The sequence below is a fragment of the Paenibacillus sp. N22P23 genome, assembly GCF_059383735.1.
Genome location: NZ_JBXENT010000010.1, coordinates 1 through 115,343, shown reverse-complemented (window position 1 = coordinate 115,343; position 115,343 = coordinate 1). Strand labels below are relative to the sequence as shown.

Annotated in this window: 118 protein-coding genes and 1 riboswitch (1 of these 119 running past the window's edge); of the genes, 50 read left to right on the top strand and 68 right to left on the bottom strand. The window is 43.4% G+C overall.

The genetic code is table 11. The features are described 5' to 3' along the window. On the bottom strand, positions 1 to 126 hold the 5' portion of the coding sequence (locus AC506A_RS26885) for a bacteriophage abortive infection AbiH family protein (RefSeq protein WP_495464084.1). Its footprint begins 795 nt before the window's first position; 126 of the gene's 921 nt are visible here — the first part of the coding sequence; its start codon is at positions 124 to 126; its stop codon lies beyond the left edge, outside the window. A gap of 89 nt (positions 127 to 215) precedes the next feature. Then, a complete protein-coding gene (locus AC506A_RS26880; protein ID WP_495464083.1) occupies positions 216 to 704 on the bottom strand; it encodes a hypothetical protein in 489 nt (162 codons plus the stop codon). Between the two features lie 206 nt (positions 705 to 910). On the opposite strand from AC506A_RS26880, the gene AC506A_RS26875 reads away from it, so the two are divergent. Continuing rightward, on the top strand, positions 911 to 1,144 hold the full coding sequence (locus AC506A_RS26875) for a hypothetical protein (RefSeq protein ID WP_495464082.1): 234 nt from the start codon (positions 911 to 913) through the stop codon (positions 1,142 to 1,144). Between the two features lie 55 nt (positions 1,145 to 1,199). Here the strand turns inward: AC506A_RS26875 and AC506A_RS26870 are convergent, their stop codons facing one another. The 3 genes from AC506A_RS26870 to AC506A_RS26860 form a co-directional block, all read right to left on the bottom strand. Continuing rightward, on the bottom strand, positions 1,200 to 1,577 hold the full coding sequence (locus tag AC506A_RS26870) for a hypothetical protein (protein WP_495464081.1): 378 nt from the start codon (positions 1,575 to 1,577) through the stop codon (positions 1,200 to 1,202). A 5-nt stretch (positions 1,578 to 1,582) separates the two neighbouring features. After that, entirely contained in the window at positions 1,583 to 1,948 is a 366-nt protein-coding gene (locus AC506A_RS26865) for a hypothetical protein (protein ID WP_495464080.1), read from the bottom strand. A gap of 69 nt (positions 1,949 to 2,017) precedes the next feature. Continuing rightward, a complete protein-coding gene (locus tag AC506A_RS26860) occupies positions 2,018 to 3,205 on the bottom strand; it encodes a DNA polymerase III subunit beta (RefSeq protein ID WP_495464079.1) in 1,188 nt (395 codons plus the stop codon). A 492-nt stretch (positions 3,206 to 3,697) separates the two neighbouring features. Here AC506A_RS26860 and AC506A_RS26855 point away from each other — a divergent pair, with 492 nt between their 5' ends. Next, entirely contained in the window at positions 3,698 to 4,498 is an 801-nt protein-coding gene (locus tag AC506A_RS26855; protein WP_495464078.1) for a copper amine oxidase N-terminal domain-containing protein, read from the top strand. Between the two features lie 51 nt (positions 4,499 to 4,549). On the opposite strand, the gene AC506A_RS26850 is transcribed toward AC506A_RS26855, so the two are convergent. From AC506A_RS26850 to AC506A_RS26825, 6 genes are all read right to left on the bottom strand, one after another. After that, complete coding sequence (locus tag AC506A_RS26850; protein ID WP_495464077.1) at positions 4,550 to 5,095, bottom strand: hypothetical protein; 546 nt, start codon at positions 5,093 to 5,095, stop codon at positions 4,550 to 4,552. A 74-nt stretch (positions 5,096 to 5,169) separates the two neighbouring features. Continuing rightward, positions 5,170 to 5,979, bottom strand: a complete 810-nt coding sequence (locus AC506A_RS26845; protein ID WP_495464076.1) for a hypothetical protein — start codon at positions 5,977 to 5,979, stop codon at positions 5,170 to 5,172. 86 nt (positions 5,980 to 6,065) lie between these two features. Further along, entirely contained in the window at positions 6,066 to 6,701 is a 636-nt protein-coding gene (locus AC506A_RS26840) for a hypothetical protein (RefSeq protein WP_495464075.1), read from the bottom strand. Between the two features lie 350 nt (positions 6,702 to 7,051). Beyond that, positions 7,052 to 7,570 carry a single-stranded DNA-binding protein gene (gene ssb / locus AC506A_RS26835; protein WP_495464074.1) on the bottom strand — a complete coding sequence of 173 codons (519 nt, stop codon included), beginning with the start codon at positions 7,568 to 7,570 and terminating at the stop codon, positions 7,052 to 7,054. 47 nt (positions 7,571 to 7,617) lie between these two features. Next, positions 7,618 to 8,871 (bottom strand): toprim domain-containing protein, encoded by a 1,254-nt coding sequence (locus tag AC506A_RS26830; RefSeq protein ID WP_495464073.1) that lies wholly within the window; start codon positions 8,869 to 8,871, stop codon positions 7,618 to 7,620. 24 nt (positions 8,872 to 8,895) lie between these two features. Next, positions 8,896 to 9,966 carry a hypothetical protein gene (locus tag AC506A_RS26825; protein ID WP_495464072.1) on the bottom strand — a complete coding sequence of 357 codons (1,071 nt, stop codon included), beginning with the start codon at positions 9,964 to 9,966 and terminating at the stop codon, positions 8,896 to 8,898. Between the two features lie 848 nt (positions 9,967 to 10,814). Between AC506A_RS26825 and AC506A_RS26820 the strand changes: the two genes are divergently transcribed. Next, complete coding sequence (locus tag AC506A_RS26820) at positions 10,815 to 11,807, top strand: helix-turn-helix domain-containing protein (protein ID WP_495464071.1); 993 nt, start codon at positions 10,815 to 10,817, stop codon at positions 11,805 to 11,807. A gap of 244 nt (positions 11,808 to 12,051) precedes the next feature. Here the strand turns inward: AC506A_RS26820 and AC506A_RS26815 are convergent, their stop codons facing one another. From AC506A_RS26815 to AC506A_RS26770, 10 genes are all read right to left on the bottom strand, one after another. After that, a complete protein-coding gene (locus tag AC506A_RS26815) occupies positions 12,052 to 13,014 on the bottom strand; it encodes a restriction endonuclease (protein ID WP_495464070.1) in 963 nt (320 codons plus the stop codon). Between the two features lie 175 nt (positions 13,015 to 13,189). Continuing rightward, positions 13,190 to 13,858 (bottom strand): stalk domain-containing protein, encoded by a 669-nt coding sequence (locus AC506A_RS26810; protein WP_495464069.1) that lies wholly within the window; start codon positions 13,856 to 13,858, stop codon positions 13,190 to 13,192. A 199-nt stretch (positions 13,859 to 14,057) separates the two neighbouring features. Further along, a complete protein-coding gene (locus AC506A_RS26805) occupies positions 14,058 to 15,107 on the bottom strand; it encodes a toll/interleukin-1 receptor domain-containing protein (protein WP_495464068.1) in 1,050 nt (349 codons plus the stop codon). Between the two features lie 659 nt (positions 15,108 to 15,766). Continuing rightward, the gene (locus AC506A_RS26800; RefSeq protein WP_495464067.1) at positions 15,767 to 16,384 is read right to left on the bottom strand and encodes a hypothetical protein; all 618 of its coding nucleotides are present in this window, start codon (positions 16,382 to 16,384) and stop codon (positions 15,767 to 15,769) included. Next, entirely contained in the window at positions 16,341 to 16,895 is a 555-nt protein-coding gene (locus AC506A_RS26795; RefSeq protein WP_495464066.1) for a superantigen-like protein SSL4, read from the bottom strand. The genes AC506A_RS26800 and AC506A_RS26795 overlap by 44 nt, the downstream gene beginning before the upstream one ends. A 302-nt stretch (positions 16,896 to 17,197) precedes the next feature. Further along, positions 17,198 to 17,374 (bottom strand): aspartyl-phosphate phosphatase Spo0E family protein, encoded by a 177-nt coding sequence (locus AC506A_RS26790; protein ID WP_495464065.1) that lies wholly within the window; start codon positions 17,372 to 17,374, stop codon positions 17,198 to 17,200. A 16-nt stretch (positions 17,375 to 17,390) separates the two neighbouring features. Further along, positions 17,391 to 19,124, bottom strand: coding sequence for an LPD1 domain-containing protein (locus AC506A_RS26785; RefSeq protein WP_495464064.1), 1,734 nt, complete (start codon positions 19,122 to 19,124; stop codon positions 17,391 to 17,393). 200 nt (positions 19,125 to 19,324) lie between these two features. Further along, positions 19,325 to 19,738, bottom strand: coding sequence for a hypothetical protein (locus tag AC506A_RS26780; RefSeq protein WP_495464063.1), 414 nt, complete (start codon positions 19,736 to 19,738; stop codon positions 19,325 to 19,327). 94 nt (positions 19,739 to 19,832) lie between these two features. Next, positions 19,833 to 21,689 (bottom strand): phosphoadenosine phosphosulfate reductase domain-containing protein, encoded by a 1,857-nt coding sequence (locus AC506A_RS26775; protein ID WP_495464062.1) that lies wholly within the window; start codon positions 21,687 to 21,689, stop codon positions 19,833 to 19,835. After that, positions 21,664 to 21,954 carry a hypothetical protein gene (locus AC506A_RS26770; protein WP_495464061.1) on the bottom strand — a complete coding sequence of 97 codons (291 nt, stop codon included), beginning with the start codon at positions 21,952 to 21,954 and terminating at the stop codon, positions 21,664 to 21,666. The genes AC506A_RS26775 and AC506A_RS26770 overlap by 26 nt, the downstream gene beginning before the upstream one ends. Before the next feature lie 1,005 nt (positions 21,955 to 22,959). Here AC506A_RS26770 and AC506A_RS26765 point away from each other — a divergent pair. Together AC506A_RS26765 and AC506A_RS26760 are read left to right on the top strand one after the other, a co-directional pair. Beyond that, positions 22,960 to 24,186: a replication initiation protein gene (locus AC506A_RS26765; RefSeq protein WP_495464060.1), complete on the top strand. Its 1,227-nt coding sequence runs from the start codon at positions 22,960 to 22,962 to the stop codon at positions 24,184 to 24,186. Positions 24,187 to 24,310: 124 nt separating this feature from the next. Further along, entirely contained in the window at positions 24,311 to 25,741 is a 1,431-nt protein-coding gene (locus AC506A_RS26760) for an HNH endonuclease (RefSeq protein ID WP_495464059.1), read from the top strand. 67 nt (positions 25,742 to 25,808) lie between these two features. Here AC506A_RS26760 and AC506A_RS26755 read toward each other — a convergent pair whose 3' ends face one another. The 12 genes from AC506A_RS26755 to AC506A_RS26700 form a co-directional block, all read right to left on the bottom strand. After that, positions 25,809 to 27,251 (bottom strand): DNA cytosine methyltransferase, encoded by a 1,443-nt coding sequence (locus tag AC506A_RS26755; protein ID WP_495464058.1) that lies wholly within the window; start codon positions 27,249 to 27,251, stop codon positions 25,809 to 25,811. Between the two features lie 95 nt (positions 27,252 to 27,346). After that, on the bottom strand, positions 27,347 to 27,916 hold the full coding sequence (locus AC506A_RS26750) for a hypothetical protein (protein ID WP_495464057.1): 570 nt from the start codon (positions 27,914 to 27,916) through the stop codon (positions 27,347 to 27,349). A gap of 75 nt (positions 27,917 to 27,991) precedes the next feature. Next, on the bottom strand, positions 27,992 to 28,459 hold the full coding sequence (locus AC506A_RS26745) for a hypothetical protein (protein WP_495464056.1): 468 nt from the start codon (positions 28,457 to 28,459) through the stop codon (positions 27,992 to 27,994). Between the two features lie 223 nt (positions 28,460 to 28,682). Beyond that, a complete protein-coding gene (locus tag AC506A_RS26740; protein WP_495464055.1) occupies positions 28,683 to 29,342 on the bottom strand; it encodes a hypothetical protein in 660 nt (219 codons plus the stop codon). Positions 29,343 to 29,476: 134 nt separating this feature from the next. Continuing rightward, positions 29,477 to 30,319, bottom strand: coding sequence for a DNA adenine methylase (locus AC506A_RS26735; RefSeq protein WP_495464054.1), 843 nt, complete (start codon positions 30,317 to 30,319; stop codon positions 29,477 to 29,479). A gap of 224 nt (positions 30,320 to 30,543) precedes the next feature. Continuing rightward, a complete protein-coding gene (locus AC506A_RS26730) occupies positions 30,544 to 30,768 on the bottom strand; it encodes a hypothetical protein (RefSeq protein WP_495464053.1) in 225 nt (74 codons plus the stop codon). A 21-nt stretch (positions 30,769 to 30,789) separates the two neighbouring features. After that, the gene (locus AC506A_RS26725; protein WP_495464052.1) at positions 30,790 to 31,680 is read right to left on the bottom strand and encodes a hypothetical protein; all 891 of its coding nucleotides are present in this window, start codon (positions 31,678 to 31,680) and stop codon (positions 30,790 to 30,792) included. A gap of 78 nt (positions 31,681 to 31,758) precedes the next feature. After that, complete coding sequence (locus tag AC506A_RS26720; RefSeq protein WP_495464051.1) at positions 31,759 to 32,751, bottom strand: DNA cytosine methyltransferase; 993 nt, start codon at positions 32,749 to 32,751, stop codon at positions 31,759 to 31,761. Between the two features lie 200 nt (positions 32,752 to 32,951). Continuing rightward, positions 32,952 to 33,452, bottom strand: coding sequence for a hypothetical protein (locus AC506A_RS26715; RefSeq protein ID WP_495464050.1), 501 nt, complete (start codon positions 33,450 to 33,452; stop codon positions 32,952 to 32,954). Between the two features lie 47 nt (positions 33,453 to 33,499). Further along, the gene (locus tag AC506A_RS26710; RefSeq protein ID WP_495464049.1) at positions 33,500 to 34,042 is read right to left on the bottom strand and encodes a hypothetical protein; all 543 of its coding nucleotides are present in this window, start codon (positions 34,040 to 34,042) and stop codon (positions 33,500 to 33,502) included. 31 nt (positions 34,043 to 34,073) lie between these two features. Continuing rightward, a complete protein-coding gene (locus tag AC506A_RS26705) occupies positions 34,074 to 34,739 on the bottom strand; it encodes an XF1762 family protein (protein WP_495464048.1) in 666 nt (221 codons plus the stop codon). 278 nt (positions 34,740 to 35,017) lie between these two features. Beyond that, entirely contained in the window at positions 35,018 to 35,806 is a 789-nt protein-coding gene (locus tag AC506A_RS26700) for a hypothetical protein (RefSeq protein ID WP_495464047.1), read from the bottom strand. 289 nt (positions 35,807 to 36,095) lie between these two features. Between AC506A_RS26700 and AC506A_RS26695 the strand changes: the two genes are divergently transcribed. The 3 genes from AC506A_RS26695 to AC506A_RS26685 all read left to right on the top strand — a co-directional run bounded on the left by AC506A_RS26695 (position 36,096) and on the right by AC506A_RS26685 (position 37,259). Continuing rightward, a complete protein-coding gene (locus AC506A_RS26695; protein WP_495464046.1) occupies positions 36,096 to 36,323 on the top strand; it encodes a hypothetical protein in 228 nt (75 codons plus the stop codon). An 87-nt stretch (positions 36,324 to 36,410) separates the two neighbouring features. Then, complete coding sequence (locus tag AC506A_RS26690; protein ID WP_495464045.1) at positions 36,411 to 36,683, top strand: hypothetical protein; 273 nt, start codon at positions 36,411 to 36,413, stop codon at positions 36,681 to 36,683. An 84-nt stretch (positions 36,684 to 36,767) separates the two neighbouring features. Next, entirely contained in the window at positions 36,768 to 37,259 is a 492-nt protein-coding gene (locus AC506A_RS26685) for a hypothetical protein (protein ID WP_495464044.1), read from the top strand. A gap of 56 nt (positions 37,260 to 37,315) precedes the next feature. Here AC506A_RS26685 and AC506A_RS26680 read toward each other — a convergent pair whose 3' ends face one another. From AC506A_RS26680 to AC506A_RS26550, 27 genes are all read right to left on the bottom strand, one after another. Next, positions 37,316 to 37,495 carry a hypothetical protein gene (locus AC506A_RS26680; RefSeq protein ID WP_495464043.1) on the bottom strand — a complete coding sequence of 60 codons (180 nt, stop codon included), beginning with the start codon at positions 37,493 to 37,495 and terminating at the stop codon, positions 37,316 to 37,318. A 235-nt stretch (positions 37,496 to 37,730) separates the two neighbouring features. Then, positions 37,731 to 37,910: a hypothetical protein gene (locus AC506A_RS26675; RefSeq protein WP_495464042.1), complete on the bottom strand. Its 180-nt coding sequence runs from the start codon at positions 37,908 to 37,910 to the stop codon at positions 37,731 to 37,733. Further along, positions 37,894 to 39,060: a hypothetical protein gene (locus AC506A_RS26670; RefSeq protein WP_495464041.1), complete on the bottom strand. Its 1,167-nt coding sequence runs from the start codon at positions 39,058 to 39,060 to the stop codon at positions 37,894 to 37,896. The genes AC506A_RS26675 and AC506A_RS26670 overlap by 17 nt, the downstream gene beginning before the upstream one ends. A 124-nt stretch (positions 39,061 to 39,184) precedes the next feature. Beyond that, on the bottom strand, positions 39,185 to 40,324 hold the full coding sequence (locus tag AC506A_RS26665) for a hypothetical protein (RefSeq protein ID WP_495464040.1): 1,140 nt from the start codon (positions 40,322 to 40,324) through the stop codon (positions 39,185 to 39,187). After that, positions 40,321 to 40,638, bottom strand: coding sequence for a hypothetical protein (locus AC506A_RS26660; RefSeq protein ID WP_495464039.1), 318 nt, complete (start codon positions 40,636 to 40,638; stop codon positions 40,321 to 40,323). The genes AC506A_RS26665 and AC506A_RS26660 overlap by 4 nt, the downstream gene beginning before the upstream one ends. 74 nt (positions 40,639 to 40,712) lie before the next feature. After that, positions 40,713 to 41,450 (bottom strand): hypothetical protein, encoded by a 738-nt coding sequence (locus AC506A_RS26655; RefSeq protein ID WP_495464038.1) that lies wholly within the window; start codon positions 41,448 to 41,450, stop codon positions 40,713 to 40,715. Positions 41,451 to 41,467: 17 nt separating this feature from the next. After that, the gene (locus tag AC506A_RS26650) at positions 41,468 to 41,839 is read right to left on the bottom strand and encodes a hypothetical protein (protein WP_495464037.1); all 372 of its coding nucleotides are present in this window, start codon (positions 41,837 to 41,839) and stop codon (positions 41,468 to 41,470) included. Beyond that, the gene (locus AC506A_RS26645; RefSeq protein ID WP_495464036.1) at positions 41,763 to 42,605 is read right to left on the bottom strand and encodes a hypothetical protein; all 843 of its coding nucleotides are present in this window, start codon (positions 42,603 to 42,605) and stop codon (positions 41,763 to 41,765) included. Before AC506A_RS26645 ends, AC506A_RS26650 begins: the two co-directional genes overlap by 77 nt. Next, the gene (locus tag AC506A_RS26640) at positions 42,602 to 43,093 is read right to left on the bottom strand and encodes a hypothetical protein (protein WP_495464035.1); all 492 of its coding nucleotides are present in this window, start codon (positions 43,091 to 43,093) and stop codon (positions 42,602 to 42,604) included. The genes AC506A_RS26645 and AC506A_RS26640 overlap by 4 nt, the downstream gene beginning before the upstream one ends. A 72-nt stretch (positions 43,094 to 43,165) precedes the next feature. Further along, the gene (locus AC506A_RS26635; RefSeq protein ID WP_495464034.1) at positions 43,166 to 44,725 is read right to left on the bottom strand and encodes an AAA family ATPase; all 1,560 of its coding nucleotides are present in this window, start codon (positions 44,723 to 44,725) and stop codon (positions 43,166 to 43,168) included. 17 nt (positions 44,726 to 44,742) lie between these two features. Next, positions 44,743 to 45,420 (bottom strand): RadC family protein, encoded by a 678-nt coding sequence (gene radC, locus AC506A_RS26630; protein WP_495464033.1) that lies wholly within the window; start codon positions 45,418 to 45,420, stop codon positions 44,743 to 44,745. A gap of 536 nt (positions 45,421 to 45,956) precedes the next feature. Beyond that, positions 45,957 to 46,211, bottom strand: a complete 255-nt coding sequence (locus AC506A_RS26625) for a hypothetical protein (RefSeq protein ID WP_495464032.1) — start codon at positions 46,209 to 46,211, stop codon at positions 45,957 to 45,959. Positions 46,212 to 46,234: 23 nt separating this feature from the next. Continuing rightward, on the bottom strand, positions 46,235 to 46,798 hold the full coding sequence (locus tag AC506A_RS26620) for a hypothetical protein (RefSeq protein WP_495464031.1): 564 nt from the start codon (positions 46,796 to 46,798) through the stop codon (positions 46,235 to 46,237). Positions 46,799 to 46,801: 3 nt separating this feature from the next. Next, positions 46,802 to 47,146, bottom strand: coding sequence for a hypothetical protein (locus AC506A_RS26615; protein ID WP_495464030.1), 345 nt, complete (start codon positions 47,144 to 47,146; stop codon positions 46,802 to 46,804). Then, the gene (locus AC506A_RS26610) at positions 47,147 to 47,434 is read right to left on the bottom strand and encodes a hypothetical protein (RefSeq protein WP_495464029.1); all 288 of its coding nucleotides are present in this window, start codon (positions 47,432 to 47,434) and stop codon (positions 47,147 to 47,149) included. A gap of 245 nt (positions 47,435 to 47,679) precedes the next feature. Then, complete coding sequence (locus AC506A_RS26605) at positions 47,680 to 47,856, bottom strand: hypothetical protein (RefSeq protein ID WP_495464028.1); 177 nt, start codon at positions 47,854 to 47,856, stop codon at positions 47,680 to 47,682. A gap of 106 nt (positions 47,857 to 47,962) precedes the next feature. After that, on the bottom strand, positions 47,963 to 48,196 hold the full coding sequence (locus AC506A_RS26600; protein WP_495464027.1) for a YgiT-type zinc finger protein: 234 nt from the start codon (positions 48,194 to 48,196) through the stop codon (positions 47,963 to 47,965). A gap of 89 nt (positions 48,197 to 48,285) precedes the next feature. Next, complete coding sequence (locus AC506A_RS26595) at positions 48,286 to 48,669, bottom strand: DUF4258 domain-containing protein (protein ID WP_495464026.1); 384 nt, start codon at positions 48,667 to 48,669, stop codon at positions 48,286 to 48,288. Positions 48,670 to 48,955: 286 nt separating this feature from the next. Continuing rightward, positions 48,956 to 49,393 carry a hypothetical protein gene (locus AC506A_RS26590; protein WP_495464025.1) on the bottom strand — a complete coding sequence of 146 codons (438 nt, stop codon included), beginning with the start codon at positions 49,391 to 49,393 and terminating at the stop codon, positions 48,956 to 48,958. 2 nt (positions 49,394 to 49,395) lie between these two features. Continuing rightward, positions 49,396 to 51,246: a glucosaminidase domain-containing protein gene (locus tag AC506A_RS26585; RefSeq protein ID WP_495464024.1), complete on the bottom strand. Its 1,851-nt coding sequence runs from the start codon at positions 51,244 to 51,246 to the stop codon at positions 49,396 to 49,398. Positions 51,247 to 51,257: 11 nt separating this feature from the next. Further along, positions 51,258 to 54,257, bottom strand: a complete 3,000-nt coding sequence (locus tag AC506A_RS26580; RefSeq protein ID WP_495464023.1) for a CD3337/EF1877 family mobilome membrane protein — start codon at positions 54,255 to 54,257, stop codon at positions 51,258 to 51,260. Further along, on the bottom strand, positions 54,220 to 56,871 hold the full coding sequence (locus AC506A_RS26575) for an ATP-binding protein (protein WP_495464022.1): 2,652 nt from the start codon (positions 56,869 to 56,871) through the stop codon (positions 54,220 to 54,222). Before AC506A_RS26575 ends, AC506A_RS26580 begins: the two co-directional genes overlap by 38 nt. A gap of 32 nt (positions 56,872 to 56,903) precedes the next feature. Next, complete coding sequence (locus AC506A_RS26570; RefSeq protein ID WP_495464021.1) at positions 56,904 to 57,308, bottom strand: TcpE family conjugal transfer membrane protein; 405 nt, start codon at positions 57,306 to 57,308, stop codon at positions 56,904 to 56,906. A 5-nt stretch (positions 57,309 to 57,313) separates the two neighbouring features. Continuing rightward, positions 57,314 to 57,622 (bottom strand): hypothetical protein, encoded by a 309-nt coding sequence (locus tag AC506A_RS26565; RefSeq protein WP_495464020.1) that lies wholly within the window; start codon positions 57,620 to 57,622, stop codon positions 57,314 to 57,316. Positions 57,623 to 57,687: 65 nt separating this feature from the next. Then, complete coding sequence (locus tag AC506A_RS26560; RefSeq protein ID WP_495464019.1) at positions 57,688 to 58,812, bottom strand: conjugal transfer protein; 1,125 nt, start codon at positions 58,810 to 58,812, stop codon at positions 57,688 to 57,690. A 15-nt stretch (positions 58,813 to 58,827) separates the two neighbouring features. Beyond that, positions 58,828 to 59,214: a hypothetical protein gene (locus AC506A_RS26555; RefSeq protein ID WP_495464018.1), complete on the bottom strand. Its 387-nt coding sequence runs from the start codon at positions 59,212 to 59,214 to the stop codon at positions 58,828 to 58,830. Positions 59,215 to 59,483: 269 nt separating this feature from the next. After that, positions 59,484 to 60,512 carry a replication-relaxation family protein gene (locus AC506A_RS26550; protein ID WP_495464017.1) on the bottom strand — a complete coding sequence of 343 codons (1,029 nt, stop codon included), beginning with the start codon at positions 60,510 to 60,512 and terminating at the stop codon, positions 59,484 to 59,486. Between the two features lie 574 nt (positions 60,513 to 61,086). On the opposite strand from AC506A_RS26550, the gene AC506A_RS26545 reads away from it, so the two are divergent. The 3 genes from AC506A_RS26545 (at position 61,087) to AC506A_RS26535 (ending at position 63,967) form a co-directional block, all read left to right on the top strand. Then, positions 61,087 to 62,394, top strand: a complete 1,308-nt coding sequence (locus AC506A_RS26545; RefSeq protein ID WP_495464016.1) for a ParM/StbA family protein — start codon at positions 61,087 to 61,089, stop codon at positions 62,392 to 62,394. Between the two features lie 39 nt (positions 62,395 to 62,433). Beyond that, entirely contained in the window at positions 62,434 to 62,952 is a 519-nt protein-coding gene (locus tag AC506A_RS26540; protein WP_495464015.1) for a hypothetical protein, read from the top strand. 166 nt (positions 62,953 to 63,118) lie between these two features. Then, complete coding sequence (locus AC506A_RS26535) at positions 63,119 to 63,967, top strand: hypothetical protein (RefSeq protein WP_495464014.1); 849 nt, start codon at positions 63,119 to 63,121, stop codon at positions 63,965 to 63,967. Positions 63,968 to 64,346: 379 nt separating this feature from the next. Here AC506A_RS26535 and AC506A_RS26530 read toward each other — a convergent pair whose 3' ends face one another. After that, a complete protein-coding gene (locus tag AC506A_RS26530) occupies positions 64,347 to 65,009 on the bottom strand; it encodes a hypothetical protein (RefSeq protein WP_495464013.1) in 663 nt (220 codons plus the stop codon). Positions 65,010 to 65,688: 679 nt separating this feature from the next. Between AC506A_RS26530 and AC506A_RS26525 the strand changes: the two genes are divergently transcribed. Further along, positions 65,689 to 67,956, top strand: coding sequence for a type IV secretory system conjugative DNA transfer family protein (locus AC506A_RS26525; protein ID WP_495464012.1), 2,268 nt, complete (start codon positions 65,689 to 65,691; stop codon positions 67,954 to 67,956). 50 nt (positions 67,957 to 68,006) lie between these two features. Here AC506A_RS26525 and AC506A_RS26520 read toward each other — a convergent pair whose 3' ends face one another. After that, positions 68,007 to 68,324 (bottom strand): hypothetical protein, encoded by a 318-nt coding sequence (locus AC506A_RS26520; RefSeq protein ID WP_495464011.1) that lies wholly within the window; start codon positions 68,322 to 68,324, stop codon positions 68,007 to 68,009. Positions 68,325 to 69,173: 849 nt separating this feature from the next. Next, a complete protein-coding gene (locus tag AC506A_RS26515; RefSeq protein ID WP_495464010.1) occupies positions 69,174 to 69,839 on the bottom strand; it encodes a helix-turn-helix domain-containing protein in 666 nt (221 codons plus the stop codon). A 37-nt stretch (positions 69,840 to 69,876) separates the two neighbouring features. Beyond that, positions 69,877 to 69,961, bottom strand: a riboswitch (cyclic di-GMP riboswitch). Positions 69,962 to 70,273: 312 nt separating this feature from the next. Here AC506A_RS26515 and AC506A_RS26510 point away from each other — a divergent pair. The 20 genes from AC506A_RS26510 to AC506A_RS26415 all read left to right on the top strand — a co-directional run bounded on the left by AC506A_RS26510 (position 70,274) and on the right by AC506A_RS26415 (position 91,106). Continuing rightward, on the top strand, positions 70,274 to 70,510 hold the full coding sequence (locus AC506A_RS26510; protein ID WP_495464009.1) for a type II toxin-antitoxin system HicB family antitoxin: 237 nt from the start codon (positions 70,274 to 70,276) through the stop codon (positions 70,508 to 70,510). 182 nt (positions 70,511 to 70,692) lie between these two features. Further along, positions 70,693 to 71,328, top strand: a complete 636-nt coding sequence (locus AC506A_RS26505) for a hypothetical protein (RefSeq protein ID WP_495464008.1) — start codon at positions 70,693 to 70,695, stop codon at positions 71,326 to 71,328. A gap of 97 nt (positions 71,329 to 71,425) precedes the next feature. Next, on the top strand, positions 71,426 to 71,905 hold the full coding sequence (locus AC506A_RS26500) for a hypothetical protein (protein ID WP_495464007.1): 480 nt from the start codon (positions 71,426 to 71,428) through the stop codon (positions 71,903 to 71,905). Next, on the top strand, positions 71,905 to 72,756 hold the full coding sequence (locus AC506A_RS26495) for a S1 RNA-binding domain-containing protein (RefSeq protein WP_495464006.1): 852 nt from the start codon (positions 71,905 to 71,907) through the stop codon (positions 72,754 to 72,756). Before AC506A_RS26500 ends, AC506A_RS26495 begins: the two co-directional genes overlap by 1 nt. A gap of 16 nt (positions 72,757 to 72,772) precedes the next feature. Next, positions 72,773 to 73,684 carry a replication-relaxation family protein gene (locus tag AC506A_RS26490; RefSeq protein ID WP_495464005.1) on the top strand — a complete coding sequence of 304 codons (912 nt, stop codon included), beginning with the start codon at positions 72,773 to 72,775 and terminating at the stop codon, positions 73,682 to 73,684. Between the two features lie 20 nt (positions 73,685 to 73,704). After that, positions 73,705 to 74,259 (top strand): hypothetical protein, encoded by a 555-nt coding sequence (locus tag AC506A_RS26485; RefSeq protein ID WP_495464004.1) that lies wholly within the window; start codon positions 73,705 to 73,707, stop codon positions 74,257 to 74,259. A gap of 27 nt (positions 74,260 to 74,286) precedes the next feature. Next, entirely contained in the window at positions 74,287 to 75,891 is a 1,605-nt protein-coding gene (locus AC506A_RS26480) for a hypothetical protein (protein ID WP_495464003.1), read from the top strand. Next, positions 75,888 to 76,814, top strand: coding sequence for a CpaB family protein (locus AC506A_RS26475; RefSeq protein WP_495464002.1), 927 nt, complete (start codon positions 75,888 to 75,890; stop codon positions 76,812 to 76,814). Before AC506A_RS26480 ends, AC506A_RS26475 begins: the two co-directional genes overlap by 4 nt. Then, positions 76,811 to 78,055 (top strand): CpaE/TadZ family protein, encoded by a 1,245-nt coding sequence (locus AC506A_RS26470; protein WP_495464001.1) that lies wholly within the window; start codon positions 76,811 to 76,813, stop codon positions 78,053 to 78,055. Before AC506A_RS26475 ends, AC506A_RS26470 begins: the two co-directional genes overlap by 4 nt. 12 nt (positions 78,056 to 78,067) lie before the next feature. After that, positions 78,068 to 79,462 carry an ATPase, T2SS/T4P/T4SS family gene (locus AC506A_RS26465; protein WP_495464000.1) on the top strand — a complete coding sequence of 465 codons (1,395 nt, stop codon included), beginning with the start codon at positions 78,068 to 78,070 and terminating at the stop codon, positions 79,460 to 79,462. After that, positions 79,462 to 80,388, top strand: a complete 927-nt coding sequence (locus AC506A_RS26460) for a type II secretion system F family protein (RefSeq protein WP_495463999.1) — start codon at positions 79,462 to 79,464, stop codon at positions 80,386 to 80,388. Before AC506A_RS26465 ends, AC506A_RS26460 begins: the two co-directional genes overlap by 1 nt. A gap of 16 nt (positions 80,389 to 80,404) precedes the next feature. Beyond that, the gene (locus tag AC506A_RS26455) at positions 80,405 to 81,277 is read left to right on the top strand and encodes a hypothetical protein (RefSeq protein ID WP_495463998.1); all 873 of its coding nucleotides are present in this window, start codon (positions 80,405 to 80,407) and stop codon (positions 81,275 to 81,277) included. Positions 81,278 to 81,289: 12 nt separating this feature from the next. Beyond that, the gene (locus AC506A_RS26450; protein ID WP_495463997.1) at positions 81,290 to 81,448 is read left to right on the top strand and encodes a hypothetical protein; all 159 of its coding nucleotides are present in this window, start codon (positions 81,290 to 81,292) and stop codon (positions 81,446 to 81,448) included. A 13-nt stretch (positions 81,449 to 81,461) separates the two neighbouring features. Beyond that, complete coding sequence (locus tag AC506A_RS26445; protein ID WP_495463996.1) at positions 81,462 to 81,650, top strand: hypothetical protein; 189 nt, start codon at positions 81,462 to 81,464, stop codon at positions 81,648 to 81,650. An 85-nt stretch (positions 81,651 to 81,735) separates the two neighbouring features. Continuing rightward, the gene (locus AC506A_RS26440) at positions 81,736 to 81,924 is read left to right on the top strand and encodes a hypothetical protein (RefSeq protein ID WP_495463995.1); all 189 of its coding nucleotides are present in this window, start codon (positions 81,736 to 81,738) and stop codon (positions 81,922 to 81,924) included. 223 nt (positions 81,925 to 82,147) lie between these two features. Next, a complete protein-coding gene (locus tag AC506A_RS26435; RefSeq protein WP_495463994.1) occupies positions 82,148 to 82,609 on the top strand; it encodes a TadE/TadG family type IV pilus assembly protein in 462 nt (153 codons plus the stop codon). Beyond that, positions 82,606 to 83,229 (top strand): hypothetical protein, encoded by a 624-nt coding sequence (locus AC506A_RS26430; protein WP_495463993.1) that lies wholly within the window; start codon positions 82,606 to 82,608, stop codon positions 83,227 to 83,229. Before AC506A_RS26435 ends, AC506A_RS26430 begins: the two co-directional genes overlap by 4 nt. A gap of 142 nt (positions 83,230 to 83,371) precedes the next feature. After that, a complete protein-coding gene (locus AC506A_RS26425; RefSeq protein WP_495464133.1) occupies positions 83,372 to 83,965 on the top strand; it encodes an HD-GYP domain-containing protein in 594 nt (197 codons plus the stop codon). A gap of 33 nt (positions 83,966 to 83,998) precedes the next feature. Continuing rightward, complete coding sequence (locus AC506A_RS26420; RefSeq protein ID WP_495463992.1) at positions 83,999 to 84,934, top strand: copper amine oxidase N-terminal domain-containing protein; 936 nt, start codon at positions 83,999 to 84,001, stop codon at positions 84,932 to 84,934. A gap of 10 nt (positions 84,935 to 84,944) precedes the next feature. After that, a complete protein-coding gene (locus AC506A_RS26415) occupies positions 84,945 to 91,106 on the top strand; it encodes a hypothetical protein (RefSeq protein WP_495463991.1) in 6,162 nt (2,053 codons plus the stop codon). Positions 91,107 to 91,402: 296 nt separating this feature from the next. Here AC506A_RS26415 and AC506A_RS26410 read toward each other — a convergent pair whose 3' ends face one another. Continuing rightward, on the bottom strand, positions 91,403 to 92,062 hold the full coding sequence (locus tag AC506A_RS26410) for a prepilin peptidase (RefSeq protein ID WP_495463990.1): 660 nt from the start codon (positions 92,060 to 92,062) through the stop codon (positions 91,403 to 91,405). A 751-nt stretch (positions 92,063 to 92,813) separates the two neighbouring features. On the opposite strand from AC506A_RS26410, the gene AC506A_RS26405 reads away from it, so the two are divergent. From AC506A_RS26405 to AC506A_RS26370, 8 genes are all read left to right on the top strand, one after another. After that, the gene (locus AC506A_RS26405) at positions 92,814 to 93,086 is read left to right on the top strand and encodes a DUF1294 domain-containing protein (protein ID WP_495463989.1); all 273 of its coding nucleotides are present in this window, start codon (positions 92,814 to 92,816) and stop codon (positions 93,084 to 93,086) included. A gap of 13 nt (positions 93,087 to 93,099) precedes the next feature. Continuing rightward, positions 93,100 to 93,369, top strand: coding sequence for a hypothetical protein (locus AC506A_RS26400; protein ID WP_495463988.1), 270 nt, complete (start codon positions 93,100 to 93,102; stop codon positions 93,367 to 93,369). A 9-nt stretch (positions 93,370 to 93,378) separates the two neighbouring features. Continuing rightward, positions 93,379 to 94,053 (top strand): nuclease-related domain-containing protein, encoded by a 675-nt coding sequence (locus AC506A_RS26395; RefSeq protein WP_495463987.1) that lies wholly within the window; start codon positions 93,379 to 93,381, stop codon positions 94,051 to 94,053. A gap of 35 nt (positions 94,054 to 94,088) precedes the next feature. Beyond that, positions 94,089 to 95,204 carry a GGDEF domain-containing protein gene (locus AC506A_RS26390; RefSeq protein WP_495463986.1) on the top strand — a complete coding sequence of 372 codons (1,116 nt, stop codon included), beginning with the start codon at positions 94,089 to 94,091 and terminating at the stop codon, positions 95,202 to 95,204. 147 nt (positions 95,205 to 95,351) lie between these two features. Then, positions 95,352 to 96,017 carry a hypothetical protein gene (locus AC506A_RS26385; RefSeq protein ID WP_495463985.1) on the top strand — a complete coding sequence of 222 codons (666 nt, stop codon included), beginning with the start codon at positions 95,352 to 95,354 and terminating at the stop codon, positions 96,015 to 96,017. Between the two features lie 397 nt (positions 96,018 to 96,414). Next, positions 96,415 to 96,714, top strand: coding sequence for a hypothetical protein (locus AC506A_RS26380; RefSeq protein ID WP_495463984.1), 300 nt, complete (start codon positions 96,415 to 96,417; stop codon positions 96,712 to 96,714). 430 nt (positions 96,715 to 97,144) lie between these two features. Then, entirely contained in the window at positions 97,145 to 97,417 is a 273-nt protein-coding gene (locus AC506A_RS26375; RefSeq protein ID WP_495463983.1) for a hypothetical protein, read from the top strand. Between the two features lie 43 nt (positions 97,418 to 97,460). Continuing rightward, positions 97,461 to 98,087: a hypothetical protein gene (locus tag AC506A_RS26370; protein WP_495463982.1), complete on the top strand. Its 627-nt coding sequence runs from the start codon at positions 97,461 to 97,463 to the stop codon at positions 98,085 to 98,087. Between the two features lie 94 nt (positions 98,088 to 98,181). Here AC506A_RS26370 and AC506A_RS26365 read toward each other — a convergent pair whose 3' ends face one another. Next, positions 98,182 to 98,391: an alpha/beta-type small acid-soluble spore protein gene (locus AC506A_RS26365; protein WP_495463981.1), complete on the bottom strand. Its 210-nt coding sequence runs from the start codon at positions 98,389 to 98,391 to the stop codon at positions 98,182 to 98,184. A 96-nt stretch (positions 98,392 to 98,487) separates the two neighbouring features. Between AC506A_RS26365 and AC506A_RS26360 the strand changes: the two genes are divergently transcribed. From AC506A_RS26360 to AC506A_RS26350, 3 genes are all read left to right on the top strand, one after another. After that, positions 98,488 to 100,143: a competence protein CoiA gene (locus tag AC506A_RS26360; protein WP_495463980.1), complete on the top strand. Its 1,656-nt coding sequence runs from the start codon at positions 98,488 to 98,490 to the stop codon at positions 100,141 to 100,143. Between the two features lie 152 nt (positions 100,144 to 100,295). Next, complete coding sequence (locus AC506A_RS26355; protein ID WP_495463979.1) at positions 100,296 to 101,090, top strand: putative endonuclease domain-containing protein; 795 nt, start codon at positions 100,296 to 100,298, stop codon at positions 101,088 to 101,090. Positions 101,091 to 101,461: 371 nt separating this feature from the next. Beyond that, positions 101,462 to 102,613: a YncE family protein gene (locus AC506A_RS26350; RefSeq protein WP_495463978.1), complete on the top strand. Its 1,152-nt coding sequence runs from the start codon at positions 101,462 to 101,464 to the stop codon at positions 102,611 to 102,613. A gap of 93 nt (positions 102,614 to 102,706) precedes the next feature. Here AC506A_RS26350 and AC506A_RS26345 read toward each other — a convergent pair whose 3' ends face one another. Then, positions 102,707 to 103,564 carry a hypothetical protein gene (locus AC506A_RS26345; protein ID WP_495463977.1) on the bottom strand — a complete coding sequence of 286 codons (858 nt, stop codon included), beginning with the start codon at positions 103,562 to 103,564 and terminating at the stop codon, positions 102,707 to 102,709. A 44-nt stretch (positions 103,565 to 103,608) separates the two neighbouring features. Continuing rightward, positions 103,609 to 104,532 (bottom strand): tyrosine-type recombinase/integrase, encoded by a 924-nt coding sequence (locus AC506A_RS26340; protein ID WP_495463976.1) that lies wholly within the window; start codon positions 104,530 to 104,532, stop codon positions 103,609 to 103,611. Positions 104,533 to 104,947: 415 nt separating this feature from the next. Here AC506A_RS26340 and AC506A_RS26335 point away from each other — a divergent pair, with 415 nt between their 5' ends. Beyond that, positions 104,948 to 107,122: a PLL family lectin gene (locus tag AC506A_RS26335; protein ID WP_495463975.1), complete on the top strand. Its 2,175-nt coding sequence runs from the start codon at positions 104,948 to 104,950 to the stop codon at positions 107,120 to 107,122. A 760-nt stretch (positions 107,123 to 107,882) separates the two neighbouring features. Beyond that, a complete protein-coding gene (locus AC506A_RS26330) occupies positions 107,883 to 109,838 on the top strand; it encodes a peptidoglycan-binding domain-containing protein (RefSeq protein ID WP_495463974.1) in 1,956 nt (651 codons plus the stop codon). A 216-nt stretch (positions 109,839 to 110,054) separates the two neighbouring features. Here the strand turns inward: AC506A_RS26330 and AC506A_RS26325 are convergent, their stop codons facing one another. Then, positions 110,055 to 111,593: a hypothetical protein gene (locus AC506A_RS26325; RefSeq protein ID WP_495463973.1), complete on the bottom strand. Its 1,539-nt coding sequence runs from the start codon at positions 111,591 to 111,593 to the stop codon at positions 110,055 to 110,057. 107 nt (positions 111,594 to 111,700) lie between these two features. On the opposite strand from AC506A_RS26325, the gene AC506A_RS26320 reads away from it, so the two are divergent. The 5 genes from AC506A_RS26320 to AC506A_RS26300 all read left to right on the top strand — a co-directional run bounded on the left by AC506A_RS26320 (position 111,701) and on the right by AC506A_RS26300 (position 115,048). Beyond that, positions 111,701 to 112,225 carry a hypothetical protein gene (locus tag AC506A_RS26320; protein WP_495463972.1) on the top strand — a complete coding sequence of 175 codons (525 nt, stop codon included), beginning with the start codon at positions 111,701 to 111,703 and terminating at the stop codon, positions 112,223 to 112,225. 201 nt (positions 112,226 to 112,426) lie between these two features. After that, entirely contained in the window at positions 112,427 to 112,669 is a 243-nt protein-coding gene (locus AC506A_RS26315; protein WP_495463971.1) for a hypothetical protein, read from the top strand. A 522-nt stretch (positions 112,670 to 113,191) separates the two neighbouring features. After that, on the top strand, positions 113,192 to 113,977 hold the full coding sequence (locus AC506A_RS26310) for a DUF4839 domain-containing protein (RefSeq protein ID WP_495463970.1): 786 nt from the start codon (positions 113,192 to 113,194) through the stop codon (positions 113,975 to 113,977). 243 nt (positions 113,978 to 114,220) lie between these two features. Continuing rightward, positions 114,221 to 114,517, top strand: a complete 297-nt coding sequence (locus AC506A_RS26305) for a hypothetical protein (RefSeq protein ID WP_495463969.1) — start codon at positions 114,221 to 114,223, stop codon at positions 114,515 to 114,517. Positions 114,518 to 114,592: 75 nt separating this feature from the next. Then, entirely contained in the window at positions 114,593 to 115,048 is a 456-nt protein-coding gene (locus AC506A_RS26300) for a hypothetical protein (RefSeq protein WP_495463968.1), read from the top strand. Positions 115,049 to 115,343: the final 295 nt, after the last annotated feature.

Below are 115,343 nucleotides of genomic sequence, written 5' to 3'. Positions count from 1 at the left end.
ATATTTCTGTTCAAAGGTCATTAGAAAACTCCAATCTACCTCGTCCAGATAGTCTCGAAATTGCCAATAACTCGTAGCTAATCTATGCCCGATATCAAAGCCGTTACCAATAATGAATAGTTTCACTAATAATCACCCTCATCTGATGTAGTTTTCTGGAATAAATAAACTGTGACAGCCTTGGACAAAAAAATCAAGTCCTGGGCTGCCACTGTCTACTGAACCTCGTCATTAATATCATTAAATACTCTATCAAATGCCTCTTCTGCCTCATCATCTCTTCCTAAAATTCGAAGAAGCACATAATCATTATCCTCATCCAAAAACGAATTTTCCGCATTCTCACCATATAATTTTTTCCTGAGCATTTTTGTTTCTTTATTTGAAAACCAATGGGAAGCAGGAGGGTCCCATTTCCCCCTTAAGATATATTCCAAAACCATCATGCGTACATACGCTTCGGCCCTAGCCTTAGATATATATTCATCATAATCTTCTTCATTAATAAGATCATAAAACTTACTCAGATTTATCTCTTTATCAGCGACTAGCTTATTTTGGATGTTCATGAAATGCCGTATGTCAGAAGTAATACTGAAGATTCGCCCCTGAAAATCGCGTTCTTCATTGTATTTAGCACTTTTCATAGTAGAAACCACAATGAATACAACAAGCACACCAATTCCAATGAACGCTGGCCACACGAGGACCACCCCTTATCGTCTTTTTCATGGAATCTCTATCGTGATGAGATTAATTTACTTAATTCTCCAAATGATATTTCGGTCCTGCTCATTTAGTATCGACAATCTATATCTTTTTTCTGGATTAATAACCCACGCGAAAATGTTGGAGAAATTCCACTCAAGGCTTATACTAAGGGTAACGATACTGGAAGGTGGTGCCACAATTGAGTGAAGAGCATCAAAGCGGTCGAACACCTGAGAATCCTGAACTCGCAGCAACCCTTGACGGTCTAAAAGAACGCCTTCAACTTGAAACGGATGAACAACTTATATCTAAAGCACTGTCGCTGCTAGCCCAGATGATCGAGCTCGAGGATCGTGGTTTCAGTGTTGGCGCCTGGAAGGATAACGTCCTCGATCGCGACTTCATTACCTATCAAATTGCACCGAAAAAATAAAACAAGGCTTCCCCCTTCATTTCGAAGGAGAAAGCCTTGTTTTTTTGTTTGCCCATTATCGGTCCCGCTTCTTTGTTGCGAAGTGAGCGCCGACAAATGTCCCGAATATCGAGAAGATTGGCACGGAAAGTGACGTAAAAACTTGGACCGTCTTATCGACGTCCTTGGCATTGTACAATTGAATAAGAATGAGGAACAAGAAGCCGAGGACAAAGGCAGAAAATATGATTACACCTACCAGAACGAGCAAATTACGTTCTTTCGATTGCTGAACGATTTGCACCGACTCATCTTGCGGGCTCGCCGCAGGAGAGGTGTTCTTCCCCTTTGCAGCAGCCTGCTTCGCAGGTGGCCTTCCACCCTTGCCTGCTTTCTGCTTGTTCAATTCTTCATCAAGTGTGACCACCTGAAGCTCATTTTCATTTATTTTCATCTCTATTACCTCCTAATCTTAAAGTGAATTACCTCCTTCGAAAAGAAACCCCGTTTCACAGCCATTATTTCAAATCCTTTCTCCTCGAGCTCCACACCCCAATTGGTGAAGGATAATGCCTTAGAGAAAAGCTGCTCCACACTCGAAACATTTAATTTCTTCGAGAGGTATGTAAGCGTGCGCTGCACCGGAGATGTTGAAACCTCCAGCTGCTTGTCCACGCAATCTTTCAATTGCTCCTTTACCCGTGCGAGAAGCGGTGGTCCTGTCGGAAGCTGATTAATGAGTTGGATGATCTCCGACGCCGATAAACTCAGCTCCACACGAACAACTTCTTCTACACTGGTTACATTTTCTTTTATGGCTACCATGGATCCATCTCCCATGCAAAAGGATAGAGACCTGACAGTGATTAGCCAGGTCTCTTCTGGAAATCTCTATTACCGAACTGGAAGCGATACGACGACTACCGAAGAATCTCCATCGTACTCAATGAACCCTGGCGAAGATGAGCCGGCGGTACGCAAGGTAATGTTCTTGACCTCACGATCACCAACTAGCAGCGCATCCCGCAAATAGAGCGCATTGAATTTGATGGTCGGAAACCCTTCTTCAACCTTTGCATCTGGGAAGCTCTCGCAAATCTCGCCTGTTTCGGACCTGGAATGAACCGTAAACACACCTTCTTCGTCTACTTCCAGTGTGACACGGTTGTTCTCTACCCCGACAAGTGACAGCATGCGGTTCAGCGTGTCATCGAGCATTTGACGCGATACTGTAAGTGCAGTGCCCTCACCAATATTCGCGAACACTTGATGAATGTTAGGGTAAGTACCGTCAAGCAAGCGGCCGAAGTAAGCAACATTTTTATCACGCAGTACGAGGTAGTCTGTAGTGATAGCAAGTGCAACCGTAGGCGACTTGAGCGAGTCGACAATCCCTTTGAACTGAGTCGCAACAATCATGCCATCACGAAACCCGTCAGGCAGCGCAATATCAGTCGTGTACCGATAGATACGGTGACGATTCGTCGCCACAAAACCCAGCTTTCGATCTGCGTTGTAGAGATAAACCGCCGTAATCGCCGGCTGGTTTTCATCAGAACCCGCGAATCTCGAAGCAAGCGCACCTTTACGAAGCATTTCAATAGGACACATCACGAAATTCGCAGTACTAGGCTGCGGTAATTCTGGATAGTGGTCTGAATTGAGTGCCTTCAGATTGGCTCGCCCACGGTTACCGTAATTGACCGTCACGGTCGAATCGCGCTGCGTAAAGGATAGATTACCGTCAGGCATACGCTTCACGAGCTCGATTACCTCTTTCGCGTTCAGACAGTAGCTGCCGTTGACACCACCTTCGTTAGTGACCGGCAAATGTTGAAGAACCGCCTGCTTAGGCAAATCCATAGCCGTAATAAAGAGCGTATCTTTCTGCAGGTCGAGTTTAAGGCACTGCATCAAAGGCATGGAACTTGATCTTGGAACGATCTTGGCGCAAAGCACCAGTGCGTCCAAGAGAGCATCTCGTTCTACGCTAAATGCAGCAGTTCCCAACGCGATGGATCCAAGTTGTTTCTCGATTTTCTCCGAAGTTTGCTGCTCGTTCAATTCCTTTGTTTTAGCCATTTTCTATTTCCTCCTGTTTTTGGACGCAAAAAAAGGCCGCAGAAATTGAAAATAAACATACCTGTGGTATGTTTCATCAATTAACTGCGGCCTGTTACGCGCCTAATTTGTTTGAGTCCGTTGCCGGACGTTCTCCATCACCTGCCGAAAAATGGACGGCTGTGAAAATGTTTGTTCTTCGTAATGTCCTTATTTTAACATGTATTCTATGAGCCTATCAATAGTTGGTTCCATATTACGAAAGTTCCGCACCAACAAATAAAGTCATTATGCTCACTTCATTTACTTGGAAATATTCCCAAACCTAGTGGTATACTTGAACTACTCGAGTTAAGGGGCGTGAAGAACATAAATTGTAGATAGGATTTTGATATTCCTGCAAAGCGCGAGATGTCCTCCTCGGAATTTAGACGACACAACTATGGCATTAAGGGAATGAAGTTAGTTCTATTTCTTTTCTGGATAACTAATAAGTCGATAAGGGGACGTGCCATGAGAAAAACCATATTCATTCTAATGGCGTTATTTCTTTCCATTGTTCTACCACAAGCTGCTTCTGCCAAAAGCGCAGAATATGTTTATCTTCAAAGTGTAGATGACATCCATAGTACGGCTATAATCATTCGAAGCAACGGCGATATGTATGAAATAGAATACGGCATTGGCGTTTTATCTATCTGGCGTTTCGAAGGCGAGAGTGTCATTATTAGTTCGTCAGGTATCTTCGCCGGTGTTGGTTCGAAAATAATTTTACCGGACATGAATCAAGATGCGACGATATGGAACGCGGAGTATTTAGGCAACATCTACCCAACGCTTCCGGTTCCTCCTAAGCCAGCTCCAACACCTCCTCAGGAATCTTCAACTCCACCATTAAATAACACTTCAACTTCGGCCACGACAAACAAAAGCAATATTAAATTTATCTTCCAAGACCAACCAACAACTCTCGGGCATCCAGCGATTATCGTAAAAGGCCACATGATGCTTCCTGTTAAAGATATAGCAGAGCTGTTCGTGAGTGGTCATGTCCCACCTTTTGCATGGGATGCGAAAACAAAAACATTTACGTTCTATTACTTTGGAGACACCGCAAAGGCGACAGTAGGCAATAGGAAAGCCTATTCTGCTTATATGTTCGATTTCAAACATGGAAGTACCTTTATGCTCGACATTCCACCTCAAATCATCAAAGGCACAACTTATGCACCAATTCAATTTTTCACAAAAGGGTTAGGTGCTGAAACCTATTACGATTCGACAACAAAAACACTCCGAATGTACATCATGTAGTATTAAGAAAAACCGCCTCTTGAATGAGGCGGTTTCGTATTTTCTGATATGTTATACGTAGACAACATCCCTCAAGCTCTGTCGCTTTGCTTCTTCGAACATCTTCTTTCGAATTGAAGTGATCTCAAATTCGGTGACATATTCATCCTTCAGACGCAATATAGCCGCGTTAAATAAATAGTCCGCTTCGATCGGCAATTGAAAGCCAGAATGTTCTTGAAACCAGCGATTTACGAGTTCTTCTTTGGTCATTGCAGGAAAGACCATACTAATACCTAGATGATATGTGCGCACCGTCAGCTGCAGCTTGCCTCCAATCGGCTGGACACACACCATGGTAGATGGTAGATCGGTAGGCTCAAATCTGGCAACTGCTACGCCATCCATCTCGTGCGGTTCATGCTCATTACATAGCTTGCACAGCGCAAGAAACATGTTGTTCATAGACATGTCCTTATGTTGAAAACGATGGCCGCAGCCGTCGCATTTCACCCGCTTATCTTCGCAAATGCACTCGCTGACGAGTGATTCATATTCATCGTTACCTCGACGTTCTGGTTTCCCACAACCTTGACAGTGAAAAAGCATATTTAACATTCCGCGTTCTCCTCTCACCCCCAAGTGGGGGCTTAATAGATAGCCCCCACTTAGGGTAAAAAAGGACAATACGCTTACGACAAGGCTTCAGCAAGCGAATAATCAGGCACATGACGCTCTTCAATCTTATGATCAAGCAGTTCTTGGATGTATGTCCGTGCGTAATCGTCTCCATGCCGGAGAACCGCTCTGAACGTTATCGACTCAAATGGACACCAGTCCTTAATGGTTAACCATTCATCTCCTCCGTTTATTTGGTTAATAAACACGAGGTTCTTGTAGACAAACGCATTCCCAAGGCTCCAGTTCCCTTGCCGAAACTTCTCAAGCAACTCATCAACCGTAGAAATCACGCAGAAGCTCGAACGATCGAAGAATGGATCATCCGCTATCCGAATCCACGGATTGTTATATCCGTGGAACAACCAAAGATCCGTCATCTCCCGCTTCCCGCATGAATCGCATAACACCTTCTCGTAAGTGGAATTGAAATAACATGCTTCTCCAACTGGTATACGCTTGCCGCAGCTGCATTCATGCGCGAGACTTCTCCCCTGCTCTTGCCATACCAATTGACCAGGTAGGTTAGCAAAATTACCATTGAACTGCTTCGCAAACCATAGCCATACGACAAATCTATTTGTAGTTGGCAAGAAGAACAAGAATCGCTCCGTTATCCCTTCATCCTTCGGATCAAAGGTAACTCGACTGAAAAAACCCCATAGTTGTTCCAACTGGTCGTCATTCAGTACAGCAAGCATCTTTCGGGTAGGTTCGTCCTCCCGATTCAAATCAGTGCCGCAATCAAGACAACGTACTGTTTGATACGGAAAATCCGAAACATAGCTCGTACCACATGCGCAGAAATATAGACCAACAATCATTTCTATGGCTCCTTATCAGTCCCATTTCGCATGAGGGACTGTGTTTCTAATCCCCCATGCTAGGGTGTACCGATATATGTCGCCTATTACTTAAACAACTTCGCGTTTGGACTTTCAATTGACTTAGGCTCCAAACGGAACCCTGGCCCGATATCACATGGCTGATCTAAAATAATATAGCCGATGCGATCTTTTGCCCGCAGTCCAGGTACAATCGCGTAACCGTCAAGATCCACTATCGTGTAAACATGATTGTGGGTACAATGAATGGCTATCGGCAACAGCGGATCGGAAAAGTCACTCCACATATAACGAAGCAGCGAAATGCCCGTTCGCTCATCATAATCGGACGGCTTAATGAAATGACCATCATTAATAGCGACGAACTGATCATGCAGCCGGGTGCCCTCTTCCATAACCATATCTTGAAGATTGGCATCCATGCTGTCGAACGTTTCGTTGCCATCAAAATGGAACGTCCATAGCACCTGCGAATCCTTTGATCCCGGCAACCCGCGATAAATATGCGCATAACCATCTTCGGTCCACGGCACCTTATCCCACGGATCCTTTGTTCCGTTATCAGCAAGAAATTGTTTCGTCCAGTGGCTTGCCCGCTCCGCTAGTCCTGCCAGCTCCATATCAGCTGCAGCGATTGCGTTGATGCCTTTATTATTGAGTACGAACATATAAATCGGCACTATTGTCGAATTTCTCATCATATCTATTGCCTCCTCAACGCTCCCACTACCGCGGAGAGACGTTGCATCTCACCCCGCGGCCGGGAAACATTGATCCTGCTATATGACGACTTGTAGGTCAGAATTACTGCTCAAACTGCGTCGCTTCGAGTTGTGCTGACTCAAATCCTTGAAAAAATTCACTAGTAAATCGTCATGATGGTGAAGGGATTTCACATCAGTACGAACAGTACTTTGTTCAAGTTTAACTTTGAGGTCTTCAACTTCTGCCTGCAACGTGATCACGTGGCAATCGGCACAGTACACATGCTCAGTCTTTCCATGGTTACAATGCATATCTATCTATTTCCTCCCTCAGATGAAGCGTGATCTCAGAATGGCAGATCGTCTTCAGAAATATCGATCGGGCGCCCGTCATCAGAGAACGGATCGCGATTCGACTGCCCGCCACCAGAGCGACTACCACCTTGCGAGGAACTACCACCGAAGCCGCCTTGTTGACTGCCTCCCTGATAATTTCCGCTGCTGTTGCTCGCAGCTCCTTCTTCACGCTGGCTATTATCACGATTTCCGGACTCCAAGAAACGAACGTTATCGGCAATGATCTCCGTCACATAGACGCGTTTGCCTTCGTTGTTCTCGTAATTCCGAACTTGGATACGACCTTCGACCGCTGTTAGACGGCCTTTGCGTAAGTAGTTCGCGCAAGTTTCAGCAAGCTGGCGCCAAGTTACGATCGGGATGAAATCTGCCTCCCGCTCGTTTCCTTGACCACCGCTAAATGGACGGTCAACTGCAAGTGTAAATTGCGTGACAGCAACGCCAGCAGGCGTGTAACGCATTTCTGGATCCTTAGTCAATCTTCCAATAAGAATTACACGGTTCAACATATCTATTACCCCTTTTAATTTAATGTGATTAATTTATTCAATTCTAATTACCCTAGAAGAGTCGATACTTGCGGGACGTAGCCGTTGTCGAGCAGATCGTCGATTCCTTTACCGAGGGAAAGATCCCACATCGCAAGGCTTAGCTTCATGTCGGTTTTGCTCGCGAAGAACTCCACGCACTGTTCAAGTGCCATTTCGACTTCAGGCGTTTTTACGACATCCGCATCATAAGCAAAAACGATGTGCTTCACTCCAAGCGCCAATAGTGGCTCGAGCAAGAGCGAAAATGCTCCGACGCCCGGAATACCGAAGAAAGGCTTGACCATTTCATCAGCTGCTTTATCAGCTTTAATCGGCCCTTCCGTTACCCAAACCTCCGAACAATCAATGACTGTATCCGCGGTTTGGCCAACTTGCCAGTATTTCAGACATGGACTCGGTAAAGCAAGATGCACAGGAAGCGGGCCGCCAATTGACGAACCATTATCCTTTGAACCACTGCTCCACCACCAATACCTCTGCCCTTGTTTCAAGACGACACTAAAGACAAATTGTCCGGACTTGGAATAACACTCTTTCTTCACTTTCTCGGTAAGGATGACTGTGAGAACATGCTGACCTGCTTCAAGTTTGCACTTCGCACGCCGATTCCCGTCTTCGTCTTCTGGAAGCTCTTCAAGGATTTCACCCTTGATTGAGCCTTCCATTACCAATTCGAGAGAGGGTCTATCTATCCGAATCTGCCAGCCCGTAATTTCATTCTTAACCGTGCGGAACGGGATCATAAGTCCCGCTCCTCCAGCCATTGTCCAATACGGTCCGAATTTTCCATCTTGGCAGAAAAACCCCGGCACTCCTAAGAGTTCGCTGTTATCGCTTAGTCGGTTAATGACACCTTTGGCGACTTTATAGCGATCCTGGAGTGGCATGGTCCGATATCCACGAAGTCGAACCACATCCTCTTCCATGAGCCGATCGTTTACCAAGTGGTTAACATGCTCGGGAGATAATGAAAGCTCCTTTTGTAATGCACGATAAACGCGGTTGAGATGGTGATCAGGTTTTTTATCGACTGCGTTGCTGATCTCGATCTCAATCTTTGTTTTTGGAGCAGCATTCGGATCAAGATAATGCCGGAACTGCCGGCCAATTACCGAATCGAAATAATCATCAGTTGGAACCCTCATGCAGTACACAACGGTTTGCTCGTGATTAATCCGACACCAGCCAGTATGTCCACAAATGAGGCACTGTGACTTGAACTCATACCATCCTTCGTGCTTTGTTCTGCGAAGCCTCATGCCCACAACTCCTTCATATCTATCTTATGATGCCTGAGAGATTTCTCCTTTGCGTGAATCGAGTAGCTGCAGCTGCTCGAGAGAAAGAGAATAAAATTTGCCGTTCCAATTCGTGATCCGGAGCATTGCTTGAACGCTACGCACCAGATCATTTTTAGGTACCCGCTGGGTATCATTCATCAGAGAACTGACAAGCTTATTCTTTTCACGCTTCATTTCTTGCTCTTGTCCGTACTGCCCATTCCCTTGTTCGCGGCTACCCGAAGATGCAGGGCGATTTCCGCTGTTAGAGTGGGGTTGCGAAGATTGACCTTGAGAACGACTGCCGTGACCAGTCTGCGTTTGTTGCCCGCTTCCTTGCGTAGATGGACCGCTTCCTTGCGATTGCTGCTCTCCACGCTGCGACAAACTTTGATCGCCATGCGTTACCGGAGGCTGCTGTCCTTCACCGCTGCCGGAATCATCGTTTTCGTTCTTAAGTTTATCTTCGGCTTTCTGCCGGGACAGTGCAATATATATGTCCTCATAGGATGAGAGACCCGAACCGATGTTACCATACCCGCCGTGCGATAATGCCCTACCGACAGCACTCGTTGAAGCGTTCTCGACCGGATTTGTTGAGTCGACGCCAGATGAAGCGCCAAAGCCAATAATGGATCGTTCCTTCGTTCTGAAGCGCTGCCCGAATTTGTTCAGCCCTTCAAATACGCAAGTCATGACCCACGTATCACCGATCTGCTCCGGAGTGATATCAAGCATGTAAGGCTCATTATGCTCTTTGTGTACTTCAATCATCTGTTCGATTCGTCCTTCAACATCGACATAAGGACGAAACGTCTCAATATATGTTTTGCCATAATACGAGTGAAACCCGTATGCCTTCTGCTCTGGAGTAAGATTGTACTGCCGATCAGCAATCTTTTCTTTCTGTGGGAGCAGCCGGATGTGCTTATGAAACTGCATTGGCACTAATTCATAAACAGACTGAATACTAGAGTGCGCAAGCAGTTTCTTCTCCTTTGCAATTTTGGACAATTGTTCACCTTCTGGACCCGCCAAGTACTGAAGGTTATGATCGCCTCTGTTGTTTCCCATTGTACATGCCTCCTAAAAATAGTTTTCTATTACCTCCAATTTCTTGCTCTGATCATCATGGATCCATGATCATCGCTCCTCCTCCCCAAAAATGCCAATAAAAAAAACGCATTCGAATTATCGAATGCGTCTTCATAGAATGGAATCAGAAAAAAGGGCATACGGGTAGTGTACGTCCTTAGAGCTTCCATTTACAATCTTTGCTGCCGTTAGGCTTTCCCCATCTTCGCCGAAATAATGACCACGAAGAAAATGCTATAAAATGCTGTAATACATAGAATTATAGCATCAGTGTGTCTGCTGGTAAAGAGCCCCATGAAAGGTTAAGCATCTGCATAAACGCAAAAACCCCGCTCCAGGCTAAGCCAAGAACGGGGCGATTGCTGCGTGCTAACGCATATTTGGTTGCTAATAGCATACCACGAGTGTCTATCTTGGACAAGACTAAATCTAGCAACCGGCAAGATTCGCCATTTTCTGCTTTACCGTTTCTACATTGTTCGGTATAATCTAGTTGCGTGCTGCCCGGGTCGATCAATCCTATTTTAGGTATTGATGGGACCTTTGCTTCATTGCACACAAATTCATGTGTGCTTTTTTGTTTGCCTGACATTTTCGGGTATTCAAGCAATCACATGACTAATCAACTTTAAAAAAACCAATTAAAAAGCCCCTACCAGGTCACATTCATCGTCTTCCGGCCGCCAAGCGTTTAGACGATGAATGGTTCAGGAGTAGAAGCTTATTTCCAATTTCGTATGCCTTTATTCTAGCATATCGTTTTTGAAAAATAAAGCCTCTTCTCTCTCTTAAGTATTGCCTAATGGTAGGCCAGAGGGAGATTTTTTATGTCTGAAAATAGGAACTTAAAGGACGGAACGTCTCGCCTACTCTACTATCGCGAGCGGTCAACGGGCAACCGGACTCCGAAAGAACGTGTCATCAAAGGCAAGACTCAGGTCTACTACGAAGAAGAGCTTGAGCGGATCTATATTTCCGAAGAAGATATTCGCAAGTTCTCTCTGGATAAGCATGGTCAGAACGTTCCGTATGTCGATGGTCATATGACAATCATTAATAATTACATGTTCGATTATTGGGGTTACATACTTGGCGCAGAGGCGATCGCGCTGTACGCGCATCTTAAACGCTATTGCTATGGTGAGAAAGATTTCTGCTGGCCAAACCTGGAACTCATCTCCTTAAAAATGAAGATGAGCCGTAATACGGTGAAGAAGTACCTCGGCATCCTTGAAGAGCACGGTTTCGTTTATTACTTCAACGTTCAAAACGGGGATCTCAATAACACCAATGAAAGCCCACTATTTAAAGTGCGCAAGAAGGTCCCCCTTCTCTCTCAGGAACAGTGCCTGGCACTTCCACATGTGCTGCAGGTCGATCACGAGCGTTACTTGAATAAACTATTTACGACGAGCGAGCACGAACTTGAGCTTGATCCAAGTGTCGACTACAGCGAACTGTACAACGGCCTTATCGAGAAGGGAAAAGTTCACCGCAAAGAGAAGCAGCTCACATTGTTCGAAATGGAGCAACGTGCTGCGCTCAAGCGTCAAATCCTGATGAACGAACAATCCGAATCAGATAAAGCACTCTGGCAGGCTTTCTTAACGGAGGTTCAGAAGCGTATTACGAAACCATCGTTCAATAACTGGTACGCCAAGACGTTTGCGACCAAGCGCGCAGGCATCTTAACGATCTATACGCCACATGAGATGGTGACCAACTGGTTAGCGGAACGCTGCATGCTTCTCATTCAAGAAATCATTCATAATTTCGATAGCTCTATCAAAGATATTTTTGTAGAAACATTAGAGGGTTGAGGAGCCGACACGGTTCCTCTTTTTACTTTTCCCCTGTTACCGTTTGAGAGATAAGCACAAGTCTCGAATGACAAAATCGTCGATCTTCGTAATAAGAATTAGCTGGCCATAGAATCAAAACAGCGGTAGGCATGGACGAAATAACAAAGTCCTTGACTACCGCTATTTTGATTCTACTGCTGTGTGTGTATCTCTACTCATCAAATCTCCACTGGGCTAAAGCGTACTTTGTTTCATCCGATGGTTATTCATAATATCGATTCAAATATTCTTCCCATGATTGCTGTGTATGTATTTTCGCTAACTGTCTTATTAATTCTTCGCGATCCCAAAGAATCACGCCTAGCTTATTTGCCATCTTTTTAGCTGGAGATGTAAATGATGACGATGTGACCAATAGCGCCTCTTTACAATTGTAGAAGCTTGCACCAGTATATACTTCTTGTACCGCGGATACACCAACTGAATTTTGGTATCGTTTACATTGGACCGCGGTCATAATACTATTTTTTCTTATCAATAAGTCTACGCCATTATCGCCGCTAGCAGGCGTAGTTTTAACATTATACCCTTGTTGTTCAAACAAATATTTAAGATGTTTTTCGAATTCTATTCCGCTCATTATATCAACGGAGTCAATACCCGATGATTCCCGAATGTATTTTTCTCTAATAGTTTCTTTGAAATTATGGACATGTGAAACACTTACAACGGCTTTTCTGATTAGTTCTTGAACCATCGTTTCGAGCGTTGGTTCTTTTAGATAATATTTTGATTTCGACTTCGTTTCTTGCCATCTGACAATAATCATCAGGATTACAAGGAATCCGTACAAGGTTGGAAAGATAATCAAGGCATAGGTTCCAGCTTGTTCATCATTTAAAAATAGAGTTAGAATGCCTTGTATTATTGCGAACCAAATAACACTACCTATCAAAAACATGAATAAGCCTTTAATTAATCCGAATAGACTAAAATCTTCCCACATGTCCTCCCACATAGAACTGAAAAACAAAGCTATACGATTTGACGTTCTATTGCTTTCTATAATTTGTATCTCATAATTTAATTTTGCAATGTGATATGTCTCGATTCTTGAAGGCATTTCTTCCTCAGCTTCACACAATAAACATCGTGTCTTTATTTTGTTGCTCTCTATATATTCAATAATATTTTCTTGAGGATGTCTGTTACAAATAACCTTCATATGATTCCCCCTCGCTCGATAGTCGATAGTACGAATTTGGGAAATTCGCGCTAAAACATTAGAAGGATGAGGACCCCAAAAGGGTGCCTCTTTTTGTGTTATCTGTTACTTTAGCAATAATCAGGCGGCAGTCATACTTGACTACCGCCTTCTCTACATGGCCGAAAAAGAACCGTTATTTAATTGTGTCCGTTGGAGGTGCGTCTTGAAAACTAGATAACTGGTATCCAGCTTTATAAGCTAAAACATACCCTAGTTTCTGCCCCTGATATGTAAAATCAATTGCTATGTCATATTGGGGATTAATTGCTTGAATCTCTTTCCCAAACATCTCAGCATATTTTGTTTTGGTCGCCTTATCAATTGCATACCACCATGAAAAGAACTCAGTTGAACCTAAATTACCCGAATACGTGACAGTGGTAGTTAGTTCATCGTTAGCGATCCCTTGATTGCGCGAACCAACTGAGAATGAACTCATGAACTCATCATATGTAACCGTTGCTTTTGAATCATCATTTATAGTAGTTGGTTCCACGACCGGTGGTGTTATATTACCCGGATTACTAGGTTGGCTGCTAGAAGGCGTCGATGGAGCTACTACCTTTGATACGATAGTTACAGTTTTTGTAGACCCATTATAATCGACCTGGGCACCGAGCATTTCTGCCGCAGACCTAAGCGGTATAAAGGTGACCCCGTTAATTACAGTTGGTTCCACATTTGAGACTTTTCCATTAATAACAAGAGTCATTTTAGTTGCAGCATAAGCACCAACAGCTACTGAAGCAGATATTATGGCAACAACCCCAAAAACTAGTGCAAATTTACGATTGACCTTCACATTATCACACCTTTTGTTTGATAGATCTACTCTATCAAAAGTAACACATTTAAGGTGTCGAAATATGGCGTTAAAAGTGAATTACTATCGGGGTTCGATTATCCGTAATAAATCGACCCAGAACAAAACTTAATTGTTTAGAACAATACTTAATTGTAATGAATCACGGGCCTGTAACAGGGTTGGGGTTTGTTTATGCTTATATTTCAGTTTGATATATCCTAACTTTAAAAAACTCTTCCCAAAAAGGTGAAAAACCGAGACCAAGTCGAACATCCTCGTTTTCCTCTTCAAAGCGTTCCTCGATGATGTCTCTGATTTGTTTCAAGACTATATTGAATTGATCTAATGCATATTGTGCTTTACTCATAGCAGGATGCCCATAATCAGGCTCCCAACCCTGATCGAACCTAACCAATCCTTTATTCTCATCTCCGATTAATATACTACGCTCGTGCTGTCCGGGGTTAAAGCTCTGCCCCTTATAATCATAGTACAAGACAGTAGCAACGGCATTGCTAAGGGGTTTTAACGCTACGGCGACCTTTTCCACCGCGTCGAGGAAGGTATCCCATTCATCCATTTTGGCGCGATCAATAGCTTTAACCGCTACCGCATCCTTAACTTTTCGGAGTTGTTCATTTTCCTTCTGGCAAGCTTCCAATTCATCGTCGGTATTCTCGAATGCTTCTTTGTACCGAGCAACTTCTAGCCTCAGGTCTTTAACGAGTTCAGGCGTGACCACTTCTATTTTTTTCATTTTCTCAATAAAGGGTTCTAATGTTTGTGATAGGAACGATTTAACACGCTTTAGGAAGCGAGTGACACTTGGATCCGTTCCAATCTGATTTTTCACAAATGCATCGTACAATCGCGTCATACCTTCATCACTATCCAGGGTCAAAGTAACCGACTGCTTCCACGCACGATAAGGCGTACCATCTAATGCTCTATGTGTAAGCGGAGGAACGATAATTGGGAACAATTGAGTATCTTTCACCCAAGCCGCTCCAAGCTCGCATAGACAAAAATGACTTTCTAAATAATTCGGGGTTATGATCGGCAAAACCAAAGTTGATTCGTTCATGGCCGTTCTAATTTCTTCAATCCAATTCCCACCTAGTTGCAGCTGGAAATCGGAAGTATTGAAGAAGTTCTGTCGGGTCAGGTTAAACTGCGTCTGGAATAAATCCATGAATGCATTAACCAATTCTTCATCCTGGCTCGAGTGACTAATAAAAATTTTCAAAACGTTCAGCTCCTACTATTTTTTCAATATCCTATTTATACCACAAGAATCACTTCGGCTCATTAAAGTTCAAAGCTCACAAAAAAATCATGATCCTATTGGTTCATGAGATCCATTCCAAAGTCATCTTCAATTAGCACATCCTGATTCATTACAATTAAGTATTGTTTTGTACCTCTTAGAATTCCTGGGTTATTTAAGCACCTATAAATTTCAATAAAGTATTGTTCCAACTGATTTTAGAGAACAATTTCCAGCTACATAATTACAATAAAGTATTGTTCCCGGGGTCAAGGTTGCCCTCTAGTATTTATGCAGCATAACCATCCTTACATGAATCGACAAGTAAGATAGAACAACAAGTAGGTCTCATATTCTGAGAGGTAGCCTATAGAAATTTTACTCCCCTATGTCAGAATTTGATAGGTAGCCTATAGAAAATTGACAGAGGGTATTTATCTTCGAATTTGAGGGTTTAAATATAGCAGTTTCAAGCCTGTCAAAAATTGATATAGGGGGGTTAGATTTCTATAGGCGAAGTCGCCTGTCAAAATTTGAGACAGCCTCTCTCAATAATTGAGACAGCCTATATCAAAATTTGACAACAAATAAATACAATCTTTAATAAGAACTTATGTTTAAGAAACTCTTTATCATCATCAATCAAAGTCATGGGAGAGGAATCGTTCAATGAGTCCATTAATTAGTACTTGCTGATTACCGCGTCTCAGCTGCGCGATAAAATCGACAAACAGGATCGAGATCAGTTCATCGACCTCCATTTGAAAATGAGGAAACGTCAATTCTGAATCATACAGAAACACTTCACCGCGCTTGATATTCTCACGTAAGAACTGAACCTCCATCAGCGCCCACATTTTAGGCGTTGCAAACTGGCTCAATGCTTCCCCACTTCGCTGCCTCGGAAAGTAGAGGATCCGCTTCTGCTGCAAGCTATTCACGGTATCCTCCATCGTCACGCTATTCTTTGACGCCTTACGCTCGCTCAGATTCTCACGAATATGAAGCAAGAAATCCGCGTACAGGATATGGACCAGATGCTCAACCGTCAATTCAGCAAACGCTCCCTTGGTTTTCTTATTGATATCTCCGATGAAAACTTCAGCTCGGGTAAAATCGATTTCCTCCGCACGGACCTTTAACCGGGCAACCCGCTTCGACCGCATAAAAAGATCGCTCCATGTAAACCCGCCGTTTAGGCCCCGCAGCTTCTCAGAAACGTTCTGATGGCTGCTGCTGACTCTTTCGATACGCATCGCTATCCACATCCCCACGGAAAATGAAATTCATTATGAGTCGGTATACGGTCTTTCTAATGGACAAGTTAAGGCGCCGCGCGAGCGCTTCGACCTCCTGATACTCCGACAGTTTCATCTCCGCGTGCATATATTGGCCGGTATCCTTATAGATCAGCGGCGGGTATTGTTCGGGGAAGACGTTATAATGCTCGAGCGCTTTTGAAAGGATCTCCGTATTCGAAATCGTCTCGTATTTAAGTTCCGGCTTCTTATCTGATATGCGCAGCTCACTAGCGCGCTTGCGTAATTCTTCTCGCTGCTCCGGCGTCACTGGGAACTTCATGTCTTTCAATTTATCTGAACGTTCCTTACGCGTCCGCTCCTTGCGTACTCGCTCCTTCGGCTTCTGGACTGCCGTTGGTGCCGGCGCAGGAGCCACTTGCTTTCGCTTGTCTGGGATCGACTGCGGTACTTTCGCCACAGTCTCATTCTTAGCTGGACGAAATACATCGTTTAAGCTATTCAACATTGCTGCTTCCCCTCTTCCCCATTACTAACGGTCATAATTCCAAAATTCCATTTGAGAGAAGTATATGCTGTCAATTCGGACAAATAGAACCTGTCCGGCGTATAGCCGCAGCCCTATCGGTCGATGATGGATAGTAATCTATAAATGGGAGATGGTATTCATGGCAGCAACGAAAGAAATGTCAGCCGACCAAGCAAAGAAGCTTGCTAGTCTGATGATGAAGGCGTCCGCAAAAATGGGCGGTCCGAAGCTCGTTAAAAAATAAAGCAGGCTGCTTGTTATGCAGCCTGCTTAGGACAAATCTACCTATCGTTTAATCTATTTTCAGATTTACCATATTGATTCAGCAAATTGTCGAGCTCCTGAGATTTTAGGAGTACAACTTCCGAACACATTCCGTATCGATCACATAAGGTGTGCATCTCTTCTCGTTTGAGCTCAATTTCCTTTATGATTTGAGTGAGTCTAGTAACAGTCATATGGAATGTCCCCCTATCAGCGGTTGCCGTTTGTCCAAGTGAGTTCGTTTTGCATGACACCTGACTTGAGGATTACCCTCCACCACTCGCGAAACGCTTCGTTAATCGCGATTCGTTCGTCGCCTTGAGGGTATGGACCTTCGCAGCGCGTACCGCTGACGAGGTAACTATTCGTCATACCACGTTCGACTAACTCATCCTCAATCCATGCTTCAAACGCACGAGCAAATAGTTCATGATCACGACGCCAATATTCCCCCCGCACTATTGCATCAAGATAAAATGCGCTGTGATCGGTTGGAATATGAAATTCGACAGGCACTTCCCGGCCGGCTGCTTTGACCAGATGGCAGTAGTACATGCCAATATCAATCCACTTCTTGTTGCTATTAATCCGGTAGACGCCTTTGAGAGAAGCAAGCGCCCTGGATACATCATAGCCATAAGTCTCGAGACTCTTGGAGATGGATCGGAAGTATTTTCCCTGATATGGCGGCAATTCACTCGGTACCGTTTGGCGCAGCTTACCTTTGCCCTCTTTAATTCGCTTCATCAGGCGCGTGAATGCACCTTTAATCGAATCTGAAGGGAGCGACTTGATCGGTTCACTCGCAGATAGCGGAGCTAGCTGTCCATTGGCAAAACCTTGCGACCATGAATACAAGTTATAATCCAAAGCGTGCGCCCATTCATGGCACAAAGCCCCTCCGCCATTCATCTTCGTTAGGTTAATGACATTTAAGTGAGGCTCATAGTGAGCACTCGCCTTGCCAGTTCCGCGGGCGCCGAATGCAAGCCCGACGACACCATAGAAGCTGATAGCTTGTTGCGGAATGGTCAGGATGGCAGCTAGGTCAGCGTGCGCGTTTCCACTGCATAATACATGATAGCGTCCTGCAGCATCCTCCATCCAATTACCGAACTGAATCCCTCGATACCCATAGTGCGAAATTAAGTCTTCCGGTTTCTCTACGCCGGAAGGCTCTTTAGAAAGACGAATGACTTCGTCCGGTACTTGGCGTTCCCACCGTCCTTTTGACGGAACTCTCGCCGATTCCCGCTGCTTCCCGTTCGCCCAGATCCAATTCTTGCCTTCATCCGAAGAGAAAGCTTTATCAAAGATGGATCTGTAAGTTGCCTGTTGTCCACGACCACCGGATAGGAAGATGCGCTTAAACCGATCCCCTAGTGACAACCAGAAAGCAACATCTGCAGCTGACGGATCTCTTCGCAGCAGGCGCTCACTCTTCGACCATGTAGCTTTCGAGACAGCCGCATTAAGCTCAAGAAATACGGTCTTGAAGGATTCCTCAGAATAAGCTTCAGCAAAGAATACCTTTAATTCAGTAATACCTTGAACGAAATGTTCACGCGCTTTAGGGCTATCTTCCGGACGCTGAGACACTCGATCCCAGATTTGCTTTATCGCATAGGCAACTTCGGATGAATATCCTCTTCCTTGGTATTCCTCAACAGGGAATGCACCGAGGAGCTCATCTTTGTTGATAGATTCATACGCATGCTTAGGGTCCTTCTCAATAGCTGAGTACCATTCGGGCGTATATTTCATCAAAGAAGCAAGATGCTTTCTCGCTCCGACTAGCTCTTCACCTACGTCATTGGAATACTGCTTGCGGCTCGAATCGATCGGTTCGATAGACTTTTCCATGACAACAGCAGCGAGCTCCGTTGTGCCAGAGAATGTATCTGGAAAATAATCAAAAAGTGATAATTGAACTTTGTTATTCATCTTGTCTCTATTACCTCCATAGTCCCCCGCGCTGAGCGAGAGACAAATGTGTCATCTCTCCGCTCAGCCGGAGTACGTATGGATTAAACCAATGCGGTTTCCCGTTCGCTATTAGCCATGATTCGAGCTATTGCTTCAGCATCAGCCTGCGTGAACTGGTCAACACCGGTGCCGTATGGAATCGAAGACCGGGAATATTGCTATTCAGCTAATGGGTTTCCCCAGATCACGTTTTTATACAACTGAGTCACTTCTAGTGTAAATGCCAATATAAAGATTGTAGCTAGGAATCCAAACAAGATAGCGCCACCGCCTAAACAAAAGAAGGCTGTTCCGAAAACGATCAAAGCAAGGAGCAGATCAAATGTCCATCTCTTCCGATAAGGCGCAAAACTATCACGCAGCGCCTTTCTTCGGATTAAACGAAAGTTTTCGGCATTCTCAAGTGAGTTATTGTTTGAGAAGCACGCTGCATACTTAACTTTGTAACATCTCTTCCCATTAGATTTTCGGCTGTATTGAATGATTCCGTACTTTCCTTTTAAATTTCCATCAACTATCTTGACGATTTCACCAGTTCTGAACTGAGTTTTCTTCCTAGTAAAATACATCATTATTAATTACCTCCGTAGTCCCCCGTTCCAGACGGGGGTTTAATTTTCAATCCACTCCGTCTGGTCGGATCTGTATATGGGACGAGATATTAACCTATACTTTTGAGAATACGATTTCTGTATCCGCCTGCCGCGCTATGATTTTAGCAATTGCCGCAGCATCTTCTGGTCCAAATTGATCAATTTTAGTGCCGAATGGATCGAACACCGAATTGCACAATATGCCTCGAAAACCACCAGATACACCAAGAAGTGCATATATAGCCTCACGGAATCGCCCGGTAACTGGGAATCCCTCTACCGTCTCGCGGTTTAACACCATTTGATAAGCGGTCAAGATTTCACTCTCCCGCCATTCAATATTGAGACGGTGCATCGCTTCTAAAAGGTGCGTACGACAATCTATCGTCAAATCACCTATACCGCGGCCAATCTTAGATTTTCCTATGCGTTGCAGACCAACCATCCCGCCGTAACGAATATCTTGGCCAATTGCTTTTAGGACTCCTCTGAACCGATAGTATTTTTCGTACTCCGGATACGAACTTATCAAATTACCCATGCTGCGGTCATTTGAAATCGTGCAAGCGTAACAGCCTGTCCTAGCTGATTTACCGCACTGCATCATGGCTTCATTATCATTAACGACGGCTGCTCCAAGCGGACATTCGCTGCCTGCCGCGCTGCCGTAGAAATGAAGAAGCTCAGTATTACGAGCTCCGTACTTACTCCATGGCGCCCTGTTAAAAGCGAGGTATGTAACCACTTCTTGACTAGTCCAGTCGCGGATTGGGCTCGCAGTGCGAATCGAACCAACTGGGTGATGCCCGTAAAATTCATCTCCGAAATACTTCTCAAGACTTCTCTTTCGATTTCCACTCTCATTGTCACGACTCCCCATCACAAGACAGGTATCCTCAGCACCTTCTGCAAGGAACGCAGCTTCTAGAAAATCGCGCGCCGGCTCGATCTTGAGCCGTCGGACACAATACTTGAAGGTTACGCTTGGGGCTTGATAACCCTTGCCTATGATACAAACTAGTAGAGTCTCGTCCTCTCTTGGCTCTACGATATGGAATTCTACCCAAGGACAGGCTTTAGCAAGCGCCTCCTTCATAGCCAGAATGCCACTCTTGACGCCAGGATTTTCGACAAGCGTATCGCTAGATATAATCATTACTTTCTTGCTAGGATCCGGATTCGCAATGGCATGCTCAATCATGAGCTGCGTTACTAATCTTGAGTCCTTGCCGCCTGACAGAAGCAGACCAATAATAGTATGCTCGTCGTATATTTTCTTAATTCTCTCTCGCGTGATAGAAAGGAGCTCCTCATCGACCTCATCTAAGATATCCAGCGTCTCTCCCTCGATGACGCGCGTCGCCCGCCCATTCTTACCGCCGCTGCTCTCTATCGTTTCGAAAGCAAAATCGAAAGTCGGCTGGCAACGATCCTCCGGATACGGTATTGCGTAATCATGCGCGCCATAAGGTGGTATTTGATTTTGCATATAAACCTCGACGAGCAGAGCACAAGTTGGATGAAAACAGTACATTTGGAACTTATGCTTCGGGCTCTGATAATGCCAATTACCCCCATCATCAATCATCGCATCAATCATCGCTTGAACCGGTATTCGGAATTGGAATCCGGAACGTTCCAGGAAAGTGAATAATCCCCCTGCAGACGAATCCCGATTAAAGATGTCCGCCCAGTGCAGCGTGCTGTCTCTTTGGATACAATCCTCATCAGGCTTGTCATTGAGGAACGTATGCAGGACGAAATAAGTGTCCTGCAGGAAAACAGCGGACCAATCACGGATTACACCATGAAAAGTAAAGCACGCCTTCTCCAAATAGTCCCAGACATCTGCGAGAATTTGATTATAATCGCGGAGACGTTCTGCTACCGAAACCTTGTTTTTACTATCCACGAACTGATAGCGATCCATTCCAATTACCCCCTTCTCCGCGGAACTCTTCATCGGCGAATTGTTTGCCTTCGTAACAGCCAACATACATGCCTTCCTGACGTGTGACCGTAATGGATTCGCTTGTCGTGAAGTCATGAAGCGCGCCAGGCGTCTCCAAAAAGTATTCCGTGTAGCTGCCGTCTAATTCCGTATAGCACCGGACAAACCGCTGGCCAGTGGATGTGAGCAGATAGTCGGTTAATCCTCCTTGTAACAGCACAGTGCGTCCTTCAACATAACTCATCTCTATTTCCTCCCTTGGTTTTCGGCACAAAAAAAACAGGTAGACGTAGAAAAGAACATACGAATCCCGTATGTTCTATAACGTCTCCTGTTTATGAACCGATGCCTATTCGCTAGTAAATTAGCGTTCTCCAACTACACCAAAATAGATTAGCGTAGTAAATTAGTGTGAATCGTAATAATAAAATTATACAATGTCTACCATCCCCGGACAAGACACAACTGCAATGACCACACGAAAAGGAGTTGTTACCTCCGAATCAGCTTCAAGTGCCACACATAAGGGAGTGAACAACCTACAAAGCGCTTAAACAGCGATAATTGAGGACTTCTATTCAGTAAGTGCCACACGTAAGGGAGTCTTTTTTCTTGTTTCTGAACAAATGCCACTCAAACGGGAGTCTAGCAGCCGCAATTTTTCATATGATTGGGCCGAAATTGTTCGTCTACTCCCGTCCGCGTGGCACTTTACTCCCTCTTGTGTAATTGTCCACACCCTTCCGTGTGGCACTCACCCTCCCCGCCGTGTGACAGGATACTCCCGTCGGCGTGGCACTAATGGCAAGAATGCTTAGTATTTACGCTGATTCCGCCTTTCCTAAAACAAATAAAACAAAGTACCATAAAACATTAAAAGAAATATATAAAATATGTGTATAGAATAATAGGCTATAATTAGTCACTAGGTTACCATATGTGATCGTCGAAGGCATGATGACTCCCTTTGTTGTGGCACTTCTCCAAATAACTTAACCGGCCACACCTAGAGGGTCAAATTACACCCCTTCCATGTGGCACTTCCATATTCAGGCTTTATTAATACCGATTTCCCCTGCTTTCTGCATAAATATTGCCATTTCATAGCTTTTAGCTCTAGTTTGACTCCCTTTTGAGTGGCCTTTTACCGCTGAAATCGCAGGATATTTATGCCACACGAACGGGAGTGGAAATCTCTGATAATCTCATATATTGTGATAATAGAATACGAGAGGTAGGTGATCGGGAAATGGCAGAAGAAGTCGCACAGATGACCTTGGATTTTGAAGCAGACAAAATATCCGATCACTACATTGTGACAGAATCGAACGCTTTAATCGAGTCCCGAACAAACCTAGATTTATACGAGGAACGCTTAATATACATACTTGCATCTCAGATCAACCCAGATGATACACACTTCCAAAGCTGCTTCTTCAAAGTAAAGGATATCGCCGATAAGCTGGAACTGACCGAGAAGAATTTCTATAAACGGATCCGAGAGATCATCCAACGGCTGCAGCGTAAAACCGTTGTCATCGAAGATAAAACGAACAACACTACACTCGAAGCACAGTGGCTTTCCGCTTCCCGCTACTTTCATGGCAAAGGTATGATTGAGCTCGAGTTCTCTCAAATGCTCGGTCCTTACTTACTGCAACTGAAGAATAATTTTACCAACTACAAATTGTGGAACGTCCTCTATCTGAAGAGCTTCTACTCCTCCAAGCTATACAAACTGTTGAAGCAATACTTGCCACTTGGTAAGCGCAAATTTGCGACGATCAAAGAGCTAAAGGATAAGCTGGAAATCGACGAAGGCAACTACGAGAAATACAGTCACTTGAAGAACCGGGTTATTCTGACCGCGCAGCGAGAGCTGCTTGAGAAAACCGATATCCGATTCGAACTGGAAGAAATCAAGAACGGAAACAAGATTGTAGGTGTCGTGTTTCATATCTTCCCCAACAATAAGTCTACGCGACTGGCCTTAAACGATGGTGAATATATAGACAACGAGCCGATTCTAGACTTGCTTGGCAGATTCGAGATCAATCGTAAGAGTGCCGGCGAACTGATTAAAGAATACGGTGAGACTCATATTCGCACGAACATCAAGTACGTGTACGATAAGCAGCGAAATGTAGAGATCGGCAGCGTATCCGGCTATATCATTAAAGCCATCAAAGAAAACTATTCGGAGACAAGAATCGAGTTCTTACCGGATGACGAAAACGACGGCAATACCTCTATCGCGGTACTGAACAAACGAATCAAGGATCTCCAAGCCTACTACGATCGCTGCGTACTCGAAAAACTTCAAACACGAACCGAAGCCGACCGTGAGATGATTCAGAATATGATTAACGAAATCAACAAGGTATCGGATCGCCGGATTCGGAAGAAGATGCGTCCTCTAACAATAAATGACATCACACATCCTATTGGCCAAAAAGCATTCGCATATTGCAGCTAAATAAACAGCTCCCGGTACTTTCCGAGAGCTGTTTTATATAATTCCGATATTCACAAATTACAATTTAAATTCATCCCTTAAATTTATCGCAACAAAGTTCACATAACTTTGCGAGGAGACACTAATGAAAGAACTCAGAATGAGCCCACTAGTATTTTTTGATTCTTATTGGATTCTCAGGAAGGCCAAAGCAACCGAAATTTTCGATTTTGTATCTTCAATGCCTAGGAATGAGTTCCGTGAAATAACAACATTGCTAAAACTTGAACTAGCCATGCATGGAAATATTGAGTACTATGTTGTCCCTTCCACAATCGGAATCAAAGAATTTATGGAAGCCTATAAAATTGTTAAATGGTCAAGCCCCCCTATTAATCAGATTCTTCGGAAAAAATTTAATTCAAAAAAATTGGATTTCCGTTTTAAAACCATTTTCGAGTACGAACACTTCGTATTTACTGATATAAAATATAGTAATATGAATGGTTCATTTAAGCTTTCTAGCACAGACGAGACTAGAATCTATTCCACTTTAGTCGAAATGAAAAAAGTTCCATATCAACTACTTCACGAATTCTTACTAAAAAATCGCGATACGTTCCCTCATCGAAATGGAAAAATTATTATTCCGAAGGATACCAACCTTACAATATTTAAAGATCTAATAAAAAATCTCAAATCATCAAACAGCACAATGGGGAGAAATGAAGTTCAATCTCAAGCTAATCAACCATCTCCAGCTAGACCATCAATACCGAAAAATGCTCCAGATTCAGAAGGAGTTACTATCCATCTTAAGAAACCTGAGCTCGAGATAACGTCAATCACAAAACCAGAATACGTTCCACCGATAAATCCCTTAAAAGATACTAGCTTTCATCCGATTCAATCAACGCAAAATGAAAAAACTACCCAATCTGTTACTGCACCAAACGGCAATAGTAATCCAACCAGAACCTCAAATGTCGTTAATACTGTTGCTCGGTTATCAGCACCGGTAGAATATCTTAAAGAACTCTATGAAAATGTATGTCAAATCTGCGGGCAGACTGTAGATCTCGGGGGCGGTCGGTCGTACTCTGAAGTTCATCATATCCAGCCACTAGGAAAACACCGCGGGCCAGACGTTATACAAAATATGATCGTAGTATGCCCCAACCATCATGCCATGTTCGATCGAGGCGTAATAACAATCACCTTGTTCTCTAGAACCATTTCACATGTAAATCAAACAAGTGATTTAAATGATAAACAGCTTATTCTGAAACATGAGATCGATCAAACATTCGTAGATTATCATAATTCCCGTATTTACGTAACAAGAGGTCCTGAATCGACAATAGTGGATTCTAACTGCGATCCTTCCAACGATGGGCACTTTGGAAAGCTCATGATCCTTTCTGATGTAGTTTCGAAGGAGGAATTCCAGATAGAGTTTGAACCCTATCATCAGCGCGAATTTATGAATCGCCTCCAACGCACCGCGCTTTATCGAAATATTGGGGAAGAATTTGATTATGATGGATACACCTATAGGGTTATTGGATTTCATTAGCGAGCGATAATAGAAACGCCCGCTCCCAAGTTTAAGGAGCGGGCGTTCGAACTATTGTAGTTTTTTCTTAAACCATAAATCCTAATTGACCCGATTGATCCATTGTAAATGATAACGTAGTCCCACTCTCTTCCCTTCTACTAGATAGTCCTCTATTTTCTTTCGCATATCGTCGAAAGAAGACTGAGGCTATTTCTGACGCAAAGCCACGTATGACGCGTCCGCATACGGACTGCCCAATCTGTTCATAGATTCGCGTCAAAGGTGTATGAGAGGGCCACTGGAACCATTCTGGAATGGAAAAAATACGGCGTAACTCGCTAATGGTTAAGAACCTCCACTGCGTCCGGTCCTCGTTAAGCACATAGGAATTGCTCGCAGAATGACTGCGGTACCGGCGAGGAATGCATTGTAGCATCGTAGCATTCTCATCAACGAAAGTTCTATCGAGGTTACGTTCTGCCCATGAATTATCTTTCTCCACCTTCTGTTCAAAACTGCTCATCCACTTATCAAGGCTCTTCCATACATGGACTGTTGAGCGCGGATCAAGAAATTCTTTCAGGCGCTTATGACGAACAGTCGGCGGTTTCGGGATACGAAACAAATCAAAGTCTGCCTTCTCTTGAAAATAGACGGCATACGAGCGATCTCGAAGCGCAATGCTTCCAAAATCATGGCTCTGGAGCTGAATTGGCCCTACGATGTAAGGATAGTCATTGCTGAGCAGCTCTCTTAAATCTTTATAGGTTGCCGATTCGTAGAATTGCGGTACATTTTCGAAGAATAGCACTCTTGGCTCCGCACTCTTTAGTATTTTATAAGTGCCGAGTACAAGATTCCGGAAATACCCTTGGTCGCCATCACCAATCGAGGAATGCTCACAACAATCCAAGCTCACAAAAGCGACATCGCTCTTAGCCACGAGATGGCAGTCTCTAAGATCACCCAAGAAAACATAACTGTCTGGGAAATTATGCTTTAGTACCTCAGCGCTGTCGTCTTCCAACTCCACTTCCATTGTTGCAGAAAAATATTGGGAATCACTGAAGCACGCTGTCCCTATTCCTGCGCCTGCGCAGATCGATAGCAACCGAATACGTTCATCATCAGGAGCATCGAACGACTCCGTTTCAAACAACTTGAATCGAAGCGGGCGAACGACGACCTTGCCATAGTCACCATTATGGTAAACGGATATCTCAATTTTCTCCTGAATACAGAGAATGGTAGAATATCGTTCGCCACATGTGTCTACTAGTGGCCGAGGTTGTCCGCTCGTACGATTGACTCGCTGTGACACGCTGATTTCATGAACGTCTCCTGCGCATTCGAACGCTTTGTTCTGAATTGTAATCGTCCGTTCATCTTCGTTAGTTTGAACATACAAGCCCTCGCCTGGACTGAATTTCGCCGATTCACACACGAGATTTTGAAGCCACAGCCGAGGCTGATCATGCTTGCTGCCAACCGAATAGACCTTCTTGAGAAGCAATCTAGAATTAATCATATTTGTGGTATCCCCAAAATCACTCGGGGAAGCCCCCGACATGATTTTGGGGACTTCCTCCTTCCGATTATGGATTATCTATTACCTACCTGCGGTTATGCGAACGCCCAATCCAGTTGCGAATCATCCCGAGCAAATACCGGAGACCTTCCCTCGTTCACAAGCACATATCCTTGTCTGAGTTTTTTAGCCACGCCTCTACGGATGGCAGCTAGGTTCTCATCAATGCTTCCTTCGACCCAGAACTCCTCAATAATAGTTCCCCCAGCGATGCCCTCAATGTCACCATCCTTAACGATCTCCCGCCAGCGTGTATTCCACTGACCACTCCGCAGCTTAAGGATATATGCTTGAGCTACTTTGGAGTCATTCTTGGAGAAAGTGTGTAGGGTAACCAGCTCGGAACCAGCAACAATGGAGTCACCACCTAGAAGAATCTGCTCTTGATCCGGGGAAGGTGGAAGTACCTCAGCACTGACGATCGCAGCCGTCCAGTTCGCTACAGGAAGATCATCTGACTGCGAGAGAACTACCGACGCTACATCAAATCGATGTTCAAACAGCATCAGGTTCTCCGCAAACTGTTTGATGTTCTTCAGTCCAGCTTTATTCAGTTCTTCATCACTTACCCGAACTCTTACTTTTACCTCAATTTCATTAACCATTATCTATCTCTCCTAGTACTCCCGCTGCACCGGGAGTCAATTTGTTTCAGACTCCCATGCAGGGGCGACACATATTTACGTACATCGAACCTTTCTCAGATAGCTTGTACCGAAACTAGTATCGAATTCATACAAGCACCCCTTCTCAAAAGCCTCGATCACAGAAACAGCTACCTTTTCGATGAGCATCTCCAAGGAGTAGCTATCGATATCAGGATGATCGAAAAGAAAATGGACAAAAGGTCCACAATCATTACCAAAAGCAATTAGTCGATCACTATCTACCTGTAACTGCCGAAGCAACTCGAGATCGAAGCTAACCCATCTGAACACCTTTTCGACATCATCATCATGACTGATATACGTTACAACCAAGGCATCCTCGATTCTTGTCAGGTAGGCTTCTGAGAGCCTAAGGTCTCCATAAGAAGGCGACTGCATGACATATGCCTTCTCCACTTGAATTTCTCTGAGTGGAATATTCCCGATTTCGACTGAATTTTCTTTGGACACGATTGAAAGTTTACTGAGCCTTTTGGGCATCTCTATTTCCTCCTCTGATTTCGGCACAACGCAAAAAGAGCCCAATAGGCATACGGATCCCGTATGACATATTGAACTCCTAAGGTTGAACCAGTGTGTTGATCGCATATCGCGACTCCTGCCCCGCCTGAAAAGTAATCAGCAAGGTAAAGAAAACATGAATCATAATACATATAGTATAAATGAAAACCGTACTTAGATAAAGATAAGCTTGCTACTTAATTTACCAAACCTCTACTACTGGAGAATTGAAATAAGTAATAATTTTATTATCATTATCAGGCAAATTATCAGGAGAATGGACTACTGTTAAATTCAAAGCACTACTTGTTGAAATTTGCCATAGGCACTCTTTCAAACTCAATCGAGACTGATGTACGATTGCGCCAAATCTATTCATTATTTTCTCAAAAAGGATTCGTTCGTTCGTTTCGTTGAGAGTAACAGAAAATTTATCGTTCTTGTCGAACTGAATTTCAATATTTTCAATATCGCCATTCATAAAGGGGAATATTACTTCCCTCCATCTATTTTCAATATGCCTCGCGGCTGCAGTAATCTCTTTTTGGGTAAGAATAGATTCTAATAGATAATCTGTTGATGGAAAACCCTTTTCATTCTCATTTTCAGTATAAAAGTTTTTATAAGAGTGGCAGATAATTGATATTGTCGTCTCATCAACACTTGCCCTTGCTGTCCAATTAAAAACATCCTCTGCTGATATTTCCATTGCTGATTGAGCTGCATTTGCAAAACGCTCATTAAGTTCAGAAATCCGATCCAAAGCAGGTTCAAAGATGTCTCCCGAGAACTTAGGAAAAGGAAGTTTCTTACCTTCAGAATTCAGTGTGTTAATTGAAACTTGCAGTTTAATGTTAATCATTTTTCTCAAACTCCTTTATAGTGGAATATCCAGATTATACCTATATGTACTAGAGTTTATCTGCGAAGGTTTCAGAAAGATAAAAAAAGAAGCAGTCAAATGACCGCTCCCTTTCGTTTCAATCTGTAAGTGGTTTAATACTTGCGTTCGGTAATGCTTGAAGGATCGTAATTCATAAAGAAGAACTCTGTTTCCTTCCGGCGTTCTTGTCCCATTTCAGCCTTCACAACTGCACCAACTCTGGAATCTACAGTTCGAACATGAAAGCCGGAATACAGGTCCAAGATAAATGGGTCGCCGTAATAGGTGACAAGACACTTTCCTTTGATCTGTTTAAGCATCTCCGCAAGCTCAATATGATCATTTTTCGTAAAGCCACCAAAATAGTGCTTCTCACGGTTGAAGTACGGTGGATCGACCAGAAAAAAACTGTCTTTTCCATCGTATCGACGGATAACCTCTCGAAAATCGAGATTCTCGAGAAGTACTGTAGACATACGACGTTCAAAAACATCGAGACGGGCAACTGCATTCTGGTAATCTAAGGCACTATTCTTTACCTTTCCATACCGAAATCCGCTTGGTGCTCCGTTAGTTGGAATAATCTTCTGTCGAAGGATATAAAACCAATTAGCAGCACGTTCAATTGGATCGCTCGGGGTCGGCGCCTGGCAAAGCTGACGATACAAACTCCGACTTGTCGGCATGGATGAGAGTGCAGCCATGAGCTGCTTCTTGTTATTGCGCAAGCAGAGCAAAAAATCGAGAAGTTGAGAGTCGAAATCGTTATAAATTTCGCACTTGCTCATAGACTGAGGTTTTCCAACTAAACAATGTGCTCCACCGCCGAATAAGTCAATATAGCAGTGGTGTTCCGGAAAAAACGGAATCATGTGTTTAATTAAAAAGTGCTTTCCACCGAACCATCTCAGCGGTGAATGTAGTTTTACTTCTTTTTTTAATGTTGTGCTATTCATACCCATCTCTCCATTTCCGGAATCGAGAATAACGATTCGGAAACAGGCAGGACTCATTCTGTCCTCACGCGCATAAAGCGCGAGTGCTACTTATCCCATTCGGGAGCTCGCTGAAGGGGGCTGCATTGAACCTCTAAGCGGGGTATCCCCCGCTCCTTCTTCGCACCTGGTATTAAAGGATGGGCAGTATATGTCGATCTATTACCATCATCTTGTTGTGCTCCTTATTTCTGAGAGTCAGCAGCGCAAGCTTCATACTGCTCGGTCATGACGGAATCGCCAAGGACATTAGCATTAAATAAGACCATAAGCGTCTGCTGACGGTCATTTCCTCTCTTCTGCAATTCACCGAACATGAATGTTAGATAAGCGTCTTTCTCTACCAATCGCTGCATCTGCTCCTCTTGAAATTGTGGCAGCACTTCTTCTTCATAATTCTCCATGGACATATCTCTATTTCCTCCCTAACTCTATTTGATTAGTGCAATTTGCATGCGCAGCAGCGCTTCGCTTATACGATTCTCCATTTGGAGGGCGTAGTCTCGTTTAATCAAATATAGAGTGAATTTTGCGATCACTTTACCGAATTTCGCCTTCAACCGTTCGTACTCTGGGATATTGGCCATAAGATCGGATATGGACTTTTTGGACGAAAGAAATCCAGCAACCTCTCCGCCTTGGTCATCTTGAACCAGGATGTTATCGAGCTCGTTCTGTGCTTTCTTCTCATCTTTCCGCTTCTGGTTGTAAGTGCCAAGAAGGTCCTTCAACTCACGAAATAGCCCTTCAACGCCATAGAGCTGCGCACGATCGGCATACTCGGTGACAAGCTGGCTGGCTTCCTGTGGCGTCCGATGCTGGATGCACGAGGTGATATGCCACTTTTCACGCTGAATCTCTTTCAGCTTCCGAATATTCTGCTCCTCCTCTATGAGTGAGAGATACACATCTGGCTTAGCGCCTAGAGATACTCCGTCCGCATAAAGGCGGTATGGAATGCTATGTGCATCAAGCAGCTCCATGAGCGGATCCGCCACAGTCCGGCCGGCATGAATCTCCACGAAGGGAAGCGGGTGAATCTGACGTACTTGCGCCAAGATCTTCTCAGCGAATTGCCGACTATTCTCCTTCCGCGGGTGATACTTTTGAACAGGGTACGGAGCCACGATCTCATCGAAACCGATTATTCGCTGCTCGTGCTGGCTCAAGAAATAGATATCCTCCCTCGGGAAGTCGCGCACCAGCATGTAGTCGATAACTGCATTCACCCATCTTGACCGGTGCCCCCTGTAGAACTGGTTAGAAGGCATCGGCACTTCCTGCCTCGTTGAGGATTCGGTAATAAACGCAATTCTACGCACAAACCATTCTCCTTTTCTATTACCACCATTTTACTAGGCGGGTCAGGCTACGCTCCGTTTCAGCGCAGCCGCCCTTTGCTAGATTGCGATTTGCTTCAAGTTTGATCGGATCTGTTCGTACATAGCAGCTGCAAGTGCTCTCCCAACGTTGTAGGCGATACCGTTGCCGACTATGCGGTACTGATGACTAAGAGGAACTTCTGCTGGTATGACAAAGCTATCTGGCACCGACATAAGGCGCAAACCTTCTCTCACCGTGATTCGACGCGGCGCATCCGGAAACAGGTGCTCTCGCCCATCTTTGGCTATATGAGCTGTAAGTGTAGGAGAGACTGTATCCCATGACAACCTGCGCATTCCGCGCCACTGGGACCGAGGATTCTCAATCACATCGACAATACGCGCCGGAGTCGGACTTTCCCACGTTGCTACATGATTGGGAAATGTGCCTAACATCATTTCTCTCGAACGCGCATTGTCCGGTAGCGGTAGATCACCAATCGCCTCTCTCACGTTAGTCTTAATTGGAGAGGGAGCAGGGAACTGGAACTTGAACCCAAGGTCCTTCCGAATACCAGCAATAAATACCCGCTTCCGGGACTGCGCTACTCCGAAATCAGCAGCGTCCAAAATCTCATGAGATACGTTGTAGCCGGCTAGATCGAAGGTGCGTAAGAGACGTTCGAACGTCTTAATATGCCGACCGACGAGACCGATAACGTTCTCGAAGAGAAAGAACATCGGACGCTTGGCTTTAATCAGCTCGCAGTACGTCCAAACCAGTTTTCCAGTCGTACCAAATTCTCCTCGATTGGAACCGATTGAACTGAAATCAAAACATGGAGGCCCTCCAATTAAACCATCAGCAGATGGGATATCAGACGGCCGCAGCAGTGTTAGATCGCAAACCTTGATATGATTTCCAATATTCGCACGGTAGCAGCAAGCTGCAGCCGGATTTATCTCATTCGCCCAAATAATATCGAAATGGTCTTTGAACGAATAGTCGAGCAGTCCGCCGCCGGCGAATACCGAATTTACAGTAAGTTTTCTATTGGAACGTTCAAACATTCATAGTCCTCTATTCAAGTGAGCTCACAGCTCACAAGAGGACAACCGAAAGGGTGAAGCGTTCGGGCAGCTTCACCAGCACTATCTGAAAAGGGTACTTAGCCCGGCCCTTCTCTCCTGCTTCAGTTTTATGAGGTACTTAAGAGTCGACGCAGCTCAAGTAAGAAAACTTACTGTGGCAAGAAGCTACGCCGTATCCCTCAACCCGTTACGGGGAATGTTTGATACTTTCTCTCCATTCGTTTCTCTTTCAACGCTTCAAAGTGCGGAGAATCGCGAAAGCGATCGCGGTCTTCTTCCGCGCAAGCGAAGTCTCGTTTGAAACAATCTACTTCACCGATGTATTCGCAACCCATGCAGACATTCTCGATAAACTGATCCGCTTCGCGGGTCGCAATCAAGTACGTCTTCTCTAGTGATACCAAACCGTAGAATCGGAGCTGGTCGTCCAGCCCAGCATGCACAATCCCCTTTTCGACGGCGAGCACAAAGCGCTCATCGTTACATTCCGCGTAGGAGGGCTTAAACGGGATTGGGCGCCTGTGTCCCTCCAGAAAGCCTTTATTATATATGTCCGTTTTCTCTTTGGCGCTAACAGGCATGAAGTAATGCGTATCCTCTGCGTGAAGCAATTCCTGGAGCTTCTTATTCTTTCGCCCCTTGCTGTTTACATGAACCTCTGCAGGTCTTGGTTTTGGCATGAAGCATTCTCCTTCGTATCAATTTCGTATTACCTCCATTGACAGGGTTACATTCTAACCTCTACTGTCATCATCCACTTGCCTACCTTCGCTTCTAGCCCGCCGCTTGGCGTGACTTCCGCAATGTGAGCTGGCAGCGACAGTCGCTCAGTTCGATCATCCTGCCAGAGTCTCGCAGGAATAATATGAACAGGCGTATTGTGCTTCTTCGCCATCTCATCTGCAAGTTGCTTCGCATGGCTTTGCGTCAGGGCAAAAGCTTCGGTGATATCAGGCACTGGTGTCTTTTCGAAGCCGTGCTGTGCCCTCAACTGACGTCGAAGTAAATCCGGCGTCTCAGTCGTAATAAGCAATCCGTTGACCAGCTTGCCTGCTGCCTTTGGCGCGTTCTTGACCGACTTCGACTTGACAGGTTGGAGTGCAGGGATTGGTTCTTCTACGCAAATGACATCCTGCCACTCTCGGATATCGTTTCCGCCGCCGCTATACAGCTCCTCCCCATATTGGAGATTCAGCGTGTTCTTAAAATCCCGCTTCGCCTCTTGAACGTTCATGCCATACCCATAACCCGATCTTGTCATGCTTCCCATACCTAATACCCCCATCGTTAGTTTGTTTGAATTACGCGCCTTTGATCTCGATCATCCAAAGCTTCTTCTCCCCAGTCGGATGCTTGTCAACTCTGGGTCGAGAACTGCTGCTCCAACTGCCACCTGCACGCTTACCCATACATTGAAAGCCAGCTGCTCGTACTGATGAGCCGCTTTCTTCATCGAGCGTGTACGTAATGAGTGAGCGATAGCCCATCTCACGTGCGATACGGCGCGCAGCTGCGTAGAGTTTGCTGCAAAGATGAACGTAGGCTCCATTTACGCAGAGTCGGGTAATTTCCAGCGATTCGCCTTTATCGTGGTAACGGCTTACTGGTCTACCGGCTGTGAGTACACCAACAAGTTTCTGGCCATTGCTTATCCCAAGAGCAAATTTCATGCCTTGGGGAGCAGCGTGGTGCCGATGATGCTTATTGATGAATTCGCACGCCTGCCGAAACGTAATTGGAGTAAGCGTAGGCTCGAACCGGCTGTAATTCGGATAGAACTCTGCCATATACCGAACTGCTTCAGATCGACTCATAGCAGAGTCCCAGAGTAGATCGAATCCTTCATCGAGCAGATCCCATCTCCGATTGCGAAGCACTTCATCCGAATAGACCACGAACTTTCCCATTGCTTCATTGACAAAAACCCAATACCATGTAGGATCTGCAGCTGCAGTAACCTGTCGCAATCTCTATTTCCTCCTTGTTTTTGGGCACAAAAAAAGGAGCCGTAAATGAACATACGGGTCCCGTATGAACAAAACGTCTCCTTGACTATACCCTTGTGTATTTCGCTAAATAGCGGCTCCTTCCATGCCAGAAAATGAAGCGGCATGGATCATGATTGATGATTCGTAATGGCTTCATTATACATGAGCTACTACTTTACGTGCAATAAAGAAGGCGCAGTCGAATTTGACCGCGCCATGATTGGTTTACTAAGTATACTGGTATACTGAATATACTATTAGATAAACACAAATCCGAGACAGTGTTCTGAGAGTGCCGGATACGCCATTGAAATACCAAAATTCCTTCTCTTTCGATCTGCTTCATCCATCGGCTCATCTGCATCGAGCCCTAGATGACCATATACGAGTTTTTCAACCGCACTGTTGAATTCATGCCCGTTATCACTATTTACATTCTTCTCAAGATACGCTGCGACCGCAGCACACTCATCCTGTGTGAGGAAGGCAATGTGTTGGGATTGATGCGCGGGCATGAGCTGTTGGTAAATGACATAAACCTGATCATCAGCGTGCAAGCTCTGTGGATCGGAAAGTAGAAATTGAATCAATGCCTCAATATCGTCCGGAAGTAGCGACACTTTTACCGTCTTACTCTGATTGTAGAACTGTTCTACTTGCATTTCTTTTATGAAACGAGACCATGTCGTCCCCTTCTTCTCTAGTACGGCCATAACGATTTGAATGAGTGCCTCCGACCCGCTGGCGATTGCAGTAAGGATAGCAGCGTTGAGCTTAGAATCATGTGAAGAAATGAATTTGCGATGGATGCTGGAAGTCGGCTGCAAACAGCACATACATTGACCCGGTTCGGCTTGAAGCGCCGAACTAAGAATTAGGAGGCGCCGAGCATATTCTGAAAGAACACTATGCGCCAAAATGCTACCCTTCTCAGTTCGAATAAGATCCGTTGAATTGTTTTCCTTTGCAACCAACCGATTAAGAGCTTGATTAGATATACCGAGTACACTTGCCGCCGCTGCCTGCGTAACTTGCAATTGTTCCATTCGATTCATCCTCCATCATCGTATTTACATCCACGGTTTAATGAATTCCCCAACCGTGAATTTAATATAGCATGCCAATATGTGGATGTCCATAGTTAAGTGCAACAAATTTATCAACCGTGAAAAAAGCCCACACCGAGAGTGGAAGTGGGCTGCGTCCTTACGTGAAGTGATGAAGAATAATATAACCCCGAACACAGCATGTCAATCGCGGAATACGCCGAATTCTCCGTACTTGTCCTGGACAAACGGGCGATCGAAAACAGAGCGATTTCATGAATCAGATAGGATGAAGTTGCTTGGTTCGACTATACGAGGCGAGCACTGCCACCATGCGCGAATCTTCGAGGCTGGCGAGCGTCCGGTTATGCGCCGCGGTGAAGTTATTACGTTCTTCGCTTCTGTTCTGAAGCTGCTCGATGAAAGATCCCTCCATCAACTTGAACTCCCCACGAGACTTTCAATCCGGACCTGCGGCACCCAACCCGGCTGTAATCCGCTTATTCTTAACGTTTAGTGATGGTTTGACTTCAAAGGTTAAATATGGAATAATAAAGGTCAAAGAAAGTCAAAGTCAAACTCGACATCAGAGGAGGAAATAAGCATGAGTGATAAGAACTATATTAAGGTTGCACCACTCGGAACATCCCAGGGTACAGTCACAGACATTACGACTAACGTTTTTCCAATGGTCGTAGCTGCTGTAGCGGAGTCTAGTATTCTCGACGAAAACAATACAAATCAAGTCGGTGAAACTATCTTGCAATCGTCCGAACCGCAGGGAGTTGTAATCGCTGAAATCAAGAAATTCCTGGACATTAAACTGGGGTCGGACAAGTATCAGATTCATCATGGTCAAATGTTCGAATGGAAATGAAGATTGTGCCGGCTCCGTGTATTTGCGGCTCCGGCCTTCTCCATTTATAAGTAGCGATACTATTGATGGAAGGACTGATTCGTTATGGCTGTCGGGGGTATCCAACCTGAAAATATTTACTTGGCACACGACTCTAAATTTAATCCTAACCTGATCTCTATGGAAAGCTATGCCTGCTTCTATGCCACCACAATTGGACGCATTGGTACTCAAAGTGATGATCATTTTCTAATTGGCCTGCCGGACAAGGGAGGGGCTCATAATTCAGATGTCGTTAACTGGTTTATTGGTCGTCTCATCGGTGATTTCAACACAGATCCTATTTCAGTAGAAGTCCTTGGTAAAAATCAAGTGATCGACGGTTCACGTGGTCAGATTTTGAAGTTGAAAAAGTTCGGTAAGACTTTCGACCCCAACTTCAACTTTCGCGTATCGAACTGGAATTCCGATAGCCAAAGCATCATAAGGACATTACGTAAGAATGTCCCTGGCGATTACGAATATTATCGAACAGAGGAACCGAGTGTCGTGTGCATTTGCATACAACCCCGCGATTCCGCTGCATCTTTTAAATAATTTGTTAATATAACAAAGAACGCCGCTTTCAGGTTAGAAAGCGGCGTTCTTACAGTTTATTGAATGCGCGGAGATTTTACATCTGCTGCTGGATTGAAAGACAACGGTTTGCGCCGACTCCCCACTAGACCGCTATAAGGCTGCTGGATAGCAGCAGAGCGAGGCCTTACCGTATACCCCAGCTCTTCAAGCAGGCGAATTGCCTGCACCTTCTGCAATTGAGTTGTCTTTCTCATCCGTCATCACCTGGTCTTAGAATTTAACTTCTCGAGCAAGGCATCTCTTTTGGCTCGGCGCTCATTAATGATTTCCTCTTGAGTACGTTCTTTAACTGGTGTAGGTTTCGGGCAAAACGGGACAATCTTCTTGTTTTTCATACTATTCACCCTTCTTGAGAGAATAGTAGTTATTGTTGCCAGTAATATGCGAAATAAACAAAAAACCTCTTGGTTGCCCAAGAGGTTTTGGTATTTAGCGAGTTAATTGGTATAGACGTTCAATGGTTTGCTCCGTCTTAGAAGTCAGCCGCTCGACCCGCTCCAGCAGCTGCTCACGCTGTTCTCGACGCTTCTGGATGATCGATTGTTGAGAAACATCCTTCACCACTCGAATAGAACTAACAAGATCTGCAACATTATTTGGCTCCGGCATTCGAGTCAACCTCCCTCTGAGATATCAATCGTTTTTGAATTGTGAGGCAAAACGATAGAACAACTCTACGGATTATTCTTGAATCTATAATATCATTTTCTAATATCAGAGACAAGGCGCGCTCATCAACATCATTGAAATGAAAGCACCAAACCCATCTTTCTCCTTCTAGCATATCCATCTGAAAAGCAACGACATGCCGACCAGGATAAGGATTATTTGAATATGCGATCCCCATCCCTTCTTGAATTGTCGGATCATTGGCTGCTGTTACTGCAGCAAAGCCAGTATCATCCTTGAGATTCAAGTCGCGTATTTTTCCAGTGGTCCCCTTACTGGTAACGTATCTGAGGGTATCCCCTTCTCTACGATACAATGTGAATCCGGAGAAGATATCCAAATCCCCAAATTCAAGAGATTCGTTAACATATCGATATTGAAGCATATTTATATCGATAAGGATCTCAGTTAGCGTCGCAATTGTATATTCAGACAAAACTAACTGTTCTTTCTGCAAAACGATTAACGATTTCTGCACATCGATCGTTGATTTTAAATCAGCAATGTCACTAAGCAATATCTCATGCTGACTTTTCGAATATGCTTTGACCGTTGCGATATCCTCTGGATCTTGGTCATTTTGGCTGAATACGACATTGACTAAATCATATAAGCCATCAAAGGTAAAATCAGACTTTTTGACAAAATGAGCCCAAACCTGTTCAAACTCTTGCGGTCGCTTTGTTTTTAAAGCCTCCACATGAAACTCAGGTCGTCCGATTGTCGCCATCTTATTTATATAGGCTTGTACGAGAAAATAGTATATCGCGACAATAAGAACCAAGGCTCCAGATAGACCAATCCAGAGAGGCCACTGCGCATATTGCCCTGCTTTAACACCGATTACGAATGGCCCGATAATTGGCAGCGTGCTCCAAGAGATACCTCTAAGTAGCTTGGCATGCTTAAAATAGCTGCCAATAGTTGCAATTGGCCCCATCCAAGCTTTACCGCGCCATTTCTCGTTATTCTGACGCCTCATCGTTGCAATAATCGTGTCAATACCGCCTGATTTAATTTCGTTGAGGTAGCTATGATAATTGGTTTGAATCGATTTGACTACCATTCCTATTGGATCACCCCAAATCATAATACATCAATCCTGCGAATAATTCATAGAGTTGATGTTCAAGGGATAGCCTAAGGCTCTCCCCATACCCCCCTCTCTGCACGAGGGGGAAATTAACCTCCCGTGCAGGGGACATGGAGCTGCCTTATACCGATTGTGGGAATGGCAGCATATCAACATTCATTTGCAAATCAACATACCTGTCCTCAAGAGCGGCAAGCGATCGAACATTAAATCCAAGTGCGTCTTCACTCGTCATCCAACGTGGAGCCGGCACGTTTCCCGATAACGAAATAAGCTTCCGAAAGATACGCCCGTTCAGCCATGAACTAGCGTCCGCCGAGAACCACGGATACTGCAGTAGGAGCTCGGTCGTGCCTAGTCCCAAAGCATGCAGATTTACACGGTCTCCATATCGCTGGAAGATTTCTTCGAAAATACGCGCTCGTTCCTTACGACTAACAAAAACGGATCCGCCAATGGCAATCACGTCATGGTCTTCGGCTACAAGCCGATCGAGAACATCTAGCGAATTTTGGACATGATAGATAGGGATAGGAAGTTTGCCAACCTCTCGTTCAAGAAACTCGGTATTTTTCCGCGTTTGAAGCGGGTCGCCTAACACATCCGCTGTCAAATATCGATCGATAATATCCAAATTTTCTTTCACGAAGGTAGCATAAGCATCCAAATCTATCGGTTTCGGATTTTTCCCCTTCTGAACGGCTTCATAATATGACTTCTCTCCGGGGTCCAGAATGACACATCGTCCCTCAAATCCAAGCTCTCGAAGGCGATGCTTCCAGTTACATGATGGATCATTTCGGATATAGTAGTAGGACAGTAAAACGAATTGTCCGCCGTTCTCCTTTACAACCCGCGCATCGTCCATCCGTTTGCTGACTCCACTGAAAATATAGCGCAGCCCTCGCAACGTGAGGCGAACCGCCCTACTCTTCGTCTCCATCACCTTGCAAATATCAATCATAATCGCTTTGATCAGTCCTGCAATCGCGCTGGAGAACGAATTGATACGGATGAGCTCTTTAAGCGTCGTCACTCGGCGATAGAAGAGAATGGCCAGCGCGCGCCGCAGACTTGCCCGTGGAATACGATTTGGCTTCTCACTCTTCTCCGTGGTGACGTAGATGTAGTCCTTCGTGACCTTGTGGATAGCATTGGGTCGCTGCCCCTTCACCGTAAAGAAGACGTATCCCTCTTTGCCAAACTTTCGGAGAAATGCCCGCTCCTTCTCAGAAGCCTTTGCTTGATAGTGACCGGTCATATCGTTGCCCTCCATGGATAGCTGGAGAGTCGAATACCGGTGCGCCAGAATCCCATGTCTTCCTTCGGGTCCGAATAGTCCTCATCATCATCGTCCGGGGTATTCGCTGTGTCGCAAAGGAACGCGCCATACAGGTGCTCTTCGACTTCCGATTGCGAATACGAATACGCGATCACTTCATCGACAGAGAACGCCGTATTGCGTTCAGCGATGTCAAGCACTTCCTCGATCGACTTGCCTGGATAGCGCTTGTCGCGAAATGCCGTGACGATATTTATAACTTCTTGCTTGGTCAATTTGGTCGAAATGTTCATTTTGATGCTCATACAACAAGGCGGGAAACCCCGCCATAGCTGCAGCGGAGCTTCCCTCCCTTAAATAGTTTCTATTACCTTCCCTGTAGGGCTAGTTGATCGACGAACAATTTTGCCAGGATCGGCGTATTGCATTCGGCAAGCCGCGGCGCCCGCTTCGTCACACTGGCAGCTTTCGTTGCCTCGATGAGCACAACGACGTCCTGCCCGCCAGACTTGTCGTAAAGGCTTCCCCACTTATGGCTGCGTGTGTACTGCATGAGCCAATTGCGACGAAGAGCCTGCGCTTCCCAGAATCCCACCTGACGCGATTTCTCGCACTGGTACTTCAAATAGTACCAACCGCCCGATTCGATGCCTCCATACCCCCGGGAAATCGAATATACATTGACCCAGCAGGCGATGCCAAACAGGTTATGGATTTGCACCCATAACGCTTTGAATGGGTTAAGTAGTGGCTGTGAAGCCGGCTCTAATTCCAACTCCTTCTTCGAAGTTACAGCAGGAGCGGGTACCGCTTGTTGCACTGACACGGCAGCATGAACTTCCATTTCCTCGATATAAGCGAACAAGTCGATTTGTTCAAGGATGATGCTTTCCGGCTGCCGTGCATGCCCCCGATTCCAAAGCTTTCGGAGCTGAATGGAAACCTGCGAGAGGTGCGAATGAAATCCGTTGACCAATTTGAGCACATGTTGCTTCAGGCTTATTGGGGTTGGTTCAAGATCGAACAGATCCTCCCAGCAATCTCCCTCATCTTTGGCCTCAGTAAACATCCAATTCGAAAGCATACGCATAACTGAAACTTTCATATCTATTACCCCCAGAATCATTCTTCTTCGATCATTAACACGTTGACTACCGGCTCGAAATCATCGCCTTGTAGAACAATCGCATACAGTTCAATCTTCTCGCTCTCCGGCTCAGCAGCATGTGTGAAAGCTACGCGCTCACCACTGCCCCGCTTCATTTCATCACGAAGCTTGACGACGAATCTTCCAAGCCTTGCGATATGATTGGGGACTTCCTTGGTGGTTGAATCCGGATCGATAATCTCGTTCCAAACTGCCTTTGTCACCGCAACGGGAAATATAATGCCTACCCGTTTCGTCCAATGTGTAATATCAACCAGCGTTCCGTCGGCGATTGCCTCGGCGCGGCTGTACTGGTTGATCATTTTCACGTTTTGCATACCATCCATATTTCGCACACTCCTCAAAATGTCTCTCGTTATAGCCAGTGGTTATTGGTGGAAGTCCAAGGTGGCAAAGTGCTTCATCCCGGCCGTAGAATTTCACGTAATTGGACCAGACCGCAGCAATTTGTGGATCGAGTTTGTCACAGGCTTTTGTAAGCTCGTAACCGGTGCTCGTCCACCATTGGTTCGCCAGGTCCGCGCGGAACTGTGCACCATAGATTTTGCTTGAACGGCTTTCAATCCACTTCGACTTTCGCGGGTCATACAGGTATGACTTGTTGAACCAGTCTCGTGCCTCTTCTCGGTAATAGGTCACTTGGTAAGATGGTGTCTCTGCCCCGCTGCTCTCCATGTAGAAGGCAATGAGGGAACCCGCTGGAATCAACTGCAAGACTTCTTTTGGGATTCGAGACAATTGATCATCTATGACCGGATCGTAGACCTTCGGCGGCTGTGGCTGCTGGTAAATATCCCGGCAGACAAGTCCGCCAACCTTGACGCACCATAGTTGGACGAGGAGCTCGTAAAGCAAATCCTTGCACGCCGATTCGGGAATCCATCCCCTACCCCACTGCGAATAACTGAGCTCACCTTGAGTCGTAAGCTCGCGCACCCGCTTCTCTGCCTTTGTATCTCCTGCGTAACCAGCGTTACTCCGCTGGTGGCTGGATAAGGATTGAAACTCGCGGTATAGATCGCGTGCTGAGACGCTTGCCTTGACATGATCTTTCTCTAGGAAGAATTCGAGCTGCACCGATCCCGATCTCATTGGTTGCCTCCTACCAGAACATAGCGCATCGGTTTTGACTGATGCACGTCCTGAATAAGAGTCACGAATCGTAGCCGTCCGTCCACACGCCGGTAATTCGCGAGGTTGAGCACAATGAGAAAATCCGCCATGAAACGTATGAACGTTAAGATGAGGCGGTTCGTCTCTACTGGCACTCCCCCGCGGGAGCGGGAGGTGAACGTGACTGTATTGGCGATGAGAGTCATATCCGGATACAACGTTTGGAATTCCCGAACAGCGTGCATCATCATGCGGTAAAACTTTCGCTCACTGGCATAGTAGAATCCAAGAGCAGTATGATGATGGAGCTCGTATTCTCCACTCTTCTTCCGATGGATTATAAAGTACCGGTTTAAGTAGCGTCCGAGAATGCGCGCTTTCAGGCTGACGATGAGTGATGAGATCGGAATAGCAACAAGAATCACTAGAAAAAGAAGTAGGATGATGGCGATGGCTTCTATTAACATTCTCTATTACCTCCACGTGGAATAGGAAAAAGGGGATCTGCAGCAGCAGTCCCCCTATTACCTTCCAATTAATTAAGCTACGATTTCACAGCTAAGTGCAGCGTTTGCTACGACCGAAGCAACGAAGTACTGCGTAACCGGCGCGTCAAAGCTCTCGATCGATTCTGCGTTATCGATGTAGACCGGGTAAGATCGGTTTTGCAGCTTGTTGAGCAAGCCGGCGAGTTCGATCGAACACCGAATCTTCTCCGATGTGCTAAGCGAGAGATACTCCGTTTTCTCTTCCCCATACATAATGGTGAAGTCGAGCGTCATTTCGCCTGTCGAGCCCAAATACTTGAACAACTGAATCTTGGTCATGTTGAGCAACGCGTTCACATAGTCGACCTGCATTTCCGCGTATTGGAGCATGAAATTTTTGACGGCCTGTACATCAACCTTCTTTTCATCCCGCTCCGTTACCGATTCGCCATATACCTCGTGCTGCTTGTCGAGATCCGCAGCCATCTTCAGCTTGTGCCTGCGCTCCGAAACAGTCGCCGAAAGAGCATCGATTTCGGTTTGCTTCTCCGTAATCGCACTCCCCCGCTGCTCTTCGTAGGCAGCCATCATCGCTTCGTTTTCCCCATTACACCAATTAATCTCGTTGAGCAGCTGATAACCTTGGTCCTTCAGTTGATCGCACTCTTGCTGCAGCTCCTTGAGTCTGATATTGCGAGCAGCAAGCTCTGCTTCGGCATCCGCTTCAGTATGTGCATGATTGCACGATGGACAGCGGTCGCCAGGCTGAGGTAACGGTTTATCTCTAAGCGTCTTGAACTCACGTAATCGCTCATCGTACTGGAATCGCAGCCCTGCTTTCTTCTCCTGAAGCGGGGTTACATCGTGAAGATCGGGCTTGCCCACGGAACCAGCTCCAAGTTGTGAGAGTTCTTCCTTTAGGGAAGCCAGATGCTTCTCATCCGATTCAATGATCCGCATAGGAACATCGAGCATGCTGCCAATTCGGAGGTAATCAATCTTCCCTTGTACGTTTCCGATGAACTTGTCGAGTTCAAGAATTTCGGCGCGTAGCGATTTCAGCGTATGTTCCGGATTCACCATATCAAGCGCATTAATTCGCACCTGGTCATCTTCTGTCATCTTCTTAATGACGTCCTCAAAATCCAGCTTCGGCAGCAAGGACACGAGCATATTACGGGCTTTTGACGGTTCAGATACCGCAAGCGTCCCGAAGTAGCCCGGTACAAAGATGCAAAGAAACTGATCCATTGGACCAAGAAGAGAGTCAAATTCAGCCTGCTTAGAGGCTTGACCATCGAGAAACAGCGAGGTGGTCTTTCCTTTACGGATCCGGCAGAATTCATACTGGACGGTCGAGCCGTCGCGCTGCGGCAGCTCCACTTCAATACGAACCTTTGTTTCTTTGGCTCGCGGATTTCTAAGCCGGTCATAGACTTCTTTCGTCTTACCGCTTAAATCGCAGCCGTAGAAACACCAGACAATGGATTCCGATATGGTCGTTTTCCCTTGGCGGTTACCGCCGATAATGCGGTTCACAGGGCCAAACGTAAACACCCGCTTCGTGTTATGGAGTTTGAATCCAGAGATTTCTGCACCGAGAATATTCATAGTTATCTATTGCCTCCTCAAAATTGTCCATTTTCTCTCAGACTGTAGTGCCGGCCATCACCGATAATCACATGATCCAGCAGTTCAATACCGACCAAATCGCCCGCTTCCGCCAAACGCTTTGTAAGCCCGATGTCTTCAGGGGAAGGGTTTGGATCGCCACTCGGATGGTTATGAAATGCGATAATCGATGCCGCGCTGCGACGGATGGCTGCCTTGAACACTTCCCGCGGATGGACAACGCATGAATTTAACGTTCCGGTGAATAGCGTTTCCTTGGCAATCACTTGGTTTTTGGTGTTTAAAAACACACAAACAAAGTGTTCAGCCTCGAGATACCGCATCTCGGTCATCATTAAATCCGCGCAATCCTTCGGGGTTCGTATAAGCACCTTATCTTCTGCATTGACGAAATATTGTCTTCTGCCTAGCTCCAACAAAGAGGCAAGATAGAATGCCTGCTTCTCATCGAGTCCGAACTTCATCGACAACTCGTACTCTGACATGGAAGCTAAATCCCGTAATCCGTTCTGAAGCAATTCATCTGCAAGCAGCGACAATGAGCGCTTCTTGGTGATTGGCTCCATTAAGAGAACAACAAGGTCACGGGTGCCAAGAGACTGTATTTTACCAGTCAAATAGTAGTTGTTCTTCACTTCTTTGACCGTATATTCGTTCAATTTTCCGATAGACATATGTGTATTACCTCCTGAAAATGAAATAAGGAGGAGCGTGATTAACGCCCCTCCTGGTGTTCTTATCGCGAAAGCAGTTTGCCGACGACGGTGTGCTTCTTCAATGACTGAAGCGCCTTCATCTTACGTTCTGCTTGCATCAATTGAACTTTACTCATATCTATGTCGCCCATACCATCAAGCTGAGGGTTCGCCCCCCGCGCCGTAGATGGCAGAGGGGCTTCCTCCTCACATAATGGTTTTATAATGAACCTTTCTATTACTGCCTGAGACTCTTAACGCGAAAGCAGTTTACCCATTACAGTGTGCTTCTTCAGCTCTTTCAGGGCCTTCAGCTTGCGTTCGATCTCCATCAATTGAACTTTACTCATATCTATGTCGCCCATACCATGCCGCGGGGTCACCCCCGCCAAAAAAACGGCAGAGGGGCTCCTCCTCACATTATGGTTTTGTGTAAATCGTTATCTATTGCCTCCATGCGTGTCGAGGAATACCTCGCACGACTTTGTCATCCTCACTTGAAGCCGCCAGAAGTGCTATTGAAGCGCGTTCTTGAGATGTGACTTCAATAGCACAAGGTCAACACCTTGCTGGACTGTTAAAAATGGCTGCCGAGCGTTAATCGCTAAGAGATTACTGCAAACTGATACGGGATGCGGATATCCCATTGCGGTCTCGCCGTTCATCCATTTTTCTTTGCAGGCAGCGATGTTCGCCTTAATGTCGGCTGGCATAGCGGACAAAAATGTTTCAATATTGCCCTCTTGAACCGGCGTGAGTGTTATATTCATGTCTTTTTCCTCCATCATATGAATTATCCTACTAGATCAAAGGTAATCTGATCGTCTGGCCGCGCGTAGCCGAGCATATTATGTTTCAGTTCATCGAGCCAGAATGAGTAGCGTTGGTGCTGAATCGCTTTTTTTACATCCCGGTGTCGGACTTCAAAATGGTAAACGTCCTTCATCGGGTAGAACGAAAAGTGATGCCCCTTCTCCTCTTTCGACCAAATCTTCGGAGAGGTTTCCTTATAGCCGTGGAGTGGCCGGAAATCGAACTGGTCAATGAGAACCTGCAGCCAGTTTACCGTTGTCTCCGCGAATTGGCTCATCGTAAAGAACCATTCCGACAAGAGGCGGTCCAGGCTGCCGGGATCGACCATACCCTCCGAACTCTCCCAGCGTAGCCAAAAGAACGATCGTTCCTTCGAGCTCACGCGTGGGCGATATTCCACCTGCAGCTGATGCTTACCCGCGGAGCGGGTCCAAATATCCCGCTTCGTCTGATCAGGGTGAAGACCGACTTGTTCAAGCGCGGGTAGAATGGTGTCAAGCGTACACTCTACCGACCATTTGAATGCTATGGATCGCAGCCGCATGGTCTACGCCCCCAAGCTGATGCCTTTGGCAATAGCTGTGCCAAGCGGCAGTATTCCGCGGTACTTCTTCCCGGCGCAGAGAATGGTCGCTTCGTCCGGCGTAAAGCCTTCATCGTGCAGCTGCTCGTTGATCATCGAAGACCAAACGAAAAGTTCTGCAGGCGAAAGAGACAGAACGTTAACCGGTACGATATGCGCGCCCTCTTCAACCTTAACGAGGCCATCGCCAGTCAAGGAATAGAGCACTTTGCCGAGTCCCCGGGCGATCTCGAGATTCTCTTCCATTCGAGACTCAAAGCCACCAAGATTAAGCAGCAGGCACACCTTCAATTGTTTGGTTGGTTTCATTTATATTGCCACCTTTCGGTTCTTTTTTCGTTTGGTCTCCACTGGGGGAACGATACCGAGCTTCTCGGAAATGCGATGCTTAAGAAAAAGCTCGAGGAGCTCTTGCTCGAACACATCAGCATCCTTTACGTTTACCCGCTTCCCGCGATCAGCTACAATGACCTCAATCGGATACTTCCGCACGATGTCAAAATAGACATGGTGCAGCGACTCATCCTTCTCGATAATTGCAAGTCCGCTATGGATCGGAAGCTTGTGTGCCAGATCGATACAAACCTTTTTAATCATCCGTATTACCTCCTATTGGCATAAAAAAAGAAGACGCCATTAAGCATCCCCCATGATCATCCCTAGAATGGATTGAATAACATTGAATAACCGTTAGCGACCGAAAATCAGCAATCGCTCAAGCAGGATCCAAGCACCAGCAACATAACAAAGAAACAAAAATACCGTCTGCTTCTTAGATGGACGTGGCATCAATCTTCATCCCTTTCTATATGTATCTATTACCTCCACAAAACCACATCTGCTTAGGCGCAGAATTTGTCTTGAATCTCTTGCATGGTGACATCGATATTCCCAAGAATGCTCAACTCATCAAGTACATGCTTGTACTTCTCGATCAGCTGCATCTCCTGGCCAATCATCCCCACACCAGAGATCGTTAGCAGTCCACCCGTATATGGGCGTTTAATGACGTTCGACAATGCGTTCTCCTCCCCATCGCTCCAAATAAAAAAGGAGAATAAATATGCGGCTAAAAAGCTGCAATCCATTCTCCATTATTCCGATATGTATTACCTCCAACAGCGACTAGGATTGGAAATTCGGCTGAATAAAATCCAGCGGATTAAACCGTTCCTTTAGCTTATCGAGCGATACGGTGACCGCTCCAATAATGCCATGCTTCTCCAGCAGCGCCTTATAGCCGTCCACGATGACACCATCACCAAGTGCAATTACCGTATCACACTCACATTTGCGAGCAGGTACGTCAATTACACTCAGAATGCCTCCATCAAACTCTACTTTTTCTATCGTCAGCATAAGCTGATACTCCCCTTTACACCGGTCACAATGCGTCATGAATATCACGCTCCTCATGAAAACATTGTACCATCGTTTTAAAAAACTCCCTAATTTTTACCCATGTTTTCTATCATCTCCGCATGTCGGGAAGCCGGCTGCGTACAAGTGATGACATAGAAGTTTCGAGTACTGATAATCCCGATGACGACAACGAACCATTCACCATTGAGACTTCTTCCGAGAATACACCGAGAAGGTGCAACGATACTAGAAGAACGCGAACTTCGCATTCGATTAGCCTCGCTAGAGTAACCTTCAACAATGGTACCGGTCAGAATGGCGCATGCTATGTCCGTTCGGTCAAAGCCGCGCATCTCAAGACGATCTTCCGTATAGTGCTTCGAGATATCCGTAACAAAACCATCAACTCCAGAAATACCTTTGCGGATACACTCCATCTCGTAAGGCCAATTGTCCTGACGATAGTTCATCTGTCTATTCCCTCCTTTGCATGCGTAATAGAACGCAAAAAAGCCCTGAGAATACAAAAAAGGCATAACCAAAGAAAGGTTAAGCTTTTCTAATCCCAAGGCGTTATCTAATATTGTCGTAATGACAAAGCTCCGTCTTCGCTAAAAAAAGGATTGGCGAAGAAAAAATAATGGTTACTCGTAATACCATCAGTATACTAGATATTACTAGAGTGGGCAATCATTCCAACGATTAAGCAGCTCGAAATAAAGAAATCCGGCTACCATGTTCGGCAGCCGGATAGGGTTAAGCACTCAATTGGAATATTGCATGAAGCGCGACGTACCTTGGCTCGCTGCTCGCCTTATCGTTCTGGATTTCAATGAAGAGATCGATCATAGCATTATCTGCGCCGCGGAGTGTTCGGATCCGCATCATCTTAAGCAGAAGTTGATGCATCGGCTCATACATATTAAGCGTCAGAGGGACATCCTGTTTATCAGGATAAACTGATGCATTTGCATGGAAGAAAGCGTCCTCGTGACGGTACACGATGTTTAGCGCCATTTCCGATTTAAGATCATCCGAAGACTGTTCCGGCAGTAGAAGGAAACGGAACAGTGTTGCGTCGTCCATATGCGTACCTGCCATATCAAGCCAGGATTGTACACCTTTAAAAGTGATCTCAAAATTCAACATCAAGCTCGATTCTACGAATAGGTCTACTATTGTTTGAGTACTCATCGTTAGTATTGCCCCTTTACATATTCGACGTGAGATACGTGCAGATCATCAGAGGAACTTGATTCTAGCGTTACCGATATTGCATCTGGCAAGTCTTTGATATAGACGCTAGGAGGCTCCTTATCACCTGAGTAAAATTGTACCACGTTTTTGTAATTTTCCAAATTTATGACCGGTTTTCCTGTGTACGGGTCGATTAGATTGGAATAAGTGGTTTTTACTTCGTCTTCCCCTGTTTCATCATTCTTTACGGTTTTTCGATTCACCTTTCGTCCATAAGTGCCGTATAGCTGCTCAATGCCAAATGTAATCGTAATCGCTTCTGACGTATTGGGCTTGGCCGGCGCATCCGGTTTGTCCTGTTCATCTTCAGTAGGCTGTGTCGGCGTTGTCGGCTGTGTAGGGACAAAACCATCATAAGGGACGTCTTTCCACGGTTCGCCGGTATCCGGATCGATGCCGCGGTCTTGGTCTAGGCTCATTAAATTATCGTTCATCATGAGCACTTTGAGCTTATTTGCATACTGATAGTCGGTCGCATACGTTGCGCGCTGGAGCTCGTTTGCCCATTCGTAGGGATTCTTCTTGGAGCGGGCGACTTTATATCTCCTATTTTCGATTAGAAAACGTGCATGGTCGTCAAATGATTCTTGAAAACTCGAATATGCGCGAAATCCGGCATTGATATGATAGGTACCGTTCTCATCCTGTTCGCTTGTCCCAGCATAGCAGACCGGTCCCTTCCACGAGGAATTCGCCTTGATTCCGAACACGTTATTACAGATGTCGACGTTCCCCCATGCCGATTCTAGGGCCATTTGAGCAAGCGTTACGCTAGCCTTTATTCCCGTTCGCTTCTCGGTATCCATGGCATACGGCGCCCATTGGATAAAAAACGAATTATGCAGCACGCCAACAGTTGTAGGTACAGTAATCGTGGGGCCGTACCCTCCTTCCCCACCGCCTCCACCCGCTCCGGACCCGAGCACAGTACCGGTGTTCATATCTCGCATGTAGATTGTTCCATTCGTGCTGAATTTCGGTGCCGCAGTCTCAACGTAAACATTACTGATATACAGCATGGGATTGGTTTTGAAGCCATACCCGTTCATTTCCGAAAAATTCACATCGTCGAATGCGTCAAGAGCAGCTTCTGTGGCAACATCTGTGATCTTGCTCATGAAGAGTACATACGGAGTCGGATCGGTTGCCTCTTTGCCGTCAGGTAACACCTCGAAATGTAAATGCGGACCTGTTGATCTCCCGGTATTCCCCGAAAGTCCGATAATCTGGCCCTTCTTTACGGTTTGTCCCACACCGACAAGCGCATTGCTCAGATGCAGATATCGCGTCAAGCCGGGCATCTCTTCATCCGAGCTTTCGATCGACACGCTAATCCCTGTGGTCTGAGAAAGTTCCGGGTCCGAATTTTGTGGATAATAAATCGTTTTGACTACGCCATCCTGGGCAGCCGATACCGGCGTTCCGATTGGCACACCGATATCGATTCCCGTATGAAAGCTATCTTCACCGGTTACAGGATGAACGCGCTCTCCAAAGCCATCCGTGATGAGACTTTCCAGATCTTGCTTGTATATCTGCGGCGGCAGGAACTTTTCGGTAAACACCGACTTGCTCGCAAACACTGATTGACCGGAAGAGATAATGACAGCAATGAAATAAAAGAAAAGGAAGATAGCAAGTAAGATAGCGTAAAGCCACCAGAATCCTGCAAGGTGGTTCATAAACGCGGAACGAATCTGCTTTTTGAGCTGATTAACCGCTTCTTTTTTAAGACGATCTTTTATGGCGGCGTTGGCATTCTTTAAATCTAACAGGTCTAGCTTGAACATGGATCAGCCCCCTACTCTACCGCAGGGCGGCGCTGATTCTTGTTTTTCGCTTGTTGTGCCGTGCGTGCGTTATTTTTCACCACGGCGTTCGTGCTTGCATTGACTGCAGCTTCCTTACGCTTCTTACCATTTGCCTTCTGCATGACCTTCAGTTCTTGATCCAGATTGGAGAGATCGTTAGAAACTTCCTGGGATACACGCTCCTTCAGTGTAGTGAAAACCTGAACCTTGGTTTCTGCATTAATCTCAAGACGGTCGCCAATGTCCATTTTCGTGCCAGCGGCAAGTTTTTCTTTCGCCTGACTCATAGCCTTTTTCATCGCATCAGGCATGTTGACTCTACCCATATCTACATGGACAGATGGATTAACCTTGGCTTCCGATAGTAAATTGACAGTATCAACAGTTCGGATGGTCGCTCCAGAAGTTTGGTTGACTACAATACGATCAGCAAACTCTTGCCGAGCGATGTTGTACTTGATCTTCTTATTAGACTCATCCATTTTTTGTTTGATACTAGATGGCACCTTCACATTGCTTAAGTCAACGCTAATATCCGACTGCGGTTTAACTACAGCTTTCAAATCAGGTGTCAAAACCATGCTAGATGTTGCCACAGCGGAAGGCATAGCTTTCATAACAAATGACGCAGATTGTGGAACATAGTTGTTCGTGTTCACTTCCTCCGACATTTGAACCTTCGGCACCGGTGCTGGTTTTGGAGGTCGTACCTGAATACCATCGGTTTTACTCAACATGGTTACTGCGTTCATCGGAACAGGTGAATCAACCGATTTGACTGGAATTGGTACTCCCCCATCTTGCACCGACACTCGTCTAAAGGCATCGTTTGCGCGAAGTAGGTCGTCTTTCTTTTGACCAAACTCAGGCATCGATTCAAACTTCGATGCATAGGAGATCCGGCCTTTACGCGAAGTCATGACTTCATTAACCTTATTGGTATTCGTTAGTCCAGCAGATTGGAAGCGCTCATCCATACGCTTTACGAATTCGGTATGCTGGACTGGTTCTCCCGTAGCGGCTGCCGTGTCGATCGCGGTTTTATACTCCACTTTATACCGCTGGAACATTTCGACCATGACGAAATCGTTAACGCTTGTCTCCACTTTCCTGTTTTTATTGAGCGTGCCGGCGCGCTGTAGTTGCTTAACGGCATCCTTCGGTCGGTTAACCATGAATGTAGATGCATTACGGATGGAATTCTCGTTCGAGTACATCGTCGCAGCAACCTGCTGGTCGTTCATATCATCGTTAACGCCTTGAGACAGGATTGCCTGACGAACGTCTCCTCCATCCTTCTTAATGTCAGAAAGACGCCCCTTCTCTTCATTCCACTCCTTATCCATGCCGCGGAACGGATTTTTGGTCCCGTTACGAAGGTTTTCATTGACCTTAGCCACATATGGCGTGTACTGCACCGGTTGTCCAGTTTCTTCAGAAAGCTGCTCGGATGCATCTTTTTCGCGCTGGTAACGGAGCTGCATACTAGCAGTCGTTGCATCGTTGAGGTTATCGCCTGCCTTGGAAATGGCACTCGGATTAAATGTACTCGGCACTCCGTCAGTTTCACGCTTGTTGAATACCCCACTGATTGCAGAGGTCCCTTTGTTGTAAAGGGAGCGGGTCATATTGCGCTGTGCCGCGTCGAGCATCGTGTTCTTCGCTTTGGCCGGCATCGGAATGTGACCAGCAGCTTTCGAAAAGATAGATCCGAGTTCGTCCTTGTATTTGAAAATGACGAAGATCATAATTGCCTCGAGCAGCATGCCGGTGAACCAGCCTGCTTTTGCTTTAACGGCAACAAGGTTATAAGTCATATGCCCAACGACGAGCGATAGATCTAAGAAGAACATCGTGAACACGGTCATTAAGATCAGACCAATCAGTTTAAGGAATTGCGTCCTCACGACAGATAAACCCGCTTCTCGCCCAGGTAATAATGAAGCAAGCAGTGTTACGGCCATAACCATGGCATGAATCAGAAACTTTAATCGAACATATATCGTCGCCAAGGACCAGAAACTCAATAATCCTATGATTACGATTCCGAATATCGCATTACAGAGGAGCACAATCATTTGTTCAGCGGACCGAATATCTCCCACTACAGGGTAGTAATCTTGTGCATCCTTCAATGCATCCTCTCTCGCTTCTGAGAAAGGTTTCGTGTTCAGTACTTTCGAGACTACCGCAGGGTGCTTCTCATAAGCGGAAGCGTCGTCGTATTGCAGCATGCCATACGGCTTCATGACGAGCTCCATCCACACCTGTTCGCTAATGGCCTGAACTCCTGTGGTCGTCGAAGTGCTCAGTCCTCCGGGCTTTGCTAACCCCGCATACATGGTCGAAGCAATTTCATTCCCAGTGGTGTTGAGGAATTTCAAGAAGGTGCCTGCTTGCGTGAAGAAGGCCAATGCAACGACTAGAGCGATGACAAATGAGATTATGGTTTGGAAAGAGTCCAAGAACCGTAGACGAACCATCTGCCAAAGTACGGCTAATGTCGTTATTGAGGCAAATACACCAAACATACCGCCCCACAGCCCGCTACCTACCGTTCCATTATTAATGCCGGATATACTTTGAATGATATCTGTCGCCCCATCGATGAGGCTATTCATATAGGAGAACGTGAACGCTTCTCTTGCCATAAAGTTAAAGAAGCGGGTTATCTGGACACCTATTAAAAAAATGCCGGACAGAACGGTATCATAAGCGCGGCTTGTCGTATCGTTTACTTTTGCTCCTACCTGCCAGAATTGCCGATCGGGCGTGACAGTCTGAAACGAATAATGGGAAGCGGGATACTTGTTGTACAGGGTGTTGGATGTATTGTCACTCGGGATCATCTCATCCATTGAATCAGCGTAAACGGCGCTTGCCGAGACAACAAAAGCAAGTAGAAGCGTCATGGCTACGCTTAAGACGAGGAGCGACCGTTTAGAAGGTCGTTTAATCTTCCGAATCTTCATCATCATCCTCGTAATCATCCAAGTCCTCCCTTCCAGCAGCGACTTGAGCCTGATGCTGTGCAAATCGTTCAAGCACTGAGAATGCAGTCTCTTCTGGCATGACCTCTTCATCAGTTGAAGTCTCAGGTGGACGTGTGTCGAAGCATTCGAATAGATGCTGGAACACGACATCTACGGTAAGAACTCCAACACGGCCGTATATATCTTGCATGAGACACTGACCATTTTCGAGATTCTTAATTAAGTCAATATTCTCTTGCGTACGTTCCATACCGAAATAAGCGAGCGTGTTCTTGATTTTCTCGGTATCCTGATCACGAAATGCGAACTTCATGCCTATGTTCCCGGCAAGTTCTCCTGCCATATCAGTTGGATTCTGAGTCGCAATACCAAGACCACCATTCAGGGAGCGTCCCGTCCGGATAACACGGTTGGCCATCTCCTTACCAATCTGCGTCGCAAGGATTGCCCAAGCTTCGTCCATATTGGCGAGAGTAAAGATCCCACGGTCAAAGTAAATAAAGGAGTCCATGAATGCACCGATGGAGTACATCGTTGCAATGGACATTTTCTCAATTAACGAGTAGTTTGCCGGCGACTTGTCTACCGGAGGCATCTTTAAGTTCTGAACTTGCAGGATGTTGAGTGCATAATCCATGTTGATGGACTTTTGCTCACCATTCCCAAATAGCAGCTTGGCGAACGAGAGATCTGCAAAGCTGTTCAGTACTTCTGCGATGACAGCAGCTTCCTGGCGTGTCTCCCCCATTTCACGAAGGATATCAATGCATTTCGTAAGATATGGTTTCGGTTCTGTAGCAACACGCATAACCGATTGCGAGATATAGCTGTAGCCAATCGTATCGGTTTTTACGGAACTGAGGTATGCAAGAATGTCCATTGCGGATTCTTTGGCATCCTCGATGTTTTTCAACATGACGAACGGATCAAGTTTACCTACATCCTCTGGTGCAGACGAGAGAGTTGCTACATTGATTTGCCCATCAAGCTCTGGTAAATGGCTCGGCCAGTGGGAGCGCTCACCCTTCGGATCGAACATAAGCGTTTTCCCGCCGTTTATTGCATTGTGATAACCAAGCAGATTCATCAGAACTGATTTACCGCCACCTAGTGTACCGGTAATACTAAAAGATGGGGAACGGTTTATTTGACTGGCATGGCGAAGATCGACATAGACCGGGTTTTGGAGCATTCCGGTGGTGCCAATATAAAGGCCCTTACCATCACCTAAGTCTTGTGTCGCTCCAATCATCCCGGCAGCGAGTGTCTCAGGTGGGATCCGCTGAATGTAATCCGAGACGTAGCGGGGCGAGCCCGGGATAAAGTCATTGAATAGGAGCCATTGATCTCCTGCAGGCAACTCGATTTGAATATTGCCGAGATCCTTAAAATGATCCTGAAATATCCTCACATTACTCTTAAGCAAGTTAAGGTCGGTATGATAGAGACCAAAGGATACATGCGTAACAAATGTCGGGTTCTTCCGCTTCTTGTATTCATCTTCGAGATAAAGTGCTTTCTCCTGCTTCTCCTGCAGATCTAGGGGCACCTGCGCATTCGCTTCTTGAATGTTTTTAACCTGGTTATCGATATCCATCTTCTTGCGGCTTAGCTTTTTGATAGCATCTCGAGCTTCGAGGACTTCCACCTTAATGCTCATTTGGACGGGGAACGGCATTGTCGCAGCACTATATAACCATTCACTACCCGGGTGTTCCATATTGTCAGGAAGATCAGATAGCGCTAAATATGCATGATGGATGGTCTTCTCCTCCCCATCGTGCGGCTGCGTAACTGTTACACGGCGAGCGCTACTTGTATCGATATCCCCTTCAGTGAGAGTGAGCAACTGTCGAGGATCATAGAGAAATGTTTTAAGTCCTCCCCGAGTGCCCTTTGTCTTCTTAGGGCTCCATCCATCGATATCGGATGAGCGAAGTGAAGGCTCAGCGATTCCCCACCAGAAATTGCGCTTCAGCAGCCATTCAATCTTTTCATGCGTAACCCGCTCCACCTTCAATTTTCTAGTGAGGCGATCATAGATTTGACGCTCCTTGATGCTATATGCCTGCCATTCGTGTTCAAATATCTCGGGTTCATTCATCCCAGAAAAGTTCTCTATGGCTCGCTTTGGATGGAGGATTAGTTTCTTCAATTCAAGAGCGACAGTTCCGATTTGTTCAACCAAGTCTTTCGCTTCGTTCTTAGGCAGGTAGACTGCTATGAATGCGCGATAATCTGCATTATTTGTTCCGGAAACGGCATTGTATCGCTCATTCAGATAGCTATCCATTGAATTAATGAATTTAGCCCCCCAGTTCCTCATGGGACCTTGGAGACGCTCTTTCAATCGCTCATGATGTTCGGTGATGTTATGCGTGCGCGGAAGCCATAAGATATGAAACTTGTCCGTTAATAGGGAGAGAAATGACGTTTGCGACACCAACTTGTCAATCTTTTGCTGATCACTAAGGTAATCATAAACAAAAGAATCGATTTCGTAGATTGCCCAAACCGATTTATCGTGATTAAAAATTAGATTTCCCTCGTAGTACGATACAGGAAATTCAACTTTCACTTTATTTACTTTCTTTTTTGCAGCTAGTGCCAATCATAAGACCTCCTTGTAAAAAGAGGAGCGCGCTAAGCACGCTCCCTCTCGGTGCGATATACAACTTTGCTACCATACGTGTAATGCTTCAAGTGCTCAAATTTACGATACCGGTGAAACCGCTTTGGTCGCATCCAGTAGAAAATCATACTGAGCAGCCATTTGTGTGGAGCCTTCCCGTCCAGTTTTTGTTTAGCTATCAACCACGTACATCCTACCGGAAAAAAGAGGTGTGTGTACGAGCCGGGAACGAAGAAGAGAACGGTTTTTCCAAGAATCCAAAAGATGATTTCAACCACGAAGAAAATGGCGATGATCCTGAGGTTTGCGGGCATCGGCAACTTCTTGCCTTCTAATGCGTAAATAACAAATTCCAAATTCCAAATTCTTGTGTAGTTCGATACGGTTACGCGGGGCGAATCATTCTTTTCACTCATAAGCTTTAAGCGACAAACGCATCGTAAAGCCTCTTAGCAATGTCCTTAACCCAAGTCCAGTTCATGAAAATGGCTACAACGATAGTGAGTGCGAACACACTTGCCATTTTGAACCAATCGCGTGTGATCAGGAAGTATATTCCGATTGCGGCAATTACACCAGGGATTAGACCGTTGACATTGCTGGTTAGTGAATCCCCTAGTTTTTTACCTGGAGGATCAGCGGCGAATACAGCTTGTGCAATTGTCGAGAACATTGCGATAGTAAGCAGAACAACTCGTACTGCGAGATTCTTGGATACGTTTTTTTTCATTGAGGAAATCTCCCTTCGGATGTTTGTATCATATTAGTTAATTAATTATTTAGTAATATAATATACTACTGTTGGTCTGTGGTTGTTGCCGGTTGAGTCTCCGTGCCGGCTGGATCAATCTCTTGTGAAGCGGGTTCATTTTGATTTGACACAGTATCATTGTCTGCATTCACTGGATTAATGCCATTAGACAGTACGTAGAGCCTACCATCTTGTTGCTCGACTTCGAGTGTCCATGAGTTGGTGAATACTTCGCCAATATCACTATTCACGAGGATGTTCGCGACAATGCGATATTTCGTAGGTTCCCCTATTCCACCTTGAATTTCGATCATCTGCATACTGTCCAGCTTTTGGTATGTAAACTCGGATTTCAGAGTACTCTCAGGTGCCTTTACGCTTTCTGAATAGAAGTAGCGCAACTGCCCTACATTACCCTCATACCATGATCGCAGATAGCTATCGGCAAGATCGGTTCCCTTTTTTAGTAAGTCCTCGTCTCCCACTACTTTTACGGAATCCGATTTATCGACTGTATCCCCTCTCTGCTGCTCTGAGATAAAACGTGGATATGTCTCAATCAGAGGTCCGTCAACAGCTAGAGTAACCGGTACGATCATATACGCTTTCTTGTTCACTATTGGTGGAATTTCAGCCTTACCCTGTGCATCGAGCACCTGATCGGGTAATTGCTGTACCTCACGCCAAATCGCAATCGTTACATCTACATGAGAAGAGTCGATTTGGTTCGTAGCGTAGATCTCAGCTGATGTAACTTTACTGGAACCTTTAACATCGAAATTCTTTAACCCCATATCAGGGTCAATGCCCTTAACGAATTTGGAGAGACGCTCAGAACGGTCGTTCACAAATTTCGCATCCCATGTAAAGTATTCCGTTGCAAAGTCAACAGCGAACCCTTTGGCTGAATCGGAAACAATCGGCGTTGTATTTCCTTGTACGATCGTCTGGTTAATAGTCCGATTTCCCTGAGCAAATGCAATTGCACCTCTGAGGATGATGAGACTCATGAATATCCAGAAAAATGTACGAAGTACTTTTTTGCCGGCCATTGACTTTGGTGCTCTTGGCTTTATGGACTTATCTTTAAGCGGTTTCTTATCTACCGCTTCTTTCAGCTCCTCTTCAGCCTCGCCTTTACCACTATTCTTTTTTTTGAAAAGCGCCAATCCATAATCACCTGCCTATTGCTGTTTTTTCTTAGAACTGCTTTTGTTTCCATTGACGAGTATTCCCACTACGATCAATACGACTGAAATGAAAATGATCGCATGCTTTGCATCGAAGCCCAAGATCCAATTCCAGTACTCCACAATACGATTCCAGATACCTGGTGCCTTTTCGGCCACAGCTGCTGAAGCATCGTCCATGATTCCTGCAACTTTCTTATGAGAGTCATCCATTTCCTTTGGCTTATCAGCTGGAGCTGGTTTTGACGTGGGAGCTGGTGTCTCCACCTTTTGCGGTTCTGGTGCAACTTTTGAAGCGGGATCACGAATCAAAAGAACCGCAACAATAAGCGCAAAAATGATACCGACGCTCGCGATGACGACCTTCTTGTTTTTACTCAATCGCTCACCTCCTCCCATGGCGAGTCGTATGTTAGATTATCAATAATATAACATATCACTATACTAATTAATATACTACTATCAGCAAAATGAAGAGCTAGTTGCTTACGATTAATCTCAAGTTATTACGCTTTTGCTGATTCTGATTGGTACGTTGCTGGTAAGTCCGCCCTTTTCCACTTGTAATTAAACGCTGTTGAATTTTAGATACCTTAACGAATCCATATGCCCGCTTCATCTCTGGAGTCATGTCCTCGTATTTCATCTGGTTAACCTTCCTTCCTCCCTGCCGGCTTGAATCGCTCAGTCAGTATATCTTGGATGTTTCGGCCGACAAGCACTTGAGTATCGAATCCCTTGAAAACAACCTCCGCAGCTGCTCGGATATTTATTAATCTCGTATCATAAATTGCATCCGGTACGATAAAAGCGATTATCCCATATCTCTGTTCCTCCGGAGAATTTTTGTGATGCATGAGTGCTTTGTACCGTTGGAGCTTATTCTCTATTGATACCTGCTGGTCCGTCGATTTAGAGAATGGCGACCTTCGGACAGGCTCTGTCGATCGATCATACTCAATAAAGTAACGCTGATCACCGAGACGGAAAATAGCATCGGGTCGGACGTCAATATTGTAATCTTTATTTGAAATTAGTGATGTTGAAGGGTACCAATCCCATCCTTCGAATTGCTTCTCTTCTTTGAGGTATTCGAGAAGAAAATTGTACTTCAAGTCGAGATAAACTTGTGCTAGGCCCCACATATGGTCCTTTCTTGCCCTTTGCATATCAATCTCAAGTTTAGATAGTTTGAAGGCATCATCATCAACATTTTCCGGCCTGATCTTGTGCTCAACTGCACGCAATCCATTTCTGGTCAGGTAATACCACGTTTCTCCCTTGACTCGCTTTCTTAATTCCGGAGCTTTGCTTAGTTCCTCTGGATTTGGATTTGATTTCTCTAATACCCCATTGAGGAAGAAATGCTGAAATCTACGTCGTGCCTTTAAAGTAGCTTTTTCCATATTTTTGGCATCCATGCCTTTTCGTTCTTCTTCTGTTGCATTGTCATAGCCGGGGAATTTTACACGTGGATCCTGAAAAAAGTAAAGATCACGTGCTTTGGAGATAGGCATACATCTACACTGATAAATATCTTTCAATATGTTCCAGTCATGTTCACTCAAGCGTTCAATACAAGATCCGAACGATGCTTCATTTGGCGTACGTACCTTTCGCTTTTTCACCTCCCCATGAACCGAGTTCAATTTGAAATCTCCACTCTCTCTTTCTCCCATCAACTTTCAACGCTCCTCTCACAACATTCCTGGCGACGGAAGCAAGATTCCGAATCACCATTTTTCAGTATTAGTCGTGAATTCGTGTGGTTGCGAATTCCTTTAAACATATGACTTTCAACGATAATCTAACAAAAACAGGGTAACATTGTAAAGCTTGATATAGCATCAATTGTGGAGACAACAGTGAAACCAATAAAGAAACTAATAAAGAGACAACGATGAAACAGATATTCAATCTAATGTTAATCGTGCTCTGATTATCATAATGAATTGTGATAGACCATAAAATAAGGCTCCTCCCCGTGGCAACTTTCCGAGTCTCAAATGTATGTAAGATCATTCATATAACTAGTAAGAAGATCATGAATACAGAGTGCAGCAGTATGGAATTTTGGAATTATGACCGTAGTCAAATGAGGAACTGAGGGATGAAGAAACAGAAGGTGGATTATAATTCAGTATAAATCGAATTAAAATACGATTATCAATATATCTAAATCTGATTTGACTGTGATATAAAAAAGAAATACAATCGAAGTAGAATGATATATTATCCTTGGGAGGAAAAAGTATGAAACTTCATTCGAACGCAGCATTTGACTTTGGTAATTCCGAACTTGATGCATATGTAGATGGTGTATTGATTACTCAACCTAACGTATTTGCGGTTGCTGGTAGAAATCCATGGGCTGACGATGACTTAGATGTTAAGAAGAATCTAGCGGATATTTTCGAGAATATTGTTGTATCTATCATCTCCCCTGCCCTTCGCACTGGAATGTACGTGGTTGGCCGGCATGCGATGAAGACATACGGGGATGCGGTAACTACCCTTCACGTAAAAGGAAACAACCCTAAGTCAGATCAAGAGGTCCCATACGTCAATGGTCTGGCGATTCTAGCTGCAAATGCAGTAAAACGTGCATTTGAGTCGGGCAAAGAAACTTCCGATATCGAATTAACCGTTGATGTGGCTGCTGCACTTCCAGTTAAACAGCATACTCCGTCGAATATCGATACCATGAAAAAGAAGTTTATGGACGGATCGCATACGGTTTCTGTTCATCTTGGATTAACCAAGAAGGTGGATGTTAAGATCATCTTTGAATATGTTCACATTCTTCAAGAAGGATCACCACCGGTCTTTGCTCTTCAAATGAACAAAGTTGGAGATTGGAGAACCGGCGGTTATGAAGTACCAGCTGCATCTGAAGCCCAATCCGGTTTGTTTACGGAGTTTGCGGCTACATATGACTTACCTGCTGACACTGATGGAAGCTACCTTGATGGGAAGAACATTCTCCATCTTGATCTAGGTGATGGCACTGCAGATAGTCCATTCACCAAAGGTGATGCTGTAGATAAGGACTTCTGTAGTGGTGTAAATCATGGTGTTGGACACGCCATAACTGATTCGGTAAATGATCTACTTGAAGCTACACCTGGCGTCTTTAATTCACTGTCCCGCCAACAATATAGCGATATCCTACGGAGCCAATTCGCTGGAAGAAAACATAAGTTCCTGAATGAGGCTCTAACCGCATTCCGTCCACATTGTGAGAACCAAGCAACACAAATCTTAAAGCATATTTCAGACCAAATTCTAAAGATTGGTGCTAACGAGATTGATATTATAGCTGTTTACGGCGGTGGCAGCATCCTCATGAGAGAAATCCTTGAGCCTAGACTTATTGAGCTCTGTGAAAAGTCGCGTGTTGAGCTCTTTTATGTACCGAGTAAATACGCTGTAACGTTAAATGCAGAAGGTCTTGATTTCTTCGTTCGCAGTAAAATTTATAAGTCATTGAAGACGTCCGCTCTTGGTACTGTGGCCACTTCGAAATCAAATAAAGAAGTAGCGGCAACTAAAGAAAAATAAACATGAAATACGACTATTCATGCTTTAGGGGGTGATTTCATGAAGCCTACACAGGCTGTTCCAGGTAAACCTATGGTTATGAAACTTAGAGATGATGAAGAGCAGATTGTATGTGAATGGTTAAATATGCAGACGGTTTACAGCGATTCGATGCGATACCTTATACAGAAGGAAATTGCTGAAAATGGTTTAAGAAACCTGCAATTAGTCATTCCGCAATATCGATCAGTTGAGAATCTGAAGGCAACGGTCGGTGCTCAGTATTCTGAACCAACACCTATCAGTAATCAGTCTCAGCCTCAAACTCAGGTCATCTTAGATGCCCAGACTGTTGTATCGAGCCCTCCCCCTCTTTCACCTGCTAATAGCGAGAGTGATAGTACAGTTGTTCCGGATCCTTTATCTGATACGACTTCTGTAATATCAGTTGAGCCAACAGAAATTCATCAAAGAGATGATTCAACGAGACAAGCAGCACCAATAGCATCAAGCGAAAATGCTACAAAGAGACCTCGGAAAGAAATTGGTGACGATGTTACCAGCTCTTACGCTAACTAAAAAAACCCCCACTTACCGCGAAAGTAAGTGGGGGTTTTTTTAGTATATTGTAAATAGCTAAGAATAATAAGGTATACCAGTATACCCAGTATACTAGATGCGATAATTTGTTATAATTATAGTAGTATGTAGTGCCGGAATTATTTCAAGATGGGAGTGCATTATTTTGGTGGATGATAAAAAAGACGAGAAGAAAACAGAATTAGCACAATATAAAGTATCTGAGAAAACGAAAGAAATTGCTGAATCGCAATTTAAAGCATCGGGGTTTGACGAGAAAGGAGATTATTTTCGTCACCTGCTTAGTCTATTCGATCTTCAGGAGCAAAAACAAGGAAACGCTGCTGGTTACAGCAATCTAATTGATGATCTCGGAAGACACACAAGGAGCATAAATGAGTTATTTTTGGCTGTGTTACAGACTGAAACATCAATTAGAATGGATATGGCTCAAACACATCAACTGCAACAAGATAAATCAGTTAATGAATTTTCCGCCGCCTTACTCGAAATTCAACAATTGAAGGCTACGATAAAAACTCGAGATGACGCTTTGACGGAATTGCAAAAATCGTTTGAGTCATTAAGCGACTCTAAGCTTCAACTTGATTCATTAAGAAAGAAGGATGAAGAGTTAGCCGAAGGTCATAAGAATCAAATTCGCGAGCTCTCCTCCCTCTTATCGGATCAGAAAGCAGCTGCAGATGCCGGCCGTTATGCTCAAGAAGAATCTAAGACCCTTCGTCTCGAATTAGAGAACGTTAACGAAGTAAACCAGAAGCTAAATAAAGAAATTGAGCAAATTAAAAATGAACACTTAAGCATACTGCAATCCGTTGAACAGAAGCACGCAGATGAAGTTGAAAAACTAATCGCAAGGGCTTTGTTGGATATGGATAGAGCTGTCTTAGAAGTTGAAAAGAGAATGCAAGCGGAACGATCTGCTGAAGCTGCTGAGCATGCTGATCGTTACCGAAAGCTTTTCGAACAATTGGATAGACAAGATAAGAACTGATATTATGTACGTTCCTAACCGTTCGGGGGTATTACACCCGGACGGTTCTTTTATTCCCCTTCTTCCTCTATCTCCACTTATATATTAATTAGATTACAATTGAATTAATATTCAATCAACATATGATTATACTACAATGCAATAAATCATCTGGTTTCAAGTGGATCAAATATGAATATGATTGAAATCTTATAATGATTTTATTGTAGTTCCATTTATATATGATTATAATTCAATTTTAATTAAATCATAATTAAATCATAATCATATATGTGTGAATTCGTATACATTTATTCTATTGTAGTGCATATGTTGGGCAACTGTAGTGATCGATTAGTTGACATTAATAAAAAAAGACGCAACATGTGCGCCTTTTGTTCTAACTATATTCTTTTTCTAGTGCTGCTTCCATATGCGCCTGGACGTAATTCCGGATGAACTCGGATCGCTTCAATAAGTCCTCTTCTTTTTTGAAGATCCCGACTTTCTTTAAACGCTCATTGTCAGGTAATTTGGACCACTCTTCAATTGCTTTATCTTCTAACTTAAACTGTATTCTGCTACGCGATAAAGCATCGTTCAGCTTCTCAGCTCGGATATCTTCTGGTGTTTTCTCTGGCGGGAGTAACTTGCGCTGCTCTTCAAGTAAGAGTGCTGTTTCTGCGACTAATTCATCTCGAAGTGTTAACCGCATCTGTTCAAGTTCCTCTTTAAATCGAGCATCCATTTGTCGTCGGATTGCCTCAAGGTCAAGCAACTCCGCACTCCCTACTCCCCAATCAATAGGAAAAGGACGTAATTCGAAAACATCTGGTAGTTGTTCATAAATTAACTGCAAATTATATTTTTTTGCTCGTCCCTCACTAATGTATTTAGCAATCTCTAGATCGGTTTGGTCATAAACCTTCTCGCCGGCTACACGGTTCACATAGTGGATTCTCTTCTCTTCGAGGGTGTTGAACCATTGGTTAATGGTATTGTGATGTACACCCTCAACCAATTTTGAAAACTCCGATATCTTCCATACCTTCTCCAGCTCCAATTGACCCACTCTCCTATATATGTTGTGTTGAAATTGTAGTCAAAAGCAATTTATGTTGAGCACTTGTACTGCAATCATACACAAAATCCAGAAATAAGTCATTACATGTATTCAACATGTTGTTTGTCTGGTTGTATCAACCTGACGATATGTTGGTTACTGACAACAAACGGTGGACTACAAGGGGAATACTATGAAAATGACAAGGAATTGTAGTTAACAATACGGGAGTTATATGTAGAATATTGAATACAAACAGTAGACGATGGGTCTAATATAGGTGAAGAACTATTAATTTAAAGTTAACAACTAGTTGTGTATATGTGAAAGACATTATACATGGTGTGTACTTTTTGTCATTAACTTGTTTAGAACACAATACATTCGGTAAACTACAAGGGTTAAACAAGTAGACAACACTATACATTCAGTAGACAACATGTTGTGTGTGTATCGAAAGCTATCGAGAGTGAGTAACTAGCTTAGAGCGTTTGCAATAATATCGAACATGACAAAAGTCAGTGTGTAATATAATATATTAGTTAATTAATATACTACTATAATCGGAGGTGGTCATCTGAAGTACGTAGGGATGGTAATCGGAGGGATCGTATCTGCAATTGCGCATATGATTGCTTTCATGTTCAAGAATATCTATATACAAATCAGAAGGTATGCAATGGACCCGGCAAATATGAATGCAATTTGGAATATGCAGGCATTAAGCATATTAACGGTCTTGATTCTGTGTTTTTTATGGTTAGTAGGGAGATATCAGGATTTATTTTATGGAGTAGGGCATCCAGTGTTTTATCGTGTATTACCATTGCTGCTATCTTGTTTCCTTGGGCATCTAATCTACTCGAGTCCATTGGTATTCAAAAACACCTATGCGAAGCCTGTTGTTCAAACGTTCCTGAATGCATTAAGTGTTCTTGCAGCGGGTCAGATCTTGATGAGATACGTGCCTGGGTGGAAGGGGCTTGCAATATCATCAATTATGTTTTTTGGTACAATAGCGCTCACGTTATACTACACATTGCAAATTAATATTAGATCTACAGTATTCAATAGGCTTACAAGGGCTGCCGAAGAGTCTACTCTGAATATCAATACTTCAGGTAAGTTAGGAATTAGTAGACGAACGGGTGTATCGAGCGAGGATTTTGCATCTCTAGAAAAAGTTGACCTAAACAAGAAGGGATCTCTCAGCCATTTACGTTACTACTCTGAGGAATGCAAGTTAGAACTATTTCATACGGTTCCAACAAAGTACAGACAGAGCGAATTAATTACGTTGAATAGAGGGGATAGGGCGCAGCATCAACAAACCATTGGTGGTACTGGAGCTGGTAAAACATTACTCGCTACAACACTTGTTACACAGGATGTATTAAATGATTTTATGGGCACGACGATACTAGAACCAAAGGGCTCATTTATTAATCGTATGGCTAATTTTATGGAGCGTACAGGCCGGCCGTACCGGAGGCTAGATCCGGAATATCCCTTCACGGATTGCCTGAATCCTTTCTTTGTACCTGAAGGTGAAGACATAGAACCGATGATAGAAGCGAACGTCTCTGCATTTCACGGATACTTAGGCCCGGATGCAGAACAGTATTTTAAAAGTCGCTCAACTCAGCTGCTTAGAGTGGGTATTAAAGCGTTGAAGATCGCTAAGGGAAATGAGTGTACCTATAATGATCTTAATCGTCTTATTCAACCGATTAATGATGATTATCGCGCAGACATTATGTCGGAATTCATCGGCCGAGAAGCTGAAGTACCTTTGCTGTTGGAATATACACGGAATATGGCAAGTGGAGGGAAGCTTCAAGAGCATGCAATGCAAACATATTCGGGTTTGTATGATTACTTAAGCGAGTTAACTGGTAGTAAGTATATCCAAAAGATTTTCTGCGGCACATCTACATTCAACATCGATGATGCACTAAGAAATGGAGAAGTTGTGTTAGTTAATGGTGCTTACGGTAAACTTCAAACTTTGACGTATACGGTAGGACGTCTTTATCTAAATCTGCTGAGAGCTAGTACATTTAGACGAGACTTGAGTGGAAAGGTTCGTCCACATCAGATTACGGTGGATGAGATTGAAATGTTCGCTGACGAAGAATTTTCAACGTTTCTTGAAATGGCACGAGAATTTGAAGTTTATGTCAATGTTATTCACCAAGGAAATGTTCAACTGGAAGACGAGAGTAAGCGTCTTGCAGGAATGGTCAAGCAAAATGCTGTTCAGAAGTTCATTCTAGCTGGCTTGGATAATGAGGACGCAGAATATTATGCGGACATGATTGGTGAAGTGTATCAAATTGGTCAGAGTAGTGGAACTGATGAGATGTCGACAACTGGATTTAAGACGCAATTGAAAGAAGAGAAGCGTTATCGAGTCCTACCAAGTGAGATTACTGGTCTTAAGGGATACAATCCAGAAACAGGCGCTCCTGGTGAATGTCTATTTAGAGGGGTACATAATAATGTTCGGATGGATCCCGTCATCGGACTCATTTATCCTTTACCACGTAAATTATTTGAACCACTTAGCGAAATGGATTCAAGTGAAAGCGACAATATAAGCATTGACCAGAACGATAGACAGGAGGACGACCATAAATTCGATCCTGCAGAAGAACTTGTAGAAAATGAACAGCATGTAATCCAGCCAGGATCGATGAAGAATAAAGTAACCGAGAAGTTAGATCGAATAAAGCAAAAGGGAAAGCAAGCGGCAGAGGAGACAGATAAACCTAACAGTAATCTTCAACCAACCGTTGTACGTAATTCTGCATGGGATAGCGATGACGAGGAAGTAGACGGTGGGAGAGAGGAGCATCAACAGAAAGCTTCTACAAACAGAGCACTAAATGAACTTGAAGAGAGATTAGCGCAACGAGCTGAAGCTGCTAGAAATAGTTCGAAATAAAAAGAAGACGATCCATATGGGTCGTCTTCTTTTTGAAATTTATAGAAGGACTAATCTTTAAATTCGGATTCAATTACATCCAAAAAAGTGTCTTTGAACATCTCATAAGCATTGTGTCCAAGTGGAGTCATGGCGTATAACTTTTGTCTGCCGGCAGAGTTGTATACAGCTAGGCCAAGAGCTTCAAGATGTATAAGAGCAAAGTTAAGCTCGCCTCGACGAACCCCAGCTTTTAGTGACAAATCTTCTTTGTTCCAATCTCTCTTGACTAGAGCATTCATAACCAGTCGCGGTCCATTTGGTAAGTTTTTTATCATTTTTTCTAAATAAGGTTGCAAAGAACCTTCAATTTTAAAGTCGAACGACATGACGACGAAGCACTCCTTTTCAATAGACATATACTAATTAATATAGTAACACATTAGTAGTTTAATTAATATACAACAATAATACCCCGTTTGCACGATCGGTATACCATTTGTAATAAATTGGCATCAAAATCGAGCGGAAATTGATGGTATTATAGTTGGGGGATACAACAGAGATTCAGAAGTTATCAAGACATAGAAACGCTTTCGAGAATCAAACGTGATATTTAAGATGAGGAGAAGGAAGAATATGGGACAGCACTTCTTAACAATTATCCTATATGTCATTGCCTGGAGAGGCTTAATCCTCATCGGCTATAGTTTATACGGCCTTTATATTAAAGATTCGAAATTATGGATACTAAGTTCGATATTAAGTTTGATTTCAGCAGAGACTATAGATGTTCATAAAGTGATCGGCCCTATTGTTAATTGCTTAATCCCTCTTATAATAATTTGCGTCATACGAAAAGATATGAGGCAGGCTGCGCAAATTACTGCATCGGCATGTGGGATAGGATATTTATTGCAGGGAATAGTATATCACTACTCCAATCCTATTAATCGTATCCACGAAAGTCTCTTGATAGCATTAATCGTCACCATACTAGTCATGGTTATTGTCAGATATAAAGTTCAATTTAGTTATTTAACAAGTCCGCGGATCATGAAAATTCACGGAAATAAGATGACCTTTCTTTCCTTCACTATGTTGATCTTGCTATCCTCCTCAGGCTGGCTATCAAGATTGTTACCTAATGAAACGTCTTTCTACGCGATAACAACTATCATATTTATCGTTCAAATCATGATACTTGTAAAATCGTACAGACTTGAAATTGAGTGAATTTAGAAATCAGAAATTCTAATCTGTATTAAACGAAAAGGCAGCGGTTGCTCGTTTAATTTCGGATCGTGTGATAGCTCATTATTCAATTCAATTGCTCTCAAAATATGATTTTTAAAAATTTGGGCGCGAAACAGAGTAATTTCAATGTAGTTATTGTCTTTCTTATCGGAGAAATAGATCCTTCCGAGTTTTTCATCATAGCATTTGACTTTCTGTAAGTTAAAATAAGTACCAATTTTGGAACGAACGAAACCAATATCCTCAAGTCTTGCTTCAAGTAGCATATAATCGTGGAGTTGCATGCACTCGTAAAGTATTTGATCCTCTAAATGAATTTGGACACGATGATTTTCATCTACCATGACAAACAAGACATCATTCAAATTGACTTCAACCGTTCTATATTCTTCGGTAGATACAGAACCCTGATCAATATGACCAGCGATTATCATCAGTTCATCAAAGTCTGTATTATAAGCTTCAGAAAATTTCCTTAAGGTTTGAGGGCGAGGAATGATTTGAGGACCATTTCTACGATTACTGCCCAACTCGACATCACGAATATATCCGTGACTTAATCCACTATATTGAGCTGCTTTCCTTAGACTAAATCCACATGCTTGACGAAGTGATTCAAGGTGGGTTCCGATGGAATTTGGACCCATATTAAAACTTCCCCTCTAATTATAGGTATTGGCGAGAGTTGGCAACCCGGCTATCATGGTTTGAACACTTTAGACCCGTGGTTTTGCGTCCTACACTTTCGCATAGTTTGCACAATCTGCGTTCAACCTCTCATAAAATATAACATGACTCTCATATATTTCAAGTTAAAATAGGGAAAAAGAATCATTTTCTAGCGTATGGTGTCGTATACTGTCGAATGAAATCGAATGGTGACAACTTTTGTCTAATGACACCTAAATTGGAAGAAACATGTTGACCGATGATAAAGGTCATAGTACAATTCGACTGTACTAAAAATAGTACATACGAATTAATTACAGAAATATTACATGGTTCTGGTTTCTCATCTAACAAAATAAATAGTAATAAAGTATTAAAACTATCAGACACCATGCGGGAGGAACGATTTAAAATGGTTAGCACAGTTGGAAAAACAAAATTACCGATTACCCTATTGTTTGAAGGGAATCAAAACGACAGCAATTATTCCGTGTATATCCCCGAATTAAGACTAGGCACAGTCGGTGACACATTGGAAGAAGCACGGGAAAATGCAATTGACCTGGCAGTAATGGAACAAGAGCGGCTTTTGAAAGTTTGCAGAGACAATGAACCAATTATTGAACGCATTGAGTTGGAAATAGGATGATCAAGAGAATAATAGCCAAGAGATGGTGTGATCATTGCGATCATTGCACCATCTCTTTTTTAACGCAAAATCGCATTGAAGGAAAGGGTCAAATATATCCAATTTTTTTTCAGTGAAAAATTTGGTGTTTTGAAACCATGCACTTATAATCAACTTATAGAAATCGAAAGGAGAGAATCATTATGAGGCATTTCTTTGATCCATCATTGCTGCCGGTGACAGTAACTGATCTTGAAGGCAATCTGTTATACATTCGTACAAATGGGTTGCCTCACTATGGATACCCAGACATCATAGCGGATGCTTCGATCGAAGAGGGCGAACAAATGATTCTCGACTTTCTTGATCAGTTCTTTTCTTTGGAAATCAACATCAATAATGATTGGATCTATAACGGTAAATTGTTGAGACTTACTAAGAAAGAGGATGGATTAGCTCATATCACATATGTATCTGATGACCAAACCCGGATCATAACTTTTTTAAGCTCGTCGGGTGAACCTTCAAAATACGTATCGAAGGGATTGTCTGAGGTATATAATCATCCGGAGGTAGAAGTCACTGGCAATACACCATATTCAAAAGAAATATTGAGTCATGTGATGGATCAAGTAAAGGCCGGGACAATTTACGATGAGGATACCATAATATATTGCTTGGAAAACGAGTATGAAGTTTATTATTCAAGTGATCGATTGGGTAACCCTATTTTACAAATAAAACAGATAGAGCCTTTAAACAAAGTAGAAATGAGAACGGAAAGGAAAAGAAGTAGTAAAAATGCTGCTGCAGGAGCGCACTTAACGAGGTTAAAATAATCCTTCTCATTCGTATATTAGTATAGTAATATACTGATATATATATTAGTTAATTATTCAATATACTACTGACAGCTTTTCGTGAAGGGAGTATGATATGCGACATGAAAATTCACATATTATTGAAGAACTCGATTTTGTATTAACGCATCCAAGCTGCAGCGCCGCTGTCGTCGATAAGTTTTATCATAATTGCTTGTTCATATATAAAGAGGTTCCTCTATATACGATTATTGATCATATGAGTCGTGTAAAACCTAAAGTGTTAGAGGAATGGTCGAAACTCAATAACACTGTCAAGCAATTGCTGCTTACGGAGTTTGAAACCAGCACTGTGGTTGAGAATGGACCTGACATTAAAGTCGAGGTTGAGATTGAAGGTATCACACCAAGCAAAAATGGGATTTACATGATCCCTTGGCAAAGCAGCCTAGAGGAACCAATCGTATCTGCGAACTTCAAGAAGCGAAAGCTTCAGGTAACTGATCTCAAACTCGGAACTTTGGTACTCATCGGAGTAAGTAAAGTGAATACAGATCTATATCATCTTTTCGTAAAACGGGGAGGAATATCATAATGATGAACGATGCACTCAAAGTAAATCCGTTTCAGGAGTATATTGTATCCGCACGCAGAAAGACAATTCATCAAGGCATTGTAACCGCGGTTGAAAATCACGCACCATTTGGCCAGAAGATGCAGTGCGCATTAGTGGAACTGAACAACGGTCTGAAAGGATTAATTTACGAGGATCAATTTGATCGTAAAAAGTTCAGCTCTTTAGTCGGGTTCTTGGATCATAAGATTGATTTTATGGTCCTAGATGTTGCGAAGCTTGGAAAGGATGCTTCAAAGGTAAAAGTATTTGATGAGGAAAAAGGAATTGTATTGTTATCACGCGTACAGGCCATCGAAGAACTGGAAGAAGAGTTCTGGGAGACAGCCGACCTAAACCACGTTGTGACCGGGAAGGTCTGCGGCTTTGAAGATGAACGACTTTACCTTTTCGTAAAAGGCGTAGAGTGCGTATTGCCTATTCAGGATTACGAACACGACTGGACGATCTCAGGTAAAGGCCTTATCGCTCTTGGCACTGAGTTGACTGTAAAGATTACGCATATTGACCGGTCGAAGCGGCAAGTACGGGTTTCCCGGAAAGAACTGCTTGAGGATCCTTGGAAGCGGGCACACGAGAAATTCGGAGTGGATAACTTCTACACCGGCACTATTATAAGTGTCGTTCAGAAAGTTGGTGTATTCATTAAGCTTGCACCAGGAATTGAGGCATTAGCATGGTTCCCAAAACCGCACAAAATGCCAAGGGATGGAATTCTTGTAGGAAAAAAATGTTCGGTGCGTATCAAAAATGTTAGCTCAGATAGACGCCGGATCGCTTCGGATATCGTGGATTTCCCACACGAGATCTAGCAGAAGGGAATAACCGATGGAAAACAACGTGTCTCCTTTACTTATGCCGCAAAAGAGAAATGCAGTTCCAGAGCAACCGGCTTGGGATGATCCATATGCGTTCATTATTAATCAAAGTAAGTTGCCGAAACATGATTATCACTATATTAAGGACAAGTTTGAATCAAATTGGATTACCGATCGAGATATTGAGCTCGTTCGATTCATATTTGTTCATCGATGGCTAGTCCTGAAACAAATTGAACGTTTGTTTTTTCCAGACGTCGATCGCGATAAATCCGTCCGAGATAGATTAAACCGACTCATTAAATACGGACTCTTAAGGCGAACTCAATGGTCAAGCTATTCGTTACCTGAGAAAAACCGTCCAAGTATTTACGAACTTGGTGACAGCGGTGCTGATATTTTGAAATACAAATACGGCATTATGGTGGGGCAGCGGGATCCACGAGTTAACAAGACAACGACGATGGTTTACCGTATGCGCTACATAATTACAAACGAGCTCTATATTCAGCTTCGAAGCTCGTTCGATCTTATTCATTTCGAGTTTCATCCCTCCCTAAAATGGAAAGAGGAACACGTGGTTCCAACTGCTCGTTATGTGTTGCGAAATCCAAAAGGAAGGGAAATGCCGTTCTACCTACTATGTCATCGCGAGGATGAGAAATGGGTAAAAACGGTCCGATTCCAAGCCAGGTTCTTCAAAGAATTCCTTGCTTATGAAGATAAGGCGGCAACACTAGTCATCCTGGTCTCCACAGATGAAAAAGCACAACTTGCCAGCAAAATTGCTGAACAAGAAGGGATCCCTTCAAATTGTGTCTGGTATTGTACAGACAAAGACCTGTTGGATGAGACGATCGAATTGAAACGTGGGTTTTTTGCGATTCATAAAGGCGAGAAAACTTATTACGATTTGCGATAAAGAAGAAAGGAGAGGCGTTAGTGATTCATACGCTGAAGATCGAGCTTCTTACTGATAATGTACAGCACGAAGTTCTCCGTGATGTCATGGCCCGCTTCAGCCAGGTTTGCAATCATATTAGCGAGATCGCATACCGCACGGGGACACATAAAAGCAAGGTGAGGCTATCCAAACAGTGCTATCACCTCACTCGTCAAGAATACGAAATGCCATCGCAAATGGTCGTTCGAGCGGTTGGCAAAGTCATAGATGCATATAAATCCGGATTCCAAGCAGAAATGAAATTTGGGGAGCAGACATCGGTTGTTTACGATTCTAGGTCGCTGACCTTTAAATGGATGAACAATGTATCGATTTCTACTTTTGACAGCCGCATCGAAATCCCATTTCGAGTTGTTGAATATCGAGAAGGTATATATGATCGACTAGGTAGCGGGTTAGCTGAACTAATTAATCATGAAAATACATTTTATCTGCTGTTGTTGGTTGATCTCCCAGCAGCAGCAGCGGGATATACGTACGAGGCCAACAGAAAGAAAAAGAAGCGAGTCAATAGTGGTATATCAATTAATTAATATACCAGTATGAAAGAAGGTGAAGTAGTGAGACGATTATTCCTTGTTTATGATGACAATGACTTTGCTGAATGGATTCGTGAAGAACTGAGTGAATACGGGAGCGTCATCAAAAGCATCGATTCACTTGATTTTTTCAGACCACAGTGGAGCTCATTGGATACGCCTACTGATGTCGTTATCATTCCGGAAACCGTAGTCAAATCAGATGAGTCGTTCAGAAGTGTCTATCAGTTTGTACGATCTGCTTCGCCAGAAACGGTTATTCTACTTATTTACTTCCGAACGAAAGACGCGCTTGTTACAGAAGTCGAGTCAGATGGCAATGTATGTGTAAGTTTTGACGAATTAGACACCGGCTTATTAGATGCACGACTTCGGGGTAGAAATAGCGCTGCTGCTCACAAGGTTGTGAACAGCGCGAAAATCGAAGGCAGAGGACCTACGGCCGAGTTCGACAAGAAGATGCAACCAAATGAAACGATTGAAAAGCAAGCTGAGCCCGCAGTGGAACAACCAGCACAAACGTTGGAAACGTTAAGTAACGAAGAACAAAAATATGTTAATGAAGATACGACAGGAATCATCCCTGATCAAGTCATAGAGTCTGAAGTGGTCAAGAACCAAATCGACAAGATATCTTCAGAAGAACCACAGCCGGCAACTACCGCTCAAGCCCCAAAAAAGCGATCCGCGGAAGAGCAAAAAATCAAGCTTCAGCGGATAAAAGAGCGAATCATAATTGAAGAGAAAATCGTCACCGTTCATGTCCCGGTGCACCTTAACTCAATTTTAATCTCGATTGTAAGTCTGTACCCTCGAGCAGGTGCAACCTTCGTAGCATCCAATTTTGCTAGACTCCTGGGTGAGAATAAAATCCCAGTAGCGGTACTAGAGCCTATACTACAAAAAGTAGGATCCACCTATTTTGAGCTTATGCATGGTGACAGTAATGCGCCGAAGGAATGGATCTCCTGGGCAGACCAGATTATGAAATCAGGTTATATCACCAATGAAAAATCGTGGGTTCAAGGCGGGGTCACATGGATTCCATCTAGTGTCGATCCTACTCCCAATTGGTCGGAAGGTCACACTATGCAGCTACTGATCGCAGCCAAGAAATATCCTATAGCGATTTGTGATATTTCATCTAATTATAAAGAATCTCAATGTAAAAAAATACTTAGTATGTCTGATGAAATTTGGATCGTTGCAGACGGGGACCCTATTCAATTAAATCATCACCTTCATCAAGTGGATGCAATTAAAAACGAGTATCCCGGCAAACAAATGAAAGTGATCGGGAATAAATGGGGGGCACACATTAAGCAGAATGAGTGGAAAAACGCTTTGTTACTTCCAACGCTTGCCCAAATTCCGGATATGGGGAATGTCGTTCTCAAGTATGCATGGGATGGGAGACTTGCTTGGGATGATCATAAAATGAAAAACGTCCTGTCAGGGCATTTCAAACCAATGGCGAGAGCTGTGCTCCCGAAAGAAATGTATTCACTTCTGAAGCAAGATTATGGGTTCGGTGCGAAAGTGAAGAAGTTATTCAAACAGATAAAATCCCTCGAAGATGAGACAAAAACAAAAACAACTGAGTTGTTGGAGAGGAGTAAGAAATGAATCGCAAGCTACTATCTGTGATTGTCGGGTTGGCAATCGCTGCTGCAAGTGTGGTCGGTTTTTATAAATACATGAAGACTGTTCAAACAGACGTTACTATGATGCAGACATATAAACCAGTAAAGATGATTGAAAACGGGCAATTGATTACTTCAAGCATGATCAAAGAGGTGTCAATTCCAACCGTCCAGCATATGGGCAACGCTTATTTAGATAAAACCGATATTGTCGGCAAACGGGCTTTGGTTCCAATAGGGGAGACAGAAGAGTTTCTTTCTTGGAAACTCGGGAAAGACGATCTCTTTCCAACGGGGGAGGAGCAATACATCGGCTTCAAGATTGATTTTGTCGGAGCAGTAAATAATATGGTCCGACGTGGTGACAAAGTAGCAGCATGGGTCGAATATACCAAACCTAAGGTATTTGCCGCTAACGGCGAAGAAATCGACGATGCACAGCAGGCTGCCTTACTCTCCGCAAATCCGATAATGTCGTTTAAAAAGGTGTACCTCAAAGAATTAATTCCTGATTTAACGGTTGCCTATGTAAAGGATGCGGAAGGGAAAGAAATTGTAGATGTCCAAACAAGCGGACCACTATCAATGGCAGTAACTGCAAGCCAGCGCGATGAAGAGAATGCCGAACGATATCGGCAAAACGCTACTAACCAACCGGCATACATTACCTTCATTATGTCGAAGGAAGATTATGAAGCTTTTGCAATCGGCGCGAAAGACGGAACTATTCGACTGGGACTTCCGAATTCGAAAGCACTCATCGGAACAATCGAAAGCAACCAGCAGGCTGCTGCAGATGACAAGAAGTCGGAGCTCATAAATACGGATTCATCAAGTCAGCAAGATGTAAGTACGAATACTGACACATCGGGATCTGTCGATAGCAATGGAGGAACTTCAAAATGAAGAAGATTGTATATGCATTTTCGAAACCAAGTCTAGCAGAGGCTGCCGGGAAAATTGTCTCACCCGAAGATGATGTTACATACGCCTTTAATGAGACGGAGCTTCATAAAGCTCTGAATAAATTAGGTCAATCAATCGATTTCCTCTTTGTGCATGAAGATATGTTCAGCACCAAGTATCCATGGGAGTGGTTGAGTAGTATTAAGATAGCTGCTGGGAATAAGACGAAGATAGTTGTTTTATTCTCAGAAACGACAGATTCGTGGTACCGAGAAATTATTACACGTCTTAGCATCGACATGGGAATATCTCTCATTCCGAATGGATTAACGGTAGATGAAATTGCTGAAGAAATTTCGGATCGAATAAGGAATAAATCAAAGCAGACTGACGTTAACGAAGGTGGACGATTGATCACAATCATGTCCGCATCACCGAAAGACGGAGCCACTACGATTTCTATTTCAACAGCTGCTTGTGCAGCCTTGAGAATGCCTGAAAAGAAAGTGCTTCTGGTTGACTTCAATCTGAAAAGCCCCGAAATTCGAGATCATCTAAACATCCAATCGGAGAAGGGATATCAATTGATACAGGCTGATTGTGATTCTGGGACGCTAGAAGCAAGCTCTCTGTTGAAAGCCTGCGAAGGCATTAAAGAGATTCCGAATCTCTACATTATGACTGGCATTCAACGGCGAGAGTGGGCTGAGAAGATTACCATTGATGAAATCGGACATTTCCTCTCAGTTGCAAAGAAATCGTTTGACTTAATCTTCGCTGACGTTCATACGTTCCCGGATCAAGCTGCAACTCTTAAATGTGTGAAAGAGGCAGACGATCGCCTGGTGGTTGTTCAACCGATAGTCACAAGCTATCAATCCTCATGGAACGATTGGTTCAACAGCGTATGGCAGCATTATGGCATGAAAGAAAAAGACTTCCATTTGGTTCTGAATCGAGATAATAAAGGAACTTTGGACGGCTTCGGAATTGAGAAGGCAATGGGAACTAAAATTGTATCTCGCATCCGGAATGTCGATAAGGGAGCGGGAATTAAGGCTATCAATTACGGCCAGCCGCTTTATCTGAACAATGGAGACGAATCTTTGGAGTTTCGGGAAAATATTCTACAGCTGACAGGCTGGATAGCGGAGAAAGCTCAAATCGAGATGGTTCCGCTTCAGTCAGATCGAAAATCTGTACTTAAAGGGAAACGGAAATTACTTGGTTTTCTCGGTTAGGAGGGGAATGGATTGAAAGGCACATTACCGGCTCGGAAACTGCGCAATCGATTTAGTATCGTGGAGCAGTTACAGAAGCAAGAAAAAAAGCATACCAGTGTGAATCGTGGATACCAGCATCGTACCCTTGATGAAGTTGTCAAAATCGTTCAAGAAATACTGAAGAAAACGGATGGCACTGCAGAGGAACAAGACGAGCATAAAGAGCTTATCCATCAAGCCGGCCTAGGGGACCCAGTATCCCAAGATAAGGTGAAGGCACTCATCAAGCAGATCATTTATGACCATATGCTGTATGCATCAATTGGCGAACTGCAAGAACGCATGAATCTTGCCGAAGCTGTTTTCGCTCTTACAGTTGGGGCAGGCTACATTGAGGATTTATATAAGGGTAAGGATATCGAAGAAGTGCAGGTCAATGGAACTGAGATTTACATTATGAAGGATGGCGTATCAGTAAAGTTCCCGCGAAAATTCAGCAGCACTGAGCAGGTCATCCGATTGCAGGAAAGACTTGCATTGTATGGACGAGCTCGGATAAACGAGCAGCACCCTATCTGTCATACCTACATGTACAACAACGAGCGATTAACAATGACACAGCCGCCTTACTCTGCATTCCCTACAATCGCAATTCGTAACTTCATTATTCAGGATCCGGATTTGCACACAACTTTGGTTGACCGCGGGACATTGAATAAAGAAATGGCTTTGTTCCTTAGTTTGTTGGTCAGGTATCATGCTTCATTAGTCGTTGCTGGTGGAACGAAAACAGGTAAAACAACAACACTTTATGCCCTTGTGAAGGAGATTCCTAGGCAGGAACGCATTGTATCACTTGAAACTGAGATGGAAATGCGACTGGATGAACGACTACAGGGACGCAACATCGTTCCTTTTCAATCAGTTCCTGAACTTGGTATTACCATGGAAGAAGCATTTAAGCCTCTTTTGCGGGAGAGTCCGGATCGCATCATTATTGGTGAAATTCGTGGTTCAGAAGCATCGCAAGCAGTACAAGCAGCTCTCCGCGGGCACGATACAATGGTCTCGCTCCATTCTAAGTACCGCAGCATGATCATTACAGACATTATGGATATGGTTAAACAGGACGGTCGCTCGCATGATGACAATATGTTGAAAAATCGGATCGGACGTGCCTTCAACATCGTAATATATCAACGCTTCGTGAAAGTACATGACTATAAAAACATACGCGTGATGACGGAAATTACCGAAATCATCCCTAATGATTCTGGTGAAATCGAAATGCGACCCATTTTTATCTGGAATGGTAGAAAAAAAGATTGGGAGAGAACTGAACATAAGATTAGCGATGAACTCATGGAGCACATGATGGGCTACGGGGCTGCTCCAGAGGAATTCAAAGAATTGGGTGTGTATTGATGCTTCTCATTCAAATTGCGTTCCTTGCAATCTTCGCAGTAGGCATGCTGCTCATCATTGAACCGATCGTTGGCCGTTTATTGGTTAGTTTCTCGATCATAAAGAGAAATCGATTCTATGATAAACGTCGAAGCAATGGCCGACTAGAAACGGTGGTTAAAAAATCAGTTTTTGATCATCCATTAATGAAAAAGCTTGATGAATATATGAGCATTGCTGAAATTAAGATTTCGGCACAAAACATACTTCTGATATGCGTTGCCATAATGCTCGTGGCGTTCATCGCAAGTAATAAGCTAATGCCTTCGCCGCTCTATAACCTAATAATAGGGGCTATCTTCGCAACCATTCCACTCCTATGGATTTGGTCAAAACACCAGAAAAAAACATTAGCCATGGCGAAGGTAATGATTCCAACCGTTCAGAATTTCATTGGATTTTTCACTGAAGCCGAGAATCTTGAGAGTGCCATATACAAATCAGCGAGAGGTGTTGAGCCGGAGATCGCTAGTGAGTGGAATCGCTTAATTATGGATTTTCAAACAGGTGAAAAACCAGAAAAGGCGTTGATTCAGTTTGCGAATCGAGTAGGGAATGACTGGGCGCATTACTTCGCCGACATTCTTATTACTCATATTGACACCGGTGTAAATATTACGTCTTCCTTGTTCAAGCTGGTTAGCGAGATGCAAAACTCGGAGTATAACGAAGAGAAGCGAATCACTCTGCTTACGAGTTACAAGTACGGAACATTTATCATGATCGCTCTATCTGTGTATGTTGTGTACTTTAACATCCAAATGGACCCGAAGAATTACCAGTATTATTTTCTCACTCCATCAGGGGTACACATAGTGACGATTTCCGTTGTTGTGTTGTTCATTTCATTCATTGGCGCAACATACATGGGTAGAAAGAGACTGTGAAGAAGGAGGGAGAGCATTGACAGGATGGATAATTCTTATCGCCTTTGCGATAGGAGCAGCACTTACCATATTACCGCTCGCCTTCTCTGTTAGGTTCAAGCGACGACTCCGGGTCCCTTCGACTAGAGCAAAGCAGAAACGATATCTATTGGATCTTTACGAAGCAGCAGTAGATCGGGAAAATACCCGAAAATCAAACTATGTAATTACTAGAAAACTAAGAGCGGCGGGACATCCTTTTGGGCTACAAGTATTCCATTATCAAACGATTCGTCTGGGACTGCCAATCGGACTAACTCTGTTGCTGTTGTTCTTCAATCATCTCAAAGCTAGCCTAAATGGATATTCGGCAGAATTCCCGATTCTACCTGTCATCGTTTGTATTACCGTCTCATACTTCGCTCCACCGTTACTTTTAAATATGATCGCAAGGCATCGGCGCGAGGTATTGGCAGAGGAGATTGTTAAGTTTTCGCATCGTTTGATTGTGTGTATAACCGATAAAATCCCTCTGTACTATGCCGTTAGAAGAGCCGGTCGTACATGTAAGGTATTAAAGCCTTACGTCGATGATCTACTTATAGATTGGATGGACAATCCTCGAGCAGCGATCAATAACTTCGGAGACCAGATTGGCATCAATGAGGTCCTCCCACTTACTAATACACTTCTAGCGAGTTGGAACGCGCCTCAGGAAAAAATTCTAAACTTGTTCGATGCTCAAGTGCGGAACATCGACACCATGAGGGATTTCCAGATAAAGAAGAAGATTGAGGCGTCGCCGCTGCGCGTCACATTCGTCATATTGATACCCTTTTGCGTAGCAGGCATCTTGGCCATGTTACCGTGGTATATAAGTTTTCAAGAAGTTATAAGACAGATATTTTGAAGGGGGGATCACGTGTCCGACAAAGCAATAGGAACCATTATCGTTATCATAATCGGTGTGGCACTAACCTTTTGGTTATTCAATAACCCAAATGGAATTGGTGATGGCTTAAACAAAGGCGGGGCTAACGTCAAGGCCAAAATCATTGAAGCTACAACTGACGACAACTAAGGAGTGAATATACATGTCAGACAAAGCAATCGGTACAATTATCGGAATTATTATTGGTGCAGCACTACTCTTCTGGGTGTTTAATAACCCGAGTGGTATTGGCGATGGAGCTAGTGATGGAGCAACAAAAGTAAACACGAAGGTATCTACTTTTGACTATAGCGGGTCGGTCGCTCCGGGCTCTAGTCAGACAATGCCGTAAAAATGGCAATATCGTGATTAAATTGAACACGGATCAACCTAAATTCATTCGAAGCATCACTAGATAACTAAGGAGGAAAAACAAAATGTCAGACAAAGCAATCGGTACAATTATCGGAATTATTATTGGTGCAGCACTACTCTTCTGGGTGTTTAATAACCCAAGTGGTATCGGCGATGGAGCTAGTGATGGAGCAACAAAAGTAAACACAAAGGTATCTACTTTTGACTATAGCGGCTCCGTCGCTCCAGGCGCCGGCCACACGTTGCCTTAGAAATGGAAAACAACGTCATTAAAATTATTGCGGCTCTTATCGTCATCGGACTGTGTGTGTGGATATTCACAGGGCCTAACGGTTTAAACGATGCTGTTTCAAATGGCTACGACAATCTCAAAAAAGATGTGCGTTCGTATGGGTACAAGCCAGGGCCGTGAGCTTGAAGAGAGGGAGGGTTTCGCCCTTCCTCTTATTAAATTCCGGAAAGAAGTGTGTAAGAATGCTATTTAGACGCTTATTGAAGCCAATGAAAAATGAAAAAGGAATCTCCGACTTAATTGTTCTACTAATCGTTTTGCCTATATTCTTTGGTTTTACCGTCATAATAGCATCGATCTTCCTTTATACGATGCGTCAAGCCAAATTGGACGATATTATGGACCGCGCGCTTCAAATGGTAGAACAATCGGGGCATCTTACGCCTGTCATTCAAAATGATATAACGACAAAAATGGCTGCGCTCGGATATCCAGCAGTGGCTAAGAACGGAAAGAACTATCCTATATTTACGGGCAGTTCGATGACGAAAGTCGGTAAGTTTGACGCCGATCCAACTGTAAAACTCGTTATTCAATATCCCGCTACGGATCTGGCCAGAATTATGATTCTCTTTGGCGTAGATTCGACAGAAGAACCCGGTTACTTCTATCTTGACGATTACGGGAGAAGTGAAGAGAAATGATGAAATTGAAAATAATAGGCAACGAACGGGGCGGGGTATCGGTAATGATATTTTCGATAATTGCTATGCTATTTTCTATCCTCGTAATGCTTGTTTGCCTTGACTATATTCTATTTTATAACTCACAGAACAAGTTGAAAAACGATCTGAACACTGCGGTCCATGCCGGTTCGTTATCGATTGACGAAACACAACTGTCACAGGGCAATCTCAGACTTGATACATCATCGCCAGGCTCGCGGGTTCAAGATATGTTCTTTAAGTATCTTCGGCTTAATATGAAGTTGGACAATAGCAATCGAGCCGTTGCCGGCAGTATTTTGAAATCGGGGACAATTGTGACAGTCGACGAGCTTCTCTATATCGATTATGAATCAGGCACAATAATGAATCTAAACTCAAAACCCTCGAGCTGCACATATAACACTACATCTTCAACCGTCACCTGTTCCATTACATTAGATACAGGGGCACCAACTCAAATCAATAGGACAATTAATGAGACGGTCATCGGTCCCTCGCTTGTAGCAATTGTAGACACGGTACATGAAGGTATTGGTGGGCTCATGAATGAACCACTACTAATACCGGCAGTTCAAGAGGTTTATTTTTCACAATAATGCCCGTGAAAAATTATGAGAATGATTGATTGTCGTATATAATATAATTAGTTAATTAACTAATATAGTAATATACAAGTATTAATAAGCACTCTGCCAACAGCTTAAAGGGAAGGTGAGTACTATATATTCACAATTTCAAATGGTGATGGAGAATGATCTTAGGCTACATTGGATTAACACTAAGGAAAAGTATGAGACGGTAAGAGTGGTCCAGGCGCTTTTTAATTGCTTACAAGTTAGAGATCCTCTTACAGCGGCTCACTCACTTCATATGGCAGAACTGTCGTACAAACTTGCGTTACGCTTTGACAAACAAAATGCTCCTCTTTATTACGCAGGCGCTATTACACACGACATAGGTAAATTGGGAATGTCGGATAAGGTGTTGAAAGGCAATGAGAGACTAACGGCTGAAGAGAGAGAGTACCTGCGCGTACATGTATCGGATGGGTTGCGGATCTTAACTGAGCTTGAAATGCCTCAAATAATGCTGGATATTGTCCGATATCATCATGAGCGGTATAACGGAAATGGTTATCTAGAGGGTCTTGAAGGGGACGCCATTCCGCTACCTGGTCGAATTTCGGCAATTACGGATACTTACTCAGCACTTACATCTGAGCGACCGTATTCAGCAGCTTTGGAACATGATATTGCAATTGAGATTATGAAACGGGACTGCAGTCAATTCGATCCCAAAATTCTAATCTATTTTGTAAATATGTTCGTTTAATAACATCATTTACATATAAGGAGATGCTTAACTATGAAGAAAAAAGTACTTGCAGCTACCCTAGCTTTATCTATGGTATTACCATTTGGTGCAGCGAATGCTGAGACGCCAAAAATTGTGAAGTCAGATATGCCAATAGAAGTGTTATACAACGCAAGAAAAATCGTATTTGATGTAAAGCCTAAAATGATAGATGGCACCGTTTTGATTCCAGTTCGGTATGTATCGGAGAAGCTACAAGCTACCGTAGCCCAACAGGGCAATACGATCCTTGTTTCCAAAGGTAGTAAGACTATCAAGCTAACGATCGGATCGAAGGTAGCTGTAATAAATGGGAAAAGTGTCACGCTGCCACAGCCAGCTATTGTTGAACAAGGGCGTACCCTTGTACCAATTCGTGTGATTAGCGAGGGTCTTGGCGTGACGGTAGAATGGGATTCTGATTTAAAGTTTGTATGGATTGGAAGCAAAGTTATTCCAAAAGTCGAAGAGTTTGGGAAGCAGGAAGATATTTCCCCTTACATGCACTATCTAAAAGGGATGGAAGACTTAGTTACTTTTGTGGATGAGAAATATAAGCGTGTTGTTGTACTCGATAATGATGATTATCCGTTTCAATTAGGAAATATCACTTTTTATAGAATTGATGTTGCATACGACAATGCCAACAAAGTCTATTTGCAATCGTCTGTACTTGATAATTCAGATATTGGATATAACATGTTCTATTTAGTGAGCAATAGTTCGGCGAGATACAGGGGAGAGTTAAGATATCTTCGCGAAAAAACACAAAGCGGAACTAGGAAGAAATACCATGGAATAGTGGCTATTGGTGATCTCCAAGATCTTAATATTAAAAACTATCAAAACTTTAATATCAGTGATATTGACTATTTCGGAATTAAGTATAGTTTCCGAGCTGCAGATAAATCCCAGTGTGGAGTACTCATTAAGAATCCTTGGAGGTAGAAGTTATCCAATGCAAAAGACCAGCAAGGTTCTAAAGAGAGTTTCATATACGCTACTGTTATCATTTTTAATTTCAATTCTCTCTCAATTTAATTATATCAGCCAAGTAAATGCAGCAGACAATTCCAGTATTACGCCGGTTAAGGAAATTGACCTTGATACACAAATTCCGATTCCGTCAACTAAACGATATGCAGTGTCCTTCGTTTATGTAGATATATGGTCTGATTCTAGTGGTGAGTGGACCACATATCATCCAGATGAAAGTAATGTTCCCGTGACTGCTCCATATACTTTTACTTTTCCAGGGAGAACTGTAAAATCCGTCAAGGTGCTCCCCTTCAAACCGAGCGAGGCAAGAGATCAGGATTTCTTTTCGAGATCGCGTACTGGATTGGGTTGGTCCACCTATGCTAGTTGGGTGGGAAAAAATGCATCAGCTCCAACCAACTCTACGCCTACCTATGGATCAAGCACGGTTTCATTTGATATCTCATTGACAGGAACATTAACAACTGTAAATCCTGCAACTAGGTACAAGATCCGCGATGAGGATGGAGTCTGCAGTAACTGCTCACCCAATGTAGTAGGTATTCGTTATTTCTTTCCAGTACTAATAGAATTCACGCTTAACGGCCAGTATGAGATTCGAAACTATACAACAGATGAGCAACCATTGGACCCCATAATACCCACTCGAACCGGCACAATGATTGCGGGTTCGACTTATCCATATGCGCCAGCTACACATTCAGATTATACGTACTCAGGGAAGTATAAAAAGACTGTAGATGGCAGCGATCCGCAGAATCAGAACTTTTTAACTGGAACACCATCGTTTAAATATGACGGGGGATTCGATACATATATTGTTAATTATTACTATGATAAGAATTCTGTGTCTGATGGAAAAGCGCATATACGACATGTTACAACTACGGGGCAAAGCCTATCTTCTGTGCCTGGGTTTAATGATCGTACCATTGATTTATTGAATGGCGATTCTTTTACGGAGACTCATCCTTCAGCAGCTGGGTACAACTATAAAGGCCATGTTAAAACGACAACCGGTGTTGATCCCGGAAATGATCCAAATAATTTTAAAACCCCAACATCAGGGGAATATAGCATCGCATCCTATAATAGTTCATCTTTCAAAACACTCTATCTTTATTATGTCTACGATGTAGTCAGCGCTGGTAAAATTCATGTTCGGCACATGGTTCGTAACAGCTCGTCTGAACCTTATGTGCAGCAGAGCGACGAAGTGATTCCAGTTCCGACTTTACCGCACTCTCAAGTGGTTTCAGCCAATTCTGCTCAATACGGGATACTTCAAGGTAAGAATCTTTCCTATGTTGCTTATTCAAGCACTGTTACAGCTGGCTCAAGCGCCAGTGTAAATTTAACGGCTGCTCTACCAGAGGCATATGTAACATTCTTTTACGAAAAACCGAAGGATAACGGTCCTAATGATCCACCAACTTTTCAAATCGGATTTGTTTATCCGTATGCCCCAACCAAACCACTGACTCAAGTCTTAGAGGGAACGGTGCTCGATCTCATTTATATTGATGATCCATCCATACCTACCCCATTTGATCCAGATGGTGACCTTATGACGTTCTTGGGATTTGATTATGCGGCTGGGAATGCATTTATTCAGTCGATTCCTTCTAAGAGCATTGAGTATAATGACGGTCAGCACAGTTTGACGATGGACAAGCGTGGCTCCCACCGAGTATGCGCACAAATGCGAGATGCACAAGGCGCAACGGCTACAGCGTGTACAACAATACAAGTCGTGCCGCCAAATCCAGTTCCAATCATCGACGGACCTTTAGAGGTTGTAGAGGGACGGCCACTGCCGATTGCCTTTGGTTCCTCTCATAGTTACAGTCCCATTGCTGGCCGATCTATTGACCATGCTAGAGATGAATGGTCGAACAAAAAAACACTGTATACGACGCCCGGCACTGAAGTCATTACCCTTAACGTCTACGATGCAATCGGATTTAAATCCCTTGCTCCTGCTCAGCATACGTTGACAGTAAAACCTGACTTGCCTCCAGATGTGAAGATCACCGGCCCTTTGAAGTTGCTTAGAAACGTCACTGGCAATTATACAATCGATATATTCAGCATCGACGGTGATACGATCGTGAAGAAAGAAATAAAAGAGCGTTACGATAAAGACAATGATGGTAACTTTGTTGAAGAAGCCCCTGTGACCATAAGTTATGGAACGGGGAAGATCGATCTTAAGTATGTGACCGTTGGGAAACGTCAAATTGAAGCTTGTGGAACAGAAGATTGGGGAAAAAGCGCATGTGAATCAATCATCATTGATGTCATTAATGATGCCCCATTTGTTTCGTTTGAGATGAAAGGCGAAAACTCTTCCCCTCCTATGTATGGGCTAACATACAAGATGAGGCCAAGCGATCTAGTATCATCCACGTGGAAGAATACAAATCCAGTGAAGCGATGGATCTGGGATAATGAAGAAAACTCCCTGTCTAGTGTGGTTTCAGATGGATTTAGCCTTTGGAGAGGGCCGTCGAAAACAGGAATAACGGTCAGTCCAATGTCGGATCAAAGTGATAGCACAGTCTTATTTGACGATTACAAGATGGTTGTTGTTCCAAACAGCGGGAAACGGGCTAACGATGTTCAGATTTATAAGGGATCGACTCTATTACGGACCATCTCCGAAATAAGTGTAGATGAAATCGATCGAAGCTTAGAACTGGTCTATATTATAGATATAAACTACGATTACCTTTACACATTTACGCAGCTAGCCTTAGGACAGGCTCCTGAAGCGAAGATTGCGAATCCTAGTACTTTTTGGGGTTCTGCTGGAAGTGACAGTTTTCTTGTTGGAACTCACTCATTGCTGGATAATAAACCCATTAAATTTAACCTAGATTCAAAAAAAATTTACACGACCAGAAACTTCCCAGAAATGTCCTATAGTGGTCAAGATGCATCTAATAATTCTCTCTTCTCATCACCACATTTAGTAAATTCAACAACAACCTTTACGGAAGATTTACCAGCAGGTGTGTTTTATGTTCCTACGGGAAAAGCGCATGCGGGTGTCTCTATATCCCCACTAGGATATGACGCAAACGGAAATGTGTACTACGAGTCTATGGATAAGTGGTCCAAAGTGCCATCCGCGGGATCTACATCAAGTGTAACTTTCTATGAGCTAGGATTGACTAAACTCGATGGCAAGACAGGCAAGCCCATCTATACCATCAAGGATGGTACAATGTATGATTCTCAATTTGGCGGATATAGCCGTAGCAGTGGTTATGGTCTTGGAGGAGAACTAGCCAATAGTTCCGATGGCAGCAAGATTGGTTATATCGTGCGATATAGCGGTACGCATAATTTAATCACTAGAAAGGCAAGCGATGGCAGCTTGCTTCTTACTAAAGCTGTAACTGCAACTGACTTCATTATTGGTTCATACAAAGACTACATTATTGTTCAAGCTGCTAATGAGATTCGTGCCTATAAATTTAGCGACCTGTCGCTTGCCTGGACAACAACAGGGAGGATAAACGATTTAAGGTTCACACCGAATGGATATGCTTATGGCACCTATGACACACAGGTTCTTCAATTAGATCTGGAATCCGGTCAGTTAACGACACTTGCCACAATGGGAGCATATATCTATTCTTTAACAACTTTAAAGGATGGACAACTAGACGTTGAATCAGGATATAAGAGTCATTACCTACTCTCATCCCCAAAAATACTAGATAGATATTATGATTCATACGGCCAGTTCTATAGTGATACGCTGCCAAAACAGGATGATTTCTCATTAGGGTTTAAAATGAAATACAATTTTAAATTTCAAGGCACCGATCTATCATCTGGTATGTCATTCAGAATGGTAGATAAAGATAATATGTATCGGGTTGAAGCATCTAATGATACTGTTCGATTGGTGAAGATCGAAGATGGCACAAGAACCGTTTTATCACAAGCTGCCTTCATCATGCGATCAGGTACATACAGTTCATTTACGATTAAAGCGCTAGCCGATAACATTAAGGTTTATGCGAACGGTACGCCATTAATCGATATTGAAGATAGTACATTTACGGATGGAATGTATGGTCCATATGGTAACACTGAATTAACAGAATTAAAGGACATGGAGCTTACGGAAATCACCATTAACAAGTCATTGATGCTCAATACGGCCTTGGTTGGAGATAACGTATTCTACTCCCTGACCAATTTCGATACGGAGAATGACCCATTAATCGATGATAAAACGAAGTGGACGTATGACAAAGTAGCTGAGAAGTTCTTAGATGCAGGTGACGGTAAGTCAGGTCCTTCGAACTTGTCAGGAAAAACGTTTACTACGCCTCAATCTCCGTTTGATAAAGTTGGTCTTTATGATGTGAGCTATACAACGACCGATGATCCAAATGCTGCTCATTTATTTCCGGATCTGACATTTGAAGATTATCGAAAGGAATCAAACACGTACAGCACTCAAGTCATTGTTCATCGCAGACCTATATCGAACTTTGCACTATCCATAAATGCGGATGGAACAATAAAGTGGACAGACTCCAGCTACGATCCAGACCGATATTTAAGTGCCACTAACTACTCCACAGAGGCTACAGGCATTGACTATAAAGCGACCAAGGGTGTTATGGAAAAGTCTTTTTACTACATAACTCCAAGTGGAACGATGGTCAATCAGAAACTAGTTGCACCACAGGAGCTAGGGAAATATGAAGTGGGTATGAGCGTGAGGGATGAGTATCAGGCGTGGAGTACCTATTATGTGGTTACAATCACCATAACTAAACTCGCAGGGGCAAATGATCCGCCGATACCTGGCTTTACTACTACGCCAGTAACCACCTATCGCGGGGTTGCCATCACAATTGACTCAACAGCAAGTGATAAAGAGGATGGAGGACGCGAAAATCTTCCGCATCAGTATTTCATCTTGAGTCAAAGCACGGGAATTGAAAGTTTCCAGAGCACGGTAAGGACGACATGGACCAAATCATTCAACACCATGGGTACATTCAGCATCAGACAGGTCGTGACTGATTCTCTTGGACAGGAAGCGCAAATAAGTAAAGATGTTCAGGTTATCAATCGGAAGCCGGTTGCAAATATTTATATTCCAAGCAGCACGGATCAAAACAATCCAACGAAGATGACGCTAGTGCGTCCTACCTTCAAATGGAACTATGGAGATCCCGACGACGATCCACAAACCAAGTATCAGCTCAAAATATATCGCTACGGCGGCATTTTAGAGTTGGATTCCGGTGTTCAAAACGGTTCGATCTTAAATTGGATTCCTGGCTCGGATCTTCCGGAAAGAGTAAACCTGTATGTGGTTGTTCGTGTATTTGATGGGTATGAATGGTGCGACTACAGCTCTCCAAAATACTTTTACATTGAAACCAATCAGCCGCCTACAGGGGATTTTGATTGGCAGCCGAAGCCAATGTATGAAGGGGATACTGCGGTTATCACACAAACACTGAGTGATCCTGACGGAGATACGTTATCCGTTGTGTATCGCATAACTGCACCGGATGGTACAACACAAACCTTCAACCAAACCGTTAACGGTCCTACGTATGGCACAAACGGGCCTTCCTACAAGGCATTGACACCAGGGAACTATACAATCGAAATGACGGTATCAGATGGTAAGGCTCCAGCGGTAATTATAACCAAAATAATGCCCGTATTACCGCTAGGTATCTCCGGTCAGGTTAAACATACCGCAGTTTGGGATACTCGTCGTAAGCAGTACAATCTTGATAACGGAGGGACGGCAAATAGCCCGCGTGGAACTGATGTTTTCTGGGCAGGCGAAGAGTTTATCCTAACTGCTCAAACGACGGATACGGCGACAACAACTAAGGCATCCAGCGTACAAGTGACAATGAACGGAATCACTGAGAATTTGACGCCAAATGCAGCAAAGACCGATTGGACTGGAGCGATGTGGAGAGATAATTTCGATGATCTAGTAGACGGCACGTATTACTTCACCTTCAGGGCAACATACTCTAATGGCATCATTAAGACGACTGTTGTTGCTATAAAGATAAAAGATAGCATATGGGATGAAGCAAAAACGCATCGTATTCATTAAATAAAAACCCGCTCTTTATGGAGCGGGTTTTTTCTACAAATTTCAAGCGTAAGACGCTGGTCATATCAAACACAAAAGGGAATCGTCTTCGTATCGCATCTCCTATTGCTCCTCGTATACGGTAGAAGGTGTAAGCCTTGGAAGTGGGTCCTTGCATAAGCCTCGTAGAGCGCCATCATGCCCTTGCAGTAACTTGAATTATTATGTCTGTAAGTTAAATGGGTCGTTATAGTCTAATACCTAATTTTCTCAGACAACTTTATTTCTCAATCCAACACTTTATTTTCTTTGGACAACTACAGTAATAACTTTACCGTTAACCAACTTTCAAGCTCATTTCCCCATAGATAACATATAAGCGAAGAGCAAGCTATGAAAGGGCCGAATGGGACAAGCATAGTCTTACGATAACGCCCAGTGATTAGAATGATAAGGCCGGTAATCATGCCGGCAATGCAAAAGAGCATGAATGATAGAATCGACAGCTTAATTCCGAGCACTAAGCCAGATAGAGCGAGAAGCTTGATGTCTCCACCGCCGACTGATTCATCCCGACCAGTGAACTGTAAGAAGAGAGCGATGGTATAGAAAATTCCAGCCCCGACTAGAGCAGCTGCAGCATAGTTCAAAAACGGAAGGGGATGAATCCAACAGCGCGTAACTGCTACAAAAACGATACCAGGGATCGTTATCATATCCGGAATGGTCATATACCGCAGATCAATGAATATAACGGCAGCAAGAATTGCAGAGAATGGAATTGATATGAGCCATTCTGCCGAGTAATCAACGGACAACACACTAATGCATAGGAGAACAGCAGTAACACAACGAATGAGAGCAGACGACCTAGGACCTTGATTTGGAACTTCATAACGGACAGTGAATTGATTAATGCGCCCACCTAGCCAAAATCCAATCATAACCGCTGCAACAACAAGAAGAGATAGACTCATGTATTTAGCTCCTTTGTAAATGTAAAGGTACCTATTTGGTCGTGGTAAAAACGGAACCGGTACGGTATACTTCTTCGCGTCGACACTCACATATTAATATACTAATATACTACTATATTATGATACAATACTTGTATATTAATTAACTAATATATTGGTTAATTAATTGATTTAGCGGATATGGGGAGGGATGTCCTTGGTAAAGAATTGTAAAGTGAGGTAAAAGAAAACTTGATCGACTTGAAGGTAGCCGCTATTGAGCTCAACTGCGATCTTATTCTACAAAGAAAGGCAATTGAGATGAACAACCCGATATGTAGTGAGGATCCCCAAATCCAACTTGAAACAGCAAATCACGTTGGAACATTTTTCTATTATATATCCCGCTCCAAGTTAGCGGAGTATCTGATGCAGAATTATAAGGACTATAGCTTAGACGCTTTTGTTCATGAATGCACGCTTGAGCGAGCTAGGCAAGTCTATAACTGGCTTGTGAAAAATACTGAGAGGTGAAGAGAGTGCAAATTAGATACGAAGGTTATCTCATTAATCGATTAGGACAATATGCAAATCCGATAGAATTGACAACTTTAGAAGAGATTTTCACCTTCTGTGAATTGAATAAATGTCTACACTATGAAGTTCGAATTGTTGAACCAGTGGATGATGCAATAGTTGTTAGAACGATCGAGGGCAAGTATGTGGCTCCGGATGAATGGCACAAGTTTAATACATCAATGGAGAGCAACGGATGAAAATTGAACTATTATTCCTCATTGCTATAAATGCAATTGGTTTTCTTATAATGGGCTATGATAAGTCGCAAGCCCGCTCCAACCAAAGACGAGTGCCTGAGAAGAGATTGTTTACAATCGCAGCTTTAGGAGGCGCAGCAGGAGCTTGGGCTGGCATGCGGGTATTTCATCATAAAACAAAACACAAATCATTTACGATCGGGATACCGGCGCTCTTTCTAGTAAACATCATTTGCGCTGCATGCTATTTCTCGGTCGCAGTTAATTGAGGGGAGAACATCAATGAAATTAATAAATGATCAGAGACGCAGCAAGCTAAGGGCTTTGGATACAGAGAAGATTAATTCGCTCATAAAAACAGGGCGCTTACTCGTTATCCTCTACGGCGGACTGGCAGTCATTTTCTTGTTTATGTTCATCAACTTCCCAGCATGGCCAGTAATCCTTCTCAGCATCGTATGTGCAGTGCCGGCACTATTATCGTTGCTTTACATACTCGCTTTGTCTGCCGAAGCAAAGAGAAGGTTTCATACAGAAGAGGGTGTAGAGTAGAACATTTATATGGGACAAGTCTTTATAGTGCTTCTATATCTTTTAGTCTGTGCGGCTATAGTAATTATCGCATCCAGCATTATTTATAAAACAACGAAACGACGTCCGCTTGTGGTAACAATCAAAGCCGTTGTTCCGATTATCAGTCATAACGAGGATCAGATGAAGCCAGCTGCGCGGAATGAACATGTTTTCTATAATATTGCCGTTCCATGCGGCGACATAACGCTACTGCTTCATGAAATACGAATTAGGAAAAATGGTATATTCGTTGTTTTGCGAAAGAATCGATCTGGCACCATTTCAGGACATTTTGAAGATATGCTTTGGAGTCAAATGAAGTCGGATCAATATAAAGAGTTAAAGAATCCAATCCGCGAAGCGCGATTACACGTATACGGGTTATCCCGGATAACGAGATCGATGGGTATCCGTGAGTGGGTGCAAGGAATTGTTGTGTTTGAGAATCCGCACGTCGAGCTCATGGTAAATAGCCCATTCTATCCAGTCATAACGGAAAATGAATTAGAAGCATACATAGATACATTTCAACCAAAATGGGAAATGAACAACGAAAGCAGGAGCAAAATAGTAGCCTGGGCAGAGGTAGCTAGCCTCAAACGCTTAGCCAGCAGACCTGCAGCAGTGAATGAACATTTAATGGATCATATAAAGTCTGATTAGCTGAGGGCTTAATCACTATTAATAGGAGTGCAATCATGATGGCGATAAATGTTTTGACCGGATCCTCCGGTGAGGTGTACTATGCATCTCTTAGCATTCTAGTGATGTCTTTAATTTTGATATTATCTATTCGTTTGTTATTGAGCAGGCAGAAGCGGGCCTATCTATCATTATCTCTATGCATGGCTGTATCACTACTCGGGCAATTGATATTACTCTCGTCCGGGCTTATGGGTTCGAAGGGGGATGGAATAACTCTCATTCATAATTCGATTAACGATATATCTTTTATTCTGGCGAATCTTAGTGTATATCAGCTCTATGGCGCTACGACGAAGCGGGTTACCAGAGTTACCTACGCCCTACTTGGATTCGCTGTGCTGGTATCGATATTCGGAGGTGTGGTGCATGATATTTTTGCCGTACTACTTGTCGGATTCGCATTTGTAGCCATTCGTCCTTTAATGGAAGGAGAGGCGAAATATTATCGATTCGGACTAGCATTTTACGGAGTTGCGGCGATCGCACACTTGATGGGTAATTTTTTAGATGGAAGCACGCTAGTATCAGCAATTGATAATTTGTTCCGGATCGTGTTTTTCGCCGTTTTGTTCTTGACCATGTTTGATAAGGTTCTATCTCTTATGGAGTCCAGCTACAATAAGTCGACGCGTGATTCGCTCACTGGTTTATTCAACCGCTTCTATTTCTACACTACAGTCTCATTTTTTGTCAGCGACAATAAACCGATTTCGGTGATCTTCTTTGACCTGGACAATTTTAAGAAGTTGAACGATACCCGTGGACATGAAGAAGGAGATAAGGCGCTCAAGGCTGTCGCTTCAATATTGAAGGAAGAAGTGGAAGAGGTTGGTATAGCCGGCAGATACGGTGGAGAGGAGATGGTGTTGCTTATCGACGACCCAGACACTAATGTAGGGGAATTTGCCGAGAAAATCCGCGCCCGCATCGAGGATGAAACGATCGTTACAGCGAGCATCGGTTATGCTTCTCTTACAGAAGGGGACACGACCGATTCACTTATCAAGCAAGCGGACAAAGCGATGTATGTAGCAAAGAAGTCTGGCAAAAATCGTGTCCTGGGGTATGCGAATCTTACCGAGGAGCAGCTCGCACTGCTGGTGAGCTAAGGTGTTGTAAGTAGACCTGGAACGTGATAAACTCCAAGGTATAGCCCATATAGGAAAAAAACACAGCGGAAGCACCGTTGATAAGCAGGATTGACCTGTTTATTAATGGTTGCTTCCTTTTTGTTTTCCAAAAAGGAGAGGATATTGATGGATGTAGTAGTGGACGGCAGAGGGTACAAAGTAGAGGTGTGGAATTCTGGTAAGGAAATCATCCAAAGCCGGAATGTCTTGGTCGAAGCAGCAGAGGAGAGGTTCATTGTTTCAGTCTTTCCCCAAATGAAGTGGAGAGCTTGGATTTGTGCAGTTCAAACAGATTCTGCTTTGGAACTTTTGGTCGCTCTATCGAATGAAGAGACAAACACTGCTTGGCTTCAATACTTATCCGGACCATCTTGGGACACCAGGGGAATTAAGGATGCCGTGTGGAGCGCCTTGACTGGCGTGTTCGACAAGGCAAAAATCTACGATCAGAGAGTGCTCTTGAGTGAAGTATGTAGCTTGATCCATGAACAAATCAAGCGTATAGATTTAAATGGCTCATTCAAGCTGCTTAACGACGTCGAATGGAAAGTTCAATTAATGGAAGGGGATTACAGCATGAACGAAGGTAGCGGTTTGATTCGGTTTGCGGTTCAACTACTTACTTTTTGTGGATTAATCTATATTCCAGTCGCCTACTATAAAATGGAGGGATGGACCATCTATACAGTCGCTACTTTGATTGGCTCTCTGTATTTTCAAGCTCAAATCTTCCCACCATCAGTTTTAATAAGGGGCATCAGAAACACGATAAATGAACTCCGCCGGAAGTGATTTTATAACTGGTTACATATACCTAAAAAGTTATAATTTAACTAATAGGTTATAAAGTATGGAGGGACACGGCTTGGTTGATGCGTGGGATCAATACAGGAAGCAACTGTCACAGCTTATGCTTGTGGTAGATACGAAGTAAGCTATGATTCAGTAATAATAGATCTACCTATATATTTTGAAGCATATACTAATCTAGAGGGCCTGTCTCTGTGCGTAAGGCGCGCGCATGGGGGAAGGCTCTTTTTTCGATGCTTCGAAGTAGAGTCATAAAGAAAAATTGTTCAAAAATAGTTCCATTCTAATTATAATGCTTGGATTTTATCAAGTCACCAATATCGTATATACATCCAACTCAACTCTATAGGTTGGAAATAATTGAAGTAGGTGATTTAGAATGGATCAGCAGTTTAGAAGGTTTTTAAAGGAAGTCGGACGTGTAACGTCTCAGGGGTTTGTCAATTGTATTAAGAGACGCGTGTGTGTAAATGACAACGATGTTAAAGTTTGTAGGTTTACATTACAGCAAATTCCTGCGCTTGAACGCAATGCAATAGTGAGGGTTCAGACTGACTCATTTTCATTTATGTTCTTCTATGCCGGCCGAAGAAAGGTCTTCGTATGGGAAATGAGCAACGAAGCCATTGAGGAGTTCTTCGAATGGATTATTGAAATGAATTATCACATGGAAGAATAAGCGGTGGAGTGAAGGGGAGAGTTGACGGTGTATCCGTCAGCTCTTTCGTTCGAATCCTACAAAAGGAAAATCATATTCACTGTCGTTTATGATTGTACTATAATGAGATAATGGATTCTTAACAGGGCAAGGGGCAGATGTTTTTGAACAAGAAATTGATACCTCTTCCGCTAACTCGCATCAAAAATAATGCTTTATTCTTCTCCGTTTTGGTATCGAGCTCAATCACAATCATCGCTTCAAGGGCCATGAATTTGTATATTGGACAAGTATTGGTAATATTTGGAATAAATTGGCTCGGGACCTTTACGGCACGATTCTTCTACTTGATAAGAGCAGAAGTGATTAAACGGAAGAGTGTTGTTTAGTTGACTCACACTAAAGAGTAGCACTATTTTTGTGTTTGGAACGGGAGGGCGTTATTATCGAATTGGTTGGATGGATTTGCAACATCATAGGGACAATAACATCATTCATCGGCGGTATGATGATGCTTAAAGGAACCCCAGAAGACAAACTGACTTTCGGTACTACTCCTTATGGGGAGGAAGCTTTATTTATGGTCAAGGGAGAAGAGTACGAACCATACAAGCAGCTCGTGAAGAGGAAAAGGATGACTCGCCGTGGTGTGAGGTTAATTACAGTCGGGTTTCTAATTCAGGCGCTTAGCGTTCTCTTACAATATCCCATAAGCGGTAAATAGCTGCCGTACTCCTCAAATCATTTCACACAAGGAGTCGTTTTATATGAAATTGTCTCAAGTTTGTATCTATTGTGGCGACTTTGCAACTACTCGAGATCATGTGCCTCCTAAGAGTTTTTATCCGAAGCCATTCCCACCTAATTTACTGACTGTCCCAGCCTGCGGCCCATGTAATGCCTCCTACTCTGAGGATGAAGAGTATGCAAAGGTGACCCTATCGTCTGTTCTTGAAGTAGATTACAAAGGAAGCGTAGCAGATTCGGTTTTTAATCAAAGAACGAAGCGAACCCTCGCGAAGAAGCCCAGTTTAGCAAAAACCATATATGATGGCATGGAGCCGTTAAATGAGCAAATTCTATTGATGAAAGTCGATCGTAATCGAATTGACCGTGTTGTGGAAAAGATAGTACGGGGGTTGTATTTCCATCATTATCAGGATGCACTTAGCCCAAGTACCCGCTTCATTATCGAATTATACCCCGGCATAAATCCGGTGGTAGATCCGTTAATTGAAGCGCAGTTGTTGGCGCAGCCAGTCGAATCAATCGGATCAGGAGTTGTCCGCTACCGACAATTTGTTGCTAGTGACAATCCTTATGCAAGTGCTTGGGTAATGAGTTTTATGGAATCGGACATGAACACATTCGTAATTTATACTTTTCCAAATTAATGACACTTCCGTAAAGAGCGTTAGTGTTTACATCTGTATCAATTAAAAAGAAGGCTGCCCCTTGTATGGGGCAGCCTTCTTGTCTTACCGCCAATTACCGCGATGATCCGCCCAGGCTTTGTTCAGCAATCTGAACAAGTTTACGTGTAATGGATCCCCCGATTTTTCCAGCATCATAGGTCCTTAAATTACCGTTATAGCCGTCTGGTGATAGCTGAATGCCGAGCTCTTGTGCAACTTCAAACTTTAGCCTATCGAGCGCTTGAGATGCCTGTGGGACAACTAGAGTTTTGTTTTTGGACAATGTAATGACCTCCTTGAAATGTGGTGTTTTTTTACTTTCTCCATTTTCTTACTTAATATACAATGGATGAAAGGAAATGGAAGGCGGGTGATCGTTGTGTTTGTAGCTGAAGACAAAGAAGGACGTCGGTATTACTCATTCGATGAAGAAGAGGTTCAAATTCGTGAGCTTTCAAAGAACAATGTCTTAATGTGCCCAGACTGTAGAGAGCGAGTTATCTATCGGGCTGGCAGCAAAAGGCCACATTACGCTCATCACCGTGATTGCATCAAGCCCAATCCATATACGGAGCCTGAGACACTAACTCATCGAAACGGCAAGATAAGGATTTATCAGTGGCTCAAACGGTTATTTCCAAAAAGTAGAGTTGAACTGGAATTCTACATACCGGAAACAAAGCAACGCTCAGATATCATAGTGATTCATCCGGACGGTGCACGCTGGGCATTTGAATTTCAATGCTCAAAGATACCTGGATATGCATGGACGGAGAGACATGAACTCTATAAGCAAGCTAACGTGCTGGACTTCTGGATATTGAATCGTGAAATCGCCCAACGAACCGTTTATGGAGCACGAGTTGGCGGGCTGGAAACGGCCATATTTAAGACGACAAAGCGAATCGATTATTTAGATGTCGAGCAGCGCGATGTCTTCATGCTCGTCAGTGGTAGACTGGATGGCAGCAATTTAATTATTAATCGGGAGTGCTATTCAGATCTTGATAAAGTTTCTGTTAGAGATGGAGTACTTTGGTCCAATTCTTACGCGCAATACTTATCGGAAATGGAGCAGATCAGGCGAAACCAGGAGGAAAGTATCCGGCAGAAAGAACATCAGGAAAAACTTGAATCTGAGAGAGAAGAGTTGGAGCTGAGGAAAAGCAGGCGCGATATCATTCAATACTCCAAGGACATCCTGATGGAAAGAGCCAATTTAAGCAAGGATATGACGCATTCTGAAAAGAGTTTATTTTTGAAACTGGCACAGAAATATGATTTGGGGCCAACTAATTTTCCTGGGATATTTCAATTGGATGTGCGAGATTCAGATTATATAATTACTCCGAAACCGCTTTGGCAGTTATGGGTGTATGATTCAATGGTTACTTCATGGAGTTACTTTGTTCGAAAAGGGAAGGAGCCAAAAGTATGGATAGAGCGCTGGACAGACAATTTTAAACAGCTCCGATCCCGCGGAATCCTCCGAACCAACGGAAATTATATTTATCCCTTTTACAACTATCTCAGCGCATTGAACCAATGCGGATTGATGATGAATCTGGGAACGATGACGACGAAATATCAGCAATTATTGGTGAATCGAGTCCCGATATTTGATAGCCATAAAGCCAATGTTTCGATACGGTTGTATTTTGAAGGGTTCAGGCATGAGAGCATTGAACCAGCGGTAGGTGATTTCTTAAATCGTATGGCCACGATTCGGAATGAATGTACTGCTCAAATAGAAGCTTCAGCTGCGCAGGTAGCTGCTTCAGCTGTAGCTAAAACGGAAATGGAAGCAAAGAATCGAATTCACGAAAGCCATCCTGCACTTGATGAAATGACGCAGAAAGTCATCTCAGCAGGAGAAGATAGGAGGCTTCCTTTGGATATTCTGTCGAGAATTCAAATCGAATGTAACAGAATCATAAAGGCTTACAGGAGAAATGGTTTTATGAAGGATGAAGAACTTGACTATTTAATGAAAACTCTCCGCGAGGCAAGCTATTATATACCACCGAATATATAATGGTCGCAAATCGGTTTAGTAAAGCCGTGGCGTATAAATTATGTACGTCGGGATATGCTTGTATGACTAGTTGGAAATAAATTTACTGGGTGATGAAATTGTATCGAAAAAAGGACATTAGCTACTACATTAATTGTTATGGGAAAGCGAAAGTGAACGAATGGATTAGTGAATATAACAAGGTGAGAATGTGGGAATGGTCAGATGCTTCGATCGAGGATCATCTGGATTTAATGGACGCTGTTATGTATCAAAGGAAGAGGCTACGACACTGGGATGTGAAATGCCTTTCTCCAGCTGCGATGATTTTATTTGATGCACTGAAGTGGAAAAGGACTGAACGGTATGGTCCGAAGCTCTTTGCTGAACACAAAGTAATCGGTGCTAGTGGTAAAGAATACAGTTGCGACATCGCATACGCTTATGAACCGTTCGAGAAACCTTTGCTTGTAATCGAGTGTGACGGTGAAAAGTATCACCTTGACCCGGATAAAGATGAAAGAAGAGCAATGGATATTGAGAAGACTGGAATTATTGTCATCAGGTATTCAGCCAAAGATTGTAAAGATTATGTTGCAATCTGTACGTTGGAAATTGATCACTTATTGAGAAGATTGTTGACCGCCGAAAAAGTGACTCGGGAAGAACTGGAACTCTTGAGCGATTTGAAGGCTAGTAGAAATGAAAGGGAAAGACATGCTAAGTACGATGAAAGATATGACAGCCCTTTTGAAATCGAAGAAAGACATGACAATCTATATGAAATCGATGATGGGTATGAAAGCTTTTATGATTACAAATACTCCCATTGTTCTTCATGCGGGGAGATGTATCATGATAAATACTCGAGGAGTGGGCAATGCCTCGCCTGTGGCGAATTGCCGTATACTGATGAGGGCAAGCAGTCCTACTTAGAATTGTCATACTGGGAATTGGAGTATCATTGAGACTAACTACAGCAGCCCGCTCCTAAATGGAAGCGGGCTGTTCGACGTTCCCTAATAATTTTGTAGCATCCAGTTAAACCTCAGTGACGGTCTTGCAATATTCTCTCCTTTATCATTGATGCTGCACGGAAAGATAAATTGGACATCACCAGAGATTGATCGTAGAGGGACTCTTGGCTTTTCCTAGGCAGCAATCTTTCAGAAAGGCATTCTCTCAGAAAATCGATTAATTGGCTTTGAAGGGGGATGTATCGCCGGTTATGTGACGCTCAGAATAATGTAGCTTGTACGTAATACATGATGTTAAACATCTAAAACTCATTCGCCGAATATATTTTTCATAAATTATGTTTTTATTGGGAGGTTTATGGATGGCTTTGGGAATGGGTGTTTTGTTTACAACAGATTCATCCGCCAACACGGTGAGATATATAAATAGCTTAAACGGCATTCCAATTATTACCATACCATCCGGTGGTATCAACCCTGTGGATATTGGCATAACACCAGACGGGGGCAGATTGTGTGTTTTGAATCATGCTAATGACATTGTCAATATAATTGATATTCGTAGTGCGAGGTCTGTTGCCTTGATCAGAGTGGGGCGTGCTCCGATTGATATTGCATTCGATCCCGAAGGAGTATACGCCTTTGTAGCCAATCGGATAGGTAACTCGATTTCCGTGATTGATCTAAATCAAAATAGTGTGGTCAACACCATCCCTCTTGGCGCAGGATATGGCACTTCAGGTATCGTAATCGTTCCTGTATATGGTACCGGAACCTTGGCTTATGTTACGGGATTCGGCGGGAGTGTTCGAGCATTTACTGTTAATGGAGGAAGTCTTGTACCGATCACTTGGAACAGCCCATTACGAGCGCAGGGAGCGCATAAGCCTGTCGTTAATCGGGCAGGAAACAAGATTTATATTCCCTTACTCAATGTATCGCAAGTGGCAATAATAAGAGTCGGCCAATTCGGAGACAATGATCTTCCTCGTTTCATTAATGTTGGCAGTAGTCCTATAGGTATAGCAATTAGTGATGATGGAGCTTTCGCTTATGTTGCATGTTTTGGTGATAATGCAGTTCATGTATTTATTAATGATATCGACTCTTCTCGGAGAATACCATTTAGTTCTCCGCGACAAGTGTACTTCGGTCCAGCAGGCAATCAATTTGTTTATGTGTCCCATGATCAAAGTAACGGGGCTGGAACCATCAGCCGTTATAATCGGCAAAGTGCTCAGACAGTATTGTTGAATAATACATTTCAAGGAGCAGCACGATCTCTTATCGCTAGTCCTGTGATTTACACTATCATCAGCGTAGCGACAATCAGCAATACGGTTTCTACTAGCGCGATACAACCTAGTGTTCCCAAAGCCTATTTAAACAAAATAGTGAGAGTCAAGGTTAGAGAGTCTTACAATCAGCAACAATCAACTTTCAAGGTAAAGCTAAAAATTATGAATAAAACGAAATCCACGATTTTAAGAAAGATTTACGGGGAAAGTAACTGACGGCCCCCACAGTTGGCCAGAAATAACAAAGAGACTCCGGATCCGGAGTCTCTTTGTTATTTGAGTAGGCGATCGATCTTCTTCAAAGATTCATTAATCGATAAGTCGTGTATGGTGATCGTAATGCCATTTAAAATACCTTTCGTTTTGATCATTCCAGTTCATTGCCATTTGGCCTACTAGTGTATCAATGTGATTGTTGAGGTCGTGTGACTTTATCTTTTTCAAAGAAATAACTTTGCCTTTTCTGACACCTAAATAACCATGCTCAAAGAGGGCGTCGCATCCTAGAAGACACATTGGCACAATGTTAGATAAATCAGCACGCTCGTAGTTGTCCGCAATGGAACGTTTTTTTATATGCGCTGTGATTAGCATGTCCCAGGGTAATATTCGACCACATATTGTACAAGGCGCATCGGTGCTTCCTCTTTTTAGAGTGGCCCGGAGCTTCTTTTGTTCACGACGACTTTTACGAATCGAGAGGAGATCCGTTGTATCGTCAAAGGATATGGTTATCCCATCATTTGTTTGTTTTACGCTTATACCGTTTATTTGATCAGCAACATCATAGAAAGTTTTAACGCCTTCACCTGAATCAAGAATATATCTGATTTGATAATTAATCATAATTCCGTAGCGATGATAAGCTCCATCAGGACTATTACCATGTTCATAAAATTCATAAAGCGCAGCTTTTCCGCGCTCCTCGATTTTTTTCCAATCAAAAGTCAAATCCTTGATGTAATCATATTTATTTTCATTAAATGGTCCATCATTAATGGCTTCATTGGAGTAATATTTCATAAACTGATTGTCACCTGATTCATCATGCGGGAAGTTGCGCTCCATACCATCTAAATATAAATGTGCATCAAACTGATCATCACGATCGCGCATATTTGGAAATCCTCTACGATACTCCTTTTGAACCTGCTCAATGGATTTCAAAGATTACACCTCTATCTATTCATGTAAAATGCTAATCCGAGTTTTCAGATGCTTAAAACATTGGGGAGTATTGGCTGGATGGTCATCATTGCTTCCTTTTTCGCTTGATCATTTACGTGGGTATAGATTTGTGTTGTTGAGACGTCTGCATGACCAAGGAGCTCTTGAAGCGTCCGTAGATCGACCTTGCCTGTAGCAAATAAATTCGTAGCGAATGAATGCCGCAGCTTGTGGGAAGACAATGGGACGTCCTTATACTGATGATGCTTTTGCTTAAATAGCTCAAATGTCTTTTCGGCCACATCTTGTATCGCACTTTTTGAAATTCGGCGGCCAAGTCGAGAGATAAAAAATGCATTCTCCTGGCTTCTCCTCGGCTGCAGCCTCTCTGAAAGGCAACTTCTTAGAAGTTCAATCAATACCGGCGGAAGCGGGATGTACCGCCATTTGCGACCTTTACCTAGCACTCCGAGATGACCGGCATATTCATTAAAATCTGGGATGTTAAGACGATGTACTTCCCCGACGCGAAGCCCGCAATACGCCATCAGCGCAAGAATGGTAATATCCCGGGTTTGGAAGTGGGTATTAACGATCTCGAGTAAATCTCCAAGATTGTTCTGTTCAATATACACGGGCACCCTGTTCTTTTCTACTTTCGACTTCTGTACTTCAATTGCCGGGTTAGCCTGGATCCGATTAAACTCTATCATCACCTTGAAAAAGAGGCGGATTGAAGAAAGCGATCGATTGCGGGCGCCATCCCCTGCGCCGCCACTTCGAATCTTGGTAAGGTGCGCCATAATGTCAATTTTACGCAGCGACTCGATAGGCTTCTCAGAGACACTCCGCAGGAAGGATCTTACGTCGTGGAGGTACCCCTTTTGAGTCTCCTGCGAATATGATCGATCTTTAAGCCAAATTAGAAATATTTCCACATCTTCTTCGTGTTGAACTGCTCTATTCATAAATTCCCGCTCCCAATTAGGTTGGATACATATCAATATAACTCAATTAAATCTCTTAAAACACGAACACTATTAAACACGTATTTAATGTTGTTCATTTCTATTATAGGTTCGCTCATCGTCGTGCATTTCCCTCCTTAATTATGATGGTTCTAACGTTGCAAAACGGTGTTACCTCCCACAATAAGGTCGTTCAAGTAAGTAAAGAGGAGAAGAAACCAACAAGAGATGGCAGTTACAGACACCGCCATTCTTTTTTAGATTTTTGGTGAGAGGGGAATGCAGACGGACAAGCTCGATGCTTGTCCCTTTATGACCAACGCATAAGCAAAACAAATTATGACAGCCTTTTTATTATCTATGCAGCATAATATTGACTAGAAGAATATGGATATTATTATGGAGGATTGATTATATGAGTTCAGGGGGAGGCTTTTTTATCCAGGGGAGATTTGACCCCCATAACTTCGAGGTTGTGATTCCTTGGCCTTCTGGGGGGTTAGCACATTTTTGGCGTGATAATGAAAATGCTGTTTACCAGTGGCATGGACCCATTTTTTTTGGTCAGGGTCACTATATTGGTGCCACTCTTGTCGAGTCTGCGTATCATAGCCACGATAACGAGCATGGCAACTTGGAAGTGCTAGCAACGCGAATTGACGGAAGTGTAGAGCATTATTGGAGAGAAAACGCTGGAAATTATGCTTGGAGCGGACCAAATAAGCAATTCGAAAGAGTAAGTTTTGAAGGTATTTGCGGAGTTCCTAGCCTGGCTCACAACAGCGTATACCAAGAAACTGTCATCGGTGCACAATATGAGTGGCAAGAATTTTACATTGTCGTACCTAATCTACCAACCGGCTTCACTTATTGGAATAGAAGAGCAGAAACTTATATTTCTCACTATGATTCTAATTCAGGAGCGGAATTAGAAAAGCTAGTTGGAGCTGCGTTAGTGGTTACTAACATAGGTTATACTGTCGACGAGGATTATATAGGCATACCTGTAGTTGCGGGTGTATCAGATTCGGGAAAACTACATGTCTATGCCTATTCTATAACCACCGATAATCCATACACAGCCAATTGGAGTACCCATGCGATATTTGGTCGTGAAATTTTTCCGGGACTGAGCGAACAATTTTACGGGCGTCCAAGTATAATGCAAAGTGATTTCAATAAAGATTATTCTGGGAAGGCTCCTTTTCATTATGGGAATTTGGAGTTAGTCGTACCAAGTATAAATGGTGGACTAGTACATTTTTGGAGAAACAATGGTGAAACAGAATATATTGCAAATATTGCTCTCCAGCGCGGATGGGAAGGACCTACACGAATCCCGGGACGGTTATACAAAGAAGTCTCTCTTATTCAGAGTAATCTCTCTGCACCAGAATCTGATCATGGTAATTTCGAATTGGTAGCTAGAAGACGTGACCAATCAGGATTTGATTTCTATTGGCGAGATGAAAATATGAATTGGCATGGGCCAGATTCGATTGGTGTGCCATACGTTAAATCTTATTCATCATCAAGTGGAGGAATCTCAGTTGCTTCCAGAAATCCAAGTACCTTAGAAATATGGTGGATTGGCGCAGATGGTTCTGTGCAAGATTCTTACTGGTATGAGAGTGCGAATTATTGGGGGACATTCCCAATATTAAGAGAGGGCACTGCTTCGATATATGGCGGTATATATACACTTTCTCGGATACCGAATAGCCTTGAAACATGGTGGATCGGAGCAGATGGTTCTGTGCAAGCTGCTTCTTGGTACGAAGGTGAAGAATGGAAAAGATATCAATTAGCACCGAGTGGTAGCGCTGCAACAGCAGGCGAAATCTGTGCTGTCTCGCGGATACCAAATAGTATGGAAGTTTTCTGGATAGGACCGGACGGATCTATACAAGGCACATTTTGGTACGAAGGAATGGATCATTGGCAACAATACGTTATAGCCCCTGCAGGTAGTGCTTCAACCAAAGGTGGAATAAGTGCAGTATCACGAATACCAAGCAGTATGGAAGTTATGTGGATTGGAAACGACGGATCCGTACAAGGTGGATTTTGGTACGAAGGAATGGCTCAGTGGGCACAATACACTATAGCCCCTGCAGGTAGTGCTTCAACCATGGGAGGGATTAACGTAGTTTCACGAATACCGATCAGTATGGAAGTATGGTGGATTGGAGCCGAAGGTTCAATAATGGATGCTTATTGGTACGAGGGAAGTGCTCATTGGGGAGTAAGAGAGATCGCTCCTGTTGGAAGTGCTTCAACTACGGGTAGTATCTGTGCCTTATCACGGATACCGAGTAGTATGGAAGTTTGGTGGAATGGACAGGACGGCTCTGTACAAGGTTCATTCTGGTATGGAGGCTCTCAATGGACACAATACGAATTAGCCCCAGCAGGTAGTGCCTCAGTCTTCGGTGGAATTGCGGCAGCATCCCGGATATCGAATAGCATGGAAGTTTGGTGGGTTGCACCGGATGGTTCCATAATGGATGCTTATTGGTATGAAGGTTCACAATGGAAACAATATGAGATCGCTCCAGTTGGCAGCGCGTCGACTGTAGGCGGTATGTAAGGATTTTAACTGGCGTGGATAGGATTCGGCTTCAACTTCCACCTCATTGTATGGGTAAAATCTATTGAAAAGTTAGTTGAAGCACACGGATCGATCCGGTCGCTGCTTACGTGCGATGGCCATTCGTGTCATCGCGCAAGATTTTATCCTCGATCCGGCTAGCTTTCTCGAGAAAACAAAAAAACGTATTTATTGAGGTTGCCCTTTGAGGCAGCCTATTTTTTTTGCAAAAAGCTGAGTAAGCCTCATCGACATGTTCGATCATGAAAATAAAGGGTGATATTGGGGGGAAAGTCAAAGTCTCAATTTTGAACAAAAAAAAATTCTGATTTACCACGGATTTTAGCCCACGGAATGTCTAAACCAGCTCGAGTATGATGGCGATAGCAATTGGCAAACAGCTGGTTTTTTATGCCCTGCGGCGCTCGTAACTTTAATAGAGGTGGATCGCAAGCGTAGTTTAAGGCAGGCACATCAACTACGTATTACGGATCAACACGAGAGAGGCAACGTTTCAATCTATCCGGCTGTACGCGTCTATAAACGAGCTGCAAATTTGTAGGTAGTGGGTATCTTGTTTTATCATTATGGGCCGCTCGGTGTAATGGTAACACATGCGGGATGGGGAAGCGGCACCTTGATGTAACATTGAAAGGGGCGATTGATATGTAGAGCTTAAGCGGGAACCCAAGAGCAAATGCAAGAGGATGAAACAAAAATCTCTAGTGCTACAGAAATCAAAAAACGAAGGAGAATTGAAATGAAAAAAAAAATGTTTAAACGCTTTAGCTCAAAAGCCGTCGTAATTGCACTATTATTCAGCATCTTGTTTACCGTTGCTCCTACAAACACCTTTGCCCAAGTGGGAGAAACGAACCTGCGCCTGGTTGATGAAACATGCCCATACGGGTTCATTAATCGCTGCTATTCCATCGAGAACCAATCCACTCTGTCGAAAGTCATTATTTTTGGGGGAACAACGGTGTTCTTCTGGTTGGGTGTGCTGGACAGTTTATCTCAACACGAGTTTGCGAGCGTCGCTGGCGACCTTGCTTTAAAGAAGATCGAGAAGACCGTGGAGGCTATGAACGCAGTGAAAGCGGAGTTGTTCGTTTCCAAGCGGATTTCGTCTCTCATTACTTCTGGTCCTGACTTAGCTGATTTTCAGCGGAATATTCGGGAGATCGACGCAGCACTAGCTATGATAAAGGACGCGGATAGACTTCAGCACATTCTAAGCGTCGCTGAAGATGTGGACAATGCGATGGATTTTCTTGGCGACTTAGGCGCAATAGATTCTGTGAAGGAAAGCGATATTATCCTGCATATGATGGAGCACGCCTTTACTAACAGCACCTATACCCCAGAGCAGAAGCTTTTCGGCCTAACAATCAGTCACGGCATGCTTGCAATCCCCAACCAAAAGAACTCCGTTTTTGTTCCAACGGGGCAATATCCGACGTATGGATTCATCGAGAACGTGATTAAGGACTTCCATGCGTTTCTTTCTGGTAAAGAAAAGAAGACAGCATATCATGCTGACGCGTTTCTCATGACCGTCTACGCCAACATTTCCTACTCTGATTACATGGAGCTGCAAGCCTACTTTAATCAATGCGCCAAGCTGCTGCAGCTTAAAGAGAACGAAGGGAAAATACTGCTTAATAGCGCTGAACAGTTCGCAAAATCGTCAACCACCAAGGATAAAGCCATTGCTATTTATCAGTCCATCATAGCCGACGGAAAGGTGTACGGAGCTTCAACTGTAAATTCCGCCAAAGCAAAACTGGCTCAGCTAGAAACGGTAATCCAACGACCAACGTTAAACATTGGTTCATCAGGAAGTTACGTCACCCAGCTCCAATTGTTACTGGCGTCCAAGGGCTACTATTTCTCAGCTGCTGACGGCATACTTGGACCAGTTACGCAAACAAGTGTGTATGCGTTTCAAGAGGAAAATGGACTGCCCAGAACCGGCACGGTTGACAACGCGACGTGGAAAGCTATTGAAACGAAAAAGACAGATACTTACCGCCGAATTCGAGTCCAAGTCAACGGTACTGAATTTGGCCCTGGTATTGCGGTAGGCACGGATACGTACTTGCCTAAACGCGCTGTTGACTTTCTTGGGGCGACCGGGAGCGTATCCAAAAGCTACAACGGTATTCAATTTTATAGATGGCTCGATTTATCCACTCCGGTAGTCGCAAACTCAATCTCAGGCGGATTTAATTTTACGAATCGATACGCCTCACTAAGAATCCAATTCAACGGGGCTGATGTGGGGAAGGGGCTATCCATTAACTCGCAGGCCTACGTCCCAAAAACATTTTTAGATGCCATCTATTTGCCGACCGAGTATATAACAGGAGGTCTCACATTCGGAGGTATAACGTATTACCCTTGGTCTAATATCCCGCTTCCTTTGTCGTTCATCCGGATTGACATCGGCTTTAATTTTACCCCCGATTATCCGGTTAAGAAAGTGGTCATGAATGGCAAACCATTCAGTAGCGCGATCATGATTAAAGATGCAGGTGTGGCGTCATCAAGTGCATATTTAGAGGCGTCGGCGCTTGCGAAACTCGGTATTTCTTATTCGGGTTCTGAAAAGGTAACCACAAAAGGCAGGACGTACATCAAGTGGAACGCAAAAGGCATGCCGTTCACCTATAAGAACCTTCCGGATGGCGGATTCAGCTTCACGAGCCGGTAAGAGTTATCGTGAGAGGTCCCTTGCCAAACTAATCTGTTCGTTGAGTCATTAGATAAACAGTGGCCTACTCGGTTACATTGACTGTGTCTGAGTAGGCTGCCATCTGTATGCCGGTTTGATTTTCATAAATGAGCGCTCAAAAGCAACAGTAAAAGGAAGAGGGTACGAGTAATAAACGCATTCGAAACAATTGAGACACACTGGATCAAATCAGCTTTAAGTGATTGATCGAAAGACTGCCATGATAGATTCTCGTGTTCGAAAAGCATCAGCCACCTCATATCGTTCATCAAACACCATTAACTTGTATGCATCGAGTTGAGAATGAATAATAGCGATTTTCTCCGGATCCATCATCGAATTAAATGCGATGCTGGTGATATGCGGGTACGTTTTTAGCCCTCGTGTAAACTTAACAACATCACCATTGTCAATAAGAACTAGATTACTCAATCCAATTCTTTGAAGCTTTTTGTATAAGATGGTGCTATCTACGGCGAATACCCACGTTGTTTTGTTTACTGCTTCATTTACTGCTTCATAAAATCCAAGAAATTCAGCATACTCTTTTTTATAGAAATACTTATCCATAACATCTGTCAGTATTTGGTCGGTGTTATTAAACGTAGATCCGTTTTCATTAGCAATCGTTTTAATCGATTGTATCTGTTTGTGTTGCCCCTCTTCATACCATTGAGAGACTTGTTTCTTATATTCATTGTATTCCGTTAACATACGGTAATGATCTTCGAGAAGTAAGTTATACGAGTTTAATTTCTCATCCCATTTTTTATTTTGTTCAACTAACCAGTTTGTGTGACGTATTCTATCATCGAGATATTTTTCACATAGCGACTTGTAACCATCCAATTCATAGTTAAGTGAATTGTACTTGGTTTTGTATTCGTCTAGTTCATCAATAAGTGCTCTATTTTCAAATTGAAGCTCTTCGATAATCTTGTCATTATCCGATCTTCGTGAGAGAATCGTCACTTCAACTGCAGATTCAGTTTGTGCTTCAAGTTCGACGCCGACATCATTTAGAGAACGACTTGCTGTTGCAGCGCTGGTTATCTTCTTTCTGCTTTTTTTCATCTTTTTGGATTCGTCCCTACAGTCTTTCGGGAATTTCTCTTTTGAAAAACTGTCCGGATGATGAGCTACTTGAACTTCATGATTCTCAATAACATCATCAAGTTTGTCTGATTTCTCATACCAATTCTTTTTTTGCGTCCATTGAATTTTTTCTGCATTCTCGATAAAGTCGTTGCACCCAGCGCATATAAGCGGTCCGTCAGGTCTGTCTCTAAGAAATATCGCCAATTCCTTGTAGAAAAAATCAACTGGAGTAAAAGCTGGTTTCCGGAGCATAGGTTGAAATTCATTTATTTTTATGCACATTTCAGAAAACTGATCATATCGACCGTGACTTGAAAACAGATTAAGAAAACTCAAAAACAATAATTTCTCATTGGTACTTATGCTTAAATCCAATATTTTTTCTTTCAGTTCTGCTTTATACCATCGCAAAAAATAATACTCATTCAAGAAAACGCGAAACATTCTTTGTAGAGTAGACAATTCCAGGTTACCGTGGATATTGCTGCTTGGAGAGTCCTTTGGGAATAGCTCCTTCAGACCATCGAATTCTTTCTTATTGTGCTTTTCTAAGTAGCTAATATCTGATTCATCACTTAGGTCTATACGCAAAAGCAAGATGATAAATGAAGTTTGTTTAGCGCGTTTTCCGCTCATTTAGAAACCCCTCCGTATGCCTAATTATAAGGCATAATAGGAAAAATTTACAGATATTGCAGGTGTCCATGTGAAAGGGAATAGGACTACTAGTGAGGTGATTTATTATGAACTTTATTTGTTTGGACCTAGAGTTTGAACCATCACGTCACCTTATTTACGAGTTTGGATTCGTCTCCTATAAAAACATGATGCTAAAGAGTCGCTACAATTCGTATGTGTATGACAAACAAATTGAGTTATGGTCAGGTAATAAGATCGGAAAAGCTTATGTCTCGCAGATAAAAAATACTGGGATTCCAATAAATCAAGCAGTCGGGACACTAGTAAATGAGTGTAGAAGTTTGACCGTAAACACGGTTTACACTTGGGGTTCGCAGGACAAGAAGGAGCTTAAGATAGCTCTTGGCGATTCTCCTGCACTGGGATCGCTTACTCTGAAGGACTTCCAAGATGAGTATAAAGCGTATATGGGTTATGCCAATGGTAATGCACCGTCGTTAAAAAATGCATTTCGTGAATGCTATCCGAATCATCCCTATCAGGTCATGTTACACCGTGCAGCAGGTGATGCGTATGCCCTCTCACAAATTTTTATCTTCATAAAGAAATTCAAACCAATAATTAAATAGAGTGATTTGAGCTTGGGGAGCAACTGGCTACTGCTCATAGGACACACCGCTGTTAGGCTCGCGCTCGCCGGTCCGCAGCCAGTGTCTGTGTTAAGACGATACCAGTTGTCTCAAGGGGAAGCATTGCAGGGCATAGAGTGTTGTATAGGTTGTGAGCGTAATTGATGAGACCTTATGATAATTCGGTGTTGAGGTGATTCGATGATAAAGAAACGAAAAGAAAAAAAGACAATGCTGCAGATCATTTTAGAAAACCGGCTTGCTAGTCTTCATAGGTGGCAAGAATCTGAACAAGAACTATTGCGGATTATTGAGAAATTACCAGCAAGCGAGTTTAGGGAAGAGCTGCAACAACGGCATTTGGATAACCTGGCTAAAACCGAAAGAAAAATTGCACAGCTGAAAGAAGAGATTCAGGAAAAAATTAAAAATCCGCATTTTTAGCGGATTTTTAATTTTTTTCGGGTCTATGCTCCTATATTTATCAGATGTATAAATTGCACTTTTTTCCCAATCCCTTATACTGGTAGAGTAGGTCTTCAGATTCAAATATTACTTATATAAGGGGAAATAGGAATGTTGAAATCTGATCAATATTTACAGAGTATCAAAAAAGAGAGAGAAACTATGTAATACAACAACTATTGAAGCTAACAGGTCTCAATTCGGAGGAATGCAACTTAATCGTCGCTCAATACAATTATAATACTCAATTATTGAATTACGCCAACGTATTGCTGACACGTAAACAAATTATTGGCAGTTATTGCGACCTTTGTGTTCGTCACAGTCATGGTTATTGGATCGACTGTATTTAATGTGGATTTCGAACTGCTCTTTGGGGCAGCGATGTTATCATTGGCAGTTTTCTGTACGGTGTACACGTTCAGGACGCTCAGGGAAGGGGTTAGAATTCGGTTCCTGACTGGCACAATCGTAATTATGTTAATTGGAGGATAATCAAAAATGAAGAAATTAGTTAGTGTTCTTATTGCTTTTATTTTTGTTATTGCATTAGCGGGATGTGGCGGAGATTCGAATGAACATGAAGGTGAAGCAAAAACGCCATCAGGTTCAAGTAATCAGGAAGGTGAAAATTACCAAGATGTTATTAATGATTTTGAAGAACAAGGTTTCACGAATATTAAAACAGTAAAACTGGAGGATCTAATTACAGGGTGGATAACAAAAGATGGAGAGGTTGAAGAAGTATCTGTTGGCGGCGATGTTGATTATTCTTCAGATGAATGGGTATTTTCGGATACAGAAGTCATTATTAAGTATCACACATTCAAAAAAGAAGAAACTGAGAGTGTAGCAGAATCTGAGGTAAAGGATAATTCAAGTGCAGAAAAGACAGAAGAAGAAATCTTAACAGTAGCTAACAACAAAGAATTAGCAGAGATACTTAGCACAAAAGACGAGTCTAGTCCTCTTTTTAAAGAATTTGCTCAGAAGTATGCTGGAAGAACCATTGAGTTTGATGGGAATACCGCTTATGTGAGTGAAAACGGAAATTATAAAACAAGATTTAATTATTTAGTTTTTGCTGGAGATTATAGTACAACTACTTTCTCGGGACCTGAATTCCAATTTAGAAATGTTAATTACTCTGATTTACATCTTACAGGAGATAATATTCCTGATTCTTTTGGAGCAGGTCTTAATATTCGTATCATTGCTACGGTTGAAGAGTATGATGAAAATCCAGGTCTTATTCTACTCAATCCAGTTTCTATCAAAATGAGATAAATATCTTTAACACTCATTAGATGTCTTGTCGTCTAACGCGGAACGTTAGTTGAATAAAACAGCGACAGTCTAGGACTTTATTTTGACTTTATTTTCTTGTCCTGCTTAAAAACTTGTAGGAGAAAGGCGAGAGGGATCTATTGCCGTACTGCATTTCTTTCGACAGTATTCTCAATTTCAATCTAGTAATATTGTCTTTTTCGCCGTGGATATACCATGGAATATTGGGATGTAGGGGGAAATATGATGAAGTCGAAAAAGTTCATACTTAAGCGTGATGATTTAAGGTTCACCGAAACACAAAAGAAGTACATTGACTATCATATCGCTTTGCATAGCAACTGGAAAAACTTTAAGGACTTAATCTCTATCGAACTTGATGGGAAAGTGCAAGATAACCATTTTATTGTTCGTGTAGAAGAGACGGATACAAAATGGCATTCTTCTTTTTCTCGAGAGCTATGCAGGAAAGCCAGTCTAGATAATTTGAAAATTACAACAGACAGTGATGCTTATCTTTTTGATGTAATCGAAGTTTGAATAAAAAGAATGCGGGCAATGGCGATCAAATACAATGATTTCAAAGCATATCATGGAGAGAGGAGACTCATATCAATGAATTTTAAATATTTAAGAGAGCATATTAGTGCCGATGAAGCTAAACAGATTAGCAATACTCAATTGGAGAAGCTAAATAAGAGCTTATTATGGGGTAATCCGAATCCTGGAGAAGAATTCTTTATCGTCAGCACTGGTGAAATCTTTACAGTCGAAGGTGATAACAACGAGGGAGAATTTGAGGATTTAGAAGGATACCATATAATCTATGACGGCGGTAAGCCTATTCTAGCCGATCTCTGTATTCCGCGCTATAGCACTGGAAAACTCATTGAATCACTTTCATTTGATGCGAACTTTGAATTACGCAATACCGCCGGTCCAATTAATGGATGGGGGGCTTTTCTAGAAGGTGAGTTCTTTGAATCACATGAAGGTCAAGATCTTGTAGGGTTTTTGTGGGAATTATTCCTTATCAGATTATCTGATAAAGTTAAAGGCGCTTGCTATTAGACGAGCGGGTTGCTTATACCAGGTCGAACTAACAAATAACGCCAATACCTGAAAAAACGGACAAGCTGCTTTTTAAGCTTGTCCGTTTTTTCATCGCTAGCTTGCTTGTCCGATTTTCAACGCAGATGAGCAGGCGAGAAGGAGGAGGGCATACTACTTCTTCTATTTCGTTCTTCTGATAAGCTAATTCACCGTTAATCCACGTTTTCACGTTTCAAGAAGTTCGCAGCTGTCCCAATCATGAGCTGAAGGACCGGTACAAAGAAGGATTGGCGATCCCGGGCTGCCGAAAATC

Excerpts from the sequence above, each read along its gene's own strand:
- AC506A_RS26550 (WP_495464017.1), bottom strand. The coding sequence starts at position 60,512 with ATGGGAGAAAGAGAGAGTGGAGATTTCAAATTGAACTCGGTTCATGGG.
- AC506A_RS26625 (WP_495464032.1), bottom strand. The coding sequence starts at position 46,211 with ATGAATATAACACTCACGCCGGTTCAAGAGGGCAATATTGAAACATTT.
- AC506A_RS26370 (WP_495463982.1), top strand. The coding sequence starts at position 97,461 with ATGAAATTGTCTCAAGTTTGTATCTATTGTGGCGACTTTGCAACTACT.
- AC506A_RS26825 (WP_495464072.1), bottom strand. The coding sequence starts at position 9,966 with ATGGGAAACAACAGAGGCGATCATAACCTTCAGTACTTGGCGGGTCCA.
- AC506A_RS26520 (WP_495464011.1), bottom strand. The coding sequence starts at position 68,324 with ATGTCGTTCGACTTTAAAATTGAAGGTTCTTTGCAACCTTATTTAGAA.
- AC506A_RS26525 (WP_495464012.1), top strand. The coding sequence starts at position 65,689 with ATGGACCCGGCAAATATGAATGCAATTTGGAATATGCAGGCATTAAGC.
- AC506A_RS26505 (WP_495464008.1), top strand. The coding sequence starts at position 70,693 with ATGAGGCATTTCTTTGATCCATCATTGCTGCCGGTGACAGTAACTGAT.
- radC (WP_495464033.1), bottom strand. The coding sequence starts at position 45,420 with ATGTCTATCGGAAAATTGAACGAATATACGGTCAAAGAAGTGAAGAAC.
- AC506A_RS26770 (WP_495464061.1), bottom strand. The coding sequence starts at position 21,954 with ATGAGTTATGTTGAAGGACGCACTGTGCTGTTACAAGGAGGATTAACC.
- AC506A_RS26660 (WP_495464039.1), bottom strand. The coding sequence starts at position 40,638 with ATGAACATTTCGACCAAATTGACCAAGCAAGAAGTTATAAATATCGTC.
- AC506A_RS26400 (WP_495463988.1), top strand. The coding sequence starts at position 93,100 with ATGAAATTAATAAATGATCAGAGACGCAGCAAGCTAAGGGCTTTGGAT.
- AC506A_RS26670 (WP_495464041.1), bottom strand. The coding sequence starts at position 39,060 with ATGATTTGGGGTGATCCAATAGGAATGGTAGTCAAATCGATTCAAACC.
- AC506A_RS26830 (WP_495464073.1), bottom strand. The coding sequence starts at position 8,871 with ATGAGGCTTCGCAGAACAAAGCACGAAGGATGGTATGAGTTCAAGTCA.
- AC506A_RS26750 (WP_495464057.1), bottom strand. The coding sequence starts at position 27,916 with ATGGTTAATGAAATTGAGGTAAAAGTAAGAGTTCGGGTAAGTGATGAA.
- AC506A_RS26800 (WP_495464067.1), bottom strand. The coding sequence starts at position 16,384 with ATGCGTATCGAAAGAGTCAGCAGCAGCCATCAGAACGTTTCTGAGAAG.
- AC506A_RS26540 (WP_495464015.1), top strand. The coding sequence starts at position 62,434 with ATGAAGCCTACACAGGCTGTTCCAGGTAAACCTATGGTTATGAAACTT.
- AC506A_RS26500 (WP_495464007.1), top strand. The coding sequence starts at position 71,426 with ATGCGACATGAAAATTCACATATTATTGAAGAACTCGATTTTGTATTA.
- AC506A_RS26590 (WP_495464025.1), bottom strand. The coding sequence starts at position 49,393 with ATGAGTACTCAAACAATAGTAGACCTATTCGTAGAATCGAGCTTGATG.
- AC506A_RS26435 (WP_495463994.1), top strand. The coding sequence starts at position 82,148 with ATGCTATTTAGACGCTTATTGAAGCCAATGAAAAATGAAAAAGGAATC.
- AC506A_RS26655 (WP_495464038.1), bottom strand. The coding sequence starts at position 41,450 with ATGAAAGTTTCAGTTATGCGTATGCTTTCGAATTGGATGTTTACTGAG.
- AC506A_RS26650 (WP_495464037.1), bottom strand. The coding sequence starts at position 41,839 with ATGGATGGTATGCAAAACGTGAAAATGATCAACCAGTACAGCCGCGCC.
- AC506A_RS26615 (WP_495464030.1), bottom strand. The coding sequence starts at position 47,146 with ATGAAACCAACCAAACAATTGAAGGTGTGCCTGCTGCTTAATCTTGGT.
- AC506A_RS26320 (WP_495463972.1), top strand. The coding sequence starts at position 111,701 with ATGAACTTTATTTGTTTGGACCTAGAGTTTGAACCATCACGTCACCTT.
- AC506A_RS26690 (WP_495464045.1), top strand. The coding sequence starts at position 36,411 with ATGAGTGATAAGAACTATATTAAGGTTGCACCACTCGGAACATCCCAG.
- AC506A_RS26665 (WP_495464040.1), bottom strand. The coding sequence starts at position 40,324 with ATGACCGGTCACTATCAAGCAAAGGCTTCTGAGAAGGAGCGGGCATTT.
- AC506A_RS26415 (WP_495463991.1), top strand. The coding sequence starts at position 84,945 with ATGCAAAAGACCAGCAAGGTTCTAAAGAGAGTTTCATATACGCTACTG.
- AC506A_RS26595 (WP_495464026.1), bottom strand. The coding sequence starts at position 48,669 with ATGAACTATCGTCAGGACAATTGGCCTTACGAGATGGAGTGTATCCGC.
- AC506A_RS26580 (WP_495464023.1), bottom strand. The coding sequence starts at position 54,257 with ATGATTACGAGGATGATGATGAAGATTCGGAAGATTAAACGACCTTCT.
- AC506A_RS26695 (WP_495464046.1), top strand. The coding sequence starts at position 36,096 with ATGAAGTTGCTTGGTTCGACTATACGAGGCGAGCACTGCCACCATGCG.
- AC506A_RS26635 (WP_495464034.1), bottom strand. The coding sequence starts at position 44,725 with ATGAATATTCTCGGTGCAGAAATCTCTGGATTCAAACTCCATAACACG.
- AC506A_RS26420 (WP_495463992.1), top strand. The coding sequence starts at position 83,999 with ATGAAGAAAAAAGTACTTGCAGCTACCCTAGCTTTATCTATGGTATTA.
- AC506A_RS26430 (WP_495463993.1), top strand. The coding sequence starts at position 82,606 with ATGATGAAATTGAAAATAATAGGCAACGAACGGGGCGGGGTATCGGTA.
- AC506A_RS26385 (WP_495463985.1), top strand. The coding sequence starts at position 95,352 with ATGGATGTAGTAGTGGACGGCAGAGGGTACAAAGTAGAGGTGTGGAAT.
- AC506A_RS26840 (WP_495464075.1), bottom strand. The coding sequence starts at position 6,701 with ATGATGAGAAATTCGACAATAGTGCCGATTTATATGTTCGTACTCAAT.
- AC506A_RS26325 (WP_495463973.1), bottom strand. The coding sequence starts at position 111,593 with ATGAGCGGAAAACGCGCTAAACAAACTTCATTTATCATCTTGCTTTTG.
- AC506A_RS26380 (WP_495463984.1), top strand. The coding sequence starts at position 96,415 with ATGGATCAGCAGTTTAGAAGGTTTTTAAAGGAAGTCGGACGTGTAACG.
- AC506A_RS26310 (WP_495463970.1), top strand. The coding sequence starts at position 113,192 with ATGAAGAAATTAGTTAGTGTTCTTATTGCTTTTATTTTTGTTATTGCA.
- AC506A_RS26850 (WP_495464077.1), bottom strand. The coding sequence starts at position 5,095 with ATGTTAAATATGCTTTTTCACTGTCAAGGTTGTGGGAAACCAGAACGT.
- AC506A_RS26860 (WP_495464079.1), bottom strand. The coding sequence starts at position 3,205 with ATGGCTAAAACAAAGGAATTGAACGAGCAGCAAACTTCGGAGAAAATC.
- ssb (WP_495464074.1), bottom strand. The coding sequence starts at position 7,570 with ATGTTGAACCGTGTAATTCTTATTGGAAGATTGACTAAGGATCCAGAA.
- AC506A_RS26305 (WP_495463969.1), top strand. The coding sequence starts at position 114,221 with ATGATGAAGTCGAAAAAGTTCATACTTAAGCGTGATGATTTAAGGTTC.
- AC506A_RS26330 (WP_495463974.1), top strand. The coding sequence starts at position 107,883 with ATGAAAAAAAAAATGTTTAAACGCTTTAGCTCAAAAGCCGTCGTAATT.
- AC506A_RS26745 (WP_495464056.1), bottom strand. The coding sequence starts at position 28,459 with ATGCCCAAAAGGCTCAGTAAACTTTCAATCGTGTCCAAAGAAAATTCA.
- AC506A_RS26755 (WP_495464058.1), bottom strand. The coding sequence starts at position 27,251 with ATGATTAATTCTAGATTGCTTCTCAAGAAGGTCTATTCGGTTGGCAGC.
- AC506A_RS26715 (WP_495464050.1), bottom strand. The coding sequence starts at position 33,452 with ATGCCAAAACCAAGACCTGCAGAGGTTCATGTAAACAGCAAGGGGCGA.
- AC506A_RS26490 (WP_495464005.1), top strand. The coding sequence starts at position 72,773 with ATGGAAAACAACGTGTCTCCTTTACTTATGCCGCAAAAGAGAAATGCA.
- AC506A_RS26870 (WP_495464081.1), bottom strand. The coding sequence starts at position 1,577 with ATGAAAATAAATGAAAATGAGCTTCAGGTGGTCACACTTGATGAAGAA.
- AC506A_RS26585 (WP_495464024.1), bottom strand. The coding sequence starts at position 51,246 with ATGTTCAAGCTAGACCTGTTAGATTTAAAGAATGCCAACGCCGCCATA.
- AC506A_RS26865 (WP_495464080.1), bottom strand. The coding sequence starts at position 1,948 with ATGGTAGCCATAAAAGAAAATGTAACCAGTGTAGAAGAAGTTGTTCGT.
- AC506A_RS26470 (WP_495464001.1), top strand. The coding sequence starts at position 76,811 with ATGAAGAAGATTGTATATGCATTTTCGAAACCAAGTCTAGCAGAGGCT.
- AC506A_RS26495 (WP_495464006.1), top strand. The coding sequence starts at position 71,905 with ATGATGAACGATGCACTCAAAGTAAATCCGTTTCAGGAGTATATTGTA.
- AC506A_RS26720 (WP_495464051.1), bottom strand. The coding sequence starts at position 32,751 with ATGTTTGAACGTTCCAATAGAAAACTTACTGTAAATTCGGTATTCGCC.
- AC506A_RS26445 (WP_495463996.1), top strand. The coding sequence starts at position 81,462 with ATGTCAGACAAAGCAATCGGTACAATTATCGGAATTATTATTGGTGCA.
- AC506A_RS26645 (WP_495464036.1), bottom strand. The coding sequence starts at position 42,605 with ATGAGATCGGGATCGGTGCAGCTCGAATTCTTCCTAGAGAAAGATCAT.
- AC506A_RS26680 (WP_495464043.1), bottom strand. The coding sequence starts at position 37,495 with ATGAGAAAGACAACTCAATTGCAGAAGGTGCAGGCAATTCGCCTGCTT.
- AC506A_RS26795 (WP_495464066.1), bottom strand. The coding sequence starts at position 16,895 with ATGTTGAATAGCTTAAACGATGTATTTCGTCCAGCTAAGAATGAGACT.
- AC506A_RS26735 (WP_495464054.1), bottom strand. The coding sequence starts at position 30,319 with ATGAATAGCACAACATTAAAAAAAGAAGTAAAACTACATTCACCGCTG.
- AC506A_RS26350 (WP_495463978.1), top strand. The coding sequence starts at position 101,462 with ATGGCTTTGGGAATGGGTGTTTTGTTTACAACAGATTCATCCGCCAAC.
- AC506A_RS26600 (WP_495464027.1), bottom strand. The coding sequence starts at position 48,196 with ATGCTGACGATAGAAAAAGTAGAGTTTGATGGAGGCATTCTGAGTGTA.
- AC506A_RS26855 (WP_495464078.1), top strand. The coding sequence starts at position 3,698 with ATGAGAAAAACCATATTCATTCTAATGGCGTTATTTCTTTCCATTGTT.
- AC506A_RS26640 (WP_495464035.1), bottom strand. The coding sequence starts at position 43,093 with ATGTTAATAGAAGCCATCGCCATCATCCTACTTCTTTTTCTAGTGATT.
- AC506A_RS26780 (WP_495464063.1), bottom strand. The coding sequence starts at position 19,738 with ATGATGTATTTTACTAGGAAGAAAACTCAGTTCAGAACTGGTGAAATC.
- AC506A_RS26565 (WP_495464020.1), bottom strand. The coding sequence starts at position 57,622 with ATGAAAAAAAACGTATCCAAGAATCTCGCAGTACGAGTTGTTCTGCTT.
- AC506A_RS26820 (WP_495464071.1), top strand. The coding sequence starts at position 10,815 with ATGTCTGAAAATAGGAACTTAAAGGACGGAACGTCTCGCCTACTCTAC.
- AC506A_RS26460 (WP_495463999.1), top strand. The coding sequence starts at position 79,462 with ATGCTTCTCATTCAAATTGCGTTCCTTGCAATCTTCGCAGTAGGCATG.
- AC506A_RS26410 (WP_495463990.1), bottom strand. The coding sequence starts at position 92,062 with ATGAGTCTATCTCTTCTTGTTGTTGCAGCGGTTATGATTGGATTTTGG.
- AC506A_RS26685 (WP_495464044.1), top strand. The coding sequence starts at position 36,768 with ATGGCTGTCGGGGGTATCCAACCTGAAAATATTTACTTGGCACACGAC.
- AC506A_RS26335 (WP_495463975.1), top strand. The coding sequence starts at position 104,948 with ATGAGTTCAGGGGGAGGCTTTTTTATCCAGGGGAGATTTGACCCCCAT.
- AC506A_RS26405 (WP_495463989.1), top strand. The coding sequence starts at position 92,814 with ATGAAAATTGAACTATTATTCCTCATTGCTATAAATGCAATTGGTTTT.
- AC506A_RS26545 (WP_495464016.1), top strand. The coding sequence starts at position 61,087 with ATGAAACTTCATTCGAACGCAGCATTTGACTTTGGTAATTCCGAACTT.
- AC506A_RS26790 (WP_495464065.1), bottom strand. The coding sequence starts at position 17,374 with ATGACTGTTACTAGACTCACTCAAATCATAAAGGAAATTGAGCTCAAA.
- AC506A_RS26515 (WP_495464010.1), bottom strand. The coding sequence starts at position 69,839 with ATGGGTCCAAATTCCATCGGAACCCACCTTGAATCACTTCGTCAAGCA.
- AC506A_RS26785 (WP_495464064.1), bottom strand. The coding sequence starts at position 19,124 with ATGAATAACAAAGTTCAATTATCACTTTTTGATTATTTTCCAGATACA.
- AC506A_RS26340 (WP_495463976.1), bottom strand. The coding sequence starts at position 104,532 with ATGAATAGAGCAGTTCAACACGAAGAAGATGTGGAAATATTTCTAATT.
- AC506A_RS26510 (WP_495464009.1), top strand. The coding sequence starts at position 70,274 with ATGGTTAGCACAGTTGGAAAAACAAAATTACCGATTACCCTATTGTTT.
- AC506A_RS26730 (WP_495464053.1), bottom strand. The coding sequence starts at position 30,768 with ATGTCCATGGAGAATTATGAAGAAGAAGTGCTGCCACAATTTCAAGAG.
- AC506A_RS26775 (WP_495464062.1), bottom strand. The coding sequence starts at position 21,689 with ATGGATCGCTATCAGTTCGTGGATAGTAAAAACAAGGTTTCGGTAGCA.
- AC506A_RS26440 (WP_495463995.1), top strand. The coding sequence starts at position 81,736 with ATGTCAGACAAAGCAATCGGTACAATTATCGGAATTATTATTGGTGCA.
- AC506A_RS26475 (WP_495464002.1), top strand. The coding sequence starts at position 75,888 with ATGAATCGCAAGCTACTATCTGTGATTGTCGGGTTGGCAATCGCTGCT.
- AC506A_RS26395 (WP_495463987.1), top strand. The coding sequence starts at position 93,379 with ATGGGACAAGTCTTTATAGTGCTTCTATATCTTTTAGTCTGTGCGGCT.
- AC506A_RS26390 (WP_495463986.1), top strand. The coding sequence starts at position 94,089 with ATGATGGCGATAAATGTTTTGACCGGATCCTCCGGTGAGGTGTACTAT.
- AC506A_RS26300 (WP_495463968.1), top strand. The coding sequence starts at position 114,593 with ATGAATTTTAAATATTTAAGAGAGCATATTAGTGCCGATGAAGCTAAA.
- AC506A_RS26710 (WP_495464049.1), bottom strand. The coding sequence starts at position 34,042 with ATGGGAAGCATGACAAGATCGGGTTATGGGTATGGCATGAACGTTCAA.
- AC506A_RS26315 (WP_495463971.1), top strand. The coding sequence starts at position 112,427 with ATGATAAAGAAACGAAAAGAAAAAAAGACAATGCTGCAGATCATTTTA.
- AC506A_RS26425 (WP_495464133.1), top strand. The coding sequence starts at position 83,372 with ATGGTGATGGAGAATGATCTTAGGCTACATTGGATTAACACTAAGGAA.
- AC506A_RS26765 (WP_495464060.1), top strand. The coding sequence starts at position 22,960 with ATGGCAGAAGAAGTCGCACAGATGACCTTGGATTTTGAAGCAGACAAA.
- AC506A_RS26760 (WP_495464059.1), top strand. The coding sequence starts at position 24,311 with ATGAAAGAACTCAGAATGAGCCCACTAGTATTTTTTGATTCTTATTGG.
- AC506A_RS26570 (WP_495464021.1), bottom strand. The coding sequence starts at position 57,308 with ATGAGTGAAAAGAATGATTCGCCCCGCGTAACCGTATCGAACTACACA.
- AC506A_RS26675 (WP_495464042.1), bottom strand. The coding sequence starts at position 37,910 with ATGCCGGAGCCAAATAATGTTGCAGATCTTGTTAGTTCTATTCGAGTG.
- AC506A_RS26620 (WP_495464031.1), bottom strand. The coding sequence starts at position 46,798 with ATGCGGCTGCGATCCATAGCATTCAAATGGTCGGTAGAGTGTACGCTT.
- AC506A_RS26610 (WP_495464029.1), bottom strand. The coding sequence starts at position 47,434 with ATGATTAAAAAGGTTTGTATCGATCTGGCACACAAGCTTCCGATCCAT.
- AC506A_RS26815 (WP_495464070.1), bottom strand. The coding sequence starts at position 13,014 with ATGAAGGTTATTTGTAACAGACATCCTCAAGAAAATATTATTGAATAT.
- AC506A_RS26845 (WP_495464076.1), bottom strand. The coding sequence starts at position 5,979 with ATGATTGTTGGTCTATATTTCTGCGCATGTGGTACGAGCTATGTTTCG.
- AC506A_RS26740 (WP_495464055.1), bottom strand. The coding sequence starts at position 29,342 with ATGATTAACATTAAACTGCAAGTTTCAATTAACACACTGAATTCTGAA.
- AC506A_RS26700 (WP_495464047.1), bottom strand. The coding sequence starts at position 35,806 with ATGGAACAATTGCAAGTTACGCAGGCAGCGGCGGCAAGTGTACTCGGT.